Origin of the sequence: Staphylococcus lloydii (assembly GCF_015775975.1) — a bacterium.
Lineage (GTDB): Bacteria > Bacillota > Bacilli > Staphylococcales > Staphylococcaceae > Staphylococcus > Staphylococcus lloydii.
In genome coordinates this window covers 1441785-1557127 of sequence record NZ_CP064056.1, presented here as the reverse complement: position 1 = coordinate 1557127, position 115343 = coordinate 1441785, and the positions used below count along the sequence as shown (strand labels likewise).

Here is a 115343-nt window from a genome sequence, read left to right as displayed (position 1 = left end):
ACGGATATCAGAGTTGAGTCATTATTTTATAATACACCAGCGAGATTAAAATATATAAAGAGTTTATATACTGAATTAGGCAAAATTACCGATATTATTAATCGGATGGCAATGAGTCATCCCGATATACGTATTTCGTTAGTGGCTGATGGTAAAACGATTATTCATACAAATGGATCAGGCAAAACAAACGAAGTAATGGCCGAAATATATGGTATGAAAGTGGCCAAAGATTTAGTCCATATATCTGGTGATACAAGTGACTATCATTTAGAAGGTTTTGTTGCTAAACCAGAGCACTCACGAAGTAATAAACATTATATTTCTATTTTTATCAATGGTCGCTATATTAAAAACTTTATTTTGGATAAAGCTATTTTAGAAGGTTATCATACGTTATTAACTATAGGTCGTTATCCCATTTGTTATATTAATATCACGATGGATCCCATATTGGTAGATGTGAATGTGCATCCAACTAAGTTAGAAGTACGCTTATCAAAAGAAGAGCAATTATATAAATTAATAGTCGAAAAAATTCAAGATGCATTCAAAGATAAAGTATTAATTCCGCACAATGATATTGATAAAATCAATAAAAAAAATAAAGTGTTAAATCAATTTGAACAACAAAAAATTCAATTTGATCAACAACGTCAAAATGCTCGTCAAGAACAAGATGAACCAACTACACAGTCAATGGACAATGTCGAAGAAACTTCACAGCAACAAGACGACAACCAGTGGACGAGTACAGCGAGTGATAATATAAGAGAAGATGTTGATAGTTATCAGGCGCAGCAAAGACAAGTTTTAGCAGACTTTGACGCCCATGAAGAAATGGATAATACTATCAATTATGAGGATGAAGTGAAAGATAACGTTACGAGTTCTCCGACGAGACGAGTACCTTATATGGAAGTCGTAGGTCAAGTGCATGGTACTTATATTATTGCTCAAAATGAAAATGGCATGTTTATGATAGACCAACACGCAGCCCAAGAACGTATTAAATATGAATACTTTAGAGAGAAGATAGGCGATGTTTCTAATGAAATACAAAATTTATTAATACCGCTAACTTTTCATTTTTCAAAAGATGAACTCATGATTATCGAACAATATAAAGATGAACTTGCTAAAGTAGGCGTGAAATTAGAACCATTTGGTGGTCATGATTATATTGTAGATAGTTATCCAGTTTGGTTTCCTAAAGCTGAAGCCGAGGAAATTATTAAAGACATGATTGAATACGTGTTAGAACATAAAAAAGTTAACATTAATAAAATTCGTGAAGAAGCGGCAATTATGATGAGTTGTAAGAAATCAATTAAAGCCAATCATTATTTAAAAAATAACGAAATGGCCGATTTAGTAGACCAGTTAAGAGAAACAGAAGATCCGTTCACTTGTCCGCATGGCAGGCCCATTATAATTAATTTTAGTAATTATGAAATAGAACGACTATTCAAACGAATAATGTAGGGGGCATAATCAATGCAACAACATATTTTACCTGCAATTAGAACAATGAAGGATTTAGAAAAACTGATTAATACAGATTATAAAGAGTGTGTACTGTTGGATACACATATAGGGCATCTAAAAAGCATCATGGAATTACTAAATAAAAATAATTTAGAAACATATATCCATATTGATTTAATTAAAGGTATGAGCCATGATGAATTTGCATGCGAATATATTATTCAAAATTATAAACCTAAAGGCATCGTTTCTACAAAAACTAAAGTGATCAAAAAAGCTAAAGCGTTGAATACGACGTCAATATTAAGAGTATTTGTCATTGATAGCCATGCATTAACGCGTAGTATTGAGTTAATCAACCGAGTTGAACCTGATTTCGTCGAAGTATTACCTGGAGTTGCAAGTAAAGCTATTAAGGTCATTGATGATGAAACAAATGCAAAAGTAATTGCCGGTGGTTTAATTAAAGAACAAGATGAAGTAATACAAGCAGTGAAATCTGGTGCAAAATATATAACTTCGAGCGATCGAAGTTTATGGTAAAAACCTTTGACCGTTAAAGTGAAAACTTTAGCGGTCTTTTTTTAATTAGTAATCATATAGGTATTATAAAACTTTGAGGTTTGAACCTTTGATAAATAGCATCATTTAATTGTAAATAAAAAATTTTATAACACTAATAATTAGATATTCAAAAATTAAATGTGACAAAATTTTTACGAATTTGTTGACAACGCTTACAAAATAAGTGTAAGATTAAATTAAGTTAATAATAGAACAGAGATGAGAGATTTCTACAAGGGAGAAAACCGGTGGTTCAACTGGCTTTAATTTGTAGGAGTCTTTTTGTCTTTTTTAGGAGGAATCTCTATGAGTGTATATTTTGCTGAATTTTTGGGAACAGCAATTTTAGTGTTATTTGGTGGCGGCGTTTGTGCCAATGTCAATTTGAAGAAAACTGGCGGCTTTGGAGCTGACTGGATCGTTATCGCAGTAGGTTGGGGTCTTGCAGTATCAATGGGTGCCTATGCAGTAGGTAATATTTCAGGTGCGCACTTGAATCCAGCAGTTACATTAGCAATGGCAATGGATGGACAACTTGCTTGGGGAATGGTTCCAGGTTACATAATTTGCCAAATTATAGGCGGTATATTTGGTGGTATGCTTGTATGGTTAATGTATTTACCACATTGGAAAGCTACAGAAGATCAAGATGCGAAGTTAGGTGTATTCTCAACTGCACCAGCAATTAAAAACTACTTTGCTAACTTTATCAGTGAGATTATTGGTACTATGATTCTTACTTTAGCATTATTATATATCGGTACTAACAAAATTGCTGACGGCTTAAATCCACTTATTGTTGGTGGTTTAATTATCGCAATTGGTTTAAGTTTAGGTGGACCAACAGGTTATGCTATTAACCCTGCTCGTGACTTAGGCCCACGTATTGCACATGCTATCTTCCCAATCGCTGGTAAGGGGAAATCAAATTGGGGATATGCAATCGTACCAGTATTAGGTCCAGTCGCAGGCGGTATGCTTGGTGCAGTAGTTTATAGATTGTTCTACAAAGGCGACTTTGATGTTGCATCAGTCGTTGGACTTATCGTAGTAATCATTACATTAGTATTAGGTATTGTATTGAACAAAAACAATAAAAAGAAAGATATAGAATCAATTTATTAATTAAGTAATAGCACATGTTACAGTAAATGATATAACGTTAATTTAATTATGAAAAATAGAATTTATAGCAAAAAACTTTAATATTGAATTATTTAACTTTAAAATGGTTATTGAACGTATAAGAGATGAAATTGAGAAAGGGAGTTAGACTATTATGGAAAAATATATTCTATCTATAGACCAAGGAACTACTAGTTCTAGAGCGATTTTATTTAATCAAGACGGTACGATTAAGGGAGTTGCGCAACGTGAATTTAAACAATTCTTCCCTAAATCTGGTTGGGTTGAACACGATGCTAACGAAATTTGGACTTCTGTTTTAGCAGTAATTGCAGAAGTATTTAATGAAAATGATATAAGCCCAGAACAAATTGCTGGTATTGGTATTACAAACCAACGTGAAACTACTGTTGTATGGGATAAGAAAACAAACAGACCAATTTATCACGCAATCGTTTGGCAATCTCGTCAGACACAAGGTATTTGTCAGGAGCTTAAAGATAAAGGCCTAGAAGATAAATTCCGTGAAAAAACTGGTTTATTATTAGACCCATACTTTGCAGGTACTAAAGTTAAATGGATTTTAGACAATGTTGATGGCGCTAGAGAAAAAGCTGAAAATGGCGATTTATTATTCGGTACAATCGATTCATGGTTAGTATGGAAATTATCAGGCGGCAAAGCGCATATTACAGATTACACTAATGCGAGTCGTACGTTAGTTTATAACATCCATGATTTAGAATGGGATAAAGAATTATTAGATATTTTAGAAATTCCTGAAAGCATGTTACCAGAAGTTAAAGAATCAAGTGAAGTATATGCGAATACAATCGATTATCATTTCTTCGGACATGAAGTACCAATCGCAGGTATCGCTGGTGACCAACAAGCTGCATTATTTGGTCAAGCATGTTTCAACCGTGGCGATGTTAAAAACACTTACGGTACAGGTGGTTTCATGTTAATGAACACTGGCGAAGAAGCCGTAGCATCTAAAAATGGTTTATTAACAACAATTGCTTATGGTTTAGACGGTAAAGTAAATTACGCGTTAGAAGGTTCAATCTTCGTTTCAGGTTCAGCAATTCAATGGTTAAGAGATGGCTTACGCATGATTAACTCTGCGCCACAAACTGAAAACTATGCTGAACGTGTTGAATCATCTGAAGGTGTATATGTTGTACCAGCATTTGTTGGTCTTGGTACGCCATATTGGGATGCTGAAGCTCGTGGTGCGATCTTTGGTCTAACTCGCGGTACTGAAAAAGAACACTTTATTCGTGCAACACTAGAATCACTATGTTATCAAACACGTGACGTTCTAGAAGCTATGAATAGTGACTCACAAATCGAAGTAAACAACTTACGTGTCGATGGTGGCGCAGTTAAAAATAACTTTATTATGCAATTCCAAGCGGACTTAATAAATGTTGGCGTTGAAAGACCAGAAATTAACGAAACAACAGCATTAGGTGCTGCATACTTAGCTGGTTTAGCCGTAGGTTTCTGGAGTAGTAAAGATGAAATTGCTAATCGTTGGAAACTTGAAGAAAAATTCGAACCTAAGATGGAAGAAAAACAACGCGAGAAATTATATAAAGGCTGGCAAAAAGCTGTAGAAGCAACACAAGTTTTTAAATTAGATGAAGAATAACTTTAATTAGACTTTTAATAATTAACTATGCTACAATATGGGTAAGTTAATAATACACATGAGAAGTAGAGACTCTGTTCGTACAATAATATATGTATAGGATAGGTCTCTGCTTTTTTAATTTATAGGAGGCGCTCAGTTTATGAGTTTATCTACACTAAAAAGAGAACAGGTTAAGAAAAATTTAAAAGAAGATAATTACGATGTAGTAATTATCGGTGGTGGTATTACAGGTGCTGGTATTGCTTTAGATGCTAGTAATCGTGGTATGAAAGTGGCATTAGTAGAAATGCAAGACTTTGCTCAAGGTACAAGTTCACGTTCTACAAAATTAGTTCACGGAGGATTACGTTACCTTAAACAACTACAAGTTGGTGTCGTTGCTGAAACAGGTCGTGAACGTGCAATCGTTTATGAAAATGGTCCACACGTAACAACACCAGAACGTATGTTATTACCAATGCATAAAGGTGGTAGCATGGGTAAATTCACTACAGCTATTGGTTTAACTATGTACGATCGTTTAGCAGGCGTAAAAAAAGCTGAACGTAAAACAATGTTAAACAAAAAGCAAACTTTAGAAAAAGAACCATTAGTTAAAAAAGACGGCCTTAAAGGTGGCGGTTCTTATGTTGAATATCGTACTGATGATGCGCGTTTAACAATAGAAGTTATGAAACGTGCCGAAGAAAAAGGCGCAACTATTATTAATCATACTAAATCTGTGCATTTCACATACGATAACAACGAAAAAGTAAATGGTATTCATGTTGAAGACCAACTTGATGGTGAAACTTATGCTATCAAAGCTAAAAAAGTTATCAATGCTAGTGGTCCATGGGTAGATGAAGTACGTAGTGGTGACTATGCACGTAATAATAAACAATTACGTTTAACAAAAGGTATTCACGTAGTAATCGACCAATCTAAATTCCCATTAGGCCAAGCAGTATACTTTGATACTGAAAAAGATGGTCGTATGATTTTTGCTATTCCACGTGAAGGTAAAGCTTATGTTGGTACAACTGATACGTTTTACGACAACGATAAAACTTCACCATTAGCAACTCAAGAAGATAGAGATTATTTAATCGATGCAATAAATTATATGTTCCCTGATGTTAACGTATCAGATAGTGATATTGAATCATCATGGGCTGGTGTAAGACCACTTATCTTAGAAGAAGGAAAAGATCCTTCTGAAATTTCTCGTAAAGATGAAGTTTGGGAAGGTAAATCAGGCTTACTAACTATTGCTGGTGGTAAACTTACTGGTTACCGTCACATGGCTTTAGAAATTGTTGATTTATTAGCTAAACGCTTAAAAGAAGAATACAAACTTAAATTCAAACCTTGTGCTACTAAAGAATTGAAAATTTCTGGTGGTGACGTAGGTGGCAGTGCAAACTTCGAAAACTTCATCGAACAAAAAGTTGAAGAAGCAAAAGCTTACCAAATTGATGAGCAAACAGCACGTCACTTTGCATCTAAATATGGTTCAAATGCTGAAGACTTATTCAAAATTGCACAAACAGCTAAAAATCAAGACAGTGGTTTACCACTTGATATTTATACTGAACTTATTTACTCAATTCAAAATGAAATGGTATTTAAACCAACAGACTTCTTAATTCGTCGTACTGGTAAACTTTATTTCAACATCAAAGATGTTTTAAATTATAAAGAAAAAGTTATCAACGTTATGACTGAATTATTAGGTTACAATGAAGTTCAAAAAGACTTATATACTAAAGAACTTGAAAAAGCAATCGACGAAGCACAAACTGGTAACAATCAACCAGCAGTCAAAGAATAATAAATTAACGCAGTTTGTTTTTCGCTAAAATTTTATATTTAATAGTTACTCTAGTTAGGATTTTCCTTTCTAGAGTAACTTTTTTTATCGTAAAGTAAACCGAATTTTTGAGTGTGGTTGTTGTATGAAAGCAATAAGTTCTATAAAATAAATAATAACAAGCGTATGGTTCAAAATAGTGTTGTTTTAAATATACTGGAGTGACTACAATCTTATTAATTGTGGTAGATACCATAGTATATAGTACTAATCTAAACATTAAGTCATGAATGGAGGCCAACTACATGGGACAAAGTAATTTAAAAATAACAGTTGCAGACGGTGCAACGTTAGAAGTTAAATTAAATAAGGCTAAAAAGTCTACAATCGGTGTAGTACATATTTTTCATGGCATGGCAGAACATATGGGGCGATATGACGAATTAGTAACAGCTTTAAATCAACAAGGATATGATGTTATTCGACACAATCATAGAGGGCATAATCAAGAAGAACTTGAAAAGAATATTGGACATATAGATGATTTTGATCAAGTAGCAGAAGATGCATTTGAAATCGCACAAACCTTATGTGCGAACTATAAAGATTTACCTTATATTGTCATCGGTCATTCAATGGGTTCAATTATCGCACGTGTATTTGCACAAAAATACCCACAGTCTATTAACGGATTGATTTTAACAGGTACTGGTTATTATCCAAAAATTGTAGGTTATACGTTACAAGCAGCATTGAAATGTATTACATTAATGAGTGGTAAACGTAAAAGGTTAAACTGGGTAAACAATTTAATGTATAAATCTTTAAATAAACGGATTGACAATTTAAAGACTAAAAGTGATTGGCTATCATCAGATGATGCACAAGTTCAAGCATTTATTAAAGATGAAAGAACTGGTTTTTTAGTGTCTAACCAATTGATTTACCAAACTGTAAAACATATCGTTAAAACGAGCAAACATAAATTTATAACTCAGATGAACCCTAATATGCCGATACTTATGATTTCTGGTAAAGAAGATCCATTGGGTAATTACGGTAAAGGCATCCATAAACTTGGTAAATTATTTAAGCGAGGCAATGTAAAACATATTACGGTGCATTTATATAAAAATAAACGCCATGAAATTTTATTAGAAAAAGAACATGATACGATATGGCATCATATGTTTGAATGGATTGATAAACAAATTTTAAGAGCGCAGAGAATACAGAAAAGTGAGTGATAAATTTGCAACAACAGAAACCGTTCATCGTTGTTATTGTTGGACCAACAGCTGTGGGAAAGACCGAATTTAGTATTGAATTAGCAAAACGAATTAATGGCGAAATTATTAGTGGCGATTCTATGCAAGTATATAAAGGCATGGATATCGGTACAGCCAAAGTATCGACAGAAGAAATGGACGGCGTCCCACATCATATGATTGATATCTTAAATCCAGATGATACTTTTTCGGCTTACGATTTCAAAAATAGAGCGCAAACATTAATAGATACTATAACTGCCAAAGGTAAAATACCCATCATTGTTGGTGGTACCGGTCTTTATATTCAATCACTTATTTATAATTATGCTTTTGAAGATGAGACGATTAGTGCGGAAAAAGCACAAGAACTAGAGGAGAAAATGCAGCAATTTGAAACTTACTCAAATCAAGCATTACACGACTACCTAAAGTCGTTTGATTCAGAATCTGCAGAAGCAATACATCCTAATAATCGAAAAAGAGTGTTACGCGCAATCCAATTTTATTTAAAAACAAAAAAACTTTTAAGTTCTCGTATGAAAATGCAACAATTCACAGAAAATTATGATACATTATTATTAGGGATGGAAATGTCGCGTGACCTATTATATGACAGAATAAATAAACGCGTAGATATAATGTTGGAGAACGGATTATTAAGTGAAGTAGAACAGCTCGTTGAACATGGATATGAACCATGTCAAAGTATGCAAGCTATTGGATATAAAGAGATAGTCCCAGTAGTAAAAGGGAGTGTTTCGTTAGCACAAGCTATAGAAAAGTTAAAGCAACACTCACGAAATTATGCAAAACGCCAAATGACTTGGTTTAAGAATAAACTGGACGTGATTTGGTTAAATAAAGAGACGAAGTCACTTTCATTAATCTTAGATGAGGTTTCCGCCCAAATAAACAGAAGGAGTTAGTAAGATGATTACACAGAACAACAACCAAGACCAATTCCTAGGGCGCTTTAAAGAAGAAAAGACAAACATCATAGTCTTTTTAATTAATGGCTTTCAAATTAAAGGTGTAATCGAAGATTTTGATGAGTCAACTGTATGCTTGTTTTCACAAGAAAAACAACACTTGATTTACAAGCATGCTATTAGTACTTTTACAATCGACGATAGCGAGTAACCTAATAATAAATTAATATCAAAGTAAAGAGGCTATAACTTAACTGATGATTACGTTAATGTAACGTAGAAAGTCAGATTCGTTATAGCCTCTTTTTATGTCTTTAAAAATATAATTATAGTAAAGCTTTAATTTCTTCTTCTAATTGTTCTGGTTTCTTCTGTGGAGAGAAACGTTTAATGACATTACCTTCTCTATCAACTAAAAATTTTGTGAAATTCCATTTAATTTTTTCGTTAAGGAAGCCGTTTTGGGACTCAGTTAAATATTTGAATAAAGGATGTTGATTTGGCCCTTTGACATCAATTTTTTCATGTATTGGGAAAGACACACCATAATTAATTTTACAGTTTTGTGTAGCTTCTTCACCAGAACCAGGTTCTTGACCTCCAAATTGGTTACATGGGAAACCAAGAATCATCAAACCTTGGTCTTTATATTGTTCATATAAGTGCTGTAAACCTTCAAATTGTGGCGTGAAACCACATTCACTTGCCGTATTAACGATGAGGAGTACATCACCCTTGTAAGCGTCTAGTTTATATTCTTCACCGTTTGTCTTTTGTACCGAAATATCATATATACTCATTGTTATCACCTCTGTAATCAATAATTTAACACAAATTACTATGATAGTCTTTATATTCACACTATGATAAAATGGCTTAGAAAAAACTTTGAAATGAGGTGCATGTCATGAGCCAACAAAAAACACATGATACAAAAAAGAAACTCGAGAGCGCAATCTTAGTTGGGGTGCATGCCCAAGAGGAAGAAGAATTTGATTTTGAATCCACTATGGAAGAATTAGCCGCACTTTCAACTACTTGTAAGTTAGACGTTAAAGCACAATTCACTCAAAATAGAACTCATTTTGATAATAAATATTATGTTGGTAAGGGTAAGTTAGAAGAAATCAAAGATTATATTACGTTTAATGATATAGATGTCGTAGTAACAAATGATGAATTAACAACGGCACAGTCTAAATCATTGAATGGTCAACTTAATATTAAAGTTATTGACCGTACACAGTTGATATTAGAAATCTTCGCTTTGCGTGCACGTAGTAAGGAAGGTAAGCTGCAAGTCGAATTAGCACAATTAGACTATTTAATGCCACGTTTACAAGGGCATGGTAGAAGTTTATCTAGGTTAGGTGGCGGTATTGGTACGAGAGGTCCAGGTGAAACTAAATTAGAAATGGATCGCCGTCATATTCGTACACGTATGAATGAGATTAAGCATCAATTACAAACTGTTGTTGATCATCGTGAACGCTATAGAGCTAAGAGAGAGCAAAAAAATGTCTTTCAAGTCGCATTGATTGGTTATACAAATGCTGGTAAGTCATCATGGTTTAATGCCTTAGCACAAGAGACTACGTATGAACAAGATTTACTCTTTGCCACATTAGATCCAAAAACGCGTCAAATTAAAATAAATGAAGGCTTTAATTTTATCTTGTCAGATACAGTAGGATTTATCCAAAAATTACCAACCACTTTAATTGCTGCGTTTAAGTCTACATTGGAAGAAGCCAAAGATGCAGATTTATTATTGCATGTCGTAGATAGTAGTCATCCAGAGTATAAAACACAATATGACACAGTAAATAAAATTATAAAAGATTTAAATATGGAACAAATTCCACAAGCGATCGTATTTAATAAAAAAGATTTACATGAAGGTGTACAACCTTCATCTAACAAACCACATGTATTCGTATCTAGCCAAGATGAACAAGATATTGATGTAGTTAATAACTTACTTATTGAAGAAATAAAAAGAACATTAACGTATTATGAAGAAACATTGGCAAGTAGTGAAGCGGATAGATTATATTATTTAAAGCAACACACGCTTGTAACCGAATTAAATTTTAATGAAGAACAAGAAACTTATGAAATTAAAGGTTATGAAAAAGTTAATGAAGGAAGTAAAAATGAATGACATCCATTAAGCAACTCGTAAAAGAAACTGAAACAACGTTAAGACCATATTTTGATGCAATTGAAGCCATCGCGTTAACAAACCAAGAAAAAGTACTAGATGCATTTCATGCCGTCAAAGTTACTGAAAGTGACTTACAAGGTACAACAGGTTATGGCTACGATGATTTTGGTAGAGATCATTTAGAAGAAATATACGCACGTACTTTTAAAGCTGAAGATGCATTAGTCCGACCTCAAATTATTTCAGGGACACATGCCATAACATTAGCTTTACAAAGCACATTGAAATACAATGATGAATTATTATATATTACCGGAGACCCATACGATACATTGTTAGAAGTAATAGGTATTAATGGAGATGGCATAGAAAGTTTACAAGAACATGGTGTAATCTATAATAAGGTTGACTTACAGGATGGTGCGATTGATACCGAAGCCGTATTAGCACATATGAGCGAACAGACAAAAGTTGTCGCAATTCAACGTTCTAAAGGGTATGATCAACGACCATCTATAAATTTAGACGAAATTGAGCAGGCAATTCAATTAATCAAAGCACAATTTCCACAAGTTATTGTCTTTGTCGATAATTGCTATGGTGAGTTTGTTGAGTTACGTGAACCGATAGAATGTGGCGCAGATTTAATAGCTGGGTCATTAATTAAAAATCCAGGCGGCGGTTTAGCGAAGATAGGTGGCTATATTGCTGGTAGAAAAGATTTGATTCAACGTTGTGGCTATCGTTTAACTGCTCCAGGTATTGGTAAAGAAGCGGGTGCTTCTCTCGACACATTACAAGATATGTATCAAGGATTCTTTTTAGCGCCACACGTCGTGAGCCAAAGTTTGAAAGGGGCGTTATTTACAAGCTTACTATTAGATAAACTTGGCATGGTCACAACGCCAAGATACGATGTGACGAGAACTGATTTGATTCAAACAGTAACATTTACAGATAAAGCGCAAATGATACAATTTTGTCAAAGTATCCAGCACGCTTCACCAGTTAATGCACACTTTAGCCCTGAACCAGCTTATATGCCAGGTTATGAAGATGATGTCATTATGGCAGCCGGTACATTTATCCAAGGCTCATCTATAGAACTATCAGCAGATGGACCAATTAGACCCCCTTACGAAGCATATATACAAGGTGGTTTAACATATGAACATGTAAAAATTGCTGTTATAAGAGCGGTAGAACGATTAAGAGAAAATGAGTTAGTATAAATTGAATAGTTAAATCATATAAAGAACATCAATTCATTCAGAAGAATTGGTGTTTTTTTATGCTAAAAATAACGGGTGGTTAACGAAATTATTGTGGAAATTTTCAAAAAATTTATATGTCGTTATGCTCTCGACCTTATGAAGTACTGATATGACAGTTTTTATAAATATGTAAGGAAACATGACATATCTTTGAATTACTTCACTAAGTATGCTAAATTAGCTATAAGTTCAAAAATAGAGGTGATGGAGATGAAGTCAAAAGATGCATTGCGACGAAATATGCCCGTCTTCTCTATGAGTGTTGTTAGTAAATTAAGTGAATTATCACCGAGACAAATACGTTATTATGAAACACATGAACTCATTACACCTTCAAGAACAGAAGGTAATAAACGCATGTTTTCGTTAAATGATTTAGAAAAACTATTAGAAATTAAAAACTTAATAGAAAAAGGTTTTAATATTAAAGGTATTAAACAAATCTTTAATGATGATCATGCACATTTAACAACTGAAGAACAAGAGATTAGAAAAAGAATGATTGTGGATACTACACAAAAACCACAACGCGAAGCTTTACCGATAAATCGTGGAGACTTATCACGATTTATTAAATAAAATTACTGGAGGACATTACATAATGCCAAAACGTACATTTACAAAAGAAGATATTCATAAGTTTGCCAAAGAAGAAAATGTAAGATATTTAAGATTACAATTTACAGATATTTTAGGAACTATCAAAAACGTTGAAGTTCCTGTTAGCCAATTAGAAAAAGTTTTAGATAATGAAATGATGTTTGATGGTTCTTCTATCGAAGGTTTTGTACGTATCGAAGAATCTGACATGTATCTTTATCCAGACCTAGATACTTGGGTGATTTTCCCATGGACTGCTGGTCAAGGTAAAGTTGCTCGTTTAATTTGCGATATATACAAAACAGACGGTACACCATTCGAAGGTGACCCACGTGCTAACCTAAAACGTACGCTTAAAGAAATGCAAGAATTAGGATTTACTGACTTAAACTTAGGGCCAGAACCAGAATTCTTCTTATTCAAATTAGATGAAAAAGGTGAACCTACGTTAGAATTAAATGATGATGGTGGATACTTCGACTTGGCACCAACAGATTTAGGTGAAAACTGTCGTCGTGATATCGTATTAGAATTAGAAGATATGGGCTTCGATATCGAAGCAAGTCACCACGAAGTAGCACCTGGACAACATGAAATTGACTTTAAATATGCAGATGCTGTAACAGCTTGTGATAATATCCAAACATTCAAACTTGTTGTTAAAACAATTGCACGTCAACATAACCTACATGCTACATTTATGCCAAAACCATTATTTGGTGTTAATGGTAGTGGAATGCACTTTAACGTATCATTATTTGATGGTAAAGAAAATGCATTCTTTGATCCAAATGGCGACATGCAATTAACTAAAGACGCTTATCACTTTATTGCTGGTATTCTTAAAAATGCACGTGGCTTCACTGCAGTATGTAACCCATTAGTAAACTCTTATAAACGTTTAGTACCAGGTTATGAAGCACCATGTTACATCGCTTGGAGTGGTAAAAACCGTTCACCACTTATCCGTGTACCATCTTCACGTGGCTTATCAACAAGAGTTGAAATTCGTTCAGTAGACCCTGCAGCAAACCCATACATGGCATTAGCTGCAATTTTACAAGCTGGTTTAGACGGTATCAAAAATAAATTAGAAGTACCAGAACCAGTTAACCAAAATATCTACGAAATGAACCGTGATGAGCGTGAAGCAATCGGTATCGAAGATTTACCTTCACAATTATACACTGCGCTTAAATCAATGCGTGAAAACAAAGTTATTAAAGAAGCGCTTGGTAACCATATCTATAATCAATTCTTAAATTCTAAATCAATTGAATGGGATTACTATAGAACACAAGTGTCAGAATGGGAAAGAGAACAATACATGAAACAATACTAGGTGCTAAGTAAAGGGGACTAGCACTTAATATAAACGATCATAGTTGAGGCTATGGTCGTTTTTTTATTGAATATATTACAAGTTATTGGGTATATATATGATAACCATAATTTAAGGAAGTGAAGATTATGCAAGAAGTTAAATTAGAAATTTTAGAAGCAGATTCATTAAAAGAGTTGGAAACGAAAATCAACGAATACTTAAAAAGTGATGATGTGTCAGCTTATCAATTACTAAACTCGACAATTCGTCAATTTGAAGAACAAAGATATCCTGCAACTGAAGAAAAGGTCACTGCATTTTTAACTTTAGTAAAAAACTAATATAGTATTATTTATTACCACCAAAGTATATTAACTTTGGTGGTAAATTTTTTTGTTTTATAACTACAATAATTTTGTTATGTAAACTTAAAATATATGACATTAGTCATCTCGCATTTATGACATTATACACTACTTGATTAACTAGGGATTTTTTATAATAAAAGTAACTTAAATGTGAGGTGAAGAACATGATTAAAATAAACAATATATCAAAGAAATATAAAAACAAAGCAGTAGTAAACAATGCGACTTTTGAAATTAATAAGGGTATGTGTACTGCACTAATTGGACCTAATGGCGCTGGTAAATCTACTTTAATCGATATACTCATTGGCGATCGCCATCCAACATCAGGATCAATAGACGATAATGAAGCTTTATTAAATGAAAAACATTTAGGAATCATGTTTCAAAAGACAATATTTCCTGAATTAATCAAAGTTAAAGAACTATATAATTTATTTTCAAGTATGTATAAAAATCCGATTTCATATGAGCAATTCTCTAAGATTACGCGCTTTAGTGAAAATAAAATGTCTGAATTTGCTAATAGGTTATCAGGTGGTCAAAAAAGAATACTTGATTTTGGACTGGCATTAATAGGTAATCCTAAATTTTTAATATTAGACGAACCTACAAGTGCAATGGATGTGCAAATGAGACAACATTTCTGGGATATTGTAGATGGCTTGAAAGCGCAAGGAGTCACTATTTTATATACGTCGCATTATATTGAAGAAGTAGAACGTATGGCGGACCGAGTGGTCGTTATTGAATCAGGTGAAATTGTAATGAATGATAGTCCTAATAATTTAAAAGCAAATCAGCACAATTCGATTATTAAATTACCGTTAAAGCATCAATATTTGCAATCTCAGTTTAATCATAATCAAATGACTCGAGTTAAAGATAGCTATGAAATACAAACAGACAATGTAAATCAAGCTGTACAAATTTTATTGAATGCAGAAGTAGATTTAAATGAAATTGAAATTACAAAAACGAGTTTATTAGAATCAATTTTTAGTAATAACAAGGAGGAATCGTTATGATGAAACATTATTTTCTTACTGAAATGCGCTTAACTTTAAGAAAACGGGTGAATTTAATGTTAGCCATCTTGCTACCATTAATATTCTATATCATTTTTACTTCAATTTTAGATTTACCAAAAGATGTTGAAAAAGCATTCAACAAGGAATACATGTATAGTATGACGGCATTCAGTTTATCAAATTTCTGTTTAATGCAGTTTCCAATGGAAATGATTACTGAAAAGGTAACTGGATGGTATAAAAATATTATTCGTACACCTTTACAACCTTATCAATATTACGGAGCTAAAATTTTAAAAATAATGATTCAATTTGCAATATCAATCGTTGTTATATTTACAGTGGCACATTTTTATAAAAACGTTAATATGTCATTAGCAGAATGGATTTCTTCAGGTGTCATATTGTGGATAGGTGCAAGCACATTTCTAGGTGTAGGCGTTCTAATTGCGCAATTAAATGATGTTCAAAAAGCAAGTGGTATTGGGAGTATACTATATCTAGGATTAGCAGTTATAGGGGGATTATGGTATCCAACTACACAATTTCCAGAGTGGTTGAAGCAAATTTCTCATGCAACACCAACGTATAACTTAAAAAAGGTTGCTTTTGATATTGGTAAGGGAGACCCGTTTAGTTACCATGCCTTCTTTATTTTAATAGGTTATAGTATACTGTTTTTGATAATAGCTTTACTTATTAGAAAAAGAAGAGAAGTGGAAGTATGATTAAGCGTCTTAATATAGGAGTAGTAGAATTATCGAGTTTAGTATATTTGCTTTTTGCTATCACACCTTTGTTTACTATGGAAATTGATGGTAATTATTGGTTTTACGTAATTATTTTTATCATTTTTACCATTTCATACTGCACGCTTATATTATTATTTGCAGTATTATCTAAACAATGGTTGATGTTATTATTAGTAATTCACTATCTCTGTATTATTTACTTTGTCATTAGTATTTCGCCGTATATGAGTTTATATTTCTTTTTTAGTGCCTTTGCTTTACCATTTTTGCTAAAGGTGAAGATTAAGTCGTTAGCATTTAACTTAATGATCTTAACTATGATTACGTGTTTAATAATTACATGGTTTAAGGAATACGACGCTGCACTTATGTTACTTATTTATTATTTAGTTATATTAATGATAACCATTGGTAATTTTAAAAGAGTAGAAACAAGTAAACTTAAATTAAAAATGAATGAAAAAAATGCTCAAATTAACATGCTTATTGCTGAACATGAACGAACACGAATTGCTCAAGATTTGCATGATACGTTAGGTCATGTTTTTGCGAGTATTAGTTTGAAATCTGAATTAGCTTCTAAATTAGTTGCCAATAAGCCCGAACAAGCTATTGAAGAAATGACTGCAGTAAATCATATTTCTAAAGATGCTTTAACCAAAGTACGTTCGATTATTAATGATCTCAAAATTAATTCTTTTAAAGAAGAGATAGAGGCTGTAGCTAATTTGCTTAAAGATGCAAATTTAACTTTTGAATTTAGCAACGCTGAGTATGCTGAAAAACTATCAGCAACTCGACAATCTACAATGGCTATGATATTACGAGAAGCAATTAATAATGTAGTAAAACATGCACAAGCCACTAGAATAGATGGCCAATTACAGTTAACTGACAAATCGGTGAAATTGATAATTAAAGACGATGGTGTTGGTGTGAGTGATGTGGCCTCGCTTGAACTAAAGAGTATTAAAGAACGCGTTAATATATTAAATGGCACGTTAGCTACTTATAATGACAATGGTTTATGTATTGAAGTCTTAATACCAAGGAGTGTAGAACAGTGATTTCGACTATAATAGCAGAAGACCAATCTATGCTTAGGCAGGCAATGGTTCAATTAATGGAACTCCATGAAGAAATAAATATCGTTTCAACAGTAGGCGATGGTGGTGAAGCATGGCAAGAGATACAAAAGCATAAACCCGCTATTGCTATCTTAGATATTGAAATGCCTACGATGACTGGACTTGAAATTTTAAGCAATATCAGAGAGGCACAATTGGACATTAAAGTCATCATCGTTACTACATTCAAAAGGCCAGGTTATTTTGAATCTGCAGTAGCAAATGATGTAGATGCTTATGTGTTAAAAGAACGTTCGGTTGATGAACTTGTAGAGACGATGCATCGTGTTATGGATGGAAACAAAGAATATAGTGATTCTTTAGTAACTACAATGTTTAAAGATAAAAATCCTTTGACTGCGAAAGAACAATTAGTATTAACAGAAATAGGCAAAGGTTTAACAAGTAAGGAAATAGCGCAAACATTATTTTTATCAGACGGCACCGTTAGAAATTATACTTCTAATATTATTGACAAATTAGAGGTTGAAAATCGGTTTGAAGCATGGAAAAAAGCACAAGAAAAAGGATGGATATAAAAAACCTTTAGGTCATTTATGATTGACCTAAAGGTTTAATTTTATTTGTCATTATATTGTTCAACTAGAAAAAGTATTTTACTTACTTGATCACTAGGTGTATGAATTGGTATGCGATGTTCAAACGTATTACCTTTTCTTGTTTGAACGGTATATTTAATATCTTTATTTTCTTTCAAAAGATTAATAATTTTCATTAATGTTGTTCGGCCCCTTTGTAATATCATCACTTACTTAATAGAAAAATACTGTAACCATAAAATAGATAGTTATTCATCATAACTAAAATAAATATTACCCGATAAATATTGATTGAAACTAAAGAAGTGCAAAATATTAAATATAAGTTTAAAAAAAGAGCAAACGCAAATTTAGCATCATCTATAATGTATGCATGATGTTAATATGCTCAAGTTTGGCTCTTTAATTATTTTTTATTTTTTTTAGAAACAATGGATTGTATCAATACAATAATAAATCCTACGAAAATCCCTAAAAAGATTGCTAACATAGCAGAAACGATCAGTGGTAGTTGGAATTGATATTGTAAGATTAATCCAACAATAATTGCGATGACAACAGCAATTATTGAAATCATATTTTCTTTAAAAATACTCAAGTTTATTCAACTCCTATCAATCGATATTATAACATGATGTAGTTATATAAAGATATAAAAAATCATTTTGTCACTAAACTGCTAAATTCGGCTGAAAATACAGCGTTTATTTAATTAGTGAATTAATTATTGACGGTGCTTCATATATTATATATGATAAATCGGTACTAATTTAGTAAAGTAGGTGCAACAATGAAATCTTCAAAACAAGTGACCATATTAGTTTGTTGTGTTGTCGTAATTGGCGTATTGCTTTTTCAATTTATAAATCACAGTGGTCCATTTGCCAATAATGATAATAAAACAACAGAAAATGGCCCTGATAAGACGAGTAAAGTTCATGTAGAAAGAGTCGTAGATGGCGATACATTTGTCGCTAAAGATAATGACAATAATGAACTGAAAGTGCGATTAATTGGTATGGATACGCCTGAAACGGTCAAACCCAATACGCCAGTACAACCATATGGCAAAGCTGCTTCAAACTACACCAAAGATCATTTGACAAATAAGGATGTATATTTGGAATATGATAAGGAACCGAAAGATAGATATGGACGTACGTTAGCTTACGTATGGTTAGATAAAAAAACAATGTTTAATGAAGTATTAGTTAAAAAAGGTTTGGCTAGAGAGAAATATTTTGCGCCAAATGGTAAGTATCGAGATGTGTTTAAAAAAGCACAAGCAGATGCACAATCTAAACATTTAAATATTTGGAGCAAAAATCATTAATCTTTTAAATTATGATTGTTTAAAGAACCACAAATACGGATAAAAAAAGAGCATTGTTATCTAATAATGATAACAATGCTCTTCATATTTTAATCTTGAAAACGAGCAACTAATCTGTCGAATTGTTCTTTAGATAGTGATTCGTCAGCTGAAGTTACAGTTTCTTCTATAATATGTTTAAGATTTGATTTTGAAGAAACAGTTTCAACATATTTTTCACGTTCGGTTGGGCCATCTATTAAATTAACCGAACCATCAGTAAAGTAAACTAAACCGACATTGTTTATATTGTGATGCACATTTTCTTTGATTTTTTCTTGTAACATTTTCGTGTTATAAGCTGCTTCTTTATACGGATCTTGGCTATAAAAATCAAAGATAACAGTATTCTTTTTAATGCGTTCAATAAATGTGTAACTCGTCATGCGAGTTGAATTAAATTGGCTGTGAAATTTATTAGCAATATAACGACCAACGATTTGATCTTCTGTTTTATCACTCATACTATTATCACTTTCTTGCTCAGGATCTACATTAAAGTGATAAAAAGTTTTTTGTTTCCAGTTTTTCACGTCGATATTGAATAAGCCTTTTTCGGTAATAACAATATAATCAAAGTGACGTGCATATTCAAAAAGTGGGTGTCTTACAGCCAAATTACTCGTCGAAATGATTTCAAAGTTTGCTAATTGATGATTATCGACAAGTTTAGCCATAATATCAGTTAAATCTTGCTTTGCTTTTCTAATACCATGATGATGTTTATCGTTATTAGCATCAAAGTTAAGCATTTGGTTTCGCAAAGTTGTATTTTCACTAGTTACTGTGCTAATTTTTCTAACCAATTGGTTTTTAGCATATGTTTCAGTATCTAATTTATTTTGCATGAAACGGTGGTCAAAAAATAAAGCAATAATCAATAAAAAGATGATTATCAACAATATTATAGTAAGAAACATCTTTATCATCCTAATCTACTTAAAATTTAAAATATAAATAAAACAACGTCTAATAATTATATATTATTAGCTCAACGGTATAACTACACTTAGTAATTATATAAAAAATATAGCTAACTAATCAATAATATTAGCATAGTTAAACGGTCAATGGAAAAAATTTAGTAAAAAGTTAAATATTCCACAATTTATTATTAAAAACAGTATTATTTTCGATAATATGTCTTTTGTAGTTGAACTTAGTTCATTAATTGAATTATGCTAAATGTATTAAAAAGTTAGACTAATGGGGGAAATCAAGTGCGTGCATCTGACAAAGTATTACAAGAAAAAATAGCTGCTATAGCAGAGAATGATATTATTGCATTTGATAATGATCCTGTATCATACAGAATCATAGATACTTTAAACAATAATAACAAAAAGATATCGGTTGTTAGTTATTCAACGGATATCATCCACTATGCAGCTAAAAATACTAATTTTAATATTATTATACCTACAGGACAGGTTAATAGCACTTTTCATGTAGTAATTGGTGAAACTGTATGTGATACATTTAAAAAATATAAAATCAAGCAATATTATCTATCTGCACCTTATCAAATGAACAAAGCACTTTTTCAAACTTATGAGGAAGTAGCGCAAATACAACATACGTTGTTTAATAGCGCAGATACTATTTATTTAATGAATTATCCTGAAATTATTACTTCTTTTGATAAAGAACAATATTATAAAGTTGGAGAATTGTCATAAATTCCTACAAATCTAGTAGTAATTTTGCTATAACAATTGAAAAAACACAGTACAACTTATATAATAAGATTATTGAAAACGCTTACTTCAGGAGGTGACATTCATTTGAGCAGAGAATTTAAGAACGTAGAAACTGTCGTTTACAAATTAATTGATAATGTAGGTAATTATTTTAAATTTAATGGAGAAATAGCTAAGCAACTCTTTTTACATGATGCTTTTGACTTAAATAAAAAAATAGATATAAGTGTACAACGTACTTATTTTTCTGAAGTTATTAAATATATACCTGAAGGATATACAATTAAATTATATGATGATCAACATGAAAGTACAGACTTTACTAAAATTAATTTTAAGTCGCTTACACATGCTAATATATATGATGGTGACACGATGATAATGACTGTAATCGTCTATGATGTAAAAAATGATGACTGGATGTTTCGTTTAGATAATAATATTCGCTTGCCTGAAAAACACATATATTTTCATTCAATTAAGTGGGATGTAGATTACATTAAACCAGAAATTGTACTAATGTATGAATTGCTAGATCCAATCGATTATCATCAATTACCTAATTACCGTAATGTTATCGACGCATTAAGTTATTATCAGTTTGTTATCTTGAGATTAGTTGTTGGAGATGAACGCATTAATCAAGCGCTTATTTCCGAAAAAAATGTAATATAAAATCCTTTAAATCAACAAGTATAAATGATGCGTTTTATACTAAGATTTAAAGGATTTTTGTGTGTTATGTGACGATACATTTACCGTTATAACAATATTCATAAGTTGCTTTAACTGCTTTTTCAGCATCTTCGACATCAATACCAAACATGATTGATATTTCTGAAGCACCTTGGTTCATCATTTTTAAGTTGATGTTAGCTTCAGCTAAAGCATGCGTTATGCGACTAGCGGTACCAACAATACGATGCATACCTTCTCCAACAATCATCAAAATAGCTAAATCATGTTCAACTCCTAATTCATCTACGTCACAATGTTTACGAATATCATTTAATACTTGTTCTTCTTTGTGCTCAATTTCTTTAGAGCGCATTATAATACTTATACTGTCGATACCAGAAGGCATGTGGTCAAATGAAATATTATAATCTTCTAGGACACCTAAAACTTTACGAGTAAAACCTACTTGTCTGTTCATTAAATATTTCTTGATATTAATAACTGTGAAGCCTTTATCACAACTAATACCACTTACGACGTTATTTGTATTAATTTCTCTGTCATGACGAATATATGTACCTAATTCATGCGGTCTATTCGTATTTTTAATTAATACTGGGATGCGGTCTTTATGTAATGGTTGTAAAGCCTCATCGTGAAAAACCCCAAATCCTGCATAAGATAATTCTCGCATTTCTCGATAAGTAATTTCATCGATAACTTGCGGTTGTTTAACAATAACCGGGTTAGCTCTGAAAATACCAGATACGTCTGTGAAGTTTTCGTATAAATCAGCTCTTACTCCTCTAGCTACTATGGCACCAGTAATGTCTGAGCCGCCTCTAGGGAATGTTACAACATAATTTTGTCTCGATATACCAAAAAAGCCGGGAATGATTAATTTTTCCTTATAATTGCGTAAGTTATATAATTCTTCATAAGAGTGATCTAGAATTTGTGCGTTTTGAGGCAAATCACTTACCGTAATACCTGCTTCTCCAGGTGACACATAACGAGTTGGGATGCCTTGACTATTGTTATATTCAGCAATAATTTGAGCATTAAAATCTTCGCCACAAGAAAGAAGCGCATCTAGTAAACGCGGCGGTTTATTTTTCAATGTAGTAATATAGCGTTCTAACGTTTCGTCAATGGATTTCAAAATATGGTCATCCATGTTAAGTTCATGCACAATATCTGCATAACGTTGTACGATTTCTTCTTTTTTAGCAGTATAGTTCAATTTAGCAATTGCTTTCTCATATAACCTAATTAATAAATCAGTCGTTTTAATATCTGACTGATGTCTCTTACCTGGTGCAGAAACAATTGTTATCTTTCTTTCAGGGTCAGAATTAACAATCTTCAATACTTTTTTTATCTGTTCTGCATTTGATACAGAACTTCCACCGAATTTAGCTACTTTCATAATTTTACAACCTTTCAAAAAAATCAGAAAATTTTGTTTAGTTTTGTTTTCAACAATGATAGGATATTAATATAATTCAAAACTAGCAAACTTTACAAATTTTGGGAATGAATTTATACTATATCATATTCTAGTATTTTTCAAGTGTACAATTGTATTTTTTAGATGAACAACGGAGGAATGAAATTATGAAGGAATTGAATGTAGCATTACTTGGTCTAGGCACTGTAGGATCAGGTGTTGTAAAAATTATTGAAGAGAATAGGCAACAAATTATCGAAACAATTCACAAGGAAATCAATATAAAGCATATTTTAGTAAATGATATTTCTAAGAAAAGACCGCTAAACGTTAGCAAATACCATTTAACTGAAGATGTAAATGATATTTTAGAAGATGATTCAATTGATATAGTGGTAGAAGTTATGGGAGGCATTGAGCCGACGGTTGACTGGTTGAAGAGTGCATTAAGTCAAAAGAAACATGTTATTACTGCTAATAAAGACTTACTTGCAGTGCATTTAAACGTTCTAGAAGATTTAGCGCAAAGCAATAGCGTAGCATTGAAATATGAAGCTAGTGTCGCTGGTGGCATTCCAATCGTTAACGCTATCAATAATGGATTAAATGCCAACAACATTAGTAAATTTATGGGAATTTTAAATGGTACGTCTAACTTTATACTTAGCAAAATGACACGTGAACAAACATCTTTTGAAGATGCATTAGATGAAGCACAGCGTTTAGGGTTTGCTGAAGCAGATCCTACAGATGACGTTGAAGGTATTGATGCAGCGAGAAAAGTTGTTATCACGTCTTATTTATCATTCAACCAAGTTATTAACTTGACCGACGTTAAACGTAAAGGGATTAGTGACGTTACTTTAGAAGATATTCAAGTTGCTGATGATTTAGGTTACAAAATTAAACTAGTCGGTAAAGGGACTTATGAACAAGGCAAAGTGAATGCATCTGTAGCACCAACTTTAATTAGTAAAGCACATCAATTGTCTGCTGTTGAAGACGAATATAATGCGATTTATGTTATTGGTGACGCAGTTGGCGAAACAATGTTCTATGGTAAAGGGGCAGGCAGTTTAGCAACTGGTAGTGCAGTAGTAAGTGATTTATTAAATGTTGCATTGCAATTTGAATATGATTTGCATACGTTACCACCTCATTTTGAATTGAAAACTGATGAAACTAAAGAAATGATGGATGATGAAGATACTGTCACAATTAAAGAAAAATCAAATTTCTATCTAGTAATAGATGGAAATAACCAAGATTTAAATAAAATAAAAGCTGATATTAAACAAGTGTTACCACTGCATAAAAGTTTAGACGTTCAGCAAAGAAACGAAGAAACAGTAAGTGTTGTAGTATTGGGCATTGATCAGTCACCTGAACACTTAATAGCGAATGCAGGATTTAATGTTAATAAAGTATACCCAGTAGAAGGAGTTTAATTATGATGAAAAGATGGCAAGGTTTAGTTGAAGAGTTTAAATCGTATTTACCTGTAAATGAAAACACTCCAAAAATCACATTAAACGAGGGTCAAACACCACTTGTACACTGTGAAAACTTATCAAAAATGTTAGATATTGAGTTATATGTTAAATATGAAGGTGCAAATCCTACTGGTTCATTTAAAGATAGAGGCATGGTCATGGCAATGACTAAAGCAAAAGAAGAAGGCAAAAAAATAGTTATTTGTGCTTCTACTGGTAATACGTCTGCATCAGCAGCTGCCTATGCTGCTAGAGCAGGATTAAAAGCTATCGTCGTTATTCCTGAAGGAAAAATAGCTTTAGGTAAATTATCACAAGCAGTAATGTATGGTGCAGAAATCGTATCAATCGAAGGTAATTTCGATGAAGCATTAGAGATTGTTAAAGAAGTGGCTGAAAATGGTGATATCGAACTTGTAAACTCTGTGAACCCATATAGAATTGAAGGCCAAAAAACAGGTGCTTTCGAAGTAGTACATCAATTAGATGGTGTAGCACCAGATATTTTGGCTATTCCTGTAGGTAATGCGGGTAATATTACTGCTTATTGGAAAGGTTTCAAAGAATTTCATGATCAATTAGATACACAATTGCCTAATATGTATGGTTTCCAAGCGGAAGGTGCGTCACCAATCGTTCAAAATAAAGTTGTGAAAAATCCCGACACTGTAGCAACTGCTATTCGTATTGGTAATCCAGCAAGTTGGGAAAAGGCTACAAATGCAATTAATGAATCGAATGGCCTAATCGATAGTGTTACAGATGAAGAGATTTTAGAGGCGTATAAATTAATGGCAACAAAAGAAGGTATTTTTAGTGAACCGGCAAGTAATGCTTCAATCGCTGGTTTAATTAAATTGCATAGAGCGAATAAATTGCCTAAAGGTAAAAAAGTAGTAGCTGTGCTAACTGGTAACGGTTTAAAAGACCCAGATACTGCTATTTCATTATTGGATGATCCAATACAACCATTACCAAATGATAGAGAAAGCATATTAAAGTATATTAAAGGAGCACTTTAATATGGAACATGTGCTAACTTTAAAAGTCCCGGCATCTACAGCTAATTTAGGTGTCGGTTTTGACTCTATTGGTATGGCTTTAAATAAATTTTTATATTTAGAAGTTAAAATAAATAATCAACCGCATTGGCGCTTTCATCATATTGGACCTAATGTCGACGATTTACCAACCGATGAAACGCACTATATTTATCAAATTGCACAGCAAGTAGCTAGTAAATATAATGTGACTTTACCTAATTTGGACGTAGAAATGAGAAGTGAAATTCCATTAGCAAGAGGTTTGGGGTCATCTGCATCTGCCTTAGTAGGTGCATTATACATAGCGAACTACTTTGGTGACATTGAATTATCTAAATATGAATTATTGCAATTAGCTACAGAATTTGAAGGTCATCCAGATAATGTAGCACCCACGATATACGGTGGCTTAGTATTAGGTTATTATAACGCCGACTCTAATGTGACGGAAGTTTCTTATATAGATACACCCAAAGTGGATGTCATAGTAACGATTCCACCCTATAAATTAAAAACAGAAGATTCTAGAAATGTTTTACCTGATACATTTTCTTATAAAAAGGCAGTACAAAATAGTGCAATCAGTAATACGATGATAAGTGCATTAATTCAACACAACTACGAGTTAGCTGGGAAAATGATGGAACAAGATGGTTTTCATGAACCATTTAGACAATTTTTAATCCCCGAATTTGAAGAAGTTAAAGCTATAGCTAAAACGCATCAAGCTTATGCAACAGTTATAAGTGGTGCTGGGCCCACAATTATGACTTTAATTAGTCGTGATAAAAGTGGCCAACTCGTTAGAACATTAAAAAAACAATTTGAAGACTGTAAGTCAGAATTGTTATCAATTAATGAATCCGGAGTTATTGCCGAAGAGGTATACCAAAAACATTAAAGTAGTGTATGATAGTGTTAAGAAGGTGAAAGGAGCAATAACCAAATGGGAAATTATAAATTAATTGTTATGGATATGGACGATACTCTTATGAATCATGAGAATGAAGTAAGTGAAGAAACGAAAGATTACTTAATTCGTATTCAAGAAGAGGGATATAAAGTTGTCTTAGCTTCTGGTAGACCGACTGAAGGGATGTTACCCACTGCACGTTTATTAAATCTAGACAAACACCAAAGTTATGTTATTAGTTATAATGGTGGAAAAACGATAAATGTTGCATCTGAAGAAGTAGAAGTAAATAGACCAGTATCTAAAGAAAACTTTGATTTAATTGTAGATTATTGTCGTAGAAATGAATTCTTCATTTTAACTTATAAAGATGGGCATATCATTTATGAAGGCGAACACGAATATATGAATATTGAATCCGAATTAACGGGTTTACCAATGCGAAAAGTAGATGACATTAAAACATATATTCAAGAAGATGTTCCAAAAGTCATGGGTGTAGACTATGTACCTAATATTGTTAAGGCATTAGATTCGTTAAATGGCTATTTTAATGAAGATATAGATGTAACTACGAGTAAACCTTACTTTCTTGAATTTATGGCCACAGGTGTGTCTAAAGGGAACGCAGTCACTTTATTGTGTGAAAAATTAAATATTGAGCTTTCTCAAGTTGTAGCTTTTGGTGACAGCCCTAACGACATCTCTATGCTTGAAATAGTAGGTCGTGCATATGCAATGGATAACGCGAATGATCAAGTAAAATCTATCGCAGATGAAGTAACTTTAAGTAATGCTGAAAATGGCATTCCTTATGCTTTAAAATCGCTACTATAAATAAAAAAAGAGTATGGATCATAAATACCTATACTCAAAATAAAAGAGCTAATCCATCACGGATTAGCTCTTTTATTATTTAGAGATGTTTAAGTTTCGATCTGTATGGTTTATTTTGCTGTATGTGTCCATTCATGTTTGCCTCTATGTCTTTTAACATGAGCATATACTTGGTCCGCCGCATAATCTAAGTTAGTGTAGACAGTAATAGAAAAGGCGGATTGATTTTCAGTAAACGCTTCTTCTAAAAATAAATCTTTTAAATGTTCGAATAAACTTTCCATCTGATCGTGCGTTAAACTACTATATTCTCTTAACGTACGCTTGATTAATTTATCGTTTAAGTTTTCTAATGCTTGAACTACGATAACAAAACGTTCTTCTGGTTTCATAACATCATCAAATAAGTTTGTTTGTCCAACCATAATTTTCCACCTCATAATACCTATATAATTAATTTGATTATACTATATATTTGGGTAACTTAAAATAATATAAAATTAAATTGACGTTAAATAAAAGAGGCACACAAGTGAATTTGTATGCCTCATTAAAAATATGCTTAATATTTATTTGTTAAATCGATATTTTCTAATTTTACAACTTTAGTTTTAAACATCAACTTATGAACTAAGTATACGATAATCAATATAATAACTGGGATGATATTTCTTAATAAACTTGCAATATCACCAGCTAATAAAGCGCCAATTGTGTTACCTAAAAACAAGAATAGTAAAGCTACGATTACAATAATTGGTCCAACAGGATAAAATGGTGCTTTGTACGGTAATACTTCATCGGGATCTTTATTTTGTTTTTTAATTGCTTTCCTTAGTCTAACTTGAGCTAAAATACTAGAGGCCCAAACGAAAATGACTAGGGAACCGATTATATTTAGTAGTGTAAATACAATATTGGATTGTATTTGAGCTAGCATGATAATCGCAAAAACAATAACAAATGTTGTTAATATAGCGGGTACCGGTAATTTTGTCCCTTTATTTAAACTTGATAAAAATTTAGGTGCTTGTTTATCTTGACCCATCGCGAATAACATACGACTTGAAGTATAAAGACCAGAGTTAGCTGCAGATAATAACGACGTTAATATTACAGCATTAATCACAGAAGCAGCAAAAGCAATACCAACGCGGTCAAACACGATTGTGAATGGACTTTGGTTGGCAGACTCACTCTTATTTAATAGTAGTGGATCTGTATAAGGAATAATTGCTGCAATCACTGCTATAGATAATACGTAGAATAATAATATTCTCCAAAATACTTGTTTGATTGCTTTAGGCATAGAGCGATGTGGATTATCGGACTCACCTGCAGTAACTGCAACAACTTCCGTACCACCTACAGAGAAACCTGCAATTAATAGTACGCCTAGAAATCCTGATATACCACCGACAAATGGTGCTTCGCCAACGGAGTAGTTAGACAAACCATAAGTTTTACCTCCTAAAATACCTACAATTGTTAAGACTCCAACAATGATAAATATAATAATCGTTAGTACTTTTATCAGTGATAACCAAAATTCTGCTTCTCCAAAAGCTTTAACTGAAAATATGTTTAGTAAAAATAAAATCACTAAAAAGATAATGCTCCACGTCACGGATGAGAAGAAGTGAAAAACTTCCCAGTAGCTTAAAACACTTGAAGCAATGATAATATCAACACTAGCAACCATTACCCAAATAACCCAATATAACCATCCCACTGTAAACCCTAATGAACTATCAACAAAACGAGCTGAATATGAACTAAAAGATCCTGAAACAGGATAGATAGTAGCTAACTCTCCGATAGATGACATTAAGAAATATAACATTATCCCTATAATTAAATAAGCTAGTATGGCGCCACCTGGGCCAGCTTGAGAGACGACACTTCCTGTTGCTACAAACAGGCCAGTCCCAATTGCACCGCCAATAGCTATCATTGAAATATGCCTTGAACTAAGGCCACGACTTAATTTATTTTGTGCCATAATTAGTCTCCTAATTTATTTATTTACAGACTATTGTAATTGTTTTGGAGGCTATTAGCAATTACTTTTTTATAACTTTAAAGCAATAAAGAATATTTTTTTCTGAAAAATCTGATTTTAATTTGATATAATTTTGGTTTTCTTGATTAAAAAGTGGGTATAGATTAAAATAAGTTGTAGATAATAATTATTATTATCTAAAAAGAGGGGGAATACATATGGCTAATAATAAAAAATTAACAGGTCTTTTTGGAACTCCAGTATCAGATAGAGAAAATTCATTAACAGCTGGCCCTAGAGGTCCATTATTAATGCAAGATTGGTACTTTTTAGAACAAATGGCTCATTTTGATAGAGAAGTAATACCAGAAAGACGTATGCACGCTAAAGGTTCAGGTGCATTTGGTACTTTTACTGTTACAAATGATATAACAAAATATACATGTGCAAGTATCTTTTCAGAAGTAGGTAAACAAACAGAAATGTTTGCTCGTTTTTCTACAGTAGCAGGTGAACGAGGCGCTGCCGACGCAGAACGCGATATTAGAGGTTTCGCATTAAAATTCTATACAGATGAAGGGAACTGGGATTTAGTTGGTAATAACACACCAGTATTCTTCTTTAGAGATCCTAAATTATTCGCAAGTTTAAACCATGCGGTTAAAAGAGATCCACGAACAAATATGCGAAGTGCACAAAATAACTGGGATTTTTGGACGTCATTACCAGAAGCGTTACACCAAGTAACGATTTTAATGACTGACAGAGGTATTCCAAAAGGTTTCCGTAATATGCATGGTTTCGGTTCACATACTTATTCAATGTATAATGATAAAGGTGAACGTGTATGGGTTAAATTCCATCATAGAACTCAACAAGGCATTGAAAACCTACAACCAGATGAAGCTGCTCAAACGATTGCTCATGATAGAGAATCATCACAACGTGATTTATTTGAAGCAATTGAAAATAAAGATTATCCAAAATGGAAAATGTATATCCAAGTAATGACTGAGGAACAAGCACGTAACCATAAAGATAATCCGTTTGATTTAACAAAAGTATGGTATAAAGGAGATTATCCTTTAATTGAAGTAGGAGAATTTGAATTAAATCGCAATCCTGATAACTATTTCCAAGACGTAGAGCAAGCAGCATTCGCGCCAACGAATATAGTACCAGGACTTGATTTCTCTCCTGACAAAATGTTACAAGGTCGTATTTTCTCATATGGTGACGCTCAACGTTATAGATTAGGTGTTAACCATTGGCAAATACCAGTTAACCAACCTAAAGGCGTAGGAGTAGAAAATATTTGTCCATTTAGTAGAGATGGTCAAATGAGAATTTTAGATAATAACCAAGGTGGCGGACCACATTATTACCCTAATAGTGAAGGGGCATTTGAAAGCCAACCTGAATATAAAAAACCAGGTCTTGAAGTAGAAGGCGAAGCATATGAATACGACTTTAGACAAGATGATGACAATTACTTTGAACAACCAGGTAAATTATTTAGATTACAATCTAAAGAACAGCAAGAACGTATCTTTGAAAATACAGCAAATGAAATGCAAGGCACTACATTAGAAGTTCAACATAGACATATTCGTCATTGTTATAAAGCAGACGAAAACTATGGTAAAGGTGTAGCAAAAGCGTTAGGTATTGATATTAATGACGTAGATCTACAAGTTGCTGATTAATAAAAAGAAAATAGTTAAAGACTTTGCGGCGTAAAAGCCCATAATAAAAGTAAGAGAGTTAATCCATTACGGGTTAGCTCTCTTACTATTTAGTAACTTATGATACTGTCGTTATGCTTATATTGAATGTGATTCAAAGTTAGCCACTATTATGCTAAGTGGCAATTCACTTGTGGTTACAATTGAAGTTTTTAATTACTCAAATGTATTTTTTCTTCTATAATATAGAAGATTTTGTTTAGTAAAAATAAAAATCACCACATGTGTGGTGATTTTTGTCGTATTAAAAAAGATAAGATTAAATTAATGCTTTTACTTCGTTTCGCGATGTAACGTATATTTGTTTAATCTTGGGCAGAATTTTTTCAATTCAATTCTTTCAGGATTAGTACGCTTGTTTTTTGTAGTTATATAGTTACGATCGCCGCATTCAGTGCAAGCTAAAGTTATGTTTACGCGCAAAATATAACATCCTTTCTCTAATTAGTAATGTTTACGATTTAAAATTTTATCATAAGGTAATATTAAGCGCAATAATTCAATGATAAATTTTGAAATAAATCAATTCATCCAAATCATAATACGTAGAATGAAATTTTATTGTTGCGAAATATAAATTATATGATAATATTAAAACGTAACGATTACGATTTGAAAGGAGAAAATTATTATGGCAAAAAAATCTAAAATCGCAAAAGAGCAAAAGCGAGAAGCGCTCGTTAATAAATATTATGAATTACGAAAAGAATTGAAAGCGAAAGGTGATTATGAAGCTTTACGCAAATTACCTCGAGATGCTTCGCCAACGAGATTAACACGTCGTTGTAAAGTTACAGGACGACCTAGAGGCGTGTTGAGAAAATTCGAAATGTCTAGAATTGCTTTTCGTGAACACGCACACAAAGGCCAAATTCCTGGTGTTAAAAAATCTAGTTGGTAAATTCGTACTAAAGTCCGTTTACATTTAATATAAAACAATGTATATTATCTATTGGTACTAGAAAGCAACATTGATTGTTCGTAAAAATCGTTGTTTTTAATAGTTGAAACTACGATTTTGTTCATTAATGTGCGAAAAAACTTACCATTAAATAGTTGTTTTAATAAAAATGTTAGGGGTTTATGTATTATGAAAATTTTTGATTATGAAGATATCCAACTTATACCGAATAAATGTATCGTGAATAGTAGGTCAGAATGTGATACTACAATAAAATTTGGGCCAAAATCTTTCAAGTTGCCTGTAGTTCCTGCTAATATGCAAACTGTAATGAATGAATCATTAGCTGAATGGTTCGCTCAAAACGATTATTTCTACATCATGCACCGTTTTGATGAAGAAGCGCGTATTCCATTTATTAACAAAATGCAGGAACAAGGTTTATTTGCGTCAATTTCAGTAGGAGTTAAAGAACGTGAGTTTGGATTTGTTGAACAACTTAAAGCAGAAAACGCAATTCCAGAGTACATTACAATTGATATAGCTCATGGACACTCTGATTCAGTTATTAATATGATTAAACATATTAAAAAACATATACCTGATACATTTGTTATTGCTGGTAATGTTGGTACTCCAGAAGGCGTACGTGAGTTAGAAAATGCTGGTGCAGATGCTACTAAAGTTGGTATTGGACCTGGTCGTGTTTGTATTACAAAAATTAAAACAGGTTTCGGTACTGGTGGCTGGCAATTATCAGCATTAAATCATTGCAGTAAAGCAGCGCGTAAACCAATTATTGCTGATGGTGGTATAAGAACGAATGGTGATATTGCGAAATCTATGCGTTTTGGAGCGTCTATGGTAATGATCGGCTCATTATTTGCTGCCCACGAAGAATCACCTGGTGAAACAGTTGAATTAGAAGGTAAATTATACAAAGAATACTTTGGTAGTGCTTCTGAATTCCAAAAAGGTGAACATAAAAACGTCGAGGGTAAAAAAATGTTTGTTGAACATAAAGGGTCTTTAAAAGATACTTTAGTAGAAATGCAACAAGATTTACAAAGTTCAATTTCATATGCTGGCGGCAACGATTTAACTTCATTAAGAAAGGTAGATTATGTAATAGTACGTAACTCTATTTTCAACGGTGATAAAGACTAAATTTTAGTAGGTGTTGAACATCCGAAAACTATTATTTTATATTGTTTTATTTCTAGGGTTAATAATTGTTTTACCTATTAAAGAACCTGACTTTATGATGCATGTCCAACAACAAGCTAGAACTAAAATTGATGCTTGGACAAATAATGACAATACTGCTAATAATGTATTGAAAGTTCCAAGCGAACAAGAATTTGCGTTAAATAATATTCAAATGAATATGACGAAATCACAGGTTGAAAGTAAATTAGGTAAAGCACAAAGGATAACAACGAACGAATACGGTACTAAATGGTATAGTTATCATACAAAAGACTATCATGATTTTGTTATGGTAAGTTACATTGATAATAAAGTTAATGGTTTGTATACTAACCAAAACTTAATATCATCACAATCTCAGATAAAATATGGTTCTCCTAAAAATGTAGTGCGTCAACGTTTGGGTAAACCTATTACTGAGAAACGTAAAGGTAACGTACGATACGAAATTGATAATAAAGAATATGATACCTTTAAAAAACATAATATTTATACAACAGCATTTTATGACAAACACAACAACAATAATTTAACATCGATTTTATTGGTAAGTAATCAAATGGAAAATCGTTTGCGTAGTCAATATGGTGCGCCATCTGATGATTTACAAAAGAGTTTCGAACTACAAAATTTTGATCTTGTTAATGCTGAACGCGTGCAACACAACTTATCAACTTTAACTTATAATGCTGCAATATCTAATACTGCACGAAAACATAGTAAGGATATGGCAAAGCATGACTATTTTGATCATACGGATTTAAATGGTAACTCCCCATTCGATAGACTTAAGTCAGATAATATCGATTTCAATGCAGCTGGTGAGAATTTAGCCTATGGTCAAGTTGATAGTATATACGCTCATGAAGGATTAATGAATTCACTCGGTCATAGAAAAAATATTTTGCGCACAACTTACAATAAACTAGGTGTTGGTGTAGCATTCAATTCTGATAATCAACCTTATTGGACTGAAAATTATACAAATTAAGGTTTATCAAAATTTTTTCAGGGTATCTTTATTTAGTAAGGATGAGATGCTTATGAAAGCTAAAAAACAAAAGAACAAAGACGATATATTAGAAAGAATTAAAGACGTCTTAGAAAAGAAATAAGCGATTGCGCATATGCACAATCGCTTATTTTTATTGTTTAGATAACAAGATATTTAATTTTATGAGAGTGTCTAGTGTAAATTACATTTCTCTAAATAAACCAACAACTTTACCAAGCACTGTTACTTGTTCTAAATATATAGGATCCATTGTACTATTTTCTGGTTGCAGTCTATAACGTGTTTTTTCTTTATAGAATCTTTTGACTGTAGCTTCATTTTCTTCTGTCATAGCTACAATAATATCTCCATTTTCGGCAATAGTTTGACTTCTGACGATAACTTTATCTCCATCTAAAATACCAGCTTCAATCATACTATCTCCGACAACGTTTAGTATAAAGATATCGCTATTATGTGTTGATGTGAAATGTTCTGGTAAAGGGAAATATTCTTCGACATTTTCAACTGCAGTAATAGGAATACCAGCAGTTACTTTACCAATGACAGGCACATGTATCGTTTCTTCAGTATTAACAGATTCACCTAATAATTCAGAAACAATTTCTATAGCACGTGGCTTTGTAGGATCACGACGAATGTAACCTTTTTCTTCTAATCTTGATAAATGTCCATGGACTGTTGAGCTCGAAGCAAGACCTACGGCTTCTCCTATTTCACGAACACTAGGTGGATATCCTTTAGATTGAACGATTTGCTTAATATAATCGAAAATTTCTGTTTGACGTTTAGTTAATTCTCTCATAATAGGCACTCCCTAAATTAATTTGTCTTAATTATAGCATGTGTTGTAACCTTTTACAAACATTTGTTCGTTTTTATGTTGACATAGAACAAGCGTTCTGATAAATTATTAATACAAACAAACGTTCTAGGAGTGAAGAAAATGACTAAACAATATATAAACCAATATAAAACTTATTTAATCGTACTTTTAGCCACTATGATACTATGTACAATCTTTTTGCTATCAGTAGATTTTAACAATAAATCAGAACAAACGTACGAAATGACGGACCATAAAATAACAAATCAATCAAAGGATACATTAGCAAATGAAGTAAAAGCCAATGAAAATAGCGACGAAAATGACGAACATACACCGAACCAAACGATTGCAATAATTCGATAACAACCTTATATAGATAGATATGGTAAAGTGAGCGAAAACATTTAGTTTCGTTCACTTTTTTGATACTATTTGTTAAGAGTAACAAAGCATGGAGGTATTGCTATGAGTAATAAAGAAGTTGATATTGATAGAATTAATGAATTAGCAAAAAAGAAAAAAGAATCTGGCTTGACTGAAGCTGAAGCGAAAGAACAATCAAAGCTTAGAGAAGCCTATTTGCAATCTTTTAGAAAAGGTTTCAAACAACAAATTGAAAACACAAGAGTGATTGATCCAGAGGGTAATGATGTTACGCCGGATAAAGTTAAACAGAAATTAGATAAAAAAAATGAAACTGAACAAGATAATAACAAAAACTAATCTTATTTTTTTAAATTAATAGATAAATAAGTTATAATAGTAGTTGTGTTATGCTACTTAAGAAAGGAAGTCGTTTAGATGTTTAATAAAAAAGACCAATTAGCTGTTGATACTATTAGAGCTTTGAGTATCGATGCTGTTGAACAAGCAAACTCAGGGCACCCAGGTTTACCTATGGGCGCAGCACCAATGGCGTATACTTTATGGACTCGCCACTTGAATTTCAATCCCCAATCAAAAGATTACTTTAACAGAGACCGTTTTGTATTATCTGCAGGTCATGGTTCTGCTTTACTTTACAGTTTATTACATGTATCAGGAAGCTTAGAACTTGAAGAATTAAAACAATTTAGACAATGGGGTTCTAAAACACCAGGTCATCCAGAATTTAGACACACTGATGGCGTTGAAGTAACTACTGGTCCACTAGGACAAGGTTTAGCTATGTCAGTTGGTTTAGCTTTAGCTGAAAAACATTTAGCAGGTAAATTCAATAAAGAAGATGCTAAAGTTGTTGACCATTACACTTATGTAATTGCTTCAGATGGTGATTTAATGGAAGGTATTTCTCACGAAGCAGCATCATTTGCTGGTCATAATAAATTAGACAAATTAATCGTTTTATATGATTCAAATGATATTTCACTTGATGGTGATTTAAATAAAGCTTTCTCTGAAGACGTTAAAAAACGTTTTGAATCATATGGTTGGAACCACATCTTAGTTAAAGATGGTAATGATTTAAATGCTATCGATAAAGCAATCGAAAAAGCTAAAGGTCAAGATGCACCAACAATGATCGAAGTTAAAACAGTTATCGGTTTTGGTGCACCAAATAAAGAAGGTACACATGGTGTCCATGGTGCTCCTTTAGGTGAAGACGAAAGAAACCTTGCGCTTAAAAATTATGGTTTAGATCCAGAAAAACGTTTTAATGTTCCAGAAGAAGTTTACGAAATCTTCCAAGAAAACATGTTAAAACGCGCAAATGAAAATGAAGAAGCATGGAACAAATTAGTTGAAGAATATGCTTCAAAATATCCTGAATTAGGCGAAGAGTTTAAATTAGCTATTAGCGGTAAATTACCAGAAAATTATCGTGATGCTTTACCTGAATTTGAAGCAGGTCACAGTGGCGCATCTCGTGCTGACTCTGGCGAAGTTATCCAAGCAGTTAGTAAAACTGTCCCTTCATTCTTTGGTGGTTCAGCCGATTTAGCTGGTTCAAACAAATCAAACGTTAAAGATTCTGATGACTTTAATGCTACAACTCCAGAAGGTAAAAACATTTGGTTTGGTGTACGTGAATTTGCAATGGGAGCTGCCGTTAATGGTATGGCTGCACACGGCGGTTTACATCCTTATGGTGCAACTTTCTTCGTATTTAGTGACTACTTAAAACCAGCGTTAAGATTATCAGCAATTATGGGTCTTAACTCAACGTTTATTTTCACTCATGACTCAATTGCAGTTGGGGAAGATGGTCCAACACACGAACCTGTTGAACAATTAGCAGGATTACGTGCTATTCCTAATATGAACGTTATTCGTCCAGCTGATGGTAACGAAACTCGTGTAGCTTGGGAAGTAGCATTAGAATCTGAAAAAACACCAACATCATTAGTATTAACTCGTCAAAACTTAACTACTTTAGATTTACCTAAAGAAGTAGTTGAAGAAGGCGTTCGTAAAGGTGCTTATGTTGTATATGAGTCTGAAAAAGACGCGGAATTCTTATTATTAGCAACTGGCTCAGAAGTTAACTTAGCTGTAGATGCTGCTAAAGATTTAGATGCACAAGGTAAAGGCGTACGTGTTGTATCTATGCCAAACTGGCACGCATTCGATCAACAATCAGCTGAATATAAAGAATCAGTTATTCCATCATCAATTACTAAACGTGTAGCTATCGAAATGGCTTCATCATTAGGATGGCATAAATATGTAGGTACTGAAGGCAAAGTTATCGGTATCGACACATTTGGTGCTAGTGCCCCTGGTGATTTAGTAGTTGAAAAATATGGCTTCACTAAAGAAAATATTTTAAATCAAATCCAAACATTTTAATTAATCTCTTATAATTAAAATTATTAAAGACATAAGAGCGCGTCTCTTATGTCTTTTTTTTAATAGTAAATTGCTAATACTTAAACTCATGTATGTTTACAAATCTAAATTAAAATTGATATAATACTTAAGGTTGAATATATTTGAGGCAAAACTTCCTTGAAATAAAATATATATTTTAGTAAAATGCATAAGGATAGGAAAGTGGGTGAAACAATGGCAATTTGGTTAGCAGTTATTTTAATCGTAATAGCACTAATCATAGGTTTAGTAGGTGGCTTCTTCCTAGCGAGAAAGTATATGATGGATTACTTCAAAAAGAACCCACCAATTAATGAAGAAATGTTACGTATGATGATGATGCAAATGGGTCAAAAACCATCTCAAAAGAAAATTAATCAAATGATGACAATGATGAATAAAAATATGGATTCTAATATGAAAAAATCTAAATAATATGTCATTTTTAAACTGGTTCTTACTTAAAAAGGTAAGGACCAGTTTTTTGTATAATGATATATTCGAGAATTTAAATATAATAAGTGTTAAAGTGAAGACACATATTACTTAAAGATAAGTGTGGGAGGTATTTGTTTTGAAATTAAATAAAATACTAATTTATACAAATAAGATAGCAGAAGTGAAGGCTTTTTATGTCGATGATTTAGGTTTTGATTTAATAAAAGATGAACATGACTATTTTTCAATATCAGCAGGATATAGTGACTTAACTTTTGTATATAGTGACACACTAACAAATCCTTATTATCACTTTGCATTTGATATACCTCCAGAAATGTTTGCTGAAATTAAAGGTTGGTTAAGTCAACGTGTTGAATTATTAACAGAAGAAGGGCAAGATGAAATTTACTTTAGTGGCTTTGATGCTAAATCAGTGTATTTTTATGATCCAGCACAAAATATAGTGGAATTTATGGCGAGAAATGAACATCGAAACAAAACGCAGGCCAATTATTTTGCTGTTCAAGAAATTTTAGGGATCAGTGAAATAGGATTAGTCATTGATGATTTAGAGCATTCAATGCGTACTTTGAAAAAATATAATTATAGTAATATTGCTAATTACATTGATGAAGATAGTTTGAATTTTATATTTAACAATAATGAATCTAATTATTTATTATTAACAAAAGCCGATAGAAGATGGTTGTTTTCAGATAAGTTAGCTAAAATATTACCCATTACGGTAGAAACTGACAAAGAGTTGATTGAAATTGTTGATGGTGAATTGAAGATAAGCAGTCTAGGATAATAACTCATAACAAAACCAGCTAAATTACATTTTCAATAATGAAAATTGCTATGATTATTAAATTTTTTCAAAAAAATTTAAAGTTCTCTTATCGATAGTCACAACAACGATTAGTAAACTTATACAAATCTTAAATTGTTTGATTTTTCAGAAAAATATTTGAATGGTTTCCCAATGTGTTATATAATCATTCACATAAAGGGAGGCTAATAATTTATGAAAGATGCTTTTGATATGGAAGATAAGGAAGTTTTGGATCGTTTATCATGTGCTCATATTAACTTTAGTAATGACGTTGAGTTCAAAGAATTCAATAAAGCGATTCAAACTCATGACATGAATTATCTTAGACAAACACTTAATAACATGAATTCAGCAGCCACAATGTAATAGTTTAGAAATATATAATAAGCCTTGTAAAAGGCTTATTTTTTTGCGAATAACGCTGTACTGATAATTAATAAAATATGGCAATTTTATGTATATCACTTAAATAAGACTATTTTGAATTAGAATTACTGGTTATTTGAATATATAGTGTTATAATATCGTTTGTGAATATAAGCTGTAGACTATTAAAGAAGGTGTAATTTTGGCGTATTTAGTGTTTTCGATATTATTTGCCTTTCTAATGGGCGTCGTCGTAATAATCGTAAGAATGAAGGCTCAAAACTTTCCAGTTAACGAAAAGAAAATCATTTTACCACCATTTTTTATGGCAACTGGTGCGTTAATGTATGTAGTTCCTTACTTTCGATTGTCAGGTATGGAAATGCTCGAATGTTTAATATTAGGCGTTTTATTTTCAACGGTATTAATATGGACTTCAAGATTTGAAGTAAAAGGAAGCGAAATATATATGAAACGTTCTAAAGCCTTTCCAGTCATTTTAATTTCATTATTATTAATTAGAACATTAATAAAAATCTTTATTAGCAATAGAATTGATCCTGGAGAATTAGCAGGTATGTTTTTCCTACTCGCATTTTGTATGATAGTGCCTTGGAGAATAGCAATGTTGTATAAATATAAAAAAGTAAAAAAACAAATCATAAATTAACTTTCAAACCGTCTATCAATTAGGATAGACGGTATTTTTCATTTTTTAACCAATATGATAAAATATGAAAGAATACACAGAACGTGCGTTCTGTTATATGGGGTGAAGCAATGAAAATTATACATACTGCAGATTGGCATTTAGGACGCATGCTTAATGGTAAGTCATTACTCAAAGATCAAGCATATATTTTAGAGCAATTTATTACTGCAATGAAAGAAGAACAGCCCGATGTCATCGTTATAGCAGGGGATGTTTACGATACGAGTTATCCTAGTAAAGACGCGATTCAATTATTAGAACGCACAATTGATGAATTAAATTTATCATTGAACATACCTTTAATTATTACAAGTGGCAATCACGATGGCAAAGAACGTTTGAATTATGGGGCGAGATGGTTTGAAAAATCGAATGTCTATATTAGAACACAATTAGATTGTATGATTTCACCAATAACGATTGATCATATTAATTTTTATACCTTGCCATTTGCGACAGTCAGTGAAGTACAACATTTCTTTCAACATGATACAGTCGAAACACATCAACAGGCTACAGATTTATGTCTAGCACACATGTCTAAAGAGATGGATCATAACGCAATGAACATGTTAATCGGACATATGACCGTTCAGGGTGGTAAACGTTCTGAGTCTGAAAGACCTTTAACAATTGGAACTGTAGAATCGGTTGATAGAGCTTCATTTAAAGACTTTAATCACGTGATGTTAGGTCATCTCCACCATCCATTTAGTATAGATTCTGATTATATTAGCTATAGTGGTTCATTGTTACAATACTCTTTTTCTGAAGTGTCTCAGCCTAAAGGATACCGTAGAGTTATTGTTGAAAATGATAGTATTAAAAACACTTTCATACCATTAAAACCGTTACGTGAATTAGAAGTGGTAGAAGGTGATTATGAAGACGCAATACAAGAAAAAATCAGTATTAAAAATAAAGAAAATTATTTGCATTTTAAATTGAAAAATATGTCACACGTTACCGACCCAATGATGCACTTAAAGCAAATCTATCCCAATACGTTGGCACTCACTAATATGTCTTTTGATTTCGAGAATACGTATTTAGAACAACGTGAAGCTATTGAACAACTTGATGATAATACAATTATTAATAATTTTTATGAAGATATTACGAGTACTGAATTAACGATGACCCAAAGAAATAAAATTACAACTATTCTTAATAAATTGACTGAAGGAGGCAACAATTAAATGCGTCCAATTGCCTTAAAACTAAAAAATTTCGGACCTTTTTTAGATGAATATATTGATTTTACTCGCGTTGAAAATAATGAACTATTTTTAATTAGTGGTAAAACAGGTTCTGGTAAAACAATGATTTTTGATGCCATAGTATATGCATTATTTGGAGAAGCCTCTACGAAAGATCGTAAAGAAGGTGATTTGAGAAGCCATTTTGCGGATAATAAACAACCTATGATTGTCGAGTTTGAATTCAAATTAGGCGCTGAGCATTTTTATGTGGAAAGAAAAGGTGCTTATTTTAAAGAGGGCAACACTTCCAAAACCAGTGGTAGTTTAGAGGTTTATGAACATATCAATGGGAACTATGAATTAAGAGAAAGTAAAATCAATGCAGGTAATCAATTATTAAGGTCATTATTAGGTGTTAATGCTGAACAATTTCGACAATTATTTATATTACCACAAGGTGAATTCAAGAGATTTTTACTATCGAATAGTAAAGACAAGCAAGAAATTTTAAGAACTTTATTTGATAGTGAAAGATTTGAAGAAATTCAAAAACTGTTAGCTGATGACGTTAAAGAAATAAGAACAAATATCGAAAAAAATTATGCTCAGTTAGATAACTACTGGGCAGATTTAAATAGTTATGATGACAATTATCTTATGGAAATAAAAGAAATGAATGTAAGGCAGACGGATAAACTTATTGATGTATTACCTGAGTTTGAAAACAAAGGTGATGCATTACAACTTAAATTAGAAGAACAACAACAACTTATTGCCAACAAAGTACAAAATACTCAACAGAAGTTAGAGCAAAATGAACAACTGCAAGAAAATCTGAAAAAATTAGAAGACCAACGTAATATATTAAAATCACTGTCTCAAGAAGATGAACATATCAATGAATTACGTAATACATTAAATGAAATTAATGAAGTTAAAACTTTAGCTACTTTTATAGATAGTAAGAAGTCATTGATAGCCAAACAACAGCAAAATGATACGAAAATGACGCAAGTAACATCAAAAAAAGATGAATTAGCACAAAAAAATACTACTTTAAAAGAACAGTTAGCAGATGTACAAAAATCAAAAGATACAATTGAGACTGAGCGCAAGTTTGTTGATAAAACGCGTTCGTTTTATCAAAACATAGCTAAATATCACCAAGCTTATGATGATCATTCAAAATTAAAAGGGCAGCTTGAAAAAGCAAATGAACTTTTAGATAAAGAACGTACGCATCAATCTAATTTAAAAGAACAATTAACAGGCGATAAACCTAGCTATGAAAATTTAGAAGCCTTAGATAGTAAGATTTATAAGTTGGATAATCAAGTAAATGAGAATAAAGTTAAGCAGGAAAATAAAAATAAATATGATAATTTAACGATCAAAATAGCCACTAACAAAGAATCATTGAGAGAAGCTAAAGAACAATTAGCACTGTTAACTTCCGAATATGAGAATATCGATAAAGGGCAATTACAATTAAACAATAAAGAAGAAATGATTGCGCAACTACAATCAGTTTTGACAATAGGTGATACTTGTCCTATTTGTGGTCATGAAGTAGATGATTTACAACAGCATATTAATTTTGACGCTATACTTGAAAAACAACAGCAGTTAACTCAATTAGATGAACAAATTCAACATTATAAAACACAGCAAGTCCAACTCGAAACTGTATTAGACCAACTAAATGAACAACAACAAAGTTTTAGTACACAAGATATAAATATTGAAGATATTTCTCAAATTGAAGCGCAACTATATGAACAACAACAAAAGAGAAAAGAATTGAAAAATCAAATAGACGATGTCAATAAATTGAATGAACAGTATCAAAAATTAATAGACTATATCCATAAGTTAGAAATTGATATAAAGTCGCAACAATCTGCTATTAAGCAAAACGAGATTTTTATTAACGATTTTGAGCATACAACGACTTTTGAAAATACAGAGGATTTCCGTAAAGATTTTGAAAATAAGCATAACAACATAGCTGCATATGATAAACAAATAGAGTCCATAGAACAACAAATTACTAATAATAATAATCAATATTCAATAGAAGAAAATAGTCATAAATATCTTACAGAACAGGCAAGTGAGCTAGATAGAGAGTTGTCAGAATTAGAATTAAAAATAAATAATGAAATGTCACGTATCGGTTTTAATGACATGGAAGAGGTTGAACAAGCGATAGCGAAAGTAGACACAAAAGCTGATATAGAGCAACAAATTCACAACCATGATAAAAATAAACAAGCCGCAGAAACGTTGATCAAAGAATTAGAATCAAATACACGTAATAAAGAAGTGAGTGATCTTGATGCGTTAAGACAACAGTTAACAAATCAACAAGATGAACTTAATGAAATTACTACAGAAGTGAATCAACACAGTTATAAAGTGAAAGTTAATAAGCAAAAGATAGCTGACATCAAGACGATTGTACATACTTTAAATAATGAATTGAAAACGCAACAAGAGGTTTTCCAGTTAGCTGAAGTAGTATCTGGTAAAAACCCTCAAAAATTAACGTTAGAGAATTTTGTGTTGATTTATTATTTAGAACGCATTTTAGCTCAAGCTAACCAGCGTCTATCTATGATGACGAGTCAACGATATCAATTAAAAAGAAGGACCCAAGTTTCTAAAGGCTATAGTGGGTTGGAGATTGATGTGTATGATGCATATGCCAATCAAGCACGACATATTACCTCATTGTCTGGAGGAGAATCGTTCCAAGCATCTTTAGCATTAGCATTAGGGTTAAGTGAAGTAGTACAACAAGAAGCAGGAGGTATTGTACTGGAATCGATGTTTATTGATGAAGGGTTTGGGACGTTAGATCAAGAAACATTAGAAACTGCATTAGATACCTTACTTAGCTTAAAATCTTCAGGAAGAATGGTTGGTATTATTTCACATGTGAGTGAATTAAAACAACGTATTCCGTTAATTTTAGAAGTGAAGACTGACCAATATCAAAGTTCTACGCAATTCAAACAACAATAAATCATGTTTGAAATTGCCAATCAAACAAAAAAGAGCGCTGAATTAATATTCAGCGCTCTTTTTTAAAAGAAAATGTTAATTAAAACTTAAAGAATTAATTTTTTTCACGTAATAAATCTCTAATTTCAGTAAGTAATACAGTGTTTTCTTCAAGTTCTTCCTCTTCTTCTTCTTTTTTCATTAATGTATTAGCAATTTTCACGAATACGAATAATGCGAATGCAATGATTAAGAAGTCAATGATTGATTGAATGAACATACCGTATTGAATACCCATGAATGACCAGCTTTTAGCAAAATCAACTGTACCAAAGATCAAACCAATTAATGGCATGATAATGTATGAAACTAATGCAGTGATAATTTTGTTGAAAGCTGCCCCCATTACTACTGCAACGGCTAAGTCGAGTACGTTACCTTTTAAGGCGAACTCTTTAAATTCTCTTAACATACATATTACCTCTCTTTTAAATAAATTTGTTAAAATTATTGTATTACAAATTATTAAGCAAGACAATATAATTTCAGTAAATAATATAAAAAGACAAAATTAAATGCTACTTTAAGGTAATTTGATTATTATTTACACTTTTGATATTCTAATACATGGCGCTTCATTTATATTATTATGAAGATTTAAACTTAATACAATTTAATTAGAAGGGAGTTAATAATTATGAAATCTTCTGAGCAACTTAGTAGTGGTAATAAACGTTCTCCCGTCTTTATTTATAGTGCTATTATTGTCGCAATAGTAGTACTTATCGGCGCTATTTTCCCGGCGCAATTTGGGAATGTAACCAATACTATTAAACTGTGGATTACAGATAAGCTAGGTTGGTATTATCTTATTTTAACTACCATTATAGTCTTTTTCTGTATTTTCTTAATCTTTAGCCCGATTGGGAAATTGAAATTAGGGAAACCGAACGATAAACCGGAGTTTAATACTATCTCTTGGTTCGCAATGCTATTTAGTGCCGGCATGGGAATTGGTTTAGTGTTCTATGGTGCAGCTGAACCAATGGCAGACTTTGCAGCGCCACCATCAGCTAACCCTGAAACGAAAGCCGCATATACTGAAGCTTTACGTTCAACATTCTTCCACTGGGGCTTCCACGCATGGGCAATTTATGGTGTGGTTGCACTTGCATTAGCATATGCACAGTTTAGAAAAGGTGAACCTGGGTTAATTTCTAGAACATTACGTCCACTATTAGGGGACAAAGTAGAAGGCCCAATAGGTACAATTATCGACGTTTTAGCAGTATTTGCTACTGTAGTCGGTGTTGCCGTTTCATTAGGTATGGGTGCACTACAAATCAACGGTGGACTTAATTATTTATTTGGTGTTCCAAATAATGTTTGGGTTCAAGCAATAATTATCGTTATTGTTACAATCTTATTTATCATGAGTGCATGGTCAGGAATTAGTAAAGGTATCCAATATTTAAGTAACTTAAATATTAGTTTAGGTTTAATTCTAATGGTAATCGTACTTATTCTTGGTCCAACTGTATTAATTTTAAACATGATGACAAGTTCAGTAGGTAACTTGTTAAATTCATTCTTACTTAATACATTTGATACTGCCGCTCAAAACCCACAAAAACGTGAATGGATGTCTCAATGGACACTTTACTATTGGGGTTGGTGGTTAAGTTGGAGCCCATTCGTAGGTATCTTTATCGCACGTGTATCAAAAGGCCGCTCAATCCGTGAATTCATCGGTGGCGTACTCTTAGTACCAGCTATCGTAAGTTTCATTTGGTTCAGTGTCTTTGGTGTACTTGGTATTGAAACAGGTAAAAAACATCCTGAATTATTTAAAATGTCTGCTGAAACGCAATTATTTGGTGTGTTTAATCACTTACCAATAGGTATTGTATTATCTATTATTGCGTTAGTATTAATCGGTTCATTCTTTATTACATCAGCCGATTCAGCAACATTCGTATTAGGTATGCAAACTTCATATGGTTCATTAGAACCAACTAACGTAGTTAAAGTAACTTGGGGTATTTCACAATCTCTAATTGCATTCATATTATTATTTGCAGGTGGAGGTAATGGTGCAGAAGCGCTTAATGCAATACAAAGTGCCGCCATTATTAGTGCATTACCGTTCTCGTTTGTCGTTATAATGATGATGATTTCATTCTACAAAGACGCAAACAACGAACGTAAATTCTTAGGTTTAACTTTAACACCTAATAAACACAGAATGAGAGATTACGTAGAACTACAAAGCGAAGAATATGAAGATGATATTATCGAACGTAGAGAAGCGTATAGAAATTCTGAAGAAAAATAAATTTTTTGACTGGGAATAATCATATTCCCAGTTTTTTTATGCCCAAAATGAAATGATAATGATTATCAATTAATAAAGATAACTTATTGCACTTTGATAGTGTGATAAGAAATACTTATAACCTCTTATTGAAAAATCAAATCTAATTTTGGCAGGAATATGCATATATGTAGTTGTTTTAACGGTTATATAATAATACAATTTAATTAACGGCATATTATATATATAAATATATCAGGGGGAATTAATATGGCTTCTAATCTTAAGTCACAAGCGAAAAAATCGTTTGATCTTAAAGGTAAATCATATACTTACTATGATTTAAATTCTTTAGAAGAAGAAGGATTAACTAAAATTTCAAAATTACCATACTCTATTCGTGTTTTACTTGAATCAGTGTTAAGACAAGAGGATGGTTTTGTAATTACAGATGATCACATTAAAAGTTTAGCAAATTTTGTAAACGGTTCAGATGGAGAAGTGCCATTCAAACCGTCACGTGTTATTTTACAAGACTTCACTGGTGTACCAGCAGTTGTAGATTTAGCATCTTTACGTAAAGCAATGAACGATGTAGGCGGAGATTTAAATAAAATCAACCCAGAAGTTCCAGTTGATTTAGTTATCGACCACTCAGTACAAGTTGATAGCTATGCCAATCCAGATGCATTACAACGTAATATGAAATTAGAATTTGAACGTAACTATGAACGTTATCAATTCTTAAACTGGGCAACTAAAGCATTTAATAACTACAGTGCGGTACCACCTGCAACAGGTATCGTTCACCAAGTAAACTTAGAATATTTAGCAAACGTAGTACACGTTCGCGATGTGGAAGGCGAAGACGTTGCATTCCCAGATACTCTAGTTGGTACTGACTCACACACTACAATGATTAACGGTCTAGGTGTTCTTGGTTGGGGTGTTGGTGGTATTGAAGCTGAAGCAGGAATGCTTGGTCAACCATCATACTTCCCAGTACCAGAAGTTATTGGTGTACGTTTAACAAATGCATTACCACAAGGTTCTACTGCAACTGACTTAGCTTTACGTGTGACTCAAGAGTTACGTAAAAAAGGCGTTGTTGGTAAATTCGTAGAATTCTTTGGTCCAGGTGTACAACACTTACCATTAGCTGACCGTGCGACAATCGCAAACATGGCTCCAGAATATGGTGCAACTTGTGGTTTCTTCCCGGTAGATGACGAATCATTAAAATACATGGGTTTAACTGGACGTTCTGACGAACACATTGAACTAGTTAAAAAATATTTACAAGAAAATAGTATGTTCTTCGACGTTGAAAAAGAAGAACCAGAATACACTGACGTAGTTGAATTAGATTTATCAACTGTTGAAGCTTCATTATCAGGTCCTAAACGTCCTCAAGACTTAATTTTCTTAAGTGATATGAAATCTGAATTTGAAAAATCTGTTACTGCACCAGCTGGTAACCAAGGTCACGGTTTAGATAAAAGTGAATTTGATAAAGAAGCTACTATCGAATTCAAAGACGGTTCAACTTCTAAAATGACTACTGGTGACTTAGCTATCGCTGCTATTACGTCTTGTACAAACACATCTAACCCATATGTTATGTTAGGTGCTGGTTTAGTAGCTAAAAAAGCTGTCGAAAAAGGCTTAAAAGTTCCTGAATATGTTAAGACGTCATTAGCACCAGGTTCAAAAGTTGTTACTGGTTACTTACGTGATTCAGGTTTACAAGAATTCCTTGATGATCTTGGCTTTAACCTTGTTGGTTATGGTTGTACAACTTGTATCGGTAACTCAGGTCCATTACTTGAAGAAATCGAAAAAGCTATTGCTAAAGAAGACTTATTAGTAACTTCAGTACTTTCAGGTAACCGTAACTTTGAAGGACGTATTCATCCATTAGTTAAAGCTAACTACTTAGCATCTCCACAATTAGTTGTGGCATATGCGTTAGCTGGTACTGTTGATATTGATTTACAAAATGAACCTTTAGGTAAAGGTAAAGATGGAGAAGATGTATATCTAGACGATATCTGGCCTTCAATTAAAGAAGTTGCAGACACAGTAGATAGCGTTGTAACTCCAAAATTATTCAAAGAAGAATACGAAACTGTTTATAACAATAACGAAATGTGGAATGAAATCGACGTAACTGATCAACCGTTATATGATTTCGATCCAAATTCAACTTATATCCAAAACCCTTCATTCTTCCAAGGTTTATCAACAGAACCTGAAGATATTAAACCATTAAATGGTCTACGTGTAATGGGTAAATTCGGAGACTCAGTTACAACTGACCATATTTCTCCAGCGGGTGCTATCGGTAAAGATACACCAGCAGGCCAATATTTATTAGATCATGATGTACCAATTCGTGAGTTTAACTCATATGGTTCACGTCGTGGTAACCATGAAGTAATGGTTCGTGGTACGTTTGCGAATATCCGTATTAAAAACCAATTAGCACCAGGTACAGAAGGTGGATTTACAACTTACTGGCCAACGGGCGAACAAATGCCAATCTTTGATGCTGCTATGAAATATAAAGAAGACGGCACTGGCTTAGCCGTATTAGCAGGTAATGATTATGGTATGGGTTCTTCACGTGACTGGGCTGCTAAAGGTACAAATCTATTAGGCGTTAAAACTGTTATCGCACAAAGTTACGAACGTATTCACCGTTCAAACTTAGTTATGATGGGTGTATTACCATTACAATTCCAAGACGGCGAATCAGCTGATAGCCTAGGTATTGATGGTACAGAAGCAATTTCAGTAGATGTTGACGAAAACGTACAACCACATGATTTAGTTGATGTGAAAGCTGAAAAAGAAAACGGCGATGTTATTGAATTTAAAGCAATCGCACGTTTCGACTCAAAAGTTGAAATAGATTACTACCGTAATGGCGGTATCTTACAACTTGTATTAAGAAATAAATTAGCTGAATAATTGATTGGTTAAGATTAAGGCTATGTGAGTTAATATGCTCACATAGTCTTTTTTGTTATGATATGATTTGGTTAAGGAAATTTTGAAAAGAGGTCGACTTAATGATTTATACAATTACAGAAATAGAATCAAGATATCAAGAAACAGATCAAATGGGATTTATTTATCATGGCAATTATCCTACATGGTTTGAAGTCGCTCGTACGGACTATATTACAAAACTAGGATTTAGTTATAAAGATATGGAGGACAGTGGCATCATTTCTCCTGTCACGGATTTAAATATTAATTATATTAAGTCAATTACATATCCAGAAAAGGTGAAAATTAAAACTTGGGTCGCTAAATATTCACCACTTAGATCATTATATTGTTATGAAATATACAATGAAGCAGGCGAATTAGCAACTACAGGCTCAACTACTTTAACATGTATTAAAAAGACAAATTTCAAACCTATTAGATTAGATAAAACGTTCCCTGAATGGCATGCTACATATAAAGAAGTAGCTAATTTAAATAAGGCTGGAGAAACAAGAGAAGTTTATAATGGATTATAATGTAAATAAAAAAGCCGCTATTAATAATTAATAACGGCTTTTTCTTTATTTAATATCGTAAGTGATTTCTTCTGAGTTTTCATCTACATCTATATAAATATCATCATCTTCAAAATACCATAAATCTTTTTCAGAGATGACAACATCTAACTCATCAAAGTTATTCTCATAACCAATCTCAATATCATCTTTTTTGTCGACGCTAAATGCAGGGCTAAATCCTTGTTTTAGTTGTATTTCGCCACCATAGCGTACGTAAAAATGTAAGACTTTATTCTCTTCTGGCAAATCAAGTTCATCCTTGAACCATTTTACCGCTCTGTCTGAAAGTTCTATCTTCATAATAAAAGTCTCCTCTCGTTTTGTAAGTGAAAACTTACATGGTGAATTTACAAATATAATCTTGATACTGTACTATAATACCCACTTATGCATATGCTAATTCTAGTATAGCATATTATTTTTAACAAACTTATGATATATATCTTTGAAAGTAATATGTTTTAGTAGTTAATTATATTTATATATCACCATGAGATGACTGGTTATAAAAAAGCGTTATTTAAAATCGTTAGAGATTTTAAATAACGCTTTAAACTATAAACCATGTTGTTTACATGGCTACCTCACATTTAAACACTGATAATTACTTAAAAAGTTAATAGTTTGTCGACTTTTTACATCCATTTTATTTTAGGTTCTTCGCCTTTAAATATTCTTACTATATTTGTTCTATGTCTAAAGATTAGTAATATACCTATACATGCACTTACGACTAATAAAATATAATCTCGAATAAGTAACGCGCCTATAATACAACAAATTGACGCAATGATACTTGATAATGATACATACTTTGTTAAATATAAAATAGCGAAGAAAATTACGGCTAATATTAATAATAAAATTGGATTAACTCCAAATACTACGCCAGCACTTGTAGCTACTGCTTTACCACCTTTAAAACCTAAATAGATAGGATATACATGTCCTAAAATTGCAAATGCACCAACGATTAAGCCATTTGTGAAAAATGTACTTATTGGCCCATCAGCATGAACAGGCAACCACAATGGGAAAAATACTACTATAAAACCTTTAAATATATCTAAAAATGTAACTAATGCACCAGCTGGTTTCCCTAATACTCTAAAACTATTTGTTGCACCAGTGTTTCCGCTTCCAAATTGTCTAATATCTTTTTTGAAAAATAATTTTCCGATCACATAGCCACTTGGAAATGCACCAATGAGGTAACTTAGAATTAACATAATTACTATCATCATATACATTTACACATCCTTTAATGACGTTATGTCTATTTTACCACATGACCTATTATTACACGAATAAAAATTAAAATATATGCATGATTTGTTACTTAATTATCACTTTGACGCTTGCAATTTACGCAAATTTATATAAGAATAACTATTGTATAGTTTTAAAAACGAACGTACGTTTGTAGGAGGGCGAAACGATTGGCAATGAATAAGCAAAATAATTACTCGGATGATTCTATCCAAGTACTAGAAGGACTCGAAGCAGTTAGAAAGAGACCTGGTATGTATATTGGTTCAACCGATAAACGCGGATTACATCATTTAGTGTATGAAGTTGTCGATAACTCCGTCGATGAAGTATTGAATGGTCATGGGAATGAAATTTCAGTAACTATTAATAAAGATGAGAGTATTACAATAGAAGATAATGGTCGTGGTATGCCTACAGGTATACATGCCTCTGGAAAACCGACAGTAGAAGTAATATTCACTGTATTACATGCCGGGGGTAAATTCGGACAAGGCGGATATAAAACATCAGGAGGTTTGCATGGTGTTGGTGCGTCCGTAGTAAATGCATTAAGTGAATGGCTTAGTGTCGAAATACATAGAGACGGTACAATTTATCAACAAGATTTCAAAGACGGTGGCAAACCTGCTAGTGGACTAGTAAAAAAAGGCAAAACAAAGAAAACTGGGACTAAAGTTACTTTTAAACCAGATCCAGAAATATTTAAATCTGCTACTTCTTTTAACTTTGATGTATTAAGTGAAAGACTTCAAGAATCTGCTTTTCTATTAAAAAATTTAAAAATCATTTTAACTGATAATAGACAAGGTAAAGAACGTGAAGAAGTATATCATTATGAAGAAGGTATAAAAGAGTTTGTTTCCTATGTCAATGAAGGCAAAGAAGTACTTCATGATGTAGCTACTTTTGTAGGCGAAGCTAACAATATAGAAGTGGAAGTAGCATTTCAATATAACGACCAATATTCAGAAAGTATTTTAAGTTTTGTTAACAACGTGCGCACAAAAGATGGTGGTACGCATGAAGTTGGATTCAAAACAGCAATGACACGTGTATTTAATGATTATGCGCGTAGAATTAATGAATTAAAAGCGAAAGATAAAAACCTTGATGGTAATGATATTCGTGAAGGATTAACGGCGATTATTTCAATTCGTATTCCTGAAGAATTATTACAATTTGAAGGGCAAACAAAATCAAAATTAGGTACACCTGAAGCTAGAAGTGCCGTTGATTCTGTTGTTGCTGATAAATTACCTTACTATTTAGAAGAAAAAGGGCAATTGTCTAAATCTCTTGTTAAGAAAGCCCTTAAGGCCCAACAAGCACGTGAAGCTGCGAGAAAAGCTAGAGAAGATGCCCGTTCTGGTAAGAAAAACAAGCGTAAAGATACTTTACTTTCAGGGAAATTAACGCCTGCCCAAAGTAAAAATACAGAAAAGAAAGAACTGTACTTAGTTGAGGGTGACTCAGCTGGTGGTTCAGCTAAACTTGGTAGAGATCGTAAGTATCAAGCCATCTTACCTTTAAGAGGTAAAGTTATTAATACAGAAAAAGCACGACTCGAAGATATATTTAAAAATGAAGAAATCAATACGATTATTCATACGATTGGTGCCGGTGTTGGTAATGAATTTAAATTAGAAGATAGTAACTACAATCGCGTTATTATCATGACTGATGCGGATACTGATGGCGCGCACATTCAAGTACTATTATTAACGTTCTTCTTTAAATATATGAAGCCATTAGTACAAGCAGGTCGCGTATTTATTGCGTTACCACCGTTATATAAATTAGAAAAAGGTAAAGGCAGTTCGAAAAAAGTCGAATATGCATGGACTGACGACGAGTTAGAAAAATTACAAAAACAATTAGGTAAAGGCTTTACTTTGCAAAGATATAAAGGTTTGGGTGAAATGAACCCAGATCAATTATGGGAAACAACGATGAACCCAGAAACAAGAACATTAATTCGCGTACAAGTAGATGACGAAATCAGATCTTCTAAACGTGTTACAACATTAATGGGTGACAAAGTTGCACCAAGACGTGAATGGATTGAAAGTCACGTAGAATTTGGTTTACAAGAAGACCAAAGTATTTTAGATAATAGCGAAATACAAATTTTGGAACATGATGAGCAAGAAGAGGAGGAAATAAATTGAGTGAGGTAATTCAAGACTTATCACTTGAAGACGTAATAGGCGACCGATTTGGTCGTTATAGTAAATATATTATTCAAGAACGTGCATTACCTGACGTTAGAGATGGTTTAAAGCCAGTACAACGTCGTATTTTATATGCTATGTATTCAAGTGGTAATACTTATGACAAAAATTTCCGTAAAAGTGCCAAAACAGTCGGAGATGTTATTGGTCAGTACCATCCTCATGGTGATTCCTCGGTATATGATGCTATGGTGCGTTTGAGTCAAGATTGGAAATTACGCCATGTACTTATTGAAATGCACGGTAATAACGGTAGTATTGACAACGATCCAGCTGCAGCGATGCGTTACACTGAGGCAAAATTAAGCCAGATTTCTGAAGAGTTACTTAGAGATATCAATAAAGAAACTGTGCCATTTATGCCTAACTATGACGATACGACGACTGAACCTATGGTCTTGCCAGGAAGATTACCTAATTTACTAATTAACGGAAGTACAGGAATATCTTCTGGGTATGCGACGGATATACCACCACATAATTTAGGTGAAGTCATTCAGGCTACTTTAAAATATATCGATGACCCTAACATTACAGTTAATCGATTAATGAAATATGTAAAAGGACCAGATTTTCCAACAGGCGGTATAATTCAAGGTATCGATGGTATTAAAAAAGCTTATGAATCTGGTAAAGGGAAAATCATCGTACGTTCTAAAGTCGAGACTGAAGAGTTAAGAAATGGACGTAAAGAATTGGCAGTCACTGAAATACCGTACGAAGTAAATAAAAGTAGTTTGGTTAAGAAAATCGACGAACTACGCGCCGATAAAAAGGTAGATGGTATTTTAGAAGTTCGTGATGAAACTGACCGAACAGGTCTTCGTATTGCTATTGAATTGAAAAAAGATGTTAATAGTGAAGCTGTACTTAACTATTTATATAAAAACACAGATTTACAAATTTCTTACAGTTTTAATATGGTAGCTATAAGTGAAGGTCGTCCAAAATTAATGGGCATTCGTGAAATTATCGATAGTTATTTAAATCATCAAATCGATGTCGTTACCAAACGTACACAATATGATCTAAATCATGCCGAAAGCAGAATGCATATTGTGGAAGGTTTAATGAAAGCATTGTCTATTTTAGACGAGGTCATTAACTTAATTAGAAATTCAAAAAATAAAAAAGATGCTAAAGAAAACCTTGTAGCCGAATACGACTTTACAGAAGCACAAGCCGAAGCTATCGTGATGTTACAGTTATACCGTTTAACAAATACGGATATTGTCCAATTACAAGATGAACACGATGAACTTAAAGCTACAATTGAAAAATTACGTCATATTTTAGATAATCATGATGCATTACTTGCCGTAATTAAAGAAGAATTAACTGAAATTCGCAAGAAATTTAAAACTGAGCGTTTATCGGTTATTGAAGCTGAAATCTCTGAAATTAAAATAGATAAAGAGGTTATGGTACCTAGCGAAACAGTTATGTTAAGTGTTACGCGTCACGGTTATATTAAGCGTACTTCGTTGCGTAGCTTTAACGCGAGTGGTATTGAAGAAATAGGCGTTAAAGATGGCGACAGTATATTAAAATATATGGAGACGAACACGCTTGATACGGCACTTGTATTTACGAATAAAGGTAGATATTTGTTTATACCTGTCCATAAATTATCTGACATAAAATGGAAAGATTTAGGTCAACACGTGTCACAAATTGTGCCACTTGATGATGATGAATTTGTAATAGACGTTAATTGTGAGAAAGAGTTCCCAGAAAGTGCATATTACATTACTGCTACGAAAAATGGCATGATTAAGAAAAGTAACGTTTCATTGTTCAAAACTTCTAGATATAACAAACCACTTGTTGCTATGAAGTTGAAAGACAATGATGAAGTGATTAATATCATGCGTGTCGAAGCAGAACAAATGATTACTGTACTTACGAATAAAGGTATGTCATTAACGTATTCTACTGAAGAGTTATCCGACACTGGTTTACGAGCTGCAGGTGTTAAATCAATTAATCTAAAAGATGAAGATTTTGTCGTTTTAACTCAAACTGTGAATGATCAAAATACAATATTAATGGCTACACAACGTGGTGCGTTGAAACGTATTAGTTATAATGTATTACAACATGCAAAACGCGCGCAAAGAGGTATAACATTATTAAAAGAATTGAAAAAAGCACCACACCGTATTGTTTCAGCACAAACCACAACTCCAGATGACACGATTTATAAGGTGTATTCTAATTCGCATGAAGAGCAAGGCTATATAAAAGATATTCATTTAACTGAACAGTATACCAACGGTTCGTTTATCGTTGATACAAATGAATTTGGTGAACTTGTACAGTTAATTGTTGAGTAGATAAAAAAATATAGTAAAAACTCTAATATAGTGATAAAATAAAACTATTATAGATATTTAAATGTAGGCAACATAAATTTGAGATATATTGAAATACAACAAAATGCAATCAACAGTGTTTTTATAACTACTGTTGGTTGTATATATTTTATGAGTGCTCATTATATAAATCTTTATATACATACTTATATGGTAATATTTAGCTAAGGAGGATTTAATAATTTGAGTGATTTTGATAGTTTAATTCCAGGTTGGTTTAAAGTCATTATTGAGACCGGAAACGATTTGATTTGGTCGCAATATTTAATCGGTTTATTAATTACTGTGGGTATTTATTTCACAATCGGTTCGAAATTCGTCCAATTACGTTGGATTCCAGAAATGTTTCGTGCTATTGGTGAAAAACCGGAAACATTAGAAAATGGTAAGAAGGGTATTTCGCCATTCCAAGCTTTCGCAATTAGTGCAGGTTCACGTGTAGGAACAGGAAACATCGCTGGTGTTGCTACAGCTATCGTACTTGGTGGTCCAGGTGCAGTGTTTTGGATGTGGTTAATCGCATTTATCGGAGCGGCAAGTGCTTTTATCGAGGCGACTTTAGCGCAAGTTTATAAAGTTCCAGATAAAGATGGTGGCTATCGTGGTGGTCCAGCTTATTACATAACTAAAGGTTTAAATCAAAGATGGTTAGGTATCGTCTTTGCAATATTAATTACGGTAACTTTTGCTTTCGTATTTAATACAGTTCAATCTAATACCATTGCTGAGTCTTTAAATACGCAATATAATGTGAGTCCAGTGATTACTGGTTTAGTGTTAGCAGTATTTACAGCTGTCATTATTTTTGGTGGTGTACGTAGTATTGCTAGAATTTCTTCAGTAATCGTTCCAGTTATGGCTATTATATACATTGCTTTAGTATTGGTTATCTTAATAATGAATTATGATCAAATCATACCAATGTTAATGACAATTATTAAAAGTGCTTTTGGTGCACAACAAGTTACTGGTGGTGCCGTTGGTGCAGCTATTTTACAAGGTGTGAAACGTGGCTTGTTCTCAAACGAAGCTGGTATGGGTTCTGCACCTAATGCTGCCGCAACTGCAGCTGCGCCTCACCCTGTAAAACAAGGTCTTATTCAATCATTAGGTGTATTCTTCGATACAATGCTCGTATGTACATCTACTGCAATCATGATCTTATTATACAGTGGTTTGAAATTCGGAGATAATGCGCCTCAAGGCGTTCAAGTTACTCAATCTGCACTGAATGAACATTTAGGTAGTGCTGGTGGTATTTTCTTAACTATAGCGATTACGCTATTTGCTTATTCATCAGTTATCGGGAACTATTACTATGGTCAATCCAACATCGAATTTTTATCTAAAAATAAAATTGTTTTATTTATTTTTAGATGTTTAGTCGTTGTATTAGTATTTGTCGGCGCTGTTGTTAAAACACAAACAGTTTGGAACACTGCCGACCTGTTTATGGGACTTATGGCTATCGTCAACTTGATTTCGATAGTTGGTTTATCTAACATTGCACTTGCTGTAATGAGAGATTATCAAGCTCAACGTAAAGCAGGTAAGAAACCAGTATTCAAACCAGAACAATTGGAAATCAATTTATTTGGTATTGAGAGCTGGGGCATGAACAAAAACGATAAATCATTATATTAATATTTATGAACTACAAGATAGTATAAGTTACTATCTTGTAGTTTTTTCTTTTTATTCGTTCATTCACTCAAAATTAAACTTTTCTTTTAAAGCCTTACCATATATAATCTTATTGATATAAAAGAAAGGTGGAAAGCATGGACCGTTACCTTATAAAAAAGACTTTAAACAACAATGTTATTATTTGCAGCATCGAAGACCAAGAAGTAATTTTAATCGGTAAAGGTATAGGCTTTAATAAAAAGCCGGGGATGTATGTTAAACAACCTCAATCTATTGAAAAAGTATATAAACTAGTTCAACAATCACATCTGAGTCATTATAAGGCGCTTGTCTCAATGACTGATGATTATACTTTGCAGGCTATTATTGAAGCAGTAAATATAATTACAAATTCAAAATTGATTATTGATGATGAAAAATTAGTAGTTAGTTTAACGGATCATATTATTTTTGCATATAAACGTATTCAGCAACAACAATATATTACTAATCCCTTTGTCTCAGAAATAAAGCATTTGTACAATGCTGCGTATATTATCGCCGAAAGAGTGATAGAAAGACTTAATGAGTCACTAAACGTAAACTTTCCTGAGGACGATATTGGTTTTATAGCTTTACATATAGCTTCGAATACGGAAATGTTATCATTAAGAGAAATGACGCTGATTAATGAATTAATAAATAAGGCGACATTTATTATTGAACATGACTTACAATCTGATATAGATAGACAGTCAATAAAATATCAACGTTTTATTAGACACATTCATTTTCTAATCAGACGTATTCAACTTAATGAGCGAGAGCGTTGCTCTCATATTGTCGATGAATTACTGAAATCTCATTATTCACTTTGTTATAACATTGCTTTAAAAGTAATGAAGATGTTGCAGCAAGAGTTGGATAATAAAATTTATGAGAGTGAGATTGTATTTTTGACATTACATATTTACCATTTGATGAATCACAATAATTCATCATAGTCATGGTTATACAAAGTATTATTTTATACTTTTAGGTTAAACTGAAACTTTAGTATTGCTATTAATGCAAAATATGTTTAGTATTTCTTTCATGTGATATTATTTATAATAGTATTTAAAGGGTATAACAATATTTATATTAAATATTTTAAAGTCGTATACAAACGATATTAATACAAGTAAGGTATGGTGAATTTTATGTCGAATGAAGAAAAAGTTAATAATGAAAGTAAGTCCAAAAATAAAATGAACTTAAACTTTACTGAAACACGCTTTATGAAGTTTTTAGGCGGTAAAGATTTGATTTTTGGCTTATGTATGTTGATTTTAATTGGTATCGTTATATTTATATTTGATCAAGTATCATATATATTTAAGCCATTTATTATCGTATTTAATACTATTGTAGCTCCAATTATTGTTTCTTTAATTTTGTTCTATTTATTTAATCCTATCGTTAATTTGATGGAACGCTACAATATTTCTCGTGTATGGGGCGTGTCAATTTTATTTTTAGTTATTATAGGTATCATCACGTTAGTAGTGAATTTACTTATACCTTTAATTGGCGTCCAGGTAAAAAGTTTTGGTCACAATTTCCCACATTACGTGAGCAAAGTAAATCAATTTTTTGATAGTGTAACGCAATATTCTATCGTGGCGGATTATCACAACCAGATTCAAAGCCATTTAACATCACTATCTAAAAAAATTCCAAATATGATTTCGGATTATACAAACGGTTTTAGTTCAAAAATCAAAAACTTTGCAGAAACTTTAGTAAACGTTGGTGTCGTAATTGTAACAACACCTTTCGTGTTATTCTTTATGTTAAAAGATGGGCATCGTTTTAAAGAATTTTCAACTAATATTATACCGCCAAAATTTAGAAAAGATTATCATGATTTATTAGAAAAAATGAGCGTACAAGTTGGTTCATATATTCAAGGTCAAATTATCGTTTCAATTTGTATCGGTATCTTATTATTTATTGGTTATTCTATTATCGGTTTAGATTACAGTTTAGTACTTGCGAGTATTGCAGCTGTAACGAGCGTAGTGCCGTATCTAGGGCCAACGATTGCTATTTCGCCAGCGATTATCATTGCACTAATAACATCGCCTATAATGCTCTTAAAGCTTATTATCGTATGGACAGCTGTGCAATTTATTGAAGGACACTTTATTTCACCTAACATTATGGGTAAAACATTAAAAATCCATCCATTAACAATTATCTTTATATTATTAAGTGCAGGTAACTTGTTAGGTGTTGTTGGTGTTATTTTAGGTATTCCAGCATATGCCATATTAAAAGTACTCGTTTCACATATTTACTTCTTGTTCAAACGTCGCTATAACAAATACTATAGTGATGATGCGGGTGAATACGAATTTAAAGATGATGAAAAAGAATTTATTCGTTAGTTAAATTGAATTAAAAAATGCTACTTTCATTTATAGTTTTTGAAAGTAGCATTTCTTTTTGTCATATAATTGTTTGCCGTTTTATTTTTAGTAGTATAGATTTGATTCATAAATTTCAATTGAAAGGAATACGTGCGTATAACAGTTTTGTTAGAATACCGTTTTATATACACACAACTAAGATTTTATGCTATATTTTTTATAAATTATAAGAATGACTGAGGGCTGAAGAATAAATTATGACTAAAGAACTAAGAAGTAAAATCTTTACGATACTTAAAGTAATATTCGCTATAGTATTACTTACTATCGTCGTTTTTAATTTGCATAAAGAACTCGCAAATATTAATTTCAAACAAACATTTATTGCATTTGGTAAAATTGATCGATTTTGGTTAGTGCTACTATTTTTAAGTGGTGGGGCATCCATGATTATTTTATCTATCTATGATGTTATTTTAAATAAATCACTTAAAACATCGATGTCAATTTGGAAAACCATACGTATCGGATATATTATTAATGCCTTTAATGCCGTGATAGGCTTTGGTGGTTTTATTGGCGCAACTGTAAGATACTTGGTGTACAAAAATTATACAAATGAGAAAAAATATTTAGTTCAAACGATCTCTGTTGTATTAATATCTATGTTAACAGGTTTAAGTTTGTTATCTATATTTGTTGTCGTTCATATTTTCAATGTTCAACACTTATTTGATTCATTCCCTTGGGTTAAATGGGCGCTTTATGTTGTAGCGTTATTTTTACCAATATTTATTATATTTACGATAGCGAAACCTGTCCAAGCAAAACAGAAATTTTTAGGCTTATACTGTACTTTAGTATCTAGCTGTGAATGGTTTGCTGCCGCTTTAGTTTTATACTTAGCACTTATTATTGTAAATGTGCACGTACCATTTAATGTTTTTATGGGCGTCTTTATTATTGCTGCAATATCAGGATTAGTAAGTTTTATACCGGGTGGTTTTGGTGCATTTGATTTAGTTATTATTTTAGGCTTGAAATCTTTAAATGTTGGAGAAGAAAAGATTGTCTTAGCGTTGTTGTTATATCGTTTCGTTTATTATTTCTTCCCATTACTTATTGCGTTAATTTTATCTATCTTTGAATTTAAAACGACGGCAAGACGTTACTTTGAAGATTCTAAGATTTTTGTACCTATGCAAGACTTTGGTTCTTTATTTAAATCATATCAAAAGGACTTTTTATCACGTATTCCATCATTCGCGATAGCGATCTTGCTATTCTTTACAAGTATCGTATTCTTTTTAAATAATATTACTATTATTTATGATGGTTTATATGCTTCTAATCATTATGTATATTATATTATTGTCTCTGTGCATACATGCGCTTGTTTATTACTATTTTTAAATGTTATAGGTGTTTATAGTTTATCTAAGCGAGCAATTTTATTTTCACTTATTTCATTATTGTTAATCGCCTTAGTAACGATATATACGTATGCATCATTTTTCTTACTAACATGGTTAGCAGTTATGTTTATACTGCTTGTCGTTTTCTATAAGCGTTCTAAAATATTAAAAAGAAACTTCAGTTATGTGAAATTATTTTATATGTTTTTAATTAGTGGCTGTGTACTTTTCATTAATCATATTGTGATTTACCAAACACTTCATACGTTGGACGTTTATAAATTAGAAGTGGATACTTCAATTTTACGATATTATTTCTGGATAACTGTGTTAGTTATTGCAATTATCGTGGGTAGTATAGTCTGGTATTTTGAAAGTAAAATTAAACTTAAAGAAAATTATCAAGCTTTGTCAGTATGTGAAAGTATTGTTGAAACATACGGTGGTAACTATTTAAGCCATTTGATGTATAGTGGCGATAAACAATTTTTCGTCGATGATAGTCAACAAGCGTTTTTAATGTATCGTACGATTAATAATGCATATGTTATTTTAGGTGACCCAATTGGAGACGAGAAAACGTTTAATAGTCTGCTTATCGATTTTTACAGTAATGCGCATTATATCGGCTATGATATTATTTTCTATCAAGTTTCAGAAAAGTATTTATCGTTATATCATAATTTTGGTAATCAATTTTTCAAATTAGGCGAAGAAGCACTGATTGACTTAGAAACATTTACGACAGCTGGAAAAAAACGACGTGGTTTACGTGCTACATTGAATAAGTTAAGTGATATGGGCATGACTTTTGAGGTATTGACGCCACCGTTTAATAGCACATTATTAAATGCTTTAAAGCAAATTAGTGATAATTGGTTAGAAGGGCGTCAAGAGATGCATTTTTCGGTAGGTTCATTTACTGAAGATTATTTAAATCAAGCGCCTATCGGTATTATTAGAGATGAATCACAACAACCCATAGCATTTTGTAGTGTCATGCCAACTTATTATAATGAGACGATTTCGGTAGATTTAATTCGTTGGGATCCAGAGATAGAATTACCTCTTATGGATGCATTATATTTACACATGTTGTTATGGTCCAAAGAACAAGGGTATAAACGTTTTAATATGGGAATGGCCACATTATCTAATGTAGGACAAGTACCATTCTCATACACTGGCGAACGTATTGCTGGTCGTGTATTCGAACATTTTAATGGTTTGTATCGTTTCCAAGGTTTACGTCGTTATAAGGAAAAGTTCAAACCGGAATGGGAAGCAAGATTTTTAGTTTATCGTAAGCATCGTTCGCTGTGGTTAAGCATGTTAAAAGTTATGCGTGTGATTCGTAAAAAACCGAAAATGTAAACTAATATTTTAAACGGCAGAGAAACTTGTGTAACTTTAAACACGCTTAAGTTAATAAACATAATTATAAAAGAGACTAGGCTTATTGTGGCCTAGTCTCTTTTATAATTACTTACGTCATAATGCTTGTACAATTAACGTTATGAATACCAGTAATAAATTTAATTATAATAAACTAACTATATGAAAGTTGTCTAACCGTTTGACTGGTTGACACACACTAATATAGCAGTTATAGAAAGCGTTTTCAATACTGGTATTAAAGTGCTTTAAATATATTGTGACATTTTATCATTTAATGATAATTTATATATTTTTTGGTAACAACCGAATTTTATACGACAAAAATAAGGTAACCCTATTTAAATGTTGGTTACCTTATCGATGATTTAATTATTGTATTTTTGACGTTGTTCTTGTTCTTCTGCATATCGTTCTGGGTTTTTCTTATAGAAGTCTTGATGATAGTCTTCAGCCTCATAAAACGGAGTCGCAGGCAAAATTTTAGTGGCAATAGCTTTGTCTTTATCTATTGTATTTTTCATTTTCTCTATATATGCTTCAGCTTGTTGTTGTTGATGATCATTTGTATAAAAAATTGCTGTTTGATATTGAGCGCCTCTGTCTTGAAATTGACCGCCATCATCAGTGGGATCAATCACTGAGAAAAAGATTTCTAATAATTTATTATAAGAAAATAGCGCGACATCATATTCTATTTCTATTGCTTCATAATGGCCAGTATTACCAGTTTTTACTTGCTCGTAAGTTGGATTTTCAACATGACCACCCATGTACCCTGAAGTTACTTTTTCTATCCCTTCAAATGTATCAAAAGGTTTGACCATGCACCAAAAGCAACCCCCGGCGAAATACGCCTTATTTATATTCATGTTTAACATCCTTTCGTATTGGCCCTAAGTCTGATTTATTTACAAAGTACTTGATTTTTACACAAAATTTATATAACTTTAATATATGTTAATTATAGTACATAGATTTGTAATTTTGAAGATATAAGGTTGATAATATATGAGCGAAGATAAGCATAAGACAGAGATAAACAATGAAGAAACATCGCACACGCCTCCACCAAGGCGTACAAAAAAGAAAAAGAAAGTTAGAAAATTACCTTTTATTATTTTAATTATTATAATTGCATTTGCCATTGTAATTGGTTATGCAGTTCATGGTTATAATTCAGGTATTCAATATGCCAAAAATCAAGGTAAAACTTTGAAACAGCACAAATTTAATGGTGCGGCTAAAAATGATGGGAAGATTACAATCATGGTACTGGGAGCAGATAAAGCACAAGGTGGTATTTCTAGAACTGACTCCATTATGATTGCGCAATATGATTACATTCATAAAAAGATGAAAATGATGTCGGTTATGCGTGATATATATGCGGATATTCCTGGTCATGGTAAGCATAAGATTAATTCAGCTTATTCAATTGGTGGTCCAGAGTTATTAAGACAAACATTGAAAAAGAATTTAGACATTGATCCTGAATATTATGCGATTTTAGACTTTACTGGATTTGAAAAAATGATAGATGAGTTAGAACCTAACGGCGTTCCAATAGATGTCGAGAAAGATATGTCGGCTAACATCGGTGTATCATTGAAAAAAGGTGAACATAAATTAAATGGTAAAGAATTACTTGGCTACGCACGTTTCAGACACGATGCTGAAGGAGACTTTGGTCGTGTACGACGTCAGCAACAAGTTATGCAAACCTTGAAGAAACAATTAGTTAGTCCTAGCACTTTCCCTAAATTACCGAAAGTGGCAGGCATCTTAAGAGGTTATTTAAATACAAATATGCCAGATTCAGCATTAATTCAAACTGGTTTAAATTTTGGTTTACGTGGCGATAAAGATGTAAAATCTAAAACGTTACCTATTCAAAATACGTATCAAGATTACCAATCTCCATCAGATGGTAGTGCTTTACAAATAGATAAAGCAGCGAATAAAAAAGCAGCTAAAGCGTTTTTAGATAACTAACAAAAACCCGAGTTACAGTTTTATGTACTGTAACTCGGTTTTTTTATTTGTATGTAATAACAGTTGTTAAATATTATTGATCTGATTTTCTAACGCCAGCAACACCATAGTGTGCAGCATTCATTTCTTCAATCACAACATGGATTGCATTTTTGTCTGCGCCTGTTGTTTTTTCTACAGCATGAGTTACTTCTGATACTAAATCTTTAAGTTGTTCATCTGAACGACCTTCTAATAATTTTACGTTGATAATTGGCATATAAAAGCCTCCTTTTTATGAGTTGAACAAAGTATAGCACGAATTAGTTTAGAACTTAATCCAAAAAAGAAGAGATGAATATTAGATAGAGCTAGCCCATGGTTACACATAAGATTTTATAGCGATTATTAAAACTAACTTATATCTTGTTGGTAAATTTCCATTTGATTTATGAGAAGAAATATTTTATAATTTAACCGAACACACGTTCTGTTTTTGTGGGAGGTTAGTTATATGTATGATTATAATTTGTTAGAAGAAAGAGACATTTTGTGTATTGACCAAAAGAGTTTTTTTGCGAGTGTATCATGCTTGCAAAAGGGATTGGATCCACTGCAAACTAAATTAGCAGTCGTCGCAGATACGAAGCGACAGGGGTCGGTTGTTTTAGCAGCGACACCTGAATTAAAGGCGTTAGGTATTAAAACAGGGTCAAGATTATTTGAAATCCCGCATCGCAATGATATTTATATTATTAACCCAAGTATGCGCAAGTATTTAGAAGTATCAGTAAAAATATCACAAATTGCATTACGTTATGTGCCGCCAGAAGATTTGCATCAATATAGTATTGATGAGTTTTTTATGGATGTCACAGATAGTTATCACAGATTTAGTTCGACCATACGTTCGTTTTGCGAAAGGATACAAAAAGAAATAAAAGAAGAAACAGGGATTGATTGTACAATTGGCATAGGTTCGAACGTTTTATTGAGTAAGGTAGTAATGGATGTTGAGGCCAAACATACCGAAGATAAGATAGCGGAATGGCGTTATCAAGATATTCCTCACAAATTATGGCCGATACAACCATTAAGTAAATTTTGGGGGATAAATAGACGTACGGAAAAGAAATTAAATAAAAGAGGTATTTTTACGATTGGAGATTTAGCCAATTACCCTTATCAATATTTAAAAAGAGATTTAGGCATTGTGGGTGTTGATTTACATTTACATGCGAACGGTATTGACCATAGTAAAATTAGAGATAAATATACAGCTAGTAATCCATCAATTTGTAAGAGCCAAATTTTGATGCGCGATTATAAATATGATGAAACGAAAGTAGTCATGAAGGAACTGATAGAAGACGTAGCAAGTCGTGTGAGGGCGCGTAATCAATTAGCACGCACGATTCATTTTTCTTTTGGTTATAGTGATGAAGGTGGCGTAAACAAACAATATACATTAGGAACACCAACCAATTTAGAAAATGATATTATCGCCGTGGTTGAAAAATTTGCAGATGCGTTATGTGATCAATCAGCATTGTACCGCACATTAAGTATTTCGCTCACAAATTTTGTAGATGAGCACAATAGACAGTTAGATTTATTTATTGATGAATATGAACGTAGAAGGACTGAAAAATTAGCCAAAACAATCGATAATTTGCATAGTAAGTACGGTAAAGGCATTGTTTCAAGGGCAGTATCATATACGGATGCAGGAACAAAGCATGGTCGTCTAGGTCTCATGGCTGGACATAAGATGTAATAACAGCAAATGTTGGGAGATTAGCCCCTAGATATAAAAAGTTTTTACAGTTTAGTAAATTGCTGACGAAATTTATGTGGTGTGAGATGAAAATACTGTTTGAATTTTTTTATAAACTGAGAAGGTGTTTTATAACCAACAGTGAGTGCAATAGTCGTTAAATCCAACATCTGATCGGCTAATAATTTTTTAGCTTCAGTAGTTCGTACGAGATGTAAATAATCTATAATGGTCATTCCTTCTAGTTCTTTAAATACTCTAGATAGGTGATAAATAGAGCCATGACAATGATTGGCAAGCTCATCCAACGTGATTGGTTGTTGATAATGGCGCGTGATGTAGTTTTTAATTTGTATACACCATTCTTCTTTATCCGTAAAACGACCTGTCGGATTGCATTTTTTACAAGGTCTATATCCAGCTGTTATAGCATCATGATAATCGTTATATAAAGTTACATTTTCTTTTGCGGGTAGTTTAGCAGAACACGATGGTTTGCAGAAAATCATCGTAGATTTAACGGCATAAATAAATTGATCGTCGGCATGGCTATTATTATTTTTTATATCGTTCCATCTCGACTGTGTAAGATTAAGTTTACTCAATATGATCACCTCGCAAAAATTGTAACATAAAATAATAGCCTAATCTTGCTCTTTAATTACTAAAACCGTTGATATTAATGAGTTTTATCAACAATAATGTTAATATTTAGTAATTACAAAGTTGGGAGGGAGCCATGTGCAAAAATTTTATGCTACGACAATATGGTTTAATGATGTGTTTTTAAAAGTTTATGCAACAGAGCGTGGGTTAAGTTTTATAAGTACGACAGATAGTGATAAAACACTAAGCCAATTAATTCCTGAAACAGTGACTATCGAAGAAAATGAAGCGTATTTAACAACTTACTTACAAGAACTACGGCAATATTTTAATGGCACAAGACAAGCATTTGAGTTCGCGATAGATATGGATTATCAGTACACTGAGTTTCAACGACAAGTATGGGCGCAATTATTAAAAATTCCTTATGGTGAAACTAGAACATATAGCGAAGTTGCAACAGCTATAGGCAAACCAAAGGCAATTAGAGCCGTTGCTACAGCAATTGCTAAAAATCCATTGCTAATCGTTATACCGTGCCACCGCGTTATAGGTAAAGATGGGCAGTTACGAGGCTATAGAGGTGGAGAGCGTATGAAAGAGAGATTGCTAGCAATTGAAAAAGGTCAAAAGTAAAAAAAGAGGCTGGGGTATCCAAAGGAGACCTCAGCCTTGTCTAGTAATGTAATCATTTAAAGTAACTTGGTTATGCGATATAAGTTTCGAAATCACTCAACGCTTCAGCGCCTTGCTTTCTATCTTCAGGACTTTTAAAACTTACACGTAATGCCCCATAAATATCTTCACGTACTTCTAATATTCTTATGTTGCTTATAGAAATATTATGTAAACTTAAGATACTTGTAACTTGACTGATCATACCCGGTTTATCCGGAATATCAACATACAAATCATACTCGATAGATAGTGCACCTTGTGATTTAAGGGGTAATTCATCTCTGTATAATTTAGCATCATTGAAAAAATTATATAATGTTTCAGGATTATCTTCTTCGATCAAATCAATGATGTTAGACATTTGGTTTTTCCATTCTTTTAATAATTTAAGAATGGTTGCCTTATTTTCTATGGTAATATCACGCCACATAATCGGATTACTACTAGCGATTCTCGTAATATCACGGAAACCGCCAGCTGCTAAAGTTTTGACTAACGCAGAATCGGAAATGTGATTAGCATTTAAATGAACTAATGCAGATGCAATAATGTGTGGCACGTGACTGACAATGCCAGTAACAAAATCATGTTCTTCAGCATTGGTAGAAATAAATTTAGCATCTGTTGTCGATAATAATTGTTGAATTGTTGTTGCCGCTTCGTCGTTTTCCGCTTCATTGTGTACTAAAATGTAAAAAGCATTTTCAAATAGATGCTTTTTAGCATTTAACACACCAGATTTATGACTACCAGCCATTGGATGGCCACTAATTAAATGAATATGATGTTCTAGTAAATATGTTTCATATTGTTGAATCGTTGATTTCGTACTACCCGTGTCAGTTACAATGACGCCGTGCTTAGTATTAAAATCTGGTAATTCTTGCAAATATTTAATTGTTTGTTGAACAGGCGTAGCATAAATAATGATGTCAGCTTGTTCCACGCTAGCTTGATAATCAGTTGCTTGATGGTCAATAATACCAATAGACAATGCTTTATCTAATTGAGACGGATCTGCATCAAAAGCTGTGATTTCAATATCGTCATGATAGTAACGTAAATTGCTAGCTAAGCTACCACCAATAAGGCCTAGGCCTACAAAAAGTATGTGTTTCATAATGTCGAAGCACCTCTGTCTAAGTTTTCAGAATAATAATAGTGTATAGTAGCAGCATTGAATATGCAATATGTATCAATTTAAACGATAAAAAGTTAAAATAAAAATATAACATAAGGGGGTAAGTGACATGGCAAATTCAATTTTTGAAACAATATCACAGTTAACACAAATTAACAGTCCTTCGGGGAATGCGCAGGCAGCCATTGATTATGTTGCTTCACATGCACAAAAATTAGGTTATCAAACTGAAATTACAAACAAAGGTGCGTTAATCATCACTGTAGACGGTAGTGATGAACAACAGCAACGTTGTATTACCGCACATGTCGATACGTTGGGTGCTATGGTAAAAGAAATTAAAGAAGATGGTAGATTAGCATTAAGTTTAATAGGCGGATTTTATTTTAATGCTATCGAAGGCGAATATTGTGAAATAGAAACGAGTAACGGCCAAATATATACGGGTACTATTTGTTTACATGAAACGAGTGTGCACGTCTATAGAAATAACAACGAAATTCCAAGAGATGCCGAACATATGGAAGTACGATTGGATGAAAAGGTCAATAATCAAGCAGAAACAGAAGATTTAGGCATAGCAGTGGGGGATTTCGTAAGCTTTGATCCACGCACGGTTGTAACACAATCAGGTTATATTAAATCTCGTCATTTAGACGACAAAGCAAGTGTAGCTATGATAATGGAATTGTTAGAGAAGCTGAAAAAAGACAATACTACATTACCGCATACGACACAGTTTTATATTTCCAACAATGAAGAAATAGGTTATGGTGCCAATGCATCAATTGATGACGAAATCGTTGAATACATCGCTTTTGACATGGGGGCATTAGGAGACGGTCAAACTTCAGATGAATATACAGTATCAATTTGTGCTAAAGATAGTTCGGGGCCATATCATAAAGCCTTACGTGAACACTTAGTTAATTTATGTAAAATAAATAATATTCCTTACAAAATTGATATATATCCATATTATAATTCAGATGCTTCTGCAGCGTTAAAAGCTGGTGCGAATATTAGACATGGCCTATTTGGTGCAGGTATTGAGTCATCGCACGCCATGGAACGCACACATATAGAATCATTAGAAGCGACAGCTCAATTATTGTATGCCTATTGCTTATCACCAATTAAAGAATAATGAAATTTTATTTGACAAATAAAAATAATCGAGTTATTATGCTAGTTAATTACTTTTAAAGCAAAACATTTAGAAGATTGTAGTAGCACATAAACTTGTAGTACAAAGAAAGCTAATGGTTGATGGAAATTAGCACAACTTATGTGACGAATTGGGCTTTTAAATACAATTTTATGATTTAAAGTGAACAATTATTGTTAACTAAGGTGGCACCACGGTAACGCGTCCTTACAGAAATGCGTTTATTGTGGTGTCTTTTTTATATTGATAAATAAAAATTGAAAATTAGCAAACAAAATGGAGTAGATTATATTGTGTAGCTTGCAGAAAGTTAGTGGTTGATGAAAACTAACACGCATATAATTCGAAATTGGGTTTTGTTGAAGTAAAGTTTAATATTGATGATGAGAGAGTTTGATATTTAAATAATCAAACTAATACAGGTGGCACCGCGCGTCAGCGTCCTTACGAAAGTAAAGGATGTTGACGTTTTTTTATTAGGAGGGAAAAGTAATGCAAATTAAATTTAAAAAGTTAAATGCTGAAGTGACACCAGAAGCATTTGCTCGTTTGAGAGATAAAAAAATCATCTTAGAAAGTGCAGATCAGTCACAACTTAAAGGACGTTATTCATTTGTTATTTTTGATACTTATGGTTCATTAACGTTAGATAATGACACACTAAACATTCAGACTAAAGATAATACAATAGTGGAAAATGAACAACCATATGCAAAAATGAAAGACTATATAGATCAATATAAAGCAGACGTTGAAGATGAAGAGTTACAAAATATTCCATTTATTTCTGGCTTTGTGGGTTCTTGTAGCTTTGACTTAGTAAGACATGAATTTCCAATCTTGCAACAAATAGCATTACAAGATCACAAACAACACGATGCTCATTTTTACATGGTAGAAGATGTTTACATTTTTGATCATTATAAAGAATATTTATATGTAGTGGCGTCCAATTTATTTTCTAACCGTAGCGTAGCAGAAATGGAAGAAAACATTAATCATAGAATTGCTGAATTAAAAGAATTATCAATTTATCCTGAAACAATAAATTATGAACAACATGATAAAACAATTGAAACTAACATGACTGAACAATCTTTTAAGAATACGGTTACTTATTTAAAAACATTAATTCAACAAGGTGATATGTTCCAAGTCGTGCCTTCGATTATTTATAGTTACAAACACCATTTTGATCATCAATTACAAACTTTAGCCTATCAAATGTATCAAAAATTAAAACGCCAAAATCCAAGTCCCTATATGTATTTTATTAATATGGAAGAACCAATCATAGTAGGGAGTTCCCCAGAAAGCTTTGTTAAAGTGCAAGAAGATACAGTGATTACAAATCCTATAGCTGGGACGATTAAACGAGGCGCAACGAAGGAAGAAGATATTGAAAATGAACAGTCGTTAATAAAGGATGAAAAAGAATTAAGTGAACATAGTATGTTAGTCGATTTAGGTAGAAATGACATACACCGAGTGAGTTTAGCAGGTACATCACAAGTTAGAAAATTAATGGCTATCGAACGCTATGAGCATGTTATGCACATTGTTAGTGAAGTAACAGGTAAATTAAAAGCTAACTATTCACCGATGTCTGTCGTTGCAAGTTTATTACCAACCGGTACAGTATCTGGAGCCCCTAAGTTAAGAGCAATACAAAGAATATACGAAGTACAACCAGCAAAGAGAGGCGTATATAGTGGCGGTATTGGTTACATTAACTGCAATCACGATTTAGATTTTGCATTAGCCATTAGAACGATGATGATTGATGATACGTACGTAAATGTTCAAGCAGGTTGCGGAGTCGTTTATGATTCAATACCAGAAAAGGAACTAGCTGAAACGAAACTAAAAGCCAAAAGTTTATTGGAGGTGTCACCATGATTTTAGTTGTTGATAATTATGATTCTTTTACTTATAACTTAGTTGACATTATAGCGAAACAAAATGAGGTCATCGTGAAATACCCAGATGATGACGATATTTATAACCTAGATGTAACAGCAGTTATTATTTCACCAGGGCCAGGGCATCCACTAGATAATAACCATTTATTAAATATTATAGAACATTATAAAGATAAGCCTATTTTAGGCGTTTGTTTAGGAGCACAAGCATTAACGTGTTATTACGGTGGCAAGGTTATACAAGGCGATGAAATAAAACATGGTAAAGTTGATAGCATGAGAATTATTAAAAACACTCATTTATACGCTGGAGTGTCAGAATATTCTAACATTATGCGTTATCATTCATTAGTAAGTGATCCACAAACTTTACCAGACGACTTAATGATTACTGGTGAAACACCAGACTGTATACAGTCATTTGAACACCGTGTCAATAAACATTATGGCATCCAATATCATCCCGAATCATTTGCTTCGGAATTTGGTGAACACATTATTAACAATTTCTTAACTATAGCAGGGGAGGTCAACCAAGATGGAACTATTAACAAAACTACAACAGCAACACCCGCTAAATCAAACTGAAATGACCAATTTTATTCAATTACTTATAGATGATGATACTGCTGATGAGAAAAAATTAGATATGTTACAACGTTTTTCAGCTAGAGAATTTACGCAAAGTGAGCTCACTTTTATCTCAAGAAGTTTAATCAACAGTATGTATGTTGAACAACCAAGATATGAAGGAAGTATTTGTGTTTGTGGCACGGGCGGAGATCGTTCAAATAGTTTTAATATATCTACTACGGTTTCTTTTATCGTCGCAAGTGCAGGCGTGCCAGTCATTAAACACGGAAATAAAAGTGTAACATCTTCATCAGGCAGCACTGACTTGTTAAATGCAATGAATATTAAAACACAGAAAGTGGAAGAAACGGCAGCGTATATTGATGCTAAAGGATTGGCATTCTTAAGTGCAACGGAAACTTATCCGATTATGAAAAATATTCAACCTATTAGAAAAATGATTGCGACGCCGACAATTTTTAATATCACAGGGCCGTTAATTAATCCATTTAAATTAGATTATCAAGTTATGGGTGTTTATGACGCTACAAGACTTGATAAGATTGCACAAACTATCGCGGATTTAGGAAGAAAAAGAGCGATTGTCTTACATGGCGCAAACGGTATGGATGAAGCAACATTATCCGGAGATAATGTGATTTATGAAATATCAGAAGGCATAATTAAAAATTACACACTAAACGCACAAGATTTAGGTTTTGACTTTGCTTCAAACGAACAATTAGTCGGTGGCTCAGCAGAAGAGAATTTAACAATTACTTTAGATATACTAAGTGGCAAGGAACAATCAGCTAAAAGAGATGTCGTAATACTTAACGCTGGAATTGCACTGTATGTGTCTGAACAAGTTGAAACGATTCAAGCAGGCGTTGATAAAGCAAGAGAGTTAATTATTAATGGTACAGCATTAGAACAATATAAAAAAATGGGAGGTCAATTATATGACTATTCTAGATGAGATTGTAGCGTATAAAAGAGAACTATTAGCGAATGGATATTATGAAAAGAAATTAAAAGAACTGAAAGAGGTAGACGTATCTTCAAAACCAACCTTTAAAGAAAGCATGGATAACTCAGATGAATTAGTCGTAATTGCTGAAATAAAATCTAAAAGCCCGTCATTACCAGAACTACCAGCTAAAGATTTAGAACAACAAGTAAGGGATTATGAAGCAAATGGTGCAAATGCCGTATCTATTTTAACGGATGAAAAATACTTTGGAGGTAGTTATGAAAGATTACAAAGTTTAACTACACAAACCGAACTCCCTGTGTTATGTAAAGATTTCGTCGTGGATCCGATTCAAATCGACGTAGCAAAAAAAGCAGGTGCATCTATAATTTTATTAATCGTTAATGTCTTAACAGATGAACAATTACGCGTACTTTATGATTATGCGAAATCTTTAAATTTAGAAGCATTGGTCGAAGTACATGATAAAGAAGAATTAACACGTGCTTATCAATTAGACCCTGAAATTATTGGCATCAACAATCGTGATTTAAAACGTTTTGTAACAGATGTACAACATACGAACGAGATTTTAAAAGCACGTAAAGACGGTTATTATTACATTTCTGAAAGTGGCATTCATACAGTAGAAGATGTTGAATCCGTAGTCGATGCTAAAATCGACGGTTTACTTATTGGCGAATCGTTAATGAAAAGTGATAATCTTAGCGAATTTTTACCAAGTTTAAAATTGAAAAAGGCTAAAGCATGAAATTAAAATTTTGTGGTTTTCAAACGTTAAAGGATGTAAGACGAGCTGAAAACTTAAACTGTGATGCGCTAGGTTTTATTCATTACGACAAAAGTAAACGTTTTGTTACTGTTGAAGAAATTCGCCACTTAACACAAAATATTCCGGATGATAAAGAAACTGTAGTTATTGTAGTTAATCCAGCAATTGAACAAATTAATGACTTAGTAGCTAAAACCTCAATCACTACAATTCAATTACATGGTATGGAATCGTTAGATTTAATAAAGAAAATACGTACTTTACATCCACGATTAAAAATTATTAAAGCTTTACCAGCACAAGATGAAAAGGTGTTATTAGAACAATTAGCGTTATATAACGATTATATAGACTTATTTATTATAGATACGCCATCAGAACATTATGGTGGCACAGGTAAGCATTTCAATTGGGAAAAACTACGTAATATTAACGGTTATAACTTTTTAATAGCTGGCGGAATAAATTATGACAATATTGATAAGATTAACAAATTAAAGTTAAATCATAGCGGTTATGATATAGCTAGCGGTATAGAGACAAATGGCGGCAAAGATTTAACAAAAATGCAAGATATTATTGAGTTAGTAAAAGAGAGGGATAACGATGACTAAAAATATACAAACAGAAGTAGATGAATTTGGCTTTTTCGGTGAATACGGTGGCCAGTATGTTCCAGAAACATTAATGCCAGCAATTATTGAATTAAAACAAGCTTATAAAGAGGCGAAAGAAGATCCAGCATTCCAACAAGAACTTGACTACTATTTAAAAGACTATGTGGGTAGAGAGACGCCATTAACTTATGCAGATGCGTATACTAAAGCATTAGGTGGCGCTAAGATTTATTTAAAACGTGAAGATTTGAACCATACTGGCGCGCATAAAATCAATAATGCCCTCGGACAAGCGTTGCTTGCTAAACGTATGGGCAAGAAAAAATTAGTTGCAGAAACTGGAGCGGGTCAACATGGTGTAGCAAGTGCTACAGTAGCAGCATTGTTTGATATGGAATTAGTTGTATTTATGGGTAAAGAAGATATTCAAAGACAATCATTAAATGTTTTCCGCATGGAGTTACTAGGTGCCAAAGTTGAGTCAGTAGAAGAAGGGCAAGGCACATTGTCTGATGCAGTTAATAAAGCATTACAATATTGGGTCAGTCATGTCGACGACACACATTATCTTTTAGGTTCTGCATTAGGACCAGATCCATTTCCAACGATGGTAAGAGATTTTCAAAGCGTCATAGGAAATGAGATTAAAGAACAAATAACTGCTGCTGAAGGACGTTTGCCAAATGCGATTGTCGCATGCGTAGGCGGTGGTTCGAACGCTATCGGAACATTTTATCCATTTATAAAAGATGATGTTAAGTTATTTGGGGTTGAAGCAGCTGGTGAAGGTGAAGATACTGATAAACACGCCTTAGCAATAAATAAAGGGTCATCAGGTGTATTGCATGGTACGAAAATGTATCTTATCCAAGATGACAATGGTCAAGTGCAATTAGCACATTCCATTTCTGCCGGATTAGATTATCCTGGTGTTGGACCGGAACATTCATATTACCAAGACATAGGTAGAGTTCAATATCCGACTGCTAGTGATAAAGAAGCGATGGATGCGTTAGTTAAATTTACTAAATTAGAAGGTATAATTCCTGCAATTGAAAGTGCGCATGCGCTAAGTTACGTCGAAAAACTTGCACCACAAATGGCTAAAGACGAAATTATTGTCGTTACAGTATCGGGTCGTGGCGATAAAGATATGGAAACGATAAGAAAGTATATGCAAGAGAGAGGTGAAGCTTAATGTCAAAATTATTTATACCTTATGTAATGGGGAACAAGAATTTTATTCAAAATGTTAAAACATTAAGCGAAGCAGGCGCAGATATAATAGAAATAGGTATACCGTTTTCCGACCCGGTGGCAGATGGTCCCGTTATTATGGAAGCTGGAAATAAGGCGATACAAGAAGGCATGAACATTCAAATTATATTGGATGAGTTAACAAAACACCAACAACAAATAAAGAGTGACTACGTATTAATGACTTATTATAATATTATTAATCATTATGGTGAGGATGCATTTTTTGAGGCGTGTGAACGTGCAGGTGTTTATGGTTTAATTATTCCAGATTTACCTTATGAACTAGTTGAACAAATTAAAGCCAGACATCAAGGTAGTTCGATTAAAGTAATTTCTTTAGTAGCGATGACTACAGCTGATGAAAGGATTAATAAAATTGCAGCAACTGCCGAAGGTTTTATTTATACAGTCACGATGAATGCGACAACGGGAGAAAATGGAAAGTTCCATCCTCAATTAAAAGAAAAAATTCAACGTCTTAAAGATATCGCAAACGTACCTGTCGTAGCTGGGTTTGGTATAAGAACGCCAGACCATGTTTCAGATATTGCTGAAGTTGCTGATGGCGTAGTTATAGGAAGTGAAATTGTAAGACGTTTTGAAAATGACAGTCTCGATCATACTGTTAACTACTTACACAGTATACGTAATACATTAGATCAATAAGCATAACATTTTATTTATAACACTATACGCTGTAGAATTAAGAACCATAAAATAGATGTCAATTATAGAGGTGACTTAATTTGAGTAAAAAAGCGTTATTTATACTAACAAGTAGAAGCAGTTATGATGATGGTTCACAAACTGGTCTTTGGTTAGAAGAGGCTAGCGTACCATATGAAGTGCTAACTGAAGCAGGCATTGATGTAGATTTAGTATCAATCGAAGGCGGTTCTGTACCAATAGATGACAACTCTACTCAAAACGATGAATTAAATAAGTATGCGAGTTTTGTTGAAAAAATTAAAGATGTACCAAGTATTGAAGATATAAAAGTTGAAGATTACGACGCAGTTTATTTACCGGGCGGTCATGGTACGGTATTTGACTTTGGTCATAATCAAGCATTAGCATCATTAATCGCTGATTTTAAAGACCAAAACAAATTTATTTCTTCTGTATGTCATGGCCCAAGCGCATTTGTAGGTGCGAAAGATAATAATGGTAACTTCTTAGTAAATGGTGTTACATTGACTTCATTTACAGACGAAGAAGAAAGAGCAATGGGTCTTGAAGAAAAAGTGCCATTCTTAACTCAAACTGAACTTGAAAAACAAGGCGCGAAATTTATTACTAAAGATAACTTCGTGTCTCACGTGGAAGAGGATGGCTTATTTATCACAGGTCAAAATCCTCAATCAAGTGAAGCTTTAGGCGAAGCACTTAGAGATGCATTACAAAAATAATTAATTTTTAAGAGTTGGATTTTTGAATCCAGCTCTTTTTGTTTGTTAAGCTTGTATTAATGGTATAATACAAATAGTCAATGAATATTACATATATAAAGTAAAAACTTAGAAATAGTTCTGCGAAAATCCGTGGAATTAATTTTGTTTTATTTATTAATATTGTATAATAAACAAGATTTAAAAGAATCACTTGATGAATTAATGATGAATTAGGAGTAAACAAATATGAAATTTACCAATTTAACGTCAACTGAGTTTGGCGCATTTGCAGATAAGATGAATAATAGCCACTTTACACAAATGGTGGGTAATTACGAACTTAAAATCGCTGAAGGTACAGAAACACATTTAGTTGGTGTTAAAAACAATGATAACGAAGTAATAGCTGCTTGTTTATTAACAGCAGTACCTGTAATGAAATTTTTCAAATATTTCTATTCTAACCGTGGGCCGGTAATAGATTTTGATAACAAAGAATTAGTACATTATTTCTTTAACGAACTAGATAAATACTTAAAGAAAAATAACGCACTATACTTTAGAGTAGATCCTTACTTACCATACCAATATTTGAATCATGACGGTGAATTTATCGAAAATGCAGGTAATGATTGGATTTTCGATAAATTTAAACAATTGGGTTACAAACATCAAGGATTTAGGACTGGCTTTGATCCAGTAATTCAAATACGTTTCCATTCAGTATTGGACTTAAAAAATAAGAGTGCTCAAGATGTTTTAAATGACATGGATGGCTTGCGTAAACGTAATACTAAAAAAGTACAAAAAAATGGTGTTAAAGTAAGATTCCTAGGGGAAGATGAATTGCCTATTTTCCGTTCGTTTATGGAAGACACATCCGAGTCTAAAGATTTCTCTGATAGAGAGGATATATTCTATTACAATCGTTTGAGACATTATAAAGACCGTGTCTTAGTACCATTAGCATACATAGACTTTGACGATTATATTGCCGAACTTCAATCTGAAGGTAATGTGTTAGAAAAAGATTTAAATAAAGCACTTAAGGATATAGAAAAACGTCCAGATAATAAAAAATCTTACAATAAAAAAGAAAATTTAGAGCAACAATTACAAGCAAATGAACAAAAAATTGAAGAAGCAAAATCACTTCAAGCTAAACATGGTAATGAATTACCTATCTCTGCGGCGTTCTTTATTGTTAACCCATTTGAGGTTGTATACTATGCAGGTGGCACGGCTAATGAATTTAGACATTTCGCAGGAAGTTATGCGATTCAATGGAAGATGATAAACTATGCACTAGAACATGGTATTGATCGTTACAATTTCTATGGAATTAGCGGTAACTTTACTGAAGATGCTGAGGATGCCGGCGTAGTTAAATTTAAAAAAGGCTTTAATGCCGATGTTGTTGAATATGTAGGTGACTTTATTAAACCAATCAATAAACCTATGTATAAAATATACGCAATGCTAAAAAAATTAAAAGATAGAAACAAGTAAACACTAATTAGAAGGGAACTAAGCTAGTATGAAATTTACAGAGTTAACTGTTAAAGAATACGACAATTTTGTACAAAATCCATCTTTAGAGAGTCATTATTTCCAAGTGAAGGAAAGTATAGCTACTAGAGAAGAAGATGGGTTCCAAGTTGTCCTATTAGGCTTAAAAGATGATAATAACCAAGTTATAGCGGCTAGTCTTTTCTCAAAAATCCCTACTATGGGTAGTTATGTTTATTATTCAAATCGTGGACCAGTGATGGATTATAGCGATTTAGGCCTAGTAGATTACTATCTACGTGAATTGGATAATTATTTACAACATCATAACTGTTTATATGTCAAAATGGACCCTTATTGGATCTATCAAATTTATGATAAAGATATAAAACAACTATCAAATCAAATAAATAATGATGCATTAGTTAATTTATTTAAAGCACATGGCTATGAACATCATGGTTTCACTACTGAATACGATACTTCTAGTCAAGTACGTTGGATGGGAGTACTAAACTTAGATGGCGAAACACCAGCTTCATTGAAAAAGCAATTTGATAGTCAGAGAAAACGTAATATTAACAAAGCAATTAATAACGGTATAAAAGTAAGATTTCTTGATAGAGATGAATTCCACATTTTCCTAGAACTTTATAGAGAAACAGAAGAACGTACTGGTTTCGTATCGAAAACTGATGACTATTTCTATAATTTCATCGATAATTATGGCGATAAAGTACTTGTACCATTAGCATATATTGATTTAGATGAAAATATTAATAGCATTCAAGCTGCATTAACCGAAAAAGAAAACCGTCGTGACCAAATGATGGAAAAAGAACAAAAATCTGACAAGCAACTGAAAAAAATTGCTGAATTAGATAGACAAATTGAACATGATAAGAAAGAATTGCTACAAAATAGTGAGTTAAGACAAACTGATGGCGCTATTTTAAACTTAGCATCTGGCGTGTTCTTTGCAAATGCCTATGAAGTTAACTACTTCTCTGGTGGTTCATCTGAAAAATATAATCGTTTTATGGGACCATATATGATGCATTGGTTTATGATAAATTATTGCTTTGACCATGGTTACGACCGTTATAATTTCTATGGATTGTCTGGAGATTTCACTGAAAATAGTGAAGACTACGGTGTTTACAGATTTAAACGTGGCTTTAATGTACAAATAGAAGAATTAATTGGTGATTTTTACAAGCCAATTAAGAAGACGAAATATAAGTTATTTAATACTTTAAACAGCGTTCGTAAAAAATTAAATCGCTAAATAAAAAAACACTCACTACAAAAGTGAGTGTTTTTTAAATGGTTAAATATAAATATATTATGTAAACCTATAGTTTATTTAGTAATAAGAAAAGATATTAGCAAATAAGTACTATTAGTTAAAAAATCATAATTAAGAAGTTATCAAAATATTAAAGGTATTATTATGATATTTAACAATGTTTTAATTAGTCAGTATAAATTATGGTATGTATTACTAATTATGATATATCATTGCAATGCAATTGTTATAGAAAAATTAAGACGCTGAGATTTTGATTTCTGAGCATTTAAAATGCAAATCATGGATACTCATCCAGTTAATTAGCACATAACAATCATATATTATTAGTAACTAAACATCACAGCACATAAGTCTTAAACTAAGTAACTAATATGAATAAGTTTCATTTATTAGAACTGTATATGTAACTGTATATGTAACTGTATATATAACTGAGTTGGTATAAAGTTCATAATAAAGGTTTTGTTAATGATAGTTAAATCAACCGTATAGATTGCAGCATGATTATTATTTATATAATGACGACATGTCAGAGTTAATTAATTATTATAATTCGAATTTCATTTTAGTTTACATAATATATATTATAGGAAGTTGTATATAGAAGAGAAATACCAATAATATATCCCCTTATATATATATTTGTTACGTTCAGTTAACATAGTTTTAATTTTGCTTATTTGTCTGTATTAAGTTAAAGCTAAGCATCTAGTTATTGCCTAACTTTTATTACATATTTAACGATGACTTTCTAATTAACTAATGACCAACTCATTATAACTTTGTGCATTGTACTTATATTAGTTGGAGTTATTTAGTTAATAACTGTAAGTTTCATATTATTGCTTATGTATATGTTGTTATTAGCGAAAGTATTTGCTATAAAGCATATGTTTAAATATTGAATTAATTATCTTATTACTATAATTAAGCAAAATTATTTCAAATTACTAATTGATAAACGTTATCAATTAAAGTATACTTCTTTTAGAGGAGGCATACGATTTGAAAAATATAGGTTTTGTGATTTTTGCAATCACCGTAATGTTTGTTATCGCCGGCTGTGGCAGTAACTCACAATCAACAAAAGAACAGCAAACAAAGACTATAAGTATTAAAAATACATATGAATTTAAGGACAAGAATAAGGATCATAACAGTGGTACCAAGAAATCTGAAACGATTGATGTCCCTATCAATCCTAAACGAGTTGCTGTAATGGATTATGGTGCTTTAGATACGATGAAATCTTTACACTTAGAAGATCGTGTCGTTGCAATATCAAAAGGACAAAATAGTTCATTTTTACCAACAACTTTAAAAGAATTTAAAGATGCTAAGTACCTTAATTTAGGTAATCCTGGACGCCCTAATTATGATAATTTAGCAAAAGCAAAACCTGAAGTGATATTTGCTTCTTTTAGACAAGCACATACTGCTACTTTGGATGAAATGAAAAAGGCTGCTCCAAATGCCAAAATTATATTTGTAAGCCCCCACTATGATGATTATATTCAATCTGTTAAAGATTACGCGTTGATTATAGGCAAAATATTCAACAAAGAAAACACCATTAAAAAAATGAACGCTAAACTAGATAATAAATTAGCAGAAACTAAAAAAACCATTAATAATGATAAGGTGCTATTTTTAAATGTAGATGATAAATCTATCAAAGCATTTGGGTCTTCTGGTAGATTTGGTGGCTTTTTAAATAAGGCTTTAGGTATAAATCATGCTGATAAAAAAATGAAAGCTAATTCAAGCGGAGCTGTAATTTCTTATGAGTATTTAGTTCGAAAAAATCCAGATAAAATATTTGTAATAAATAGAGGGAAAAATGCTAAATCAAGTCAATTACCTGAACCATTAAACAATTCAGTTATTAAAGATGTTAAGGCAGTGAAAAATAACGAAATTACATTATTTGAAGCTAATAAATGGTTCTTTAACGAAGGTGGCGTACAAGCTACAATAGATCAAATGAATGATGTTGAAAAAGCATTTAAGTAAAAAAATAAAGCGTTACAGATTATTAGGTCTGTAACGCTTTATTTTATTTATTATTACGACGGGTATATTCGTCAACTTCTTCTTTAGGAATGCCCCCACGCTTTCTAATTTCTTTATTTAGTCGTTTATCTCGACGATTTCTACGCCAGTCACGAGTGAAGTACCACAGTAGAAAACTAACAATGAGACATACGATTGCAAGAAACGCTGCGTAGCCAAGTAATGGTTGATAATCAATACTTTCAAAATTTGGAATGAAAAAGGCAGCAATGCCTAATACTACAAATGTAATTATAGCTGGTGCAAACCATTTATTTAATACTAGATTACAAAATACAGTAAGTAATAATGCAGCCACTATAGTAATCCAAAGATAGTTCGGCATATCAAAAATGCTCATAAAATTGCTCCTTACATTAATGTTTTTTATTTTTACATGACTCTATATTATATGAAATGCGCATTATTGTAAAAGGACTTCGGTAGTATTTAGTTCAAAATAGTAAAGATATTTTATAATTTTTGTTGTTGCCTATTTTAAATGCAAACGTTGTATTTTCGCCTTTATATTGATGTATAATACTACTTAAGATGATTTTTTAATTAAGGGGAGGCATTATGAATGAGCAATACACTATTATTCCGTAAAGAAGTACCAGATAACCAAAAATGGGACATTACAGATATTTTTACATCTGACGAAGCGTTTTATGCAACTATCGATGAAACGTTAAAGAAAGCTAAAGATTTTAGAAATCAATTTGAAAATCAATTATCAGCTCCCAAATCAATTGAACAAGCTTTAGATGAATATTCACAAATTTTAATTCAAGTTGATCGTATGGCAAATTATGCTGAATTACGTTTAAGTGTTGATACATCAGATGAAGCAGCTCAAACTGTAAACTCAAAATTTAATACTACGTTTGGTAAGATTATCAGTCAGTTAGCTTTTGTTGAATCTGAAATTTTGCAGTTATCTGAAGAAACGTTAAACGATTTCAATAAAAAAACCAAGTACCCACACTTTATTACTAAACTAAAAAATCGCCAACCTTATCAATTGGACCCTAAAGTAGAAGAAGCCTTAGCGAGTCTATCACCTACCCTAGAGGCGCCATTTGAATTGTATGGTATTACTAAGATGCTTGATATACCTTTTAAGTCATTCGAACATAATGGTACGACTTACCCATTAGATTATGCTACTTTCGAAAATGAGTATGAGGATAATGAAGATCCAGAGTTCAGACAAAAAAGTTTTGAGGCTTTTAGCAATGCCTTAAAGAAATATCAGCATACCACTGCTGCAACATATAATATGAAAGTGCAACAAGAAAAGATTGAAGCTGATTTGCGTGGTTATGATTCTGTAATTGATTATTTGTTACAAGAACAAGATGTTACGAGAGAGATGTATAATCGTCAAATTGACGTAATTATGAGCGAGTTAGCACCAGTTATGCAAAAATATGCTAAATTATTAAAGCGAGTACATGGCTTAGAAGTTATGCGTTTTGAGGACCTTAAAATTTCTATCGATCCAAGTTATGAACCAGATATTTCTATTGAAGATTCTAAAGAATATATCTATGGTGCACTTAGCGTTTTAGGTGAGGATTATTTAAATATGGTGGAAAAAGCCTATAATGATAAATGGATAGATTTTGCCCAAAATAAAGGCAAAGATACGGGAGCCTATTGTGCTAGTCCATACTTTACGCATAGTTATGTGTTTATATCTTGGACTGGTAAAATGGCAGAAACATTTGTCTTGGCGCATGAATTAGGTCATGCAGGACATTTCACATTGGCTCAAAAACATCAAAATTATTTAGAATCTGAAGCATCAATGTACTTTGTGGAGGCCCCTTCTACAATGAATGAAATGTTAATGTCTAATTATTTATTCAAAAATAGTAATGACAATCGCTTCAAGCGTTGGGTTATCGGTTCAATGATTTCCAGAACATATTATCACAATATGGTAACACATTTATTAGAAGCTGCTTATCAAAGAGAAGTTTATAAGAGAGTGGACAATGGAGAATCGTTAACTGCCCCACTTTTAAACCAAATTATGCGTGATGTATATAGTGAATTCTTTGGTGATGCAGTGAAACTAACTGACGGAGCGGAATTAACATGGATGAGACAACCACATTACTACATGGGCCTTTATTCATACACGTATTCTGCAGGGTTAACTATTGGAACGGTAATGGCACAACGTATTAAAAATGAAGGTCAACCAGCAGTTGATGCATGGTTAGAGACATTGAAAGCTGGTGGAAGTAAGTCGCCAATAGAATTAGCTAGTACGGCTGGTATTGATATCACTACTGACCAACCATTAAGATCAACGATTAATTATATTAGTAGTTTAGTAGATGAATTAGAATCATTAACAGCTAAAATTGAAGTGCAATAACAGTTATAAGTAAAATTTTAACTTGGCTTGTTAATTATTAAATAATTTGATGATTGACAACAGAAAATAAAAAGATGAGGCCTAGTGATAAATTCACTAGGCCTCATCTTTTTAGTAATAAATTATAAATTTGATGATTCGTACCGTTCGCCAGTAATAAAGTAATAAATATTTTCGGAAATGTTAGTTATGTGATCCCCAATGCGCTCTAAATATCTAGATGCTAATTGTGCTTGTCCTGCTACAAATGGATCATTATCTATTAAATAAGTAGTGTTAACAATGTTTTTGTATAAATCATCGATATCAGCATCTCGTTTAATAATTTCTTTGATCAGTGTAGTATCTCTATATTTAACTGCACTGTTAAGGTCATTCAACATGAGTAACGCTAATTTGCCCATAGTCGTTAAACGTGTCAAAACGTAATTATCTACAAATTTTGCGCGTAATCTAATTTCAGCTATGTTTGCTGCATTATCACCAATACGTTCAAAATCTGAAGCGATTTTTAATGAAGCTATCATTAATCTTAAATCAGCAGCTATTGGCTGTTGTCGCGTGATAAGCATAATTACTTTTTCGTTTATTTCACTTTCGAGTTCGTTTATTTCTTTATCTTTAGCGATAACTTCACGGGCGAAATTGCGGTCATTTTCACTTAATGCTTTTAATGCATTATCTATATTACGGTAAACACGAAGGCCTAAACGGCGCAAATCTTTAACTAATTCATCTAGTTGACCTTCGTATTTTTGTCTAATAATCGCCATATTGTTATATTATCCGAAACGACCTGAAATGTAATCTTCAGTCTGTTTGTCAGACGGGTTAGAGAAGATTTTTTCAGTGTCATCATATTCATTTACATAGCCATTAAGGAAAAATGCTGTTTTATCAGAAACACGCGCCGCTTGTTGCATGTTATGTGTAACGATGATGATTGAGTATTGTTCTTTTAAGTCTTGCACTAATTCTTCAATTTTTAATGTAGAAATTGGATCTAATGCTGATGTAGGTTCATCCATTAGGATAACGTCTGGTTCGATAGCTAACGTTCTTGCTATACAAACACGTTGTTGTTGTCCACCAGATAAACTATAAGCATTGACATTTAATTTATCTTTCAGTTCATCCCAAATTGCAGCACCACGAAGTGATTTTTCAACAATTTCATCTAATACTTTTTTGTTTTTGATACCGTGGATTTTAGGGCCATAAGTAATATTGTCATAAATTGATTTTGGGAATGGATTCGGTTGTTGGAATACCATACCAACATTAGTTCTTAATTTTTCTACAGATTGTTTACTTTCGAAAATGTTAGTGTCTCGATACATTATTTTTCCAGCAGTTTTAACAGATGGGACAAGTTCTACCATTCTATTTAAAGCTTTAATGTAAGTTGATTTACCACAACCTGATGGTCCGATAATTGCAGTTACATTATTTTCTAAAATATCTAAATTGATGTTTTTTAATGCATGGTGCTCACCATACCATAAATCTAAATTTTTAGTAGAGTAAACAATTTTTTTGTCACTATCGCTAGAAGGCTTATTATTATTTTGGATTTCAGGCGTAGTCACTATAGTGTTATTTTGATTCGTTTGTTCATTTAGAATATCTTTATTATTTTCTTTAGTAGTATTTGTCATAATTTAAAACTCCTTTATTAAGCTAGCACATGTTATAAATATCGGATAGTCAGTGAGTTAATATTTTTTGCTGTATTTGTTACGTAAAAAGATTGCGACAGCGTTCATTAGTAATAAGATGATTAGTAATACGATAATTCCTGCTGATGCAACATTTTGGAATTCTTCTTGTGGTAGTTTTGACCAAGTGTAAATATTCATTGGTAATGCTTGGAATTGATCAAAAATACTTGATGGTAATGCGAGTAAAACTGTTGGAATACCTATTAAAATTAATGGTGCCGTTTCCCCTAAGGCACGTGATAAAGCTAAGATAAATCCAGTTAGTATACCAGGTATAGCTGCAGGTAGTATTACATTTTTAATTGTTTGCCATTTTGTTGCACCTAAGCCTAATGAAGCTTCTTTTACAGAATTTGGTACAGATCTAATCGCTTCTTGACTTGCAACAATGATGACTGGCAATATTAGTAGCGTCATTGTTAATGCAGCAGCTATGACTGAATTACTTAACGCAAGTCCTGGTATGCCCATGCCTCGAACAAATATTGTTAGGCCTAATAAACCAAAAACAACTGAAGGGACACCAGCTAAGTTTGAAATACTTACTTTAATAAATTGAGTAAATGCATTATTACTTGCATATTCTTCTAAATATATCGCTGTACCTACACCAAGAATGATTGAGATAGGTATGATTGTAAGCATGAGCCAGATTGTTCCTATTAATCCCCCTTTAACACCTGCCATTGATGGTGTTGAGGAAGAAAAGCTCGTTAAAAACGATGGTGTTAAATGTCCAGCACCTTTAATTAAAATGTCAATTAGTAAAGTTGCTAATACGAGTAAACCTACCATTGTACATGCGAAAAATGCCCATTTATTGATAGTATTTATTTTTAAACGAGTGCCATTACGTTTATCAACAGTTTGTTGATTAACTAATGATTTATACTTACTAGTAGTAACTGTGTTTTGATCAGTTTGAGTCATATTAATACTCCTCTCTGAAACGTTTCGAAATCCAATGAGAGACTAAATTCATAATTAATGTAAATAAGAATAATGTGAATCCTACGGCATAAATACTGTAGTAAACATCTGAACCGAATGTAGCATCCCCTGTTGCTACTTGAACGATATAGCCTGTCATTGTTTGAATTGAACCTGTTAAATCTAATGAAGCTGAAGGCGTACTACCAGCTGCCAATGATACGATCATTGTTTCACCAATAGCACGTGAAATAGCTAAGACAATAGATGCCATAATTCCGGAAATTGCAGCTGGAATTATTACTTTTGTTACTACTTCAAATTTAGTTGCGCCTAGTCCGATTGCCCCTTCACGCATTTTATTCGGCACCGAAGACATAGCATCTTCACTCATACTTGAAATTAATGGGATAATCATGACACCTACTACAAGACCTGGACTGACAGAGTTGAAACTACCAAGTGCAGGAAATACATCTCTTAATATCGGTGTTACAAATGTTAAAGCGAAAAAGCCAAATACAATTGTTGGTATCCCTGATAAAATTTCTAAAATAGGTTTAATTATCGCACGTGCTCTAGATGAAGCAAATTCACTTAAGTAAATAGCTGCTCCTAATCCTAATGGCACTGCTACTATTGTTGCGATAAATGTAATTTTAAAAGTACCTAAAATGAGTGGCCAAATACCGTATTTTGGTGACGAAGAAAATGGATTCCATTCATTTGAAAATAAAAATTGTGTAATTGGTACACGAGTGAAAAATGTTACCGTTTCAGATAACAGTGTTACGATAATGCCAATCGTAGTTAAGATTGAAAAGAAAGCAATTATCCCTAAAATTACAGGTACAATTTTATCGCTCAATCCCTTTTTTTTAGCGTCATTTTCAGCAATCATTTCACTAACAGACATATTCCCTTTCGGCATAATACAACCTTCTTTCTAGTTCCCAAATTAATAAATATATATATAAAACAGTGAAGTTTTATCGAACCGCTGAGTCGTGCAATGGCGATCCGATAAAACTTTCTTTTGATACTATGAGTAATATTTAACTGTAATGCTTAAACACGGTGTTTATTATTTGTCGTCTTTTTTCTTGTCGTCTTTTTTACTGTCTTTGTCTTTGTTATCTTTTTCTAAGATTTTATCAAGTTTATCTTGTTGATCTTTATAATCTTTTTTAGGAAGAGCAACGAATCCAGCGCTTTCAGCTGATTTACCTTCATCTTTTAATAAGAATTTAGTGAAGGCTTGTAAACCTTTATTGTCTTTTAATTTTTCAGCATTTGTGTAAGTGAATAAAGGTCTGCTTAGTGCGTATGAACCGTTTTGAATTGTTTTCTTAGTTGGTTCAGTTAGTTTGCCATTTTCATCTTTGATTTTTACTTCTTTTAATTTATCTTTGTTTTGTTCGTAGAAGTTATAACCAAAGTAACCAATACCTTGTTTGTTATTTTCAACTGATTTTACAATTGTGTTTGTGTCAGCATTTTTGTCTGCTTTGATATCACCTTTGTCCATGATTTCTTCAGTGAAGAAGTCGAAAGTACCATGTGATTGGTCAGGTGAGAAAGCTTTGATTTTTTTAGCTGGCCATTTAGAATTAACATCTTTCCAAGTTTTAGCTTTACCAGAATAAATTTCTTTTAATTGTTTTTTGTCTAATTCTTTAACGAAATCGTTATCTTTGTTAACTGTTATAGTTACGCCGTCTTGCGCGATTTTAAATTCGTTATATTTGATACCTTTTTCTTTTAATTTTTGTTTTTCTTCAGGTTCGATCGGTCTAGAAGCATTTGAGAAGTCAGTGCTTCCTGCGATGAATTTTTCAAAGCCGCCGCCTGTACCTGCTGTACTATTTGAAACAGTTACATTTGGATAATCTTTCGCGAATTTTTCGTTCAGTTTTTCAATGATTGGCCCTACTGTTGAAGAACCATCGCCTTTAACTTTTCCTTCAACATCTTTGTGTTTGTCAGAGCTACCATTACCACCACCACAAGCACCAAGTAATAATGAAGCACCAACTATTGTAGAACCTACTAATTGCCATTTTTTCATTGAAACATCCTCCTAAATAATTAAAATAACTTTGTGTTATATGATTACGTGTCTTATATTACAGGTTGTTTATTAACTACAAATTTATTTAATGTAAATGTTTTGTAAAATGTATATTTTGTAGATATGAACTAAAAATTTAATTACAAAATATAAAAAAACACGCCTCTCATTTATTGAGAGACGTGTTTTTGGAGAAGCAGTGATTAGTCTTCTAATCTACTCCATCCTTTTTTAGTTAATTCAATTTTACCAGTTTCAATGTTGATGATTTTATTCTTATAGAGATGACCAATTGCTCGTTTAAAAGATCCCTTACTCATGTTAAAGACTTCTTTTATAGCTTCAGGACTTGATTTATCCCAAAACGGTAACTCTCCATTATATTCTACAAGTAAATCAAAAATAATTTGGCCATCTTCATCTAGACGTTCATGTGATAAAGGTAAAAATGAGCCGTTCAGCTCTCCTTTTTCATTGTGACCAATGATACGGACGTTTACGAGTTCACCTAAACGCGGTTCAGATTTACGTTCTGATTCATGTACAAAAATTTTGTAACCGTCTTTAGAAAGTAAAAAGCTCCCAATTCTTAATAAGCGATATGGACGTGCTTCAAGAACCTCGTTTTGTTTACTATCGTCATTTACAGGTGTGAATGTATTTTCGACGATTGTTTCTGTAGCAAGTCGTGCAAACATATTATTCTCACTATCGATACGCAACGTAACAAATAAGTAATCGCCATTCGTTGGCCATAGAGATTTAACTTTTGGTAAATCTTCCCATGGAATGAGAACTTCTCTTGGTAATCCAACGTCAACATGTGCGCCGTCTCTATCAGTCTTTAATACTTTTACAAAATTATATTTATCCGTTGTAATATCAGGCATATTTTGTGTGGCGAATAAATCTCCTGAACGGTTTGGGTAGATAAAGAAACTATATTCTTCCCCTACTGCTAATTCATCTTCTTCATTAACTTCTGATTGATTTAATTTAACTTCTTCATTACTAGGTCCTTTTAACATATAAGTAGAACCTTGCAAGCCGACAACTTCTAAAAATTCTATTGTGCCTACTATATCTTTTTCGTCTCGTGCCATAATTGTCTCCTTCGCACATATTTATTCTTCCATATTATAACATGGTATAGATGATGAAGCATTAACACATTTAACAAAGGTCGAAACTACTGTTTAAATATGTTATAATTTGTCCGTTAGAATAACGATAAAAGGAGTAAGTGCATGTTACAAGTTACTGATGTAAGTTTACGATTTGGTGATCGTAAATTATTCGAGGATGTAAATATTAAATTTACTGAAGGCAATTGTTACGGATTAATTGGAGCGAACGGTGCAGGTAAATCAACGTTCCTTAAAATACTTTCTGGGGAATTAGATGCTCAAACTGGTCACGTTTCTATGGGGAAAAATGAACGTTTAGCAGTATTAAAACAGGATCACTTCGCATATGAAGACGAACGTGTATTAGACGTTGTCATTAAAGGTCACGAAAGACTTTACGAAGTTATGAAAGAGAAAGACGAAATTTATATGAAGCCAGATTTCAGTGATGAAGATGGTATTAAAGCCGCTGAACTTGAAGGTGAATTTGCCGAAATGAACGGTTGGAATGCTGAAGCGGATGCTGGTTCCCTACTTTCAGGTCTAGGTATAAGTGCAGACTTACAAGACAAAAATATGTCTGAATTAGAAAATAACCAAAAAGTAAAAGTGTTATTAGCGCAAAGTTTATTTGGCGAACCAGATGTATTACTTCTTGACGAGCCTACCAATGGTCTTGATATTCCAGCGATTAGTTGGTTAGAAGACTTTTTAATTAATTTCGAAAACACTGTTATTGTTGTGTCACACGATAGACACTTCTTAAATAATGTATGTACGCATATTGCTGACTTAGACTACGGTAAAATTAAAGTCTACGTCGGAAATTATGATTTCTGGTATCAATCAAGCCAACTAGCAATGAAAATGGCTCAAGAACAAAATAAGAAAAAAGAAGAAAAAATTAAAGAGCTACAAGATTTCGTTGCACGCTTCTCTGCTAACGCATCTAAATCTAAACAAGCTACAAGTAGAAAGAAACAACTTGAAAAAATCGAACTAGATGATATTCAACCTTCTTCACGTAGATATCCATTTGTAAAATTCACACCAGAGCGTGAAATCGGTAATGATTTATTATTTGTTGAAAACGTATCTAAAACAATTGATGGTGAAAAAATATTAGATAATGTTTCATTTACTATGAATCCAAATGATAAAGCCGTTTTAATTGGGGATAGCGAATTTGCTAAAACTACATTATTGAAAATTTTAGCTGGTGAAATGGAACCTGACGAAGGTACTGTTAAATGGGGTGTAACAACTTCACAAAGCTATTTCCCTAAAGACAACTCAGACTACTTCGAAAACGTGAATATGAATTTAGTCGATTGGTTAAGACAATACGCACCTGAAGACGAACAGACTGAAACTTTCTTACGTGGTTTCCTTGGTCGTATGTTATTTAGTGGCGAAGAAGTTAAGAAAAAAGCTAGCGTTTTATCAGGTGGCGAAAAAGTACGTTGTATGCTAAGTAAAATGATGCTATCTAGTGCAAATGTGTTGCTATTAGATGAGCCAACAAACCATTTAGACTTAGAAAGTATTACAGCTGTCAACGATGGCTTGAAATCATTTAAAGGTTCAATTATCTTTACTTCTTATGACTTTGAATTCATTAACACAATTGCTAATCGTGTCATTGATTTAAATCAACCAGGTGGATTATCAAAAGAAATTTCATATGAAGCATATTTACAAGAAACTGGCGTATTAACTAACGCGTAGTATATCTAAATTATATAGGGCAAATTCTATTACGAGATAATAGAATTTGCCCTTTTTATAGTTGTTTTGTACTTGCTCTTGTAGATGATGTAAGAATATATATCCCCTACTTGCGTTTATAAATTGATAAACATGAAAGCAAGTTAGTTTTATTTTTAAAAATATAATTATATAATAACTTTTAACTTGAATATTGGAGGACGATACAGTGGAAAATTTATATATGTTAGATGGACAAGTATTACCGGTTTTAGGTTTTGGTACATATAAGTTAAATGGGACACAAGGTGTACATGCAATAGTAAATGCATTAAATAATGGTTATCGTTTATTAGATACTGCCTATAATTATGAAAATGAAGGCACTGTGGGTAAAGCAATTGAAAATAGCCATGTATCTAGAGACCAAATAATAGTGACATCTAAATTACCTGGCCGTTATCATGATTATGATTCAGCAATGGTGGCAATCCAAGAATCTATTTATCGTCTAAATGTAGAATATATTGATTTATATTTAATTCATTGGCCTAACCCTAAACAAGGCAAATATGTTGAAGCTTGGCGTGCATTAATCGACGCTCAAAAAGCTGGTTTAATTAAGTCAATTGGTGTGTGTAACTTCTTACCAGAACATATTGATACATTAGAAAAAGAAACTGGTGTGTTACCTACTGTTAACCAAATTGAGCTTCATCCATTCTTCAACCAAAAAGATGTGCTAGAATACCATCAAGAAAAAGGTATTATTATCGAGGCTTGGAGCCCACTAGGTAGAGACGTTAATATTATGAATCATGAAGTTATTCAACAAATAGCTGAAAAGTACAATAAAACGACAGTACAAATTATTTTAAAATGGCATATTCAAAATGGTGTCGTCCCTATTCCTAAATCAGCATCAAACGTTAGACAGTTACAAAACATAGACGTATTTGATTTCTATTTAGAAAGTGAAGATTTAGCACAAATCGATGCGCTTTCTAAAGAAGACGGCAGACGTAAAGATCAAAACCCTGCTGAATATGAAGAGTTTTAATTAAAAGCAACGCAAAAATTTAATTTTATTGAAGATTTACATTTTAAAATAGCTTAGAATTATCAGTAAATTAAAAAAATTCACAGTTGGCAGTTTACAGCTATTAACGTTATATGTATAATGTGAAACATAACCAATTTAATAAGAATTAGATGAGGCGCATCAATCATTAGTAAATATTAGAACAAACTACCTGCTAGTAGCTAATTTTGAAAGGGTGAGATGCCGAAGTGACGATAATAGCAGCTTATCGTTCATTGGACTTTATGGTTAAGAGCTAAGAGTCTGTCATTATTTTAAAATAATGGAGTGCATCACTTGTATATAAATTACGAGCAAGTTCGCATTCTGAACTTGTTCTTTTTTTATATGATTTGTGATTCTCCCCTAGTCATTTGAGGAGGATAAAGTAAGTGAATAGAAGTGTTTTAAAGTTTGGCGGTTCGTCCGTCAGTGATTTTACGAAAATTAGAAATATTGCGGAAATGTTGAAACTTAGAGTTGAAAACAACGAACAACTTATTGTTGTCGTAAGTGCTATGGGAAAAACCACTGATCAATTAATGGAAAATGTCAGTGCAGTTACTGAAAACCCTAAAGATGAAGAATTAGCATTGTTATTAACCACTGGTGAACAACAAACAGTGTCATACCTTTCCATGATGCTAAACGATTTAGGCGTAAATGCTAAGGCAATGACTGGCTATCAAGCTGGTATTAAAACGGTTGGCCATCATTTGAAAAGTCGTATAGCAGAAATTAATCCTGAAACGTTTAACCAGTCGTTCGAAACAAACGATGTACTTGTAGTAGCAGGTTTCCAAGGTATCAATGATTCATTTGAATTAACGACGTTAGGTCGTGGTGGTTCAGATACAACCGCTGTAGCTTTAGCGGCGAGTAATCAGACCCCTTGCGAAATTTATACCGATGTTGACGGCGTCTATGCTACTGACCCGAGAGTTTATAAACAAGCCAAACGTTTATCTTACGTTTCTTATGAAGAAATGATGGAAATGAGCGCGCTTGGTGCGGGTGTATTAGAGACAAGAAGTGTAGAGCTTGCAAATAATTATGATATTCCTATTTATTTAGGGAGAACATTATCTAACGTGAAAGGAACATGGATTATGGCCCAATCAGATTTATTAGAGAAAAAAGCAGTAACTGGCGTGGCATTGGATACACATATGATGCACGTTACAATCAGTTACCCACTACCAGACAATAAACTATTAACACAATTATTTACTAAACTAGAAGAAGGTTCTGTCAATGTAGATATGATATCTCAAATAGTAAATTTAGAAGGTTTACAGATGTCATTTACAATAAAAGATACAGATGCAATTCAAATTACGAATATTCTAGAGAAATTATCAGAAGATTTTAACGCCTTAGACTTCAAGATAAATGAAGAATACGTTAAAATTTCACTAATTGGCTCTGGAATGAGAGATATGTCAGGTGTTGCTTCAAAAGCATTTATGACATTGATAGCTAATGATATTCCATTTTATCAAACGACAACATCAGAAATTAGTATTTCTTACGTTATCGACGCTATGAATGGCGAGCGTGCGGTTGCAAATTTATATGAAGCATTCGATATTTAAATAATAAAATAAGACAGAATTTTTTAAAAATTAAAATACTGGAGTGTATATAATATGACAAAATTAGCAGTAGCAGGAGCAACAGGATTAGTAGGAAGAAAAATGTTAGAAACACTTGATAGAAAAAATGTAGCATTTGATGAATTAGTTTTATTTTCATCAGCTAGATCAGCTGGTGCTGAAGTTGAATTTCAAGGTAAAACTTATACTGTACAAGAATTAACAGAAGCAGCGGCTAGCGAACCTTTTGATTTCGTATTAATGAGTGCAGGTGGAAGTACAAGCGCCCACTTCTCTCCTATTTTCGAACAAGCAGGCGCAATTGTAATAGATAATTCTAGTCAATGGAGAATGACTGAAGGCATTGATCTAATTGTGCCAGAAGTTAATGAACCTGTTTTGAATCGTAAAATTATTGCAAATCCAAACTGTTCAACAATCCAATCCGTTGTACCTTTAAAAGTATTACAAGATGCATATGGCATTGAAAGAGTAGCTTATACAACTTATCAAGCCGTATCAGGATCTGGTGTTAAAGGGAAACAAGATTTAGCTGAAGGTGCGAATGGTAAAGAACCTGAAGCATATCCACATCCAATTTATAACAATGTTTTACCACATATCGATGTCTTCTTAGAAGATGGATATACTAAAGAAGAACAAAAAATGATAGATGAAACACGCAAAATATTAAAAGATGACGCATTAAAAGTTACAGCTACTTGTGTACGTGTTCCAGTACAAGACAGCCACAGCGTGCATATGAGTGTTACATTAAATAAAGAAACTACAGTAGAAGCTATTCAACAATTATTCAACCAAGATGATCGCGTCGTACTCGTGGACAATCCAGCCAACAACGAATATCCATTAGCAATTCATTCTACAGGTAAAGACGAAGTTTTCGTTGGTCGTATTCGTAAAGATGATACGTTAGATAATACTTTCCATGTATGGTGTACTTCAGACAACTTATTGAAAGGTGCAGCACTTAATGCCGTACAAATTTTAGAACAAGTAATGAGTCTGAAAGGAGTTAAATAATATGACACATATTTTTGAAGGTGTAGGTGTAGCCTTAACTACCCCATTCACACATAATGAAATTGATTATAATGCACTAAGAAAACATGTGAATTATTTAATTGATAACGATGCAAAATCTATCGTGGTTAATGGGACAACAGCAGAGAATCCTACTTTAACTGAAGAAGAAAAAAATCAAGTGTTAGAAGAAGTTGTAAATACAGTAAATGGCCGTATTCCAGTCATAGCTGGCACAGGTACGAATAGTACGCAAAAATCGATACAAGCATCTGTTAAAGCTAGAGAGTTAGGTGCTGATGCGATTATGTTAATCACACCTTATTACAACAAAACAAATCAGCGTGGCTTAATTAAACATTTTACTACTATTGCCGATGCGGCGAAATTACCAGTCGTATTATACAACGTCCCTTCTCGTACGAATATGACAATTGAAGCAGACACAGTAGTTGAATTAAGCAAAAATGAATATATTGTGGCATTAAAAGATGCTACTAATGATTTTGATTATTTAGCAACACTTCAACAACAATTAGATTTAGAGAACTTTGCGTTATATAGTGGTAACGATGATAATATCGTTCGCTATTTCAATGAAGGCGGTCATGGTGTTATTTCAGTAGTCGCAAATGTTATACCTAAAGCAATACAAAATTTATACGAAACAAGTCAACAAAATGGTGAAGTTGAAGCAGCATATCAACCTATTGGCACACTTTTAGATGCGCTTTCCGTTGACGTAAACCCAATACCTATCAAAGTTTTAACGACTGTTGAAGGATTTGGAAATTATGAAGTACGCCTTCCTTTAGTTACTTTAGAGGATGATGATAGAAAAGCTTTAGAAGATGCATATAATCAATACAAAGCAGGTGACAACGTATGAAGATACTCCTAATCGGTTATGGCGCTATGAATGAACGTGTAGCAAGGTTAGCTGAAGAAAAAGGTCATGAAATTACGGGTGTTGTAGTTAGGGATAGTAGTAAATCATATCCCTACCCCACCTTTGATAAAATTTCAGAAGCAACCGAAGCTGATGTAGCCATTGATTTCTCAAATCCTGAATTATTATTACCATTATTAGACGATTCTTTTGAACTACCTTTAGTTATTGCAACTACTGGTGAAAAAGAAACGATTATTAGTAAATTAGAAGAATTAAGTAAACGTATGCCTGTATTCTTTAGTGCAAATATGAGTTATGGCGTACATGCGCTTACTAAAATTTTAGAAGCAGCAGTTCCACTCTTACAAGATTATGATATTGAATTGACTGAAGCACATCATAATAAAAAAGTAGACGCACCGAGTGGTACATTAGTTAAACTATACGACGTAATTAAATCGTTAAGAGATCAAACGACGCCGGTCTATGACCGCCATGAAAACACAGAAAAAAGAAAGCCAGAAGAAATTGGCATTCATGCTAAACGTGGTGGTACTATAGTAGGTGAACATGAAGTATTATTTGCTGGCATCGATGAAACAATCGAAATTACCCATCGTGCACAGTCAAAAGATATTTTTGCTAATGGAGCCATTAGTGCAGCAGAAAGATTAATCAACAAGTCAAATGACTTCTATACATTTGATAATTTATAAACAATAAGGAGCTTATAAAATTATGGTACAAAATTTATCAGCAGAAGAAATTATTCAATATATTAGTGACGCAAAAAAATCAACACCTTTAAAAGTATATGCTAACGGCGACTTTGCAAATACAACTTTCCCAGAATCATTTAAAGTTTTCGGTTCAGAAAATTCAAAAGTAATCTTTTGTGAAGCGGATGAATGGAAAACATTTTACGACAATAACCAAAGCAGCATTGAAGAATTAGAAATTGAAATGGATCGTCGTAATTCAGCTATCCCATTAAAAGACTTAACAAACACAAACGCTCGAATTGAGCCGGGTGCATTCATTAGAGAGCAAGCTACTATTGAAGATGGTGCCGTCGTAATGATGGGCGCTACAATTAATATTGGTGCTGTTGTTGGTGAAGGAACAATGATTGATATGAACGCTACATTAGGTGGTAGAGCTACGACAGGTAAAAATGTACACGTTGGTGCTGGTTCAGTACTAGCAGGTGTTATTGAACCGCCTAGTGCTTCTCCAGTAATCATTGAAGACGATGTATTAATTGGTGCTAACGCAGTAATTCTTGAAGGTGTTACAGTTGGACAAGGTGCAATTGTTGCAGCTGGTGCAATCGTAACGCAAGACGTACCTGCAGGTGCTGTCGTAGCTGGTACACCAGCAAAAGTAATTAAACAAACGAGTGAAGTAGAAGATTCAAAACGTGAAATTGTATCTGCTTTAAGAAACTTAAATAACTAATTTATAGTTATTAGCTTTAATAGGAGGACTGAGACACGTCAGTAGCTGATACTATAAGGTACATTATTAATGTATCTTATAAAATGACTGTTTCTTCCTCCTCTTTTTATTATAAAATTTTCATACATATAATGATTTAAAAATTGAAACTAACTTATTTATAAAGGAAATGATAATGATGAATGAACAAGAATTTGTAACTAAACATAGACGTTATCTACATCAACATCCCGAGTTAAGTTTACATGAATTTGAAACGACAAAATACATTGCCTCTTTTTTAGATGAACTAGGCGTAACGTATGAACGCCCTTTAGAAACAGGATTAATTGCCTACCTACCTGGTAAAGGTGATAAAACAATTGCTTTCCGTGCTGACATAGACGCCCTTCCTATTTTTGAAGAAAACGATGTTGATTATAGAAGTTTGAATGATAACGTTATGCACGCATGTGGACATGATGGTCATACAACTGCGTTAATGTTATTTGTTCGTCGTTGTAAGGAATGGTCAGATCAAGGACAATTGCCTCAAAATGTAGTATTTATTTTTCAACCAGCTGAAGAAACTGGTGGCGGTGCCAATAGATTAATCAAAGCTAATGCATTTGAAAACTACCCTATCGAAGCTGTATTTGGTATTCATGTAATGCCATTTGTTGAGGAAGGTTCAGTTGCAATTCGAGACGAGGAAATTACAGCAAGTGCTACAGAATATCGTTTTTATTTAAACGGTTTATCAAGTCATGTAGCCGATAAAGAGCAAGGTCATTCTTGTGGTGAGGCACTACAACATGTTTTATCTCAGGTCGGTAATATTCAACAATACCATTTAAACGGATTGAAAAGAAATATCGTACATATGGGTCGATTCGAAGCTGGTGAAGCTATTAACACTGTCCCTAGTAATGGCTATTTAGAAGGTACAATACGTACTTACGATGAAAATGACTTGGCCATTGTCAAAGAACAAATGCTTAAAATAGCTGATAGTGTTAAAACCCTATTTAATGTTGAATGTGAAGTAGACTTTGCTGAAGGCTATCCACCTACGTATAATAGCCCTAAATTAAGAAATAACGTAGAACATGCATTGAAAAATGCTGAATTAAAAGTTATAGATAAAACAACGCCTTATTTGTTCGGTGAAGATTTTAGTTTCTATAGTCAATTAGCACCTAGTTATTTTGTGTTTGTTGGAACTAAAGATGAAGCTAAAGGTTATGTAACAGGCTTACATACTGCACATTTAAATTTTAATGAATATATGCTAATTAAAGTCGCTGATTATTATCAACAAATACTATTTAATTATGATGAGGTGTAAGAGATGACAGCAATTTGGTCGGTAGATAAACAAACTTTTTTAAACAATGTCCAAACTGTTAAACAACAAAATAACATAATGGCAGTTGTTAAAAATAACGCCTATCATTATGGATTAGAATTTGCAGTGGAGCAATTTTTAAAAGCAGGTATTAATACTTTTAGCACAACCTCTTTAAAAGAAGCAATTAGAGTGAGAAAAATCGCGCCAAATGCAACTATATTTTTAATGAATGCAGTATATGAATTTGAAGAGTTAAGAACGTACAATATTGAAATGACCTTACCTTCTCTAGCGTATTATTACGAGCATTATGAAGATTTAGCTGGTATTAAAATTCATTTAGAATATGAGAATTTACTACATCGTTCTGGCTTAAAAAATATTAATGAAATCATTGAAGTATTGGAACATCATCACAATAATACGCATTCAGAGAAAATGATTATTAATGGTTTGTGGACTCACTTCGGTTATGCTGATGAATTTGGGGTGCCTGATTATGAACAAGAAAAGGCTGCATGGCTACAGGTTGTAGATATTGTACTTGCTGCAGGTTATTCATTTAATATGATACACGCTCAAAATAGTGCAAGTTACTACCGTGAGGACGGTATACTACCTCAACATACGCATGCAAGAATAGGAATTGCGTTATATGGTTCTAGACCGTATAGTACGGTAGCCGAACAAGAAATTGTTCAATCTTTAACCGTAAAAGGTAACGTCATTCAAATTAGAGAAGTTCAACAAGGACAATATTGTGGTTATAGTTTTGCTTTTGAAGCAGTAAAAGATAACACTAAGCTTGCAGTAGTCGATATTGGTTATGGCGACGGGATATTAAAAGCACGTGCTCAGCATGAGGCAATCATAAATGGTAAGCGATATCCAATTAGAGCTTTAATGATGAGTCATATGTTTGTAGAAGTTGACGATACGATAAATGCACAAGACGAAGTAATACTATATAATAATGATATACGTGTCGATGAATTTACGTTTAAAGGTGTGGGGGCAAACTCAGAACAATTAAGCGCAATGAACCATGATTCATTAATAAAGGAGTATAGATAATTATGACAGTAGAATATAACGCATACGGCGAATTATCGATGGGAGGCACGAGTCTTAAAACTGTTGCACAAAGTTTTGGCACGCCTACTATTGTTTACGATGAAACACAAATTAGAACACAGATGCAACGCTATCATGAAGCTTTTAAGCAAAGTGGTTTAAAATATAATATTTCATATGCTTCAAAAGCATTCACTTGTATTCAAATGGTGAAGCTTGTTGAGGAAGAAAACTTAGAATTAGATGTAGTTTCTGAAGGTGAATTATATACAGCACTTGAAGCTGGCTTTGACCCTAGTCATATTCATTTTCATGGCAATAATAAGACTAAACGAGAAATTCAGTATGCACTAGAAAATAAAGTAGGTTATATCGTTATTGATTCTTTAGATGAAATCGATATTATTAATAAATATGCTTCTGAAACAGTCAACGTCGTATTACGTTTAAATCCTGGTGTAGAAGCTCATACACATGAGTTTATCCAAACTGGACAAGAAGATAGTAAATTTGGTTTATCTATTAAACACGGCTTAGCAATTAAAGGTGTAGAAGCTGTAAATAATGCAGATAAATTAAATTTAAAAGGTGTTCACTTCCACGTCGGATCTCAAATTGAAGGTACCGAAGCGATGATTGAAACTGCTAAAATGGTTATTAACTGGCTAAGTGAACAAAAAATTAAAGTTGACCTCATAAACTTAGGTGGCGGCTTTAGTATTAAATACGTTGAGGGAGATGTAAGTTTTCCTATTGAAGACGGTATTGCAGAAATTACGACAGCTATTAAATCAATTGCTAATGAAGTTAACTACCCTATTCCTGAAATTGGCATAGAGCCAGGACGTTCTATCGTAGGTGAAGCTGGTATTACATTATACGAAGTGGGTACTATCAAGGATATACCTAACGTAAATAAATACGTTTCTGTAGATGGTGGTATGAGTGATCATATCAGAACTGCATTGTATGATGCTAGTTATGAAGCATTGCTAGTCAATAGAAATGAAGAGGCAGATGAAACAGTTACCCTTGCAGGTAAATTGTGCGAATCTGGGGATATAATTATTAAGGATGCTAAATTACCTTCTTCTGTTCAAAGAGGAGATTACTTGGCTATTTTATCTACGGGTGCTTATCATTATTCTATGGCTTCAAATTATAACCAAATGCAAAAGCCATCTGTATTTTTCTTGAAAGATGGTAAAGCTAGAGAAGTTATAAAAAGACAATCGTTAAGACAATTAATTATTAATGACACTAAATAATAAAAAAACCGTTACTTTTTTATATTAAAAAGTAACGGTTTTTTATAACTCTTTTTATGTAAAAAATAAGTAAAAAAAAAGAACCTTATCAACAAGGTTCTTTAATTAGTCAATAAACTAAATCTATGATTATAGTTTTACAACGTTTGCAGCTTGAGGACCGCGGTCGCCTTCAACTACTTCAAATTCTACTGATTGACCTTCTTCTAATGATTTGTAACCTTCTTGGTTAATAGCTGAGAAGTGTACGAATACGTCGTTTTCTCCTTCAACTTCGATAAAACCAAATCCTTTTTCAGCGTTAAACCATTTAACTGTACCTTGTTTCATAATTGTGAAACCTCCAAGACTAAAATTCTTTCAATATGCGTTATTCGCATATTACAAAAAATACGGTTTCACAGTTGTTGCTGTACAGACAATATTCTTTGCAATATGGAATAAAACTATTGCTTAATTGCTAGTATACGTGAATTTAATTTAAAATGCAATACATTATTGAAAAAATCGATTCAATCAATTATTGGAAGATCATAATAAACATTATTATTATTTAATACAATAAAACTATAGAATATTTGCAAGTTTTCATCACAATCTTCACAAAAACCTAATTCGCAATTATTATAAAATGCATGTATATTGAATTTACCTATTAAATAATTGTCATAATCTTCTTTGCATTTACGAATTTTATGTTGATAGTTATTTATCATTTCATCGTAAGTTTCAAAATCATCACGTTCTATTATATTATCAGTCCAATCACTAAAAAGCCACCAACCTTCGTAATCAGCTCTAATTTTAGTTATTGACCACATGTCATGCATCCCTCCCGTTACGATGACGCTATTACATTTATTGCCAGCAAGCTTTTACTTAGCTTGTATATATAATGGCTTTATTATCTAAATAATTTAATTACCAAAAGTAAATATGTATACTTCTAGAAATTTTTCCCGTTTTTAATATTCTAACTTTATCATGTGTAAAATCAAGTTTTACGTCTCATACTTTTGGCCGATAAAGATAAAATCGCATATGTTAAATATTAGTTTTGTGCGCTTAAATTGCGTATAATGACATTAAGAGGTGATTTTATATGCAACGTAAACACATTAAAGTATTTGGAATCGTACAAGGTGTTGGTTTTCGTTTTTATACAGAACGATTAGCACTAAAATATAATATTACCGGTACAGTTCAAAATGTCGAAAATTTCGTCGACATTTATGCTCAAGGTGATGAGGAGGATATTGCTGCATTTACTGAAGCTGTAATTAAAGGCGCCTCCCCTTCTTCCCAAGTTGATGACTATAACATTGAAGACTTAGATATAGATCAAGATTTAAAGCAATTTAAAACAATATAAAATAAAAAAGGAAGATGAATTTTGAGATACAATATTTCTCGTGTCTTGGGGACTGTTATCGCTTTTCCGATTGCTGTTATTGTATGGTTTGTTTGTATCTTTGCTCTAGATATACAATTTATTTTTGACTTGTTAATTTCAATTGCTACTTTCTTTGGGATTTATTTCCCTACACAACGCCTATCATCTAGAAAGTACTTACATGAAATTGGGTTGTCTCGCAGAGATTATCACTTCGTAAATAATCAATTAAATCATGCACAGGATAAAATTAGACGTATATTAAAGGTTTTTATTAACGTAAGATCTATTAAAGATTTCCGACAAGTCAATGATATATATCGCATCTCAAGAGCAATTTATTTTGCTGTGAAACAACAACCAGCAAAATTTTTCTTGGTTGAAAGTTTCTTTTATTCTCATATAGATAATGCATTAAACTTAATAGAATCTTATACAAGACTCTCTAAATCGCCTAAAAAATCACAAGAAGAAAAGCAAAAACTCGAACAAACACGTATCACGTTGGATGAAGTTAATCGTACATTGATAGCAGATTTGAAAAGAATTAATGAAGATGACTATCAAAAGTTAGATATAGAGATGGAATTAAATAAAATGGAACAAAAGAGACGCAAATAATAATGATTGAAATATTTAGAAACGGAGCGAACAATTATGTCTAGAGAACAAGATTATATTAATGCTCATCCGTTTGACTCATATATCGATGAGCAAACAACTAATGAATATGAAGCCCTCACTAGTAAGCAACAACAATTCTCACAAGTAGAACAACAGAAAATTCAAAAGTTAAGCCAATCGATTACGCCAATGGATAATGACGCATTATTGAATTTTGGTACAGAAGCACAATCAAACATGTCACAGTTTTCACATCGTATATTAAACGATGTGCGAACTTCAGATGTGGGACCTGTGGGCGATACTTTAGATAGTTTAATGTCTAAATTAAAATCTGTTAATCCTGATGAATTGAACCCTGAAAATCAATCAAAATTAAAAAGAATTTTTAAAAGAACGAAAGCGTCTATAAACGAAGTCTTTTCAAAAATGCAATCTGTAGGCTCACAAATCGATCGCATTTCAATAGAGTTAGATAAGCATAAGGGTAACCTTAAAAAAGATATTGATATGTTGGACGAATTATATAATCAAAATAAAGACTACTTTGATGATTTAACGTTATATATCGAAGCTGCAAAACAGAAAAAACATACAATTGAGCAACAAGATTTACCTCAATTACAAGAAAAAGCAAAGCAATCTTCGAATCAGATGGATGTCCAGGAAGCAGCTGATATGAGCCAATTTGTAGAACGACTTGATAAGCGTATATATGATTTACAATTATCTCGACAAATTGCGCTTCAAACTGCCCCACAAATTCGTATGATTCAAAATGTAAACCAAGCATTGGCGGAAAAAATACAAAGTTCAATTTTAACGAGTGTACCTTTATGGAAAAATCAAATGTCTATCGCTTTAACGCTCATGCGTCAGAGAAACGCTGTATCGGCCCAAAAAGCTGTGACTGATACTACGAATGATTTATTGCTTAAGAACTCCTCATTGCTTAAACAAAACGCTGTAGACACAGCCACTGAAAATGAGCGTGGTGTCGTGGATATTGAAACATTGAAAACAACGCAAAACGACATTATAGAAACAATCGAACAAACGCTACAAATTCAAAAGCAAGGACGTCAAAAACGTCAACAAGCTGAAGGTGAACTATCAGAACTTGAAGGTGAATTAAAACAACAGTTGTTAGATTTAAAGGATAATAAGCAACAATAATTTTTAGATAATATAAAAGCCATTCGATAATAAAATGATCGAATGGCTTTTATTTGTGGTAGTTAATTAGTCTACTACCTATCCCCTTGCGTTTAAGGCTATTTAAGGAAATATTAGATATCGCTGCATATAAATTTATTTCGATAATAAAAGAGAGCTAATCTATAAAATAGATTAACTCCCTTAGTTTGTTATATAAAAATTATATATCGCTATTCTTTTTCGTAAACGATTGGTTTTTCATTTTTAACAAATGCGGCAACAATATAACCGATAATTGTAAATACGACGGCTACTGGGAACCATTCTAATGAATATTGTTTTAGAGGCAGTGCATGGATAAATCCTATTTTAATCCAACCTTGGCTGTCTACTATACTTAATATCGCTACAATGGTTACTACTGCAACTGGAATACGTTGAGCAATAGGTTTTGTTGGGAATAATCTAGCAAGTAAGATTAAAAGTACAGAAGTAATGGCGATTGGATAAACTACGCTCAATACTGGAACTGACATCTTAATTACTGAATTTAATCCTTGGTTTGCTAAAATAAAACTTATAATTGTAAAAATAATTACATAAGCTTTGTATGGAATTTTTGGAAAAATTCGATTGAAGTATTCAGATACTGATACAATCAATCCGCATGCTGTAGTTAAACAAGCAAGTGCAACAATAATACCTAATAAATATTTACCAAATACACCGTAACCTACACCCGCAATTGTTGTTAATAAGTATGTACCAACGTTTTGGTCTTTAGCAGCTAAACTATCTAATTTAGCTTGAGATACATCCATATGGTTACCTATGAAACCAAGTGATATGTAAATAAATAGTAATGCTGCAGCGGCGATAACACCAGCCATAACTGTTTGTTTTAAAATGACATTAGCGTGTTTAACGCCAGTTGCTTTTACCGCATTTACGACAATCATTGAGAATGCAATCGCAGCGATAGCATCCATTGTTAAATAACCGTTTGTAAAGCCTTGTGAGAAACCTGCAAGGTTTGAAGTGTAAGCTTCCGCAGCTTTAGTTGGACCATTGCCACCGAAATCTACAAAGCCTTTTATAATCATCGCTAAAATAGTTAATAATAGTATTGGCGTTAATAAAGAACCGACACGATCAACCATTTTATTAGGATTAATACATAAATATAAAACGACGATAAAATATATTGCTGTGAAAATAAATAATGCTAGATTGCTACTTGTATGTGCAATTGGTGTAATTGTCATTTCAAAAGACGTTGATGCAGTACGTGGTATTGCAAATAAAGGTCCAATTGTTAAATAAATGACAATTAAGAATATAATAGAAAATTTAGGTGATATTTTATTTAAAGAACCGATATAACCTTCTTTATCTACGGCTCCAATGATTACTCCTAATAGTGGTAAACCAATACCAGTTAATGAAAATGCTAAGATTGATGGCCAAAAGTATTGACCGCTATCCAAACCTAAGTTTGGTGGGAAAATAAGGTTGCCCGCTCCAAAAAACATTGCAAATAACGTGAAACCTATAATCCATGTATTTTTGTTCATAATTAATACTCCTTCAATTTACCAAAAATATAATATTCATTATTCTACCATGGTATGAGACGTTTAGTCTATATAATTTTCAGAATATTTTAAATTATAAATAGCTATACTTAAAATGATTTTAATAATAGTTTTTTAAGTAAAGGTGAAAGATGACTAGGTAAGTGTTCTACTCCTTCAACAAAAATAGAATATTGCCCATAAATATTATGAATTGTTTGTTCTATATCTTCTGTGATTGGATCTTGGCTTAAAAAGACATTAAATACTTCAATACCCATTTTTCTCGCTGTTTCAACAGCTTCATAAGTATCAAGAATACCGTCTTGGCTATAATTGTATGCTGAAGGTTCACCATCAGAAAAGACAATTAAAAATTTCTGCTTGTGTGAACGTTGCAGTAATCGCTCACTACCAATTCTAATTGCTACGCCGTCCCTATTGTCGTCTTGAGGTTCTAATGCCATTATTCTAGGACCATCATTAACATAAGTCGATTTATCGTAATGGATGATTTCATCGATGATATTCGGTTGGTTTCTATCATCAGCTTCAAAAGCATCTTCATTAAATGCTAATATTTCATGTTTCACATTTAACGATTTTAAGGTTTCATGGAATAGTACGACGCCCTTTTTCGTTTCTTCCATTTTATCTTGCATACTCGCAGACGCATCGACTAGCAACGTGAAAGTCGCATCAAAGGTCTGACTTAAATCTTGCTTCTTATAAAATAATTTATATTGATCATCGATAAACCAATTTAATAAATTCTTTTGTAAACGCCCTTTAGTCAGATTGTTACGTTCATCAGTATATTCACGATCAATAGCTTTTTTGATAATTTGAATTAAATCTTTTGTTTCAATACTCACTGATTGTTCTACATCATGATAAGTTTTTACGTATTCAGGTTTAATATCTGGGATACGCCAATCAATCTCAACATTTTCATTAATACCAGTTAAGGCGAATGGACTTTTAGCCCCTAACGAATTTCCATCTGTATTATCAATAGTATTATCTGAACCTTTACCTTTTTTTGTTTGCATATCTGTCATATCATCACTAGCATCACCTTCACGATCGGTGTCGTTGTCACTCGCTGTGTCACTGTTTTCACCTTCGTGAAGTTCCATCTCTAAGTATGCTCCACCTGAAGATTGGCTGTCGGCTGCTTTCGTTTCAATTTCTTCACTTTCAGGTTCTTCATCGCTCTCATTACTATTTCCATCTACATTACTCGCGTCAGTTCTCGTCAACTCATCAAATGTCATAGTTTCCATTGCCGAGTATACTTGTTTAGGTAAATGATAATATTCATTTAACATATCTTCTTTTAAAATGTCATCGATTTGGAACATAATACGTTGTGCTAAAAATTGATTATCTTCGGAACTTTCACAGTTAAAGACATTTGGTAAATATTGATACATATTTAATAAAATATCATCGATAGACGGATGTATTTGAGGTACATCATAAAAATTTTCTGTAAGTAGAGAATAAGCAAGATTTAAAAATAATAAATCGGTATACGTCGTTTTTGTTTTATAGACATTAATCTGAGATTTAATATAATTTGTACGAATTTCACTTCTAAGTGACAAAGCCGTTGCTGTAGTTGGTCGTTGCTTCACTATTTCATTTATCACACGTTTATCTTCTAACAATTTAAATAATTGCTGATAAAATTTAGTGTGGGTAAAATTAGTATCACGAATGACGTCATTTACGACACCAATATCCATAAGCTGATAACCGTACGCCGCTAAAATCACGTCAGTTTTTAAACCTGTAGTCTCAATTTGTTTAGGTCGATGTGACCAAAATGAACTCGTAATGAGTGTGTCATTTTGTGGATCATAGTAAGGGAACTTTTGTATTTTAACTTGAGTTTGTTCGCTTTTAAGTAGCAAACGTGCCAAGTCTTGCAACATCATGACTTGTTTTGCGTCTAATTGTTCATCATTAAATTTAATAAAACGCTCGCTCATATTTATCCCTCACTAAAAATTTAATTCTACGGCATTGATTATCGCTTGTTGTTCGCGTTCATCTTCTAGTTTATCTATAATTGTACGTTTAATAGCTCTGTCGATAGGCATAACAGTAGCTAAATCACTTAAATCAATTAACGCTCTGATACTAGCAGCCTCTTCAGAAATTTGACCTTGCTTCGTCATCGTACGTAAATCTTCATTGAATTTTATTATTTGAGTAATCAATTTTTCATCTTGCAACTGACTTTGTTGTCTAATTACATCACCTAAAATATTACCGTCAATATAATCAACTTGAATAACGACAAAGCGATTTTTTAATGCTTCGTTCATTGGTAATGTACCAATATAACCTTCATTAATAGCCGCTATGACATTAAAACCAGGAGCCGCATTTATGACTTCACCGGTAAAGGGATTGGTTAATTTACGTCGATAATCAAGCACACCGTTTAATACGGGCAAAGTTTCAGGTTTAGCCATATTGATTTCATCAATATATAAAATATGTCCTTCTTTCATAGCTTTAATAACAGGTCCATCAATAAAGACAATTTCTTGTTGACCATCTTCGTTTGTCTTAATCGTTTTGAAACCGAGTAGACTTTCAGCGTCTAAATCGACAGAACAATTCACTTGGTACATGGGCTGTTGCAACGTTTCGCTTAATGTTTCGGCTAATTTAGTTTTACCTGAACCAGTTGGACCTTTTAATAATAGATTTTTATTTAATTTCAGTAATGATAACGCATCGTTATATACACTTTCGTCTGCATTGATATATTGCATATTCGTCATGTTGTGACTTCCTTTCTTGAATAGCTTTGTAAATTAAAAATAGACTGGGGCAAATACTATGAATATGCTGCCCTAGTCTGTATAAATTTATAAATTGATAGTGTTAAGATTATACTTCTTTAAAATATTCTTTGTAATAACCACCGACAAGACCTGAATTATCAACGATTTGATAATATTCTTCTGTTTCATTGATTACATCGTATTGTTTGCCGATAGTTAACATATTTGAAACTGTAAATTTTTGTGCATCCGTATGAACAACTTCTACAGTCTTTAATGGTGTATTGTCTTTCCAAGTTTCGTGTAACATAAAAAAGTTCCTTTCGTTATTTAATAGATTCTAGCGTTAAGATAAACGTAATCCCGCTATTTTCTGATATTCTTAAAGATTTTGATTCACCTTGATCTAGTGTTTGATAGGGTATACCAATAATTTCTAATTGTTGCACTGCATTTTGGTATATTTCTGGAGACTCAGTTGCAAACTCTACTTGTTCTACTATACCGTGTTCAGGCATTTTCACTTCATCTTCTGCTGAATATAAGTGCAGTTCCCCACCTAATCCACCATCACCAATTTTAAAAACTTGAATCTTTTGTGGCGCATCATCGTAAGGTAAATACTCAGCAAAATGCTCTAAACTGAATACCTTTGTTAAAATAGATTGAGTTAAAACAAGTTCATTTACTTTTACAATCACAGGGCCTAAACCTTGAATTTGATGTAAAGGATTAACAACACTGTCAAAAGTCGGCATGCCAAGTGGCGTACCTGTGTTATGTTCATTTGAATAAATTTCAAATGGTTGACCATTGTGGTCTTTAAATTGAAAATATTGGTGTCCATTTAAATCTGTCGTCGCACTATAGTCGATGTTTGCATTATTTAATATTGATTGATATTCTGCAATACCTTCATCAGTAGGTATACGTAAACCAATACTATCAATATGATTATTTGTACATTGATAATTAGGAATTTCCACAAAATGTAAGCGAGTTCCTGAATTGAGTTCAGCATCACCAAATCTTAACGCGCCATTTTTTTCTTCTACGCTAAGTCCGAGTATATCGCTAAATAATGTTTTGGTTTTCTGTAAATCATTCGTACCTGTAGTAACACTTCTTAGACCATTCATTAATAAGACACCTCTATACAATTGTTTTCAATTTATTATAACGCATTTTAGCGCTGATTTATACGGTCAAGTCTTTTTGATTTTAGTTCTTTTAAAAATATAAATAAACAAATTGGCTATATAGAATAATTGTATTAAAATATAGTTATAAATAAAGTATAAGTATTTATAATTGAATATTTTATAAGTCTAGGGAGGTTTTAGCATGGGCTTTTGGATTCTTTTCGGTATAACGGTATTAATAGCCGTTTACTCTTTAATTGTGTTATTAACTGCTTCTCCAAACAAGTCGCAAAAACGTACCAATGATGCTAATAAAGCTTCTAACAAAAAGGTTTATGGCATTATTTTCGTAGTATTTTTAGTTATAGCAATTATAGAAATTATTGTATTTGCGAATTCATAATAAATTTTGTTATATCGATTAAGTTAAAAGATAGGAGAACTGAATTAATTTCAGTTCTCCTTTTTTAACATATTATATATTGAGGTATATCTAACAATTATTGAATCTCCAAAGGTTAATCTAATAATTAGAAGAAATGATAGTAATTAAGTTATAATATTGTTTATAAATATTGGTTTTTGTCTTTTATAATTATGAAGGAGTTTTAGTATGAAGTTCGCAAAGATTTTATCAATTGTATGTACTGTATTACTAGTCGGCGTATTAGTATACGGTGTGATTATGATGATCGGTGATTTTATGGGGATAACGACTTTTAATAACCAATTATTAGTTGTTGGTATCGCCTTAGTACTTTTAAGTGATTTAGTTCAAAAAAGTAAAAAATCACTTTCTATTATTTTATTAATTGCAGGGATTATTTTAATTTTTATTGGATAATTTAACAAAGACAGTGAGTACAATGACTCACTGTCTTTTTAATATTAATCCTAAGTTTTTGCTCTTTATTCCCCTTTTTCTTGCTGGTCTTACATTTTCTGCTATTTTCTAATATTTGAATACGTTTCGACGTAATCTTGTTTTGTGCTATTACTGTTTTAGATTATTAATATCAAATTTTAATTTAGTTGGAAATTTTCTGTTACGGTAAATAAAGAATACTCAAATGCATTTTTGCTTTTATATTAAAGAAATAATGTTATTTACTTTTTTCTAATAATTTATCAAGTTCTTCTTTACTCACTTTTCGAGACTTAGGTAATCTTTTTGGTTTTGTACTATAAACACCTAATTCTTTGTTCAATTCATTTTCTTCATACCAACGTTCAGGCAAACTTAAATGTTTATGATTTTTCTTGCTTCCTCTAGTAATCTTTTTTGTTCCTTAATTGAAATAGTCATTTATATCACCTCAGCAATTTGTTTGGAATTACAATTTAAAATTGCATTAATTACTTTTACTTCGTTTTGTCTATATATATAAAGGACATCCTTTTCTTGTTTGGATAACTTAGGCTTCCAAACATTTTCGCCACAAATTTCAAGTTTATTAATTTTGTCATTCATGTGTTGCTGTTTACTCTTAAAAATATTGTTACTTTCTACAATTATTATAACATCTTTATAAATCATTCGACTCATGAACCCTTCTATTAGCTTTATCAATATCAAACGAACACAAAATAAATTTAATTGAATAGTCTACGAAAATGTACCTTTAAAAACATGTGTGTTTTATGTGTGAATTTAAAATTTTTGAATAATCCGATGGTGATTTGAGGCTTTTAATAAACTGAATGTAACTTCAAAAAAATACAACGACGTTAAACGCCGTTGTATTGTCAATTTATAAACTATTTTGTTTGTGAATTAAGATTCTAATAATAAATCTTCTGGGTTTTCAATTAAGTCTTTAATTGTTTTTAAGAATCCAACTGCTTCTTTACCGTCGATAATTCTGTGGTCATAGCTTAATGCAATGTACATCATTGGACGATTTTCGATTGTGTCTGCATCAATTGCAATTGGACGTGTGATGATAGAGTGCATGCCTAGGATTGCTGCTTGACTACCGTTAATAATTGGTGTTGACATCATTGAACCAAAGATACCACCATTAGTAATCGTGAACGAACCGTTAACCATATCATCTAATCCTAATTTTTTGTCGCGTGCTTTAACTGCTAAGTTAGCAATTTCTGCTTCGATTTCAGCAAAGTTTTTCTTGTCACAATCTCTAACGAATGGAACTAGTAATCCGTCATCAGTTGAAACTGCTACACCGATATCATAGAATTCCTTCGTAATCATGTCATCGCCATCGATTTCAGCATTAACTTCAGGATATTTTTTCAGTGCTGCGACTGCTGCTTTTGTGAAGAATGACATGAATCCAAGTTTTGTACCGTCATGATCTTTAATAAATTGATCTTTTTTACGCTTACGTAAGTTCATCACATTGGTCATGTCGATTTCATTGAATGTAGTCAACATTGCAGTGTTGTTTGATACTTCTAATAATTTCTTAGAAGCTGTTTTCTTACGACGTGACATTTTTTCTCTTTTAACTGGTTTTGAAGGGTTTTGATTTGCTGGTGCTTTTGCTTCTTCTTTCTTACTTGAATCAGCAGTGTTGCTTGATGAAGCTTGTTTGTTTTGACTTTGGTCGACATGTTCTTTTCTTACAACATCACCTGAATTAGAAGCAACATCGTTTAAATCAATGCCTTTTTCACGCGCATATTTTCTAGCAGATGGTGTTGCATTCACGCGTTGACTATTGTCGCTACTGCTGCTTTCTGATGTTTCTGAACTTGCAGCTTGTTGGTCTTTAGAATCATCAGCTTTGTTATCTGAAGATGAACTTGCTTCTTTATCTGAAGAACCTTGTGATTCGCTACTGCCGCTATTTGAAGGTTCTCCTTCACCTACAACAGCAACTGCTTGTCCTACTTCTACAGTATCACCTTCGTTAGCAAGTGTTTCTTGAAGTACGCCCGCATCTTCTGAAACAACTTCTACGTTAACTTTATCAGTTTCTAATTCTAAGATAGCTTCACCTTTATCTACGCTATCTCCTACTTGTTTTAACCATTCTGCAATGGTACCTTCTGTGATTGATTCTGCTAATTCTGGAACTTTTACTTCTGGCATGCCTAACTTCCCCCTAGTTATTATTTGTGCTTTGTTCTAATATCATATTTTGTACGAGTTTATGGATTTCTCCATCACCTTCAGCTGGTGCTGAACGTTGAATTCGACCATGGTAGCTTAAATCATATTTATCAATTGTTAACTCTTTCAAGTAAGGATAAACAAATGACCATGAGCCTTGGTTTTTCGGCTCTTCTTGTACCCAAGCGACATTTTCTAGATTTGGTAAATCGTTTAATAACGCTTCAATTTCTGAAGCAGGGAAAGGATATAGTCTTTCTACTGCTACGATTAAAATGGATTCGTTTGGATTTTCAGCTAAATATTCTTTCAAATCAATAAACATTTTTCCAGATGCTAAAATAACTTTTTTAACAGCTGATTTATCATGTTCTTCTGGTAAGATTGGTTCGAATTTTCCAGAAGTGAATTTTGAAATTGGGTCAGCTACAGTTTTGTTACGTAATAAGCTTTTAGGTGACATTACTACAAGTGGTCTCATAGATTGTGTACCTAAGTTAGCTGCTTGTAATCGTAACAAATGGAAATAGTTACTAGAACTAGATAAGTTAACAACAGTCATATTGTTTTCACCAGCAAGTTGTAAAAATCTTTCTAATCTTGCTGAAGAGTGTTCAGGACCTTGACCTTCAAATGAATGAGGTAAGAATAACGTTAATCCTGATCTTTCACCCCATTTAGCTCTTGAACTAAATAAGAAGTTGTCAAAAATCATTTGTGCCATATTTGAAAAGTCACCATACTGAGCTTCCCAAATCGTCATACAATCTTTGTTTTGTACGTTGTAACCATATTCAAATCCAACGACAGCTGCTTCTGATAGCGGTGAATTATACACTTCAAAAGTCGCTTTTTGATCTGGAACATTGTGTAATGGTGTATATGTGTCACCCGTTTCAGGGTCATGTAATACAGCATGACGAT

Annotated in this window: 111 protein-coding genes and 1 riboswitch (2 of these 112 cut by a window edge); of the genes, 77 read left to right on the top strand and 34 right to left on the bottom strand. The window is 32.5% G+C overall.

Features of this window, described 5'->3' with window-relative positions:
- The 8 genes from mutL to hfq all read left to right on the top strand — a co-directional run.
- Positions 1 to 1485, top strand: partial view of a DNA mismatch repair endonuclease MutL gene (gene mutL, locus ISP08_RS07620; protein WP_195718230.1) — the 3' portion only. 423 nt of this gene lie to the left of the window's left edge; only the last 1485 of its 1908 coding nucleotides appear in the window; the start codon falls outside the window, past its left edge; the stop codon is at positions 1483 to 1485.
- Between the two features lie 12 nt (positions 1486 to 1497).
- Entirely contained in the window at positions 1498 to 2031 is a 534-nt protein-coding gene (locus tag ISP08_RS07615; RefSeq protein WP_048794025.1) for a glycerol-3-phosphate responsive antiterminator, read from the top strand.
- Positions 2032 to 2358: 327 nt separating this feature from the next.
- Positions 2359 to 3177 (top strand): MIP/aquaporin family protein, encoded by an 819-nt coding sequence (locus tag ISP08_RS07610; RefSeq protein WP_195718229.1) that lies wholly within the window; start codon positions 2359 to 2361, stop codon positions 3175 to 3177.
- Between the two features lie 154 nt (positions 3178 to 3331).
- Positions 3332 to 4834 carry a glycerol kinase GlpK gene (glpK, locus tag ISP08_RS07605; protein WP_048794023.1) on the top strand — a complete coding sequence of 501 codons (1503 nt, stop codon included), beginning with the start codon at positions 3332 to 3334 and terminating at the stop codon, positions 4832 to 4834.
- A 142-nt stretch (positions 4835 to 4976) separates the two neighbouring features.
- Positions 4977 to 6650 (top strand): glycerol-3-phosphate dehydrogenase/oxidase, encoded by a 1674-nt coding sequence (locus tag ISP08_RS07600; protein WP_195718228.1) that lies wholly within the window; start codon positions 4977 to 4979, stop codon positions 6648 to 6650.
- A gap of 284 nt (positions 6651 to 6934) precedes the next feature.
- Positions 6935 to 7876: an alpha/beta hydrolase gene (locus tag ISP08_RS07595; RefSeq protein ID WP_048794021.1), complete on the top strand. Its 942-nt coding sequence runs from the start codon at positions 6935 to 6937 to the stop codon at positions 7874 to 7876.
- 5 nt (positions 7877 to 7881) lie between these two features.
- Positions 7882 to 8826, top strand: coding sequence for a tRNA (adenosine(37)-N6)-dimethylallyltransferase MiaA (miaA, locus tag ISP08_RS07590; protein ID WP_195718227.1), 945 nt, complete (start codon positions 7882 to 7884; stop codon positions 8824 to 8826).
- Positions 8827 to 8830: 4 nt separating this feature from the next.
- Positions 8831 to 9040 carry an RNA chaperone Hfq gene (gene hfq, locus ISP08_RS07585; protein ID WP_195718226.1) on the top strand — a complete coding sequence of 70 codons (210 nt, stop codon included), beginning with the start codon at positions 8831 to 8833 and terminating at the stop codon, positions 9038 to 9040.
- A gap of 115 nt (positions 9041 to 9155) precedes the next feature.
- On the opposite strand, the gene ISP08_RS07580 is transcribed toward hfq, so the two are convergent.
- Complete coding sequence (locus ISP08_RS07580; protein WP_195718225.1) at positions 9156 to 9629, bottom strand: glutathione peroxidase; 474 nt, start codon at positions 9627 to 9629, stop codon at positions 9156 to 9158.
- A 107-nt stretch (positions 9630 to 9736) separates the two neighbouring features.
- Between ISP08_RS07580 and hflX the strand changes: the two genes are divergently transcribed.
- From hflX to ISP08_RS07535, 9 genes are all read left to right on the top strand, one after another.
- Entirely contained in the window at positions 9737 to 10993 is a 1257-nt protein-coding gene (hflX, locus tag ISP08_RS07575; RefSeq protein ID WP_195718224.1) for a GTPase HflX, read from the top strand.
- A complete protein-coding gene (locus tag ISP08_RS07570; RefSeq protein WP_195718223.1) occupies positions 10990 to 12228 on the top strand; it encodes a methionine gamma-lyase family protein in 1239 nt (412 codons plus the stop codon). The genes hflX and ISP08_RS07570 overlap by 4 nt, the downstream gene beginning before the upstream one ends.
- Positions 12229 to 12480: 252 nt before the next feature.
- Positions 12481 to 12849 carry a MerR family transcriptional regulator gene (locus tag ISP08_RS07565; protein WP_048794015.1) on the top strand — a complete coding sequence of 123 codons (369 nt, stop codon included), beginning with the start codon at positions 12481 to 12483 and terminating at the stop codon, positions 12847 to 12849.
- A 22-nt stretch (positions 12850 to 12871) separates the two neighbouring features.
- Entirely contained in the window at positions 12872 to 14212 is a 1341-nt protein-coding gene (gene glnA / locus ISP08_RS07560) for a type I glutamate--ammonia ligase (protein WP_048794014.1), read from the top strand.
- Between the two features lie 128 nt (positions 14213 to 14340).
- Positions 14341 to 14535, top strand: a complete 195-nt coding sequence (locus ISP08_RS07555) for a hypothetical protein (protein ID WP_195718222.1) — start codon at positions 14341 to 14343, stop codon at positions 14533 to 14535.
- A 191-nt stretch (positions 14536 to 14726) separates the two neighbouring features.
- Complete coding sequence (locus ISP08_RS07550; protein WP_195718221.1) at positions 14727 to 15590, top strand: ABC transporter ATP-binding protein; 864 nt, start codon at positions 14727 to 14729, stop codon at positions 15588 to 15590.
- The gene (locus tag ISP08_RS07545) at positions 15587 to 16321 is read left to right on the top strand and encodes an ABC transporter permease (protein ID WP_195718220.1); all 735 of its coding nucleotides are present in this window, start codon (positions 15587 to 15589) and stop codon (positions 16319 to 16321) included. Before ISP08_RS07550 ends, ISP08_RS07545 begins: the two co-directional genes overlap by 4 nt.
- The gene (locus tag ISP08_RS07540; RefSeq protein WP_195718219.1) at positions 16318 to 17412 is read left to right on the top strand and encodes a sensor histidine kinase; all 1095 of its coding nucleotides are present in this window, start codon (positions 16318 to 16320) and stop codon (positions 17410 to 17412) included. Before ISP08_RS07545 ends, ISP08_RS07540 begins: the two co-directional genes overlap by 4 nt.
- On the top strand, positions 17409 to 18011 hold the full coding sequence (locus ISP08_RS07535) for a response regulator transcription factor (RefSeq protein WP_195718218.1): 603 nt from the start codon (positions 17409 to 17411) through the stop codon (positions 18009 to 18011). The genes ISP08_RS07540 and ISP08_RS07535 overlap by 4 nt, the downstream gene beginning before the upstream one ends.
- Before the next feature lie 41 nt (positions 18012 to 18052).
- Here the strand turns inward: ISP08_RS07535 and ISP08_RS07530 are convergent, their stop codons facing one another.
- Positions 18053 to 18208 (bottom strand): hypothetical protein, encoded by a 156-nt coding sequence (locus ISP08_RS07530; RefSeq protein WP_161800956.1) that lies wholly within the window; start codon positions 18206 to 18208, stop codon positions 18053 to 18055.
- A 230-nt stretch (positions 18209 to 18438) separates the two neighbouring features.
- A complete protein-coding gene (locus tag ISP08_RS07525; protein ID WP_048794008.1) occupies positions 18439 to 18630 on the bottom strand; it encodes a hypothetical protein in 192 nt (63 codons plus the stop codon).
- A 192-nt stretch (positions 18631 to 18822) separates the two neighbouring features.
- On the opposite strand from ISP08_RS07525, the gene nucI reads away from it, so the two are divergent.
- On the top strand, positions 18823 to 19365 hold the full coding sequence (gene nucI, locus ISP08_RS07520; protein WP_195718217.1) for a thermonuclease NucI: 543 nt from the start codon (positions 18823 to 18825) through the stop codon (positions 19363 to 19365).
- Between the two features lie 89 nt (positions 19366 to 19454).
- Here nucI and ISP08_RS07515 read toward each other — a convergent pair whose 3' ends face one another.
- The gene (locus ISP08_RS07515) at positions 19455 to 20324 is read right to left on the bottom strand and encodes a hypothetical protein (RefSeq protein WP_195718216.1); all 870 of its coding nucleotides are present in this window, start codon (positions 20322 to 20324) and stop codon (positions 19455 to 19457) included.
- 300 nt (positions 20325 to 20624) lie between these two features.
- On the opposite strand from ISP08_RS07515, the gene ISP08_RS07510 reads away from it, so the two are divergent.
- Positions 20625 to 21083 (top strand): sugar phosphate isomerase family, encoded by a 459-nt coding sequence (locus tag ISP08_RS07510; protein WP_195718215.1) that lies wholly within the window; start codon positions 20625 to 20627, stop codon positions 21081 to 21083.
- A gap of 105 nt (positions 21084 to 21188) precedes the next feature.
- Positions 21189 to 21779, top strand: coding sequence for a hypothetical protein (locus ISP08_RS07505; protein ID WP_229294064.1), 591 nt, complete (start codon positions 21189 to 21191; stop codon positions 21777 to 21779).
- Between the two features lie 64 nt (positions 21780 to 21843).
- On the opposite strand, the gene ISP08_RS07500 is transcribed toward ISP08_RS07505, so the two are convergent.
- Positions 21844 to 23211, bottom strand: a complete 1368-nt coding sequence (locus ISP08_RS07500; RefSeq protein ID WP_048794003.1) for an aspartate kinase — start codon at positions 23209 to 23211, stop codon at positions 21844 to 21846.
- 188 nt (positions 23212 to 23399) lie between these two features.
- Between ISP08_RS07500 and ISP08_RS07495 the strand changes: the two genes are divergently transcribed.
- From ISP08_RS07495 to ISP08_RS07480, 4 genes are read left to right on the top strand one after another with little or no spacing between them, the layout of a single operon-like run.
- Positions 23400 to 24680 carry a homoserine dehydrogenase gene (locus ISP08_RS07495; protein ID WP_048794002.1) on the top strand — a complete coding sequence of 427 codons (1281 nt, stop codon included), beginning with the start codon at positions 23400 to 23402 and terminating at the stop codon, positions 24678 to 24680.
- A 5-nt stretch (positions 24681 to 24685) separates the two neighbouring features.
- A complete protein-coding gene (gene thrC / locus ISP08_RS07490) occupies positions 24686 to 25747 on the top strand; it encodes a threonine synthase (RefSeq protein ID WP_048794245.1) in 1062 nt (353 codons plus the stop codon).
- 1 nt (position 25748) lies between these two features.
- A complete protein-coding gene (thrB, locus tag ISP08_RS07485) occupies positions 25749 to 26669 on the top strand; it encodes a homoserine kinase (protein WP_048794001.1) in 921 nt (306 codons plus the stop codon).
- Between the two features lie 45 nt (positions 26670 to 26714).
- Positions 26715 to 27518, top strand: coding sequence for a Cof-type HAD-IIB family hydrolase (locus ISP08_RS07480; RefSeq protein WP_195718214.1), 804 nt, complete (start codon positions 26715 to 26717; stop codon positions 27516 to 27518).
- A gap of 110 nt (positions 27519 to 27628) precedes the next feature.
- Here the strand turns inward: ISP08_RS07480 and ISP08_RS07475 are convergent, their stop codons facing one another.
- A complete protein-coding gene (locus ISP08_RS07475) occupies positions 27629 to 27943 on the bottom strand; it encodes a hypothetical protein (protein ID WP_195718213.1) in 315 nt (104 codons plus the stop codon).
- 137 nt (positions 27944 to 28080) lie between these two features.
- Positions 28081 to 29520 carry an amino acid permease gene (locus tag ISP08_RS07470; protein WP_195718212.1) on the bottom strand — a complete coding sequence of 480 codons (1440 nt, stop codon included), beginning with the start codon at positions 29518 to 29520 and terminating at the stop codon, positions 28081 to 28083.
- 218 nt (positions 29521 to 29738) lie between these two features.
- Here ISP08_RS07470 and ISP08_RS07465 point away from each other — a divergent pair, with 218 nt between their 5' ends.
- Positions 29739 to 31226 carry a catalase gene (locus ISP08_RS07465; RefSeq protein WP_048793997.1) on the top strand — a complete coding sequence of 496 codons (1488 nt, stop codon included), beginning with the start codon at positions 29739 to 29741 and terminating at the stop codon, positions 31224 to 31226.
- Between the two features lie 312 nt (positions 31227 to 31538).
- Here the strand turns inward: ISP08_RS07465 and rpmG are convergent, their stop codons facing one another.
- Entirely contained in the window at positions 31539 to 31688 is a 150-nt protein-coding gene (gene rpmG, locus ISP08_RS07460; protein WP_195718211.1) for a 50S ribosomal protein L33, read from the bottom strand.
- Positions 31689 to 31896: 208 nt separating this feature from the next.
- On the opposite strand from rpmG, the gene rpsN reads away from it, so the two are divergent.
- From rpsN to ISP08_RS07445, 3 genes are all read left to right on the top strand, one after another.
- Positions 31897 to 32166: a 30S ribosomal protein S14 gene (gene rpsN / locus ISP08_RS07455; protein WP_195718210.1), complete on the top strand. Its 270-nt coding sequence runs from the start codon at positions 31897 to 31899 to the stop codon at positions 32164 to 32166.
- A 189-nt stretch (positions 32167 to 32355) separates the two neighbouring features.
- Positions 32356 to 33333 carry a GMP reductase gene (gene guaC, locus ISP08_RS07450; protein WP_195718209.1) on the top strand — a complete coding sequence of 326 codons (978 nt, stop codon included), beginning with the start codon at positions 32356 to 32358 and terminating at the stop codon, positions 33331 to 33333.
- Positions 33334 to 33343: 10 nt separating this feature from the next.
- Positions 33344 to 34366, top strand: coding sequence for a CAP domain-containing protein (locus ISP08_RS07445; protein ID WP_195718208.1), 1023 nt, complete (start codon positions 33344 to 33346; stop codon positions 34364 to 34366).
- Between the two features lie 205 nt (positions 34367 to 34571).
- Here the strand turns inward: ISP08_RS07445 and lexA are convergent, their stop codons facing one another.
- A complete protein-coding gene (gene lexA / locus ISP08_RS07440) occupies positions 34572 to 35195 on the bottom strand; it encodes a transcriptional repressor LexA (protein WP_195718207.1) in 624 nt (207 codons plus the stop codon).
- Between the two features lie 141 nt (positions 35196 to 35336).
- Between lexA and sosA the strand changes: the two genes are divergently transcribed.
- The 9 genes from sosA (at position 35337) to sbcC (ending at position 44613) form a co-directional block, all read left to right on the top strand.
- Complete coding sequence (sosA, locus tag ISP08_RS07435; protein ID WP_195718206.1) at positions 35337 to 35582, top strand: DNA damage-induced cell division inhibitor SosA; 246 nt, start codon at positions 35337 to 35339, stop codon at positions 35580 to 35582.
- A gap of 102 nt (positions 35583 to 35684) precedes the next feature.
- Positions 35685 to 35942 (top strand): DUF896 domain-containing protein, encoded by a 258-nt coding sequence (locus ISP08_RS07430; protein ID WP_048793991.1) that lies wholly within the window; start codon positions 35685 to 35687, stop codon positions 35940 to 35942.
- 78 nt (positions 35943 to 36020) lie between these two features.
- Positions 36021 to 38009, top strand: coding sequence for a transketolase (gene tkt, locus ISP08_RS07425; RefSeq protein WP_048793990.1), 1989 nt, complete (start codon positions 36021 to 36023; stop codon positions 38007 to 38009).
- Positions 38010 to 38225: 216 nt separating this feature from the next.
- On the top strand, positions 38226 to 38465 hold the full coding sequence (locus ISP08_RS07420) for a YneF family protein (RefSeq protein ID WP_048793989.1): 240 nt from the start codon (positions 38226 to 38228) through the stop codon (positions 38463 to 38465).
- 139 nt (positions 38466 to 38604) lie between these two features.
- Positions 38605 to 39282 (top strand): hypothetical protein, encoded by a 678-nt coding sequence (locus tag ISP08_RS07415; protein WP_195718205.1) that lies wholly within the window; start codon positions 38605 to 38607, stop codon positions 39280 to 39282.
- A 216-nt stretch (positions 39283 to 39498) separates the two neighbouring features.
- The gene (locus tag ISP08_RS07410; protein ID WP_170066446.1) at positions 39499 to 39672 is read left to right on the top strand and encodes a hypothetical protein; all 174 of its coding nucleotides are present in this window, start codon (positions 39499 to 39501) and stop codon (positions 39670 to 39672) included.
- A gap of 202 nt (positions 39673 to 39874) precedes the next feature.
- Positions 39875 to 40342 (top strand): CcdC family protein, encoded by a 468-nt coding sequence (locus tag ISP08_RS07405; RefSeq protein ID WP_195718204.1) that lies wholly within the window; start codon positions 39875 to 39877, stop codon positions 40340 to 40342.
- 110 nt (positions 40343 to 40452) lie between these two features.
- Entirely contained in the window at positions 40453 to 41583 is a 1131-nt protein-coding gene (gene sbcD, locus ISP08_RS07400; RefSeq protein WP_195718203.1) for an exonuclease subunit SbcD, read from the top strand.
- Positions 41584 to 44613 carry an exonuclease subunit SbcC gene (gene sbcC / locus ISP08_RS07395; RefSeq protein ID WP_195718202.1) on the top strand — a complete coding sequence of 1010 codons (3030 nt, stop codon included), beginning with the start codon at positions 41584 to 41586 and terminating at the stop codon, positions 44611 to 44613.
- A gap of 94 nt (positions 44614 to 44707) precedes the next feature.
- Here the strand turns inward: sbcC and mscL are convergent, their stop codons facing one another.
- Complete coding sequence (gene mscL / locus ISP08_RS07390) at positions 44708 to 45064, bottom strand: large conductance mechanosensitive channel protein MscL (RefSeq protein WP_048793932.1); 357 nt, start codon at positions 45062 to 45064, stop codon at positions 44708 to 44710.
- A 225-nt stretch (positions 45065 to 45289) separates the two neighbouring features.
- Here mscL and ISP08_RS07385 point away from each other — a divergent pair, with 225 nt between their 5' ends.
- The 3 genes from ISP08_RS07385 (at position 45290) to menI (ending at position 50439) form a co-directional block, all read left to right on the top strand.
- On the top strand, positions 45290 to 46927 hold the full coding sequence (locus ISP08_RS07385) for a BCCT family transporter (protein WP_229294062.1): 1638 nt from the start codon (positions 45290 to 45292) through the stop codon (positions 46925 to 46927).
- 249 nt (positions 46928 to 47176) lie between these two features.
- Positions 47177 to 49879 carry an aconitate hydratase AcnA gene (gene acnA, locus ISP08_RS07380; RefSeq protein WP_195718201.1) on the top strand — a complete coding sequence of 901 codons (2703 nt, stop codon included), beginning with the start codon at positions 47177 to 47179 and terminating at the stop codon, positions 49877 to 49879.
- A gap of 101 nt (positions 49880 to 49980) precedes the next feature.
- Positions 49981 to 50439 carry a 1,4-dihydroxy-2-naphthoyl-CoA hydrolase MenI gene (gene menI, locus ISP08_RS07375; protein WP_195718200.1) on the top strand — a complete coding sequence of 153 codons (459 nt, stop codon included), beginning with the start codon at positions 49981 to 49983 and terminating at the stop codon, positions 50437 to 50439.
- Positions 50440 to 50484: 45 nt separating this feature from the next.
- On the opposite strand, the gene ISP08_RS07370 is transcribed toward menI, so the two are convergent.
- Together ISP08_RS07370 and plsY are read right to left on the bottom strand one after the other, a co-directional pair.
- Positions 50485 to 50781 (bottom strand): HesB/YadR/YfhF family protein, encoded by a 297-nt coding sequence (locus ISP08_RS07370; RefSeq protein ID WP_195718199.1) that lies wholly within the window; start codon positions 50779 to 50781, stop codon positions 50485 to 50487.
- 335 nt (positions 50782 to 51116) lie between these two features.
- Positions 51117 to 51725 carry a glycerol-3-phosphate 1-O-acyltransferase PlsY gene (plsY, locus tag ISP08_RS07365; RefSeq protein WP_048792759.1) on the bottom strand — a complete coding sequence of 203 codons (609 nt, stop codon included), beginning with the start codon at positions 51723 to 51725 and terminating at the stop codon, positions 51117 to 51119.
- Between the two features lie 201 nt (positions 51726 to 51926).
- Here plsY and parE point away from each other — a divergent pair, with 201 nt between their 5' ends.
- The 6 genes from parE (at position 51927) to mprF (ending at position 63188) form a co-directional block, all read left to right on the top strand.
- Complete coding sequence (gene parE / locus ISP08_RS07360) at positions 51927 to 53921, top strand: DNA topoisomerase IV subunit B (RefSeq protein ID WP_152906096.1); 1995 nt, start codon at positions 51927 to 51929, stop codon at positions 53919 to 53921.
- Positions 53918 to 56320, top strand: coding sequence for a DNA topoisomerase IV subunit A (gene parC, locus ISP08_RS07355; protein ID WP_048792756.1), 2403 nt, complete (start codon positions 53918 to 53920; stop codon positions 56318 to 56320). Before parE ends, parC begins: the two co-directional genes overlap by 4 nt.
- A gap of 222 nt (positions 56321 to 56542) precedes the next feature.
- Positions 56543 to 58003 carry a glutamine transporter AlsT gene (gene alsT / locus ISP08_RS07350; RefSeq protein WP_048792757.1) on the top strand — a complete coding sequence of 487 codons (1461 nt, stop codon included), beginning with the start codon at positions 56543 to 56545 and terminating at the stop codon, positions 58001 to 58003.
- 137 nt (positions 58004 to 58140) lie between these two features.
- A complete protein-coding gene (locus ISP08_RS07345) occupies positions 58141 to 58989 on the top strand; it encodes a PRD domain-containing protein (RefSeq protein ID WP_195718198.1) in 849 nt (282 codons plus the stop codon).
- A 198-nt stretch (positions 58990 to 59187) separates the two neighbouring features.
- Positions 59188 to 60417, top strand: coding sequence for an AI-2E family transporter (locus tag ISP08_RS07340; protein WP_048793388.1), 1230 nt, complete (start codon positions 59188 to 59190; stop codon positions 60415 to 60417).
- 239 nt (positions 60418 to 60656) lie between these two features.
- Complete coding sequence (gene mprF / locus ISP08_RS07335) at positions 60657 to 63188, top strand: bifunctional lysylphosphatidylglycerol flippase/synthetase MprF (protein ID WP_195718197.1); 2532 nt, start codon at positions 60657 to 60659, stop codon at positions 63186 to 63188.
- Between the two features lie 389 nt (positions 63189 to 63577).
- Here the strand turns inward: mprF and msrA are convergent, their stop codons facing one another.
- On the bottom strand, positions 63578 to 64081 hold the full coding sequence (gene msrA, locus ISP08_RS07330; RefSeq protein WP_195718196.1) for a peptide-methionine (S)-S-oxide reductase MsrA: 504 nt from the start codon (positions 64079 to 64081) through the stop codon (positions 63578 to 63580).
- A 139-nt stretch (positions 64082 to 64220) separates the two neighbouring features.
- On the opposite strand from msrA, the gene ISP08_RS07325 reads away from it, so the two are divergent.
- Positions 64221 to 65204, top strand: a complete 984-nt coding sequence (locus ISP08_RS07325) for an LCP family protein (protein ID WP_195718195.1) — start codon at positions 64221 to 64223, stop codon at positions 65202 to 65204.
- A 73-nt stretch (positions 65205 to 65277) separates the two neighbouring features.
- On the opposite strand, the gene ISP08_RS07320 is transcribed toward ISP08_RS07325, so the two are convergent.
- Positions 65278 to 65463 carry a 2-hydroxymuconate tautomerase gene (locus tag ISP08_RS07320; RefSeq protein WP_048793392.1) on the bottom strand — a complete coding sequence of 62 codons (186 nt, stop codon included), beginning with the start codon at positions 65461 to 65463 and terminating at the stop codon, positions 65278 to 65280.
- A 234-nt stretch (positions 65464 to 65697) separates the two neighbouring features.
- Here ISP08_RS07320 and ISP08_RS07315 point away from each other — a divergent pair, with 234 nt between their 5' ends.
- Positions 65698 to 66960 carry a Y-family DNA polymerase gene (locus ISP08_RS07315; RefSeq protein ID WP_195718194.1) on the top strand — a complete coding sequence of 421 codons (1263 nt, stop codon included), beginning with the start codon at positions 65698 to 65700 and terminating at the stop codon, positions 66958 to 66960.
- A 44-nt stretch (positions 66961 to 67004) separates the two neighbouring features.
- Here ISP08_RS07315 and ISP08_RS07310 read toward each other — a convergent pair whose 3' ends face one another.
- Positions 67005 to 67574, bottom strand: a complete 570-nt coding sequence (locus ISP08_RS07310; RefSeq protein ID WP_195718193.1) for an Ada metal-binding domain-containing protein — start codon at positions 67572 to 67574, stop codon at positions 67005 to 67007.
- Between the two features lie 127 nt (positions 67575 to 67701).
- Between ISP08_RS07310 and ISP08_RS07305 the strand changes: the two genes are divergently transcribed.
- Positions 67702 to 68202, top strand: coding sequence for a methylated-DNA--[protein]-cysteine S-methyltransferase (locus ISP08_RS07305; protein ID WP_244138696.1), 501 nt, complete (start codon positions 67702 to 67704; stop codon positions 68200 to 68202).
- A gap of 70 nt (positions 68203 to 68272) precedes the next feature.
- On the opposite strand, the gene ISP08_RS07300 is transcribed toward ISP08_RS07305, so the two are convergent.
- On the bottom strand, positions 68273 to 69364 hold the full coding sequence (locus ISP08_RS07300; protein WP_195718191.1) for a prephenate dehydrogenase: 1092 nt from the start codon (positions 69362 to 69364) through the stop codon (positions 68273 to 68275).
- A gap of 130 nt (positions 69365 to 69494) precedes the next feature.
- Between ISP08_RS07300 and ISP08_RS07295 the strand changes: the two genes are divergently transcribed.
- The 12 genes from ISP08_RS07295 (at position 69495) to ISP08_RS07240 (ending at position 82916) form a co-directional block, all read left to right on the top strand.
- Positions 69495 to 70532 (top strand): M42 family metallopeptidase, encoded by a 1038-nt coding sequence (locus ISP08_RS07295; RefSeq protein WP_195718190.1) that lies wholly within the window; start codon positions 69495 to 69497, stop codon positions 70530 to 70532.
- A gap of 513 nt (positions 70533 to 71045) precedes the next feature.
- Positions 71046 to 72452, top strand: coding sequence for an anthranilate synthase component I (locus tag ISP08_RS07290; protein ID WP_195718189.1), 1407 nt, complete (start codon positions 71046 to 71048; stop codon positions 72450 to 72452).
- Positions 72449 to 73063 (top strand): anthranilate synthase component II, encoded by a 615-nt coding sequence (locus tag ISP08_RS07285; RefSeq protein ID WP_048793399.1) that lies wholly within the window; start codon positions 72449 to 72451, stop codon positions 73061 to 73063. The genes ISP08_RS07290 and ISP08_RS07285 overlap by 4 nt, the downstream gene beginning before the upstream one ends.
- Positions 73014 to 74027, top strand: coding sequence for an anthranilate phosphoribosyltransferase (gene trpD / locus ISP08_RS07280; RefSeq protein WP_195718188.1), 1014 nt, complete (start codon positions 73014 to 73016; stop codon positions 74025 to 74027). The genes ISP08_RS07285 and trpD overlap by 50 nt, the downstream gene beginning before the upstream one ends.
- The gene (trpC, locus tag ISP08_RS07275) at positions 74011 to 74793 is read left to right on the top strand and encodes an indole-3-glycerol phosphate synthase TrpC (RefSeq protein WP_195718187.1); all 783 of its coding nucleotides are present in this window, start codon (positions 74011 to 74013) and stop codon (positions 74791 to 74793) included. The genes trpD and trpC overlap by 17 nt, the downstream gene beginning before the upstream one ends.
- Positions 74790 to 75428, top strand: coding sequence for a phosphoribosylanthranilate isomerase (locus ISP08_RS07270; RefSeq protein WP_195718186.1), 639 nt, complete (start codon positions 74790 to 74792; stop codon positions 75426 to 75428). The genes trpC and ISP08_RS07270 overlap by 4 nt, the downstream gene beginning before the upstream one ends.
- Complete coding sequence (gene trpB, locus ISP08_RS07265) at positions 75421 to 76629, top strand: tryptophan synthase subunit beta (RefSeq protein ID WP_195718185.1); 1209 nt, start codon at positions 75421 to 75423, stop codon at positions 76627 to 76629. Before ISP08_RS07270 ends, trpB begins: the two co-directional genes overlap by 8 nt.
- A complete protein-coding gene (gene trpA, locus ISP08_RS07260; RefSeq protein ID WP_195718184.1) occupies positions 76629 to 77357 on the top strand; it encodes a tryptophan synthase subunit alpha in 729 nt (242 codons plus the stop codon). Before trpB ends, trpA begins: the two co-directional genes overlap by 1 nt.
- Before the next feature lie 80 nt (positions 77358 to 77437).
- On the top strand, positions 77438 to 78100 hold the full coding sequence (locus tag ISP08_RS07255; protein WP_048793405.1) for a type 1 glutamine amidotransferase domain-containing protein: 663 nt from the start codon (positions 77438 to 77440) through the stop codon (positions 78098 to 78100).
- 228 nt (positions 78101 to 78328) lie between these two features.
- Positions 78329 to 79591: an aminoacyltransferase gene (locus ISP08_RS07250; protein WP_195718183.1), complete on the top strand. Its 1263-nt coding sequence runs from the start codon at positions 78329 to 78331 to the stop codon at positions 79589 to 79591.
- 28 nt (positions 79592 to 79619) lie between these two features.
- Positions 79620 to 80879 (top strand): aminoacyltransferase, encoded by a 1260-nt coding sequence (locus tag ISP08_RS07245; RefSeq protein WP_048793407.1) that lies wholly within the window; start codon positions 79620 to 79622, stop codon positions 80877 to 80879.
- A 1029-nt stretch (positions 80880 to 81908) separates the two neighbouring features.
- Positions 81909 to 82916: a siderophore ABC transporter substrate-binding protein gene (locus ISP08_RS07240; RefSeq protein WP_411847778.1), complete on the top strand. Its 1008-nt coding sequence runs from the start codon at positions 81909 to 81911 to the stop codon at positions 82914 to 82916.
- 43 nt (positions 82917 to 82959) lie between these two features.
- Here ISP08_RS07240 and ISP08_RS07235 read toward each other — a convergent pair whose 3' ends face one another.
- Positions 82960 to 83316, bottom strand: coding sequence for a hypothetical protein (locus ISP08_RS07235; RefSeq protein ID WP_195718182.1), 357 nt, complete (start codon positions 83314 to 83316; stop codon positions 82960 to 82962).
- Positions 83317 to 83538: 222 nt separating this feature from the next.
- On the opposite strand from ISP08_RS07235, the gene pepF reads away from it, so the two are divergent.
- Entirely contained in the window at positions 83539 to 85347 is a 1809-nt protein-coding gene (pepF, locus tag ISP08_RS07230; RefSeq protein WP_195718181.1) for an oligoendopeptidase F, read from the top strand.
- A 122-nt stretch (positions 85348 to 85469) separates the two neighbouring features.
- Here pepF and phoU read toward each other — a convergent pair whose 3' ends face one another.
- The 6 genes from phoU to cvfB all read right to left on the bottom strand — a co-directional run bounded on the left by phoU (position 85470) and on the right by cvfB (position 91172).
- Complete coding sequence (gene phoU / locus ISP08_RS07225; protein WP_195718180.1) at positions 85470 to 86120, bottom strand: phosphate signaling complex protein PhoU; 651 nt, start codon at positions 86118 to 86120, stop codon at positions 85470 to 85472.
- A gap of 9 nt (positions 86121 to 86129) precedes the next feature.
- Entirely contained in the window at positions 86130 to 87005 is an 876-nt protein-coding gene (pstB, locus tag ISP08_RS07220; protein ID WP_048793411.1) for a phosphate ABC transporter ATP-binding protein PstB, read from the bottom strand.
- Positions 87006 to 87062: 57 nt separating this feature from the next.
- A complete protein-coding gene (gene pstA / locus ISP08_RS07215; protein WP_195718179.1) occupies positions 87063 to 87998 on the bottom strand; it encodes a phosphate ABC transporter permease PstA in 936 nt (311 codons plus the stop codon).
- Between the two features lies 1 nt (position 87999).
- Positions 88000 to 88914 (bottom strand): phosphate ABC transporter permease subunit PstC, encoded by a 915-nt coding sequence (gene pstC / locus ISP08_RS07210; protein WP_411847781.1) that lies wholly within the window; start codon positions 88912 to 88914, stop codon positions 88000 to 88002.
- Positions 88915 to 89082: 168 nt separating this feature from the next.
- Positions 89083 to 90066 (bottom strand): PstS family phosphate ABC transporter substrate-binding protein, encoded by a 984-nt coding sequence (locus ISP08_RS07205; protein ID WP_048793414.1) that lies wholly within the window; start codon positions 90064 to 90066, stop codon positions 89083 to 89085.
- Positions 90067 to 90272: 206 nt separating this feature from the next.
- Positions 90273 to 91172: an RNA-binding virulence regulatory protein CvfB gene (gene cvfB, locus ISP08_RS07200; RefSeq protein WP_195718177.1), complete on the bottom strand. Its 900-nt coding sequence runs from the start codon at positions 91170 to 91172 to the stop codon at positions 90273 to 90275.
- 144 nt (positions 91173 to 91316) lie between these two features.
- Here cvfB and ISP08_RS07195 point away from each other — a divergent pair, with 144 nt between their 5' ends.
- The 10 genes from ISP08_RS07195 (at position 91317) to lysA (ending at position 102645) form a co-directional block, all read left to right on the top strand.
- A complete protein-coding gene (locus ISP08_RS07195) occupies positions 91317 to 92924 on the top strand; it encodes an ABC-F family ATP-binding cassette domain-containing protein (protein WP_195718176.1) in 1608 nt (535 codons plus the stop codon).
- 223 nt (positions 92925 to 93147) lie between these two features.
- Entirely contained in the window at positions 93148 to 93963 is an 816-nt protein-coding gene (locus ISP08_RS07190; protein WP_229294094.1) for an aldo/keto reductase, read from the top strand.
- Between the two features lie 144 nt (positions 93964 to 94107).
- Positions 94108 to 94286, top strand: a riboswitch (Lysine riboswitch).
- A gap of 90 nt (positions 94287 to 94376) precedes the next feature.
- Complete coding sequence (locus tag ISP08_RS07185; protein ID WP_048793924.1) at positions 94377 to 95579, top strand: aspartate kinase; 1203 nt, start codon at positions 94377 to 94379, stop codon at positions 95577 to 95579.
- Positions 95580 to 95633: 54 nt separating this feature from the next.
- A complete protein-coding gene (locus tag ISP08_RS07180) occupies positions 95634 to 96623 on the top strand; it encodes an aspartate-semialdehyde dehydrogenase (RefSeq protein ID WP_195718175.1) in 990 nt (329 codons plus the stop codon).
- A gap of 1 nt (position 96624) precedes the next feature.
- Positions 96625 to 97512, top strand: coding sequence for a 4-hydroxy-tetrahydrodipicolinate synthase (dapA, locus tag ISP08_RS07175; protein ID WP_195718174.1), 888 nt, complete (start codon positions 96625 to 96627; stop codon positions 97510 to 97512).
- A complete protein-coding gene (dapB, locus tag ISP08_RS07170) occupies positions 97509 to 98231 on the top strand; it encodes a 4-hydroxy-tetrahydrodipicolinate reductase (RefSeq protein ID WP_195718173.1) in 723 nt (240 codons plus the stop codon). The genes dapA and dapB overlap by 4 nt, the downstream gene beginning before the upstream one ends.
- A 22-nt stretch (positions 98232 to 98253) precedes the next feature.
- Entirely contained in the window at positions 98254 to 98973 is a 720-nt protein-coding gene (gene dapD / locus ISP08_RS07165; RefSeq protein WP_195718172.1) for a 2,3,4,5-tetrahydropyridine-2,6-dicarboxylate N-acetyltransferase, read from the top strand.
- A 178-nt stretch (positions 98974 to 99151) separates the two neighbouring features.
- Complete coding sequence (locus ISP08_RS07160) at positions 99152 to 100300, top strand: M20 metallopeptidase family protein (RefSeq protein ID WP_195718687.1); 1149 nt, start codon at positions 99152 to 99154, stop codon at positions 100298 to 100300.
- 3 nt (positions 100301 to 100303) lie between these two features.
- Positions 100304 to 101377, top strand: coding sequence for an alanine racemase (locus ISP08_RS07155; RefSeq protein WP_195718171.1), 1074 nt, complete (start codon positions 100304 to 100306; stop codon positions 101375 to 101377).
- Positions 101378 to 101379: 2 nt separating this feature from the next.
- Positions 101380 to 102645, top strand: coding sequence for a diaminopimelate decarboxylase (lysA, locus tag ISP08_RS07150; protein ID WP_195718170.1), 1266 nt, complete (start codon positions 101380 to 101382; stop codon positions 102643 to 102645).
- A 129-nt stretch (positions 102646 to 102774) separates the two neighbouring features.
- On the opposite strand, the gene cspA is transcribed toward lysA, so the two are convergent.
- Both cspA and msaA read right to left on the bottom strand, forming a co-directional pair.
- A complete protein-coding gene (gene cspA / locus ISP08_RS07145; RefSeq protein WP_001831260.1) occupies positions 102775 to 102975 on the bottom strand; it encodes a cold shock protein CspA in 201 nt (66 codons plus the stop codon).
- Positions 102976 to 103157: 182 nt separating this feature from the next.
- The gene (gene msaA / locus ISP08_RS07140; protein ID WP_048793218.1) at positions 103158 to 103466 is read right to left on the bottom strand and encodes a regulatory protein MsaA; all 309 of its coding nucleotides are present in this window, start codon (positions 103464 to 103466) and stop codon (positions 103158 to 103160) included.
- A 281-nt stretch (positions 103467 to 103747) separates the two neighbouring features.
- On the opposite strand from msaA, the gene ISP08_RS07135 reads away from it, so the two are divergent.
- From ISP08_RS07135 to ISP08_RS07125, 3 genes are read left to right on the top strand one after another with little or no spacing between them, the layout of a single operon-like run.
- Positions 103748 to 104017, top strand: coding sequence for an acylphosphatase (locus ISP08_RS07135; RefSeq protein ID WP_048793217.1), 270 nt, complete (start codon positions 103748 to 103750; stop codon positions 104015 to 104017).
- Positions 104018 to 104038: 21 nt separating this feature from the next.
- Positions 104039 to 104659, top strand: a complete 621-nt coding sequence (locus ISP08_RS07130) for a 5-bromo-4-chloroindolyl phosphate hydrolysis family protein (RefSeq protein ID WP_195718169.1) — start codon at positions 104039 to 104041, stop codon at positions 104657 to 104659.
- Positions 104660 to 104695: 36 nt separating this feature from the next.
- A complete protein-coding gene (locus tag ISP08_RS07125; RefSeq protein ID WP_195718168.1) occupies positions 104696 to 105838 on the top strand; it encodes a toxic anion resistance protein in 1143 nt (380 codons plus the stop codon).
- A 212-nt stretch (positions 105839 to 106050) separates the two neighbouring features.
- Here ISP08_RS07125 and brnQ3 read toward each other — a convergent pair whose 3' ends face one another.
- From brnQ3 to ISP08_RS07100, 5 genes are all read right to left on the bottom strand, one after another.
- Positions 106051 to 107394: a branched-chain amino acid-like transporter carrier protein BrnQ3 gene (gene brnQ3 / locus ISP08_RS07120; RefSeq protein ID WP_195718167.1), complete on the bottom strand. Its 1344-nt coding sequence runs from the start codon at positions 107392 to 107394 to the stop codon at positions 106051 to 106053.
- 110 nt (positions 107395 to 107504) lie between these two features.
- The gene (locus tag ISP08_RS07115; RefSeq protein ID WP_195718166.1) at positions 107505 to 109391 is read right to left on the bottom strand and encodes a vWA domain-containing protein; all 1887 of its coding nucleotides are present in this window, start codon (positions 109389 to 109391) and stop codon (positions 107505 to 107507) included.
- Between the two features lie 12 nt (positions 109392 to 109403).
- Positions 109404 to 110195: an ATP-binding protein gene (locus ISP08_RS07110; RefSeq protein WP_195718165.1), complete on the bottom strand. Its 792-nt coding sequence runs from the start codon at positions 110193 to 110195 to the stop codon at positions 109404 to 109406.
- Between the two features lie 109 nt (positions 110196 to 110304).
- Positions 110305 to 110508, bottom strand: a complete 204-nt coding sequence (locus ISP08_RS07105) for a DUF6501 family protein (protein WP_195718164.1) — start codon at positions 110506 to 110508, stop codon at positions 110305 to 110307.
- Positions 110509 to 110524: 16 nt separating this feature from the next.
- Complete coding sequence (locus ISP08_RS07100) at positions 110525 to 111337, bottom strand: VOC family protein (RefSeq protein ID WP_048793210.1); 813 nt, start codon at positions 111335 to 111337, stop codon at positions 110525 to 110527.
- Between the two features lie 205 nt (positions 111338 to 111542).
- On the opposite strand from ISP08_RS07100, the gene ISP08_RS07095 reads away from it, so the two are divergent.
- Together ISP08_RS07095 and ISP08_RS07090 are read left to right on the top strand one after the other, a co-directional pair.
- Positions 111543 to 111743 carry a Mid2-like cell wall stress sensor domain protein gene (locus tag ISP08_RS07095; protein WP_048793209.1) on the top strand — a complete coding sequence of 67 codons (201 nt, stop codon included), beginning with the start codon at positions 111543 to 111545 and terminating at the stop codon, positions 111741 to 111743.
- Positions 111744 to 111953: 210 nt separating this feature from the next.
- Positions 111954 to 112184 carry a hypothetical protein gene (locus ISP08_RS07090; protein ID WP_195718163.1) on the top strand — a complete coding sequence of 77 codons (231 nt, stop codon included), beginning with the start codon at positions 111954 to 111956 and terminating at the stop codon, positions 112182 to 112184.
- Between the two features lie 259 nt (positions 112185 to 112443).
- On the opposite strand, the gene ISP08_RS12935 is transcribed toward ISP08_RS07090, so the two are convergent.
- The 4 genes from ISP08_RS12935 to ISP08_RS07075 form a co-directional block, all read right to left on the bottom strand.
- On the bottom strand, positions 112444 to 112578 hold the full coding sequence (locus ISP08_RS12935) for a hypothetical protein (RefSeq protein WP_279610835.1): 135 nt from the start codon (positions 112576 to 112578) through the stop codon (positions 112444 to 112446).
- Between the two features lie 68 nt (positions 112579 to 112646).
- Positions 112647 to 112886 (bottom strand): hypothetical protein, encoded by a 240-nt coding sequence (locus ISP08_RS07085; protein ID WP_195718162.1) that lies wholly within the window; start codon positions 112884 to 112886, stop codon positions 112647 to 112649.
- Between the two features lie 228 nt (positions 112887 to 113114).
- A complete protein-coding gene (gene sucB, locus ISP08_RS07080; RefSeq protein WP_195718161.1) occupies positions 113115 to 114398 on the bottom strand; it encodes a dihydrolipoyllysine-residue succinyltransferase in 1284 nt (427 codons plus the stop codon).
- Positions 114399 to 114411: 13 nt separating this feature from the next.
- A protein-coding gene (locus ISP08_RS07075; RefSeq protein WP_195718160.1) for a 2-oxoglutarate dehydrogenase E1 component crosses the window boundary here: on the bottom strand, positions 114412 to 115343 show its end. 1870 nt of this gene lie beyond the right edge of the window; the window shows 932 of its 2802 coding nt (coding positions 1871-2802); the start codon falls outside the window, past its right edge; the stop codon is at positions 114412 to 114414.

What these genes read in the sequence shown, in the direction of transcription:
- pstB (WP_048793411.1), bottom strand. Translation starts at nt 87,005, where the DNA reads ATGACAAATACTACTAAAGAAAATAATAAAGATATTCTAAATGAACAA.
- ISP08_RS07270 (WP_195718186.1), top strand. Translation starts at nt 74,790, where the DNA reads ATGAAATTAAAATTTTGTGGTTTTCAAACGTTAAAGGATGTAAGACGA.
- dapA (WP_195718174.1), top strand. Translation starts at nt 96,625, where the DNA reads ATGACACATATTTTTGAAGGTGTAGGTGTAGCCTTAACTACCCCATTC.
- dapD (WP_195718172.1), top strand. Translation starts at nt 98,254, where the DNA reads ATGGTACAAAATTTATCAGCAGAAGAAATTATTCAATATATTAGTGAC.
- ISP08_RS07160 (WP_195718687.1), top strand. Translation starts at nt 99,152, where the DNA reads ATGAATGAACAAGAATTTGTAACTAAACATAGACGTTATCTACATCAA.
- ISP08_RS07345 (WP_195718198.1), top strand. Translation starts at nt 58,141, where the DNA reads ATGGACCGTTACCTTATAAAAAAGACTTTAAACAACAATGTTATTATT.
- ISP08_RS07480 (WP_195718214.1), top strand. Translation starts at nt 26,715, where the DNA reads ATGGGAAATTATAAATTAATTGTTATGGATATGGACGATACTCTTATG.
- parE (WP_152906096.1), top strand. Translation starts at nt 51,927, where the DNA reads ATGAATAAGCAAAATAATTACTCGGATGATTCTATCCAAGTACTAGAA.
- ISP08_RS07530 (WP_161800956.1), bottom strand. Translation starts at nt 18,208, where the DNA reads ATGAAAATTATTAATCTTTTGAAAGAAAATAAAGATATTAAATATACC.
- ISP08_RS07205 (WP_048793414.1), bottom strand. Translation starts at nt 90,066, where the DNA reads ATGAAAAAATGGCAATTAGTAGGTTCTACAATAGTTGGTGCTTCATTA.
- pepF (WP_195718181.1), top strand. Translation starts at nt 83,539, where the DNA reads ATGAGCAATACACTATTATTCCGTAAAGAAGTACCAGATAACCAAAAA.
- tkt (WP_048793990.1), top strand. Translation starts at nt 36,021, where the DNA reads ATGTTTAATAAAAAAGACCAATTAGCTGTTGATACTATTAGAGCTTTG.
- sosA (WP_195718206.1), top strand. Translation starts at nt 35,337, where the DNA reads ATGACTAAACAATATATAAACCAATATAAAACTTATTTAATCGTACTT.
- ISP08_RS07285 (WP_048793399.1), top strand. Translation starts at nt 72,449, where the DNA reads ATGATTTTAGTTGTTGATAATTATGATTCTTTTACTTATAACTTAGTT.
- ISP08_RS07545 (WP_195718220.1), top strand. Translation starts at nt 15,587, where the DNA reads ATGATGAAACATTATTTTCTTACTGAAATGCGCTTAACTTTAAGAAAA.
- ISP08_RS07290 (WP_195718189.1), top strand. Translation starts at nt 71,046, where the DNA reads ATGCAAATTAAATTTAAAAAGTTAAATGCTGAAGTGACACCAGAAGCA.
- ISP08_RS07115 (WP_195718166.1), bottom strand. Translation starts at nt 109,391, where the DNA reads ATGAGCGAGCGTTTTATTAAATTTAATGATGAACAATTAGACGCAAAA.
- trpC (WP_195718187.1), top strand. Translation starts at nt 74,011, where the DNA reads ATGACTATTCTAGATGAGATTGTAGCGTATAAAAGAGAACTATTAGCG.
- menI (WP_195718200.1), top strand. Translation starts at nt 49,981, where the DNA reads ATGATTTATACAATTACAGAAATAGAATCAAGATATCAAGAAACAGAT.
- ISP08_RS07610 (WP_195718229.1), top strand. Translation starts at nt 2,359, where the DNA reads ATGAGTGTATATTTTGCTGAATTTTTGGGAACAGCAATTTTAGTGTTA.
- ISP08_RS07580 (WP_195718225.1), bottom strand. Translation starts at nt 9,629, where the DNA reads ATGAGTATATATGATATTTCGGTACAAAAGACAAACGGTGAAGAATAT.
- mscL (WP_048793932.1), bottom strand. Translation starts at nt 45,064, where the DNA reads ATGTTAAGAGAATTTAAAGAGTTCGCCTTAAAAGGTAACGTACTCGAC.
- ISP08_RS07090 (WP_195718163.1), top strand. Translation starts at nt 111,954, where the DNA reads ATGAAGTTCGCAAAGATTTTATCAATTGTATGTACTGTATTACTAGTC.
- sucB (WP_195718161.1), bottom strand. Translation starts at nt 114,398, where the DNA reads ATGCCAGAAGTAAAAGTTCCAGAATTAGCAGAATCAATCACAGAAGGT.
- ISP08_RS07155 (WP_195718171.1), top strand. Translation starts at nt 100,304, where the DNA reads ATGACAGCAATTTGGTCGGTAGATAAACAAACTTTTTTAAACAATGTC.
- msrA (WP_195718196.1), bottom strand. Translation starts at nt 64,081, where the DNA reads ATGAATATAAATAAGGCGTATTTCGCCGGGGGTTGCTTTTGGTGCATG.
- guaC (WP_195718209.1), top strand. Translation starts at nt 32,356, where the DNA reads ATGAAAATTTTTGATTATGAAGATATCCAACTTATACCGAATAAATGT.
- ISP08_RS07315 (WP_195718194.1), top strand. Translation starts at nt 65,698, where the DNA reads ATGTATGATTATAATTTGTTAGAAGAAAGAGACATTTTGTGTATTGAC.
- brnQ3 (WP_195718167.1), bottom strand. Translation starts at nt 107,394, where the DNA reads ATGAACAAAAATACATGGATTATAGGTTTCACGTTATTTGCAATGTTT.
- ISP08_RS07420 (WP_048793989.1), top strand. Translation starts at nt 38,226, where the DNA reads ATGGCAATTTGGTTAGCAGTTATTTTAATCGTAATAGCACTAATCATA.
- ISP08_RS07515 (WP_195718216.1), bottom strand. Translation starts at nt 20,324, where the DNA reads ATGTTTCTTACTATAATATTGTTGATAATCATCTTTTTATTGATTATT.
- ISP08_RS07550 (WP_195718221.1), top strand. Translation starts at nt 14,727, where the DNA reads ATGATTAAAATAAACAATATATCAAAGAAATATAAAAACAAAGCAGTA.
- cspA (WP_001831260.1), bottom strand. Translation starts at nt 102,975, where the DNA reads ATGAAACAAGGTACAGTTAAATGGTTTAACGCTGAAAAAGGATTTGGT.
- rpsN (WP_195718210.1), top strand. Translation starts at nt 31,897, where the DNA reads ATGGCAAAAAAATCTAAAATCGCAAAAGAGCAAAAGCGAGAAGCGCTC.
- nucI (WP_195718217.1), top strand. Translation starts at nt 18,823, where the DNA reads ATGAAATCTTCAAAACAAGTGACCATATTAGTTTGTTGTGTTGTCGTA.
- dapB (WP_195718173.1), top strand. Translation starts at nt 97,509, where the DNA reads ATGAAGATACTCCTAATCGGTTATGGCGCTATGAATGAACGTGTAGCA.
- glnA (WP_048794014.1), top strand. Translation starts at nt 12,872, where the DNA reads ATGCCAAAACGTACATTTACAAAAGAAGATATTCATAAGTTTGCCAAA.
- ISP08_RS07565 (WP_048794015.1), top strand. Translation starts at nt 12,481, where the DNA reads ATGAAGTCAAAAGATGCATTGCGACGAAATATGCCCGTCTTCTCTATG.
- ISP08_RS07570 (WP_195718223.1), top strand. Translation starts at nt 10,990, where the DNA reads ATGACATCCATTAAGCAACTCGTAAAAGAAACTGAAACAACGTTAAGA.
- ISP08_RS07300 (WP_195718191.1), bottom strand. Translation starts at nt 69,364, where the DNA reads ATGAAACACATACTTTTTGTAGGCCTAGGCCTTATTGGTGGTAGCTTA.
- ISP08_RS07555 (WP_195718222.1), top strand. Translation starts at nt 14,341, where the DNA reads ATGCAAGAAGTTAAATTAGAAATTTTAGAAGCAGATTCATTAAAAGAG.
- ISP08_RS07600 (WP_195718228.1), top strand. Translation starts at nt 4,977, where the DNA reads ATGAGTTTATCTACACTAAAAAGAGAACAGGTTAAGAAAAATTTAAAA.
- ISP08_RS07100 (WP_048793210.1), bottom strand. Translation starts at nt 111,337, where the DNA reads ATGAATGGTCTAAGAAGTGTTACTACAGGTACGAATGATTTACAGAAA.
- ISP08_RS07615 (WP_048794025.1), top strand. Translation starts at nt 1,498, where the DNA reads ATGCAACAACATATTTTACCTGCAATTAGAACAATGAAGGATTTAGAA.
- ISP08_RS07135 (WP_048793217.1), top strand. Translation starts at nt 103,748, where the DNA reads ATGCAACGTAAACACATTAAAGTATTTGGAATCGTACAAGGTGTTGGT.
- ISP08_RS07245 (WP_048793407.1), top strand. Translation starts at nt 79,620, where the DNA reads ATGAAATTTACAGAGTTAACTGTTAAAGAATACGACAATTTTGTACAA.
- ISP08_RS07465 (WP_048793997.1), top strand. Translation starts at nt 29,739, where the DNA reads ATGGCTAATAATAAAAAATTAACAGGTCTTTTTGGAACTCCAGTATCA.
- ISP08_RS07195 (WP_195718176.1), top strand. Translation starts at nt 91,317, where the DNA reads ATGTTACAAGTTACTGATGTAAGTTTACGATTTGGTGATCGTAAATTA.
- sbcC (WP_195718202.1), top strand. Translation starts at nt 41,584, where the DNA reads ATGCGTCCAATTGCCTTAAAACTAAAAAATTTCGGACCTTTTTTAGAT.
- ISP08_RS07085 (WP_195718162.1), bottom strand. Translation starts at nt 112,886, where the DNA reads ATGAGTCGAATGATTTATAAAGATGTTATAATAATTGTAGAAAGTAAC.
- plsY (WP_048792759.1), bottom strand. Translation starts at nt 51,725, where the DNA reads ATGATGATAGTAATTATGTTAATTCTAAGTTACCTCATTGGTGCATTT.
- ISP08_RS07410 (WP_170066446.1), top strand. Translation starts at nt 39,499, where the DNA reads ATGAAAGATGCTTTTGATATGGAAGATAAGGAAGTTTTGGATCGTTTA.
- acnA (WP_195718201.1), top strand. Translation starts at nt 47,177, where the DNA reads ATGGCTTCTAATCTTAAGTCACAAGCGAAAAAATCGTTTGATCTTAAA.
- mprF (WP_195718197.1), top strand. Translation starts at nt 60,657, where the DNA reads ATGACTAAAGAACTAAGAAGTAAAATCTTTACGATACTTAAAGTAATA.
- hfq (WP_195718226.1), top strand. Translation starts at nt 8,831, where the DNA reads ATGATTACACAGAACAACAACCAAGACCAATTCCTAGGGCGCTTTAAA.
- ISP08_RS07250 (WP_195718183.1), top strand. Translation starts at nt 78,329, where the DNA reads ATGAAATTTACCAATTTAACGTCAACTGAGTTTGGCGCATTTGCAGAT.
- phoU (WP_195718180.1), bottom strand. Translation starts at nt 86,120, where the DNA reads ATGGCGATTATTAGACAAAAATACGAAGGTCAACTAGATGAATTAGTT.
- ISP08_RS07385 (WP_229294062.1), top strand. Translation starts at nt 45,290, where the DNA reads ATGAAATCTTCTGAGCAACTTAGTAGTGGTAATAAACGTTCTCCCGTC.
- ISP08_RS07500 (WP_048794003.1), bottom strand. Translation starts at nt 23,211, where the DNA reads ATGAAAGTAGCTAAATTCGGTGGAAGTTCTGTATCAAATGCAGAACAG.
- ISP08_RS07430 (WP_048793991.1), top strand. Translation starts at nt 35,685, where the DNA reads ATGAGTAATAAAGAAGTTGATATTGATAGAATTAATGAATTAGCAAAA.
- ISP08_RS07340 (WP_048793388.1), top strand. Translation starts at nt 59,188, where the DNA reads ATGTCGAATGAAGAAAAAGTTAATAATGAAAGTAAGTCCAAAAATAAA.
- trpB (WP_195718185.1), top strand. Translation starts at nt 75,421, where the DNA reads ATGACTAAAAATATACAAACAGAAGTAGATGAATTTGGCTTTTTCGGT.
- ISP08_RS07495 (WP_048794002.1), top strand. Translation starts at nt 23,400, where the DNA reads ATGAAGGAATTGAATGTAGCATTACTTGGTCTAGGCACTGTAGGATCA.
- ISP08_RS07235 (WP_195718182.1), bottom strand. Translation starts at nt 83,316, where the DNA reads ATGAGCATTTTTGATATGCCGAACTATCTTTGGATTACTATAGTGGCT.
- ISP08_RS07190 (WP_229294094.1), top strand. Translation starts at nt 93,148, where the DNA reads ATGTTAGATGGACAAGTATTACCGGTTTTAGGTTTTGGTACATATAAG.
- ISP08_RS07180 (WP_195718175.1), top strand. Translation starts at nt 95,634, where the DNA reads ATGACAAAATTAGCAGTAGCAGGAGCAACAGGATTAGTAGGAAGAAAA.
- thrB (WP_048794001.1), top strand. Translation starts at nt 25,749, where the DNA reads ATGGAACATGTGCTAACTTTAAAAGTCCCGGCATCTACAGCTAATTTA.
- cvfB (WP_195718177.1), bottom strand. Translation starts at nt 91,172, where the DNA reads ATGGCACGAGACGAAAAAGATATAGTAGGCACAATAGAATTTTTAGAA.
- pstA (WP_195718179.1), bottom strand. Translation starts at nt 87,998, where the DNA reads ATGACTCAAACTGATCAAAACACAGTTACTACTAGTAAGTATAAATCA.
- ISP08_RS07110 (WP_195718165.1), bottom strand. Translation starts at nt 110,195, where the DNA reads ATGACGAATATGCAATATATCAATGCAGACGAAAGTGTATATAACGAT.
- lexA (WP_195718207.1), bottom strand. Translation starts at nt 35,195, where the DNA reads ATGAGAGAATTAACTAAACGTCAAACAGAAATTTTCGATTATATTAAG.
- sbcD (WP_195718203.1), top strand. Translation starts at nt 40,453, where the DNA reads ATGAAAATTATACATACTGCAGATTGGCATTTAGGACGCATGCTTAAT.
- ISP08_RS07325 (WP_195718195.1), top strand. Translation starts at nt 64,221, where the DNA reads ATGAGCGAAGATAAGCATAAGACAGAGATAAACAATGAAGAAACATCG.
- ISP08_RS07095 (WP_048793209.1), top strand. Translation starts at nt 111,543, where the DNA reads ATGGGCTTTTGGATTCTTTTCGGTATAACGGTATTAATAGCCGTTTAC.
- trpD (WP_195718188.1), top strand. Translation starts at nt 73,014, where the DNA reads ATGGAACTATTAACAAAACTACAACAGCAACACCCGCTAAATCAAACT.
- msaA (WP_048793218.1), bottom strand. Translation starts at nt 103,466, where the DNA reads ATGTGGTCAATAACTAAAATTAGAGCTGATTACGAAGGTTGGTGGCTT.
- ISP08_RS07295 (WP_195718190.1), top strand. Translation starts at nt 69,495, where the DNA reads ATGGCAAATTCAATTTTTGAAACAATATCACAGTTAACACAAATTAAC.
- ISP08_RS07105 (WP_195718164.1), bottom strand. Translation starts at nt 110,508, where the DNA reads ATGTTACACGAAACTTGGAAAGACAATACACCATTAAAGACTGTAGAA.
- thrC (WP_048794245.1), top strand. Translation starts at nt 24,686, where the DNA reads ATGAAAAGATGGCAAGGTTTAGTTGAAGAGTTTAAATCGTATTTACCT.
- ISP08_RS07475 (WP_195718213.1), bottom strand. Translation starts at nt 27,943, where the DNA reads ATGGTTGGACAAACAAACTTATTTGATGATGTTATGAAACCAGAAGAA.
- ISP08_RS07470 (WP_195718212.1), bottom strand. Translation starts at nt 29,520, where the DNA reads ATGGCACAAAATAAATTAAGTCGTGGCCTTAGTTCAAGGCATATTTCA.
- ISP08_RS07540 (WP_195718219.1), top strand. Translation starts at nt 16,318, where the DNA reads ATGATTAAGCGTCTTAATATAGGAGTAGTAGAATTATCGAGTTTAGTA.
- ISP08_RS07595 (WP_048794021.1), top strand. Translation starts at nt 6,935, where the DNA reads ATGGGACAAAGTAATTTAAAAATAACAGTTGCAGACGGTGCAACGTTA.
- ISP08_RS07125 (WP_195718168.1), top strand. Translation starts at nt 104,696, where the DNA reads ATGTCTAGAGAACAAGATTATATTAATGCTCATCCGTTTGACTCATAT.
- pstC (WP_411847781.1), bottom strand. Translation starts at nt 88,914, where the DNA reads ATGTCTGTTAGTGAAATGATTGCTGAAAATGACGCTAAAAAAAAGGGA.
- glpK (WP_048794023.1), top strand. Translation starts at nt 3,332, where the DNA reads ATGGAAAAATATATTCTATCTATAGACCAAGGAACTACTAGTTCTAGA.
- ISP08_RS07370 (WP_195718199.1), bottom strand. Translation starts at nt 50,781, where the DNA reads ATGAAGATAGAACTTTCAGACAGAGCGGTAAAATGGTTCAAGGATGAA.
- trpA (WP_195718184.1), top strand. Translation starts at nt 76,629, where the DNA reads ATGTCAAAATTATTTATACCTTATGTAATGGGGAACAAGAATTTTATT.
- ISP08_RS07320 (WP_048793392.1), bottom strand. Translation starts at nt 65,463, where the DNA reads ATGCCAATTATCAACGTAAAATTATTAGAAGGTCGTTCAGATGAACAA.
- hflX (WP_195718224.1), top strand. Translation starts at nt 9,737, where the DNA reads ATGAGCCAACAAAAAACACATGATACAAAAAAGAAACTCGAGAGCGCA.
- lysA (WP_195718170.1), top strand. Translation starts at nt 101,380, where the DNA reads ATGACAGTAGAATATAACGCATACGGCGAATTATCGATGGGAGGCACG.